The organism is Actinoplanes sp. TFC3 (genome assembly GCF_001553785.1).
GTDB lineage: Bacteria > Actinomycetota > Actinomycetes > Mycobacteriales > Micromonosporaceae > Actinoplanes.
In genome coordinates this window covers 590573-673843 of sequence record NZ_LOJP01000002.1, presented here as the reverse complement: position 1 = coordinate 673843, position 83271 = coordinate 590573, and the positions used below count along the sequence as shown (strand labels likewise).

At 69.0% G+C, this 83271-nt stretch carries 88 protein-coding genes and 1 pseudogene; 56 read left to right on the top strand and 33 right to left on the bottom strand.

All coding sequences use genetic code 11. The features are described 5' to 3' along the window. Nucleotides 1-106: 106 nt before the first annotated feature. Complete coding sequence (locus TFC3_RS30185; protein WP_082772685.1) at nucleotides 107-1114, top strand: glycosyl hydrolase; 1008 nt, start codon at nucleotides 107-109, stop codon at nucleotides 1112-1114. Nucleotides 1115-1117: 3 nt separating this feature from the next. Here TFC3_RS30185 and TFC3_RS30180 read toward each other — a convergent pair whose 3' ends face one another. Beyond that, complete coding sequence (locus TFC3_RS30180; protein WP_067508805.1) at nucleotides 1118-1867, bottom strand: methylase; 750 nt, start codon at nucleotides 1865-1867, stop codon at nucleotides 1118-1120. After that, nucleotides 1867-2652, bottom strand: coding sequence for an SDR family oxidoreductase (locus TFC3_RS30175; RefSeq protein WP_236718532.1), 786 nt, complete (start codon nucleotides 2650-2652; stop codon nucleotides 1867-1869). Before TFC3_RS30175 ends, TFC3_RS30180 begins: the two co-directional genes overlap by 1 nt. A 115-nt stretch (nucleotides 2653-2767) precedes the next feature. Here TFC3_RS30175 and mshA point away from each other — a divergent pair, with 115 nt between their 5' ends. The 5 genes from mshA to TFC3_RS30150 all read left to right on the top strand — a co-directional run bounded on the left by mshA (nucleotide 2768) and on the right by TFC3_RS30150 (nucleotide 10585). Then, complete coding sequence (mshA, locus tag TFC3_RS30170; protein WP_067508803.1) at nucleotides 2768-4072, top strand: D-inositol-3-phosphate glycosyltransferase; 1305 nt, start codon at nucleotides 2768-2770, stop codon at nucleotides 4070-4072. Then, complete coding sequence (locus tag TFC3_RS30165) at nucleotides 4069-4557, top strand: YbjN domain-containing protein (protein ID WP_067509874.1); 489 nt, start codon at nucleotides 4069-4071, stop codon at nucleotides 4555-4557. The genes mshA and TFC3_RS30165 overlap by 4 nt, the downstream gene beginning before the upstream one ends. Before the next feature lie 50 nt (nucleotides 4558-4607). After that, nucleotides 4608-5837, top strand: a complete 1230-nt coding sequence (locus TFC3_RS30160) for an MFS transporter (RefSeq protein ID WP_067508801.1) — start codon at nucleotides 4608-4610, stop codon at nucleotides 5835-5837. Between the two features lie 420 nt (nucleotides 5838-6257). Continuing rightward, entirely contained in the window at nucleotides 6258-9098 is a 2841-nt protein-coding gene (locus TFC3_RS30155; RefSeq protein WP_236718530.1) for a PAS domain S-box protein, read from the top strand. Further along, on the top strand, nucleotides 9095-10585 hold the full coding sequence (locus TFC3_RS30150; protein WP_067508800.1) for a chemotaxis protein CheW: 1491 nt from the start codon (nucleotides 9095-9097) through the stop codon (nucleotides 10583-10585). The genes TFC3_RS30155 and TFC3_RS30150 overlap by 4 nt, the downstream gene beginning before the upstream one ends. Here TFC3_RS30150 and TFC3_RS30145 read toward each other — a convergent pair. After that, nucleotides 10551-11843 (bottom strand): MFS transporter, encoded by a 1293-nt coding sequence (locus tag TFC3_RS30145; protein WP_067508798.1) that lies wholly within the window; start codon nucleotides 11841-11843, stop codon nucleotides 10551-10553. The genes TFC3_RS30150 and TFC3_RS30145 overlap by 35 nt on opposite strands. Before the next feature lie 119 nt (nucleotides 11844-11962). Here TFC3_RS30145 and TFC3_RS30140 point away from each other — a divergent pair, with 119 nt between their 5' ends. Further along, complete coding sequence (locus TFC3_RS30140; RefSeq protein ID WP_067508796.1) at nucleotides 11963-12709, top strand: phosphoglyceromutase; 747 nt, start codon at nucleotides 11963-11965, stop codon at nucleotides 12707-12709. 61 nt (nucleotides 12710-12770) lie between these two features. Here TFC3_RS30140 and phoU read toward each other — a convergent pair whose 3' ends face one another. Next, on the bottom strand, nucleotides 12771-13412 hold the full coding sequence (gene phoU / locus TFC3_RS30135) for a phosphate signaling complex protein PhoU (protein WP_067509869.1): 642 nt from the start codon (nucleotides 13410-13412) through the stop codon (nucleotides 12771-12773). A gap of 208 nt (nucleotides 13413-13620) precedes the next feature. Here phoU and TFC3_RS30130 point away from each other — a divergent pair, with 208 nt between their 5' ends. Continuing rightward, nucleotides 13621-14919: a cell wall metabolism sensor histidine kinase WalK gene (locus TFC3_RS30130; RefSeq protein WP_067508794.1), complete on the top strand. Its 1299-nt coding sequence runs from the start codon at nucleotides 13621-13623 to the stop codon at nucleotides 14917-14919. Nucleotides 14920-14948: 29 nt separating this feature from the next. Further along, nucleotides 14949-15632 carry a response regulator transcription factor gene (locus TFC3_RS30125; protein WP_067508792.1) on the top strand — a complete coding sequence of 228 codons (684 nt, stop codon included), beginning with the start codon at nucleotides 14949-14951 and terminating at the stop codon, nucleotides 15630-15632. Here TFC3_RS30125 and TFC3_RS30120 read toward each other — a convergent pair. Continuing rightward, a complete protein-coding gene (locus TFC3_RS30120; RefSeq protein WP_082772684.1) occupies nucleotides 15614-16480 on the bottom strand; it encodes a hypothetical protein in 867 nt (288 codons plus the stop codon). The genes TFC3_RS30125 and TFC3_RS30120 overlap by 19 nt on opposite strands. Before the next feature lie 136 nt (nucleotides 16481-16616). Between TFC3_RS30120 and TFC3_RS30115 the strand changes: the two genes are divergently transcribed. Then, nucleotides 16617-17438, top strand: coding sequence for a sugar phosphate isomerase/epimerase (locus TFC3_RS30115; RefSeq protein WP_067508788.1), 822 nt, complete (start codon nucleotides 16617-16619; stop codon nucleotides 17436-17438). Here TFC3_RS30115 and TFC3_RS30110 read toward each other — a convergent pair. Next, the gene (locus TFC3_RS30110) at nucleotides 17425-17967 is read right to left on the bottom strand and encodes a CGNR zinc finger domain-containing protein (protein WP_067508786.1); all 543 of its coding nucleotides are present in this window, start codon (nucleotides 17965-17967) and stop codon (nucleotides 17425-17427) included. The genes TFC3_RS30115 and TFC3_RS30110 overlap by 14 nt on opposite strands. Nucleotides 17968-18040: 73 nt before the next feature. Here TFC3_RS30110 and TFC3_RS30105 point away from each other — a divergent pair, with 73 nt between their 5' ends. The 5 genes from TFC3_RS30105 to TFC3_RS30090 all read left to right on the top strand — a co-directional run bounded on the left by TFC3_RS30105 (nucleotide 18041) and on the right by TFC3_RS30090 (nucleotide 21722). Then, nucleotides 18041-18961 (top strand): proline dehydrogenase family protein, encoded by a 921-nt coding sequence (locus tag TFC3_RS30105; RefSeq protein ID WP_067509867.1) that lies wholly within the window; start codon nucleotides 18041-18043, stop codon nucleotides 18959-18961. Between the two features lie 166 nt (nucleotides 18962-19127). Beyond that, nucleotides 19128-19340, top strand: coding sequence for a helix-turn-helix domain-containing protein (locus TFC3_RS30100; protein WP_015625722.1), 213 nt, complete (start codon nucleotides 19128-19130; stop codon nucleotides 19338-19340). A 166-nt stretch (nucleotides 19341-19506) separates the two neighbouring features. Further along, nucleotides 19507-19608, top strand: coding sequence for a 30S ribosomal protein bS22 (locus TFC3_RS36415; protein ID WP_007465623.1), 102 nt, complete (start codon nucleotides 19507-19509; stop codon nucleotides 19606-19608). Nucleotides 19609-19680: 72 nt separating this feature from the next. Then, nucleotides 19681-20763: an NAD-dependent epimerase/dehydratase family protein gene (locus tag TFC3_RS30095; protein WP_067508784.1), complete on the top strand. Its 1083-nt coding sequence runs from the start codon at nucleotides 19681-19683 to the stop codon at nucleotides 20761-20763. Beyond that, complete coding sequence (locus TFC3_RS30090; RefSeq protein WP_082772609.1) at nucleotides 20760-21722, top strand: lysophospholipid acyltransferase family protein; 963 nt, start codon at nucleotides 20760-20762, stop codon at nucleotides 21720-21722. The genes TFC3_RS30095 and TFC3_RS30090 overlap by 4 nt, the downstream gene beginning before the upstream one ends. A gap of 74 nt (nucleotides 21723-21796) precedes the next feature. On the opposite strand, the gene TFC3_RS30085 is transcribed toward TFC3_RS30090, so the two are convergent. Together TFC3_RS30085 and TFC3_RS30080 are read right to left on the bottom strand one after the other, a co-directional pair. Next, nucleotides 21797-23041, bottom strand: coding sequence for a DUF5667 domain-containing protein (locus TFC3_RS30085; protein ID WP_236718528.1), 1245 nt, complete (start codon nucleotides 23039-23041; stop codon nucleotides 21797-21799). A 205-nt stretch (nucleotides 23042-23246) separates the two neighbouring features. Continuing rightward, complete coding sequence (locus TFC3_RS30080) at nucleotides 23247-24101, bottom strand: ECF subfamily RNA polymerase sigma factor, BldN family (RefSeq protein WP_236718610.1); 855 nt, start codon at nucleotides 24099-24101, stop codon at nucleotides 23247-23249. 414 nt (nucleotides 24102-24515) lie between these two features. On the opposite strand from TFC3_RS30080, the gene TFC3_RS30075 reads away from it, so the two are divergent. The 8 genes from TFC3_RS30075 (at nucleotide 24516) to hemB (ending at nucleotide 32810) form a co-directional block, all read left to right on the top strand. Continuing rightward, nucleotides 24516-25973 (top strand): AMP-binding protein, encoded by a 1458-nt coding sequence (locus TFC3_RS30075; protein ID WP_067509862.1) that lies wholly within the window; start codon nucleotides 24516-24518, stop codon nucleotides 25971-25973. Beyond that, nucleotides 25970-26218 (top strand): glutaredoxin family protein, encoded by a 249-nt coding sequence (locus TFC3_RS30070; RefSeq protein WP_067508778.1) that lies wholly within the window; start codon nucleotides 25970-25972, stop codon nucleotides 26216-26218. The genes TFC3_RS30075 and TFC3_RS30070 overlap by 4 nt, the downstream gene beginning before the upstream one ends. A gap of 9 nt (nucleotides 26219-26227) precedes the next feature. Then, nucleotides 26228-26869 carry an HAD family hydrolase gene (locus tag TFC3_RS30065; RefSeq protein ID WP_067508776.1) on the top strand — a complete coding sequence of 214 codons (642 nt, stop codon included), beginning with the start codon at nucleotides 26228-26230 and terminating at the stop codon, nucleotides 26867-26869. A gap of 246 nt (nucleotides 26870-27115) precedes the next feature. After that, nucleotides 27116-27856: a redox-sensing transcriptional repressor Rex gene (locus TFC3_RS30060; protein ID WP_067508774.1), complete on the top strand. Its 741-nt coding sequence runs from the start codon at nucleotides 27116-27118 to the stop codon at nucleotides 27854-27856. Beyond that, nucleotides 27853-29148, top strand: a complete 1296-nt coding sequence (locus tag TFC3_RS30055) for a glutamyl-tRNA reductase (protein WP_067508772.1) — start codon at nucleotides 27853-27855, stop codon at nucleotides 29146-29148. The genes TFC3_RS30060 and TFC3_RS30055 overlap by 4 nt, the downstream gene beginning before the upstream one ends. Beyond that, entirely contained in the window at nucleotides 29145-30074 is a 930-nt protein-coding gene (hemC, locus tag TFC3_RS30050; protein ID WP_067508769.1) for a hydroxymethylbilane synthase, read from the top strand. The genes TFC3_RS30055 and hemC overlap by 4 nt, the downstream gene beginning before the upstream one ends. After that, nucleotides 30071-31657 carry a uroporphyrinogen-III synthase gene (locus TFC3_RS30045; protein WP_067508767.1) on the top strand — a complete coding sequence of 529 codons (1587 nt, stop codon included), beginning with the start codon at nucleotides 30071-30073 and terminating at the stop codon, nucleotides 31655-31657. The genes hemC and TFC3_RS30045 overlap by 4 nt, the downstream gene beginning before the upstream one ends. Nucleotides 31658-31820: 163 nt before the next feature. Beyond that, entirely contained in the window at nucleotides 31821-32810 is a 990-nt protein-coding gene (gene hemB / locus TFC3_RS30040) for a porphobilinogen synthase (protein WP_067509860.1), read from the top strand. Between the two features lie 47 nt (nucleotides 32811-32857). Here the strand turns inward: hemB and TFC3_RS30035 are convergent, their stop codons facing one another. After that, nucleotides 32858-33880 (bottom strand): GNAT family N-acetyltransferase, encoded by a 1023-nt coding sequence (locus TFC3_RS30035; RefSeq protein ID WP_067508765.1) that lies wholly within the window; start codon nucleotides 33878-33880, stop codon nucleotides 32858-32860. Between the two features lie 81 nt (nucleotides 33881-33961). Next, the gene (locus TFC3_RS38890; protein WP_201787287.1) at nucleotides 33962-34282 is read right to left on the bottom strand and encodes a hypothetical protein; all 321 of its coding nucleotides are present in this window, start codon (nucleotides 34280-34282) and stop codon (nucleotides 33962-33964) included. 1296 nt (nucleotides 34283-35578) lie between these two features. Here TFC3_RS38890 and TFC3_RS36410 point away from each other — a divergent pair. Then, complete coding sequence (locus TFC3_RS36410) at nucleotides 35579-35815, top strand: zinc ribbon domain-containing protein (protein WP_082772607.1); 237 nt, start codon at nucleotides 35579-35581, stop codon at nucleotides 35813-35815. Nucleotides 35816-35874: 59 nt separating this feature from the next. On the opposite strand, the gene TFC3_RS30025 is transcribed toward TFC3_RS36410, so the two are convergent. After that, on the bottom strand, nucleotides 35875-36075 hold the full coding sequence (locus tag TFC3_RS30025) for a hypothetical protein (RefSeq protein ID WP_067508763.1): 201 nt from the start codon (nucleotides 36073-36075) through the stop codon (nucleotides 35875-35877). 759 nt (nucleotides 36076-36834) lie between these two features. Here TFC3_RS30025 and TFC3_RS30020 point away from each other — a divergent pair. Then, entirely contained in the window at nucleotides 36835-39414 is a 2580-nt protein-coding gene (locus tag TFC3_RS30020; RefSeq protein WP_067508761.1) for an adenylate/guanylate cyclase domain-containing protein, read from the top strand. Here the strand turns inward: TFC3_RS30020 and TFC3_RS30015 are convergent, their stop codons facing one another. After that, nucleotides 39415-39885: a phospholipase gene (locus TFC3_RS30015; protein ID WP_067509856.1), complete on the bottom strand. Its 471-nt coding sequence runs from the start codon at nucleotides 39883-39885 to the stop codon at nucleotides 39415-39417. A gap of 191 nt (nucleotides 39886-40076) precedes the next feature. Here TFC3_RS30015 and TFC3_RS30010 point away from each other — a divergent pair, with 191 nt between their 5' ends. The 3 genes from TFC3_RS30010 to TFC3_RS30005 all read left to right on the top strand — a co-directional run bounded on the left by TFC3_RS30010 (nucleotide 40077) and on the right by TFC3_RS30005 (nucleotide 42197). After that, nucleotides 40077-41090, top strand: coding sequence for a potassium channel family protein (locus tag TFC3_RS30010; RefSeq protein WP_067508759.1), 1014 nt, complete (start codon nucleotides 40077-40079; stop codon nucleotides 41088-41090). A gap of 454 nt (nucleotides 41091-41544) precedes the next feature. Continuing rightward, on the top strand, nucleotides 41545-41913 hold the full coding sequence (locus tag TFC3_RS37505) for a hypothetical protein (RefSeq protein ID WP_153040540.1): 369 nt from the start codon (nucleotides 41545-41547) through the stop codon (nucleotides 41911-41913). Continuing rightward, a complete protein-coding gene (locus tag TFC3_RS30005) occupies nucleotides 41910-42197 on the top strand; it encodes a hypothetical protein (RefSeq protein ID WP_067508758.1) in 288 nt (95 codons plus the stop codon). Before TFC3_RS37505 ends, TFC3_RS30005 begins: the two co-directional genes overlap by 4 nt. Here TFC3_RS30005 and TFC3_RS30000 read toward each other — a convergent pair. Both TFC3_RS30000 and TFC3_RS29995 read right to left on the bottom strand, forming a co-directional pair. Further along, nucleotides 42194-43225: a 2-oxoacid:ferredoxin oxidoreductase subunit beta gene (locus TFC3_RS30000; protein WP_067508756.1), complete on the bottom strand. Its 1032-nt coding sequence runs from the start codon at nucleotides 43223-43225 to the stop codon at nucleotides 42194-42196. The two genes, TFC3_RS30005 and TFC3_RS30000, sit on opposite strands and share 4 nt — an antisense overlap. After that, nucleotides 43218-44996, bottom strand: coding sequence for a 2-oxoacid:acceptor oxidoreductase subunit alpha (locus TFC3_RS29995; RefSeq protein ID WP_236718609.1), 1779 nt, complete (start codon nucleotides 44994-44996; stop codon nucleotides 43218-43220). Before TFC3_RS29995 ends, TFC3_RS30000 begins: the two co-directional genes overlap by 8 nt. Before the next feature lie 283 nt (nucleotides 44997-45279). Here TFC3_RS29995 and ndhC point away from each other — a divergent pair, with 283 nt between their 5' ends. The 5 genes from ndhC (at nucleotide 45280) to TFC3_RS29970 (ending at nucleotide 48140) form a co-directional block, all read left to right on the top strand. After that, nucleotides 45280-45657, top strand: coding sequence for an NADH-quinone oxidoreductase subunit A (gene ndhC, locus TFC3_RS29990; protein ID WP_067508752.1), 378 nt, complete (start codon nucleotides 45280-45282; stop codon nucleotides 45655-45657). 101 nt (nucleotides 45658-45758) lie between these two features. Further along, the gene (locus TFC3_RS39775) at nucleotides 45759-46469 is read left to right on the top strand and encodes a DivIVA domain-containing protein (protein ID WP_067509852.1); all 711 of its coding nucleotides are present in this window, start codon (nucleotides 45759-45761) and stop codon (nucleotides 46467-46469) included. Then, complete coding sequence (locus tag TFC3_RS29980) at nucleotides 46466-46960, top strand: SRPBCC family protein (RefSeq protein WP_067508750.1); 495 nt, start codon at nucleotides 46466-46468, stop codon at nucleotides 46958-46960. Before TFC3_RS39775 ends, TFC3_RS29980 begins: the two co-directional genes overlap by 4 nt. 4 nt (nucleotides 46961-46964) lie before the next feature. Next, nucleotides 46965-47543, top strand: coding sequence for a DNA-3-methyladenine glycosylase I (locus tag TFC3_RS29975; RefSeq protein WP_067508748.1), 579 nt, complete (start codon nucleotides 46965-46967; stop codon nucleotides 47541-47543). A 39-nt stretch (nucleotides 47544-47582) separates the two neighbouring features. Beyond that, a complete protein-coding gene (locus TFC3_RS29970) occupies nucleotides 47583-48140 on the top strand; it encodes a hypothetical protein (protein WP_067508746.1) in 558 nt (185 codons plus the stop codon). Between the two features lie 45 nt (nucleotides 48141-48185). On the opposite strand, the gene TFC3_RS29965 is transcribed toward TFC3_RS29970, so the two are convergent. The 3 genes from TFC3_RS29965 to TFC3_RS29955 form a co-directional block, all read right to left on the bottom strand. Continuing rightward, nucleotides 48186-48983 (bottom strand): trypsin-like serine protease, encoded by a 798-nt coding sequence (locus tag TFC3_RS29965; RefSeq protein WP_067508744.1) that lies wholly within the window; start codon nucleotides 48981-48983, stop codon nucleotides 48186-48188. 114 nt (nucleotides 48984-49097) lie between these two features. Next, on the bottom strand, nucleotides 49098-49886 hold the full coding sequence (locus TFC3_RS29960; RefSeq protein ID WP_067508742.1) for an enoyl-CoA hydratase-related protein: 789 nt from the start codon (nucleotides 49884-49886) through the stop codon (nucleotides 49098-49100). Further along, nucleotides 49883-50695: a PaaX family transcriptional regulator C-terminal domain-containing protein gene (locus tag TFC3_RS29955; RefSeq protein WP_067508740.1), complete on the bottom strand. Its 813-nt coding sequence runs from the start codon at nucleotides 50693-50695 to the stop codon at nucleotides 49883-49885. Before TFC3_RS29955 ends, TFC3_RS29960 begins: the two co-directional genes overlap by 4 nt. A gap of 307 nt (nucleotides 50696-51002) precedes the next feature. Between TFC3_RS29955 and TFC3_RS36405 the strand changes: the two genes are divergently transcribed. Together TFC3_RS36405 and TFC3_RS29950 are read left to right on the top strand one after the other, a co-directional pair. Next, nucleotides 51003-51170 carry a DUF3117 domain-containing protein gene (locus TFC3_RS36405; protein WP_015625691.1) on the top strand — a complete coding sequence of 56 codons (168 nt, stop codon included), beginning with the start codon at nucleotides 51003-51005 and terminating at the stop codon, nucleotides 51168-51170. 121 nt (nucleotides 51171-51291) lie between these two features. Further along, nucleotides 51292-52665 carry a M17 family metallopeptidase gene (locus TFC3_RS29950; RefSeq protein WP_369819709.1) on the top strand — a complete coding sequence of 458 codons (1374 nt, stop codon included), beginning with the start codon at nucleotides 51292-51294 and terminating at the stop codon, nucleotides 52663-52665. Here the strand turns inward: TFC3_RS29950 and TFC3_RS29945 are convergent. After that, nucleotides 52655-53227 carry an O-methyltransferase gene (locus tag TFC3_RS29945; RefSeq protein ID WP_067509850.1) on the bottom strand — a complete coding sequence of 191 codons (573 nt, stop codon included), beginning with the start codon at nucleotides 53225-53227 and terminating at the stop codon, nucleotides 52655-52657. The genes TFC3_RS29950 and TFC3_RS29945 overlap by 11 nt on opposite strands. Nucleotides 53228-53505: 278 nt before the next feature. On the opposite strand from TFC3_RS29945, the gene TFC3_RS29940 reads away from it, so the two are divergent. Together TFC3_RS29940 and TFC3_RS29935 are read left to right on the top strand one after the other, a co-directional pair. Continuing rightward, nucleotides 53506-54756, top strand: coding sequence for a S1C family serine protease (locus TFC3_RS29940; RefSeq protein ID WP_067508736.1), 1251 nt, complete (start codon nucleotides 53506-53508; stop codon nucleotides 54754-54756). Between the two features lie 31 nt (nucleotides 54757-54787). Further along, entirely contained in the window at nucleotides 54788-55210 is a 423-nt protein-coding gene (locus TFC3_RS29935) for a preprotein translocase subunit TatB (protein WP_067508734.1), read from the top strand. Between the two features lie 45 nt (nucleotides 55211-55255). On the opposite strand, the gene TFC3_RS29930 is transcribed toward TFC3_RS29935, so the two are convergent. Genes TFC3_RS29930 through TFC3_RS29920 form a run of 3 tightly spaced genes read right to left on the bottom strand, consistent with a single transcriptional unit; the run spans nucleotide 55256 to nucleotide 58278 of the window. Next, a complete protein-coding gene (locus TFC3_RS29930) occupies nucleotides 55256-56407 on the bottom strand; it encodes an Mrp/NBP35 family ATP-binding protein (RefSeq protein WP_067508732.1) in 1152 nt (383 codons plus the stop codon). 21 nt (nucleotides 56408-56428) lie between these two features. Continuing rightward, on the bottom strand, nucleotides 56429-56977 hold the full coding sequence (locus TFC3_RS29925) for a DUF1003 domain-containing protein (protein WP_067508730.1): 549 nt from the start codon (nucleotides 56975-56977) through the stop codon (nucleotides 56429-56431). Continuing rightward, nucleotides 56974-58278: a magnesium transporter MgtE N-terminal domain-containing protein gene (locus TFC3_RS29920; RefSeq protein WP_067508728.1), complete on the bottom strand. Its 1305-nt coding sequence runs from the start codon at nucleotides 58276-58278 to the stop codon at nucleotides 56974-56976. The genes TFC3_RS29925 and TFC3_RS29920 overlap by 4 nt, the downstream gene beginning before the upstream one ends. 41 nt (nucleotides 58279-58319) lie before the next feature. Here TFC3_RS29920 and TFC3_RS29915 point away from each other — a divergent pair, with 41 nt between their 5' ends. Beyond that, entirely contained in the window at nucleotides 58320-59198 is an 879-nt protein-coding gene (locus TFC3_RS29915) for a PhzF family phenazine biosynthesis protein (protein WP_067508727.1), read from the top strand. On the opposite strand, the gene TFC3_RS29910 is transcribed toward TFC3_RS29915, so the two are convergent. After that, a complete protein-coding gene (locus tag TFC3_RS29910; RefSeq protein WP_067508725.1) occupies nucleotides 59195-59695 on the bottom strand; it encodes a hypothetical protein in 501 nt (166 codons plus the stop codon). The two genes, TFC3_RS29915 and TFC3_RS29910, sit on opposite strands and share 4 nt — an antisense overlap. A 22-nt stretch (nucleotides 59696-59717) precedes the next feature. Then, nucleotides 59718-60416, bottom strand: coding sequence for an HAD family hydrolase (locus TFC3_RS29905; RefSeq protein WP_067508723.1), 699 nt, complete (start codon nucleotides 60414-60416; stop codon nucleotides 59718-59720). A gap of 126 nt (nucleotides 60417-60542) precedes the next feature. On the opposite strand from TFC3_RS29905, the gene TFC3_RS29900 reads away from it, so the two are divergent. Both TFC3_RS29900 and TFC3_RS29895 read left to right on the top strand, forming a co-directional pair. After that, nucleotides 60543-61454, top strand: a complete 912-nt coding sequence (locus TFC3_RS29900; RefSeq protein ID WP_067508721.1) for a DMT family transporter — start codon at nucleotides 60543-60545, stop codon at nucleotides 61452-61454. A gap of 53 nt (nucleotides 61455-61507) precedes the next feature. Further along, the gene (locus TFC3_RS29895) at nucleotides 61508-62143 is read left to right on the top strand and encodes a hypothetical protein (protein ID WP_067508719.1); all 636 of its coding nucleotides are present in this window, start codon (nucleotides 61508-61510) and stop codon (nucleotides 62141-62143) included. 6 nt (nucleotides 62144-62149) lie between these two features. On the opposite strand, the gene TFC3_RS40240 is transcribed toward TFC3_RS29895, so the two are convergent. Further along, on the bottom strand, nucleotides 62150-62662 hold the full coding sequence (locus TFC3_RS40240; protein WP_067508717.1) for a DUF4190 domain-containing protein: 513 nt from the start codon (nucleotides 62660-62662) through the stop codon (nucleotides 62150-62152). Between the two features lie 162 nt (nucleotides 62663-62824). Here TFC3_RS40240 and TFC3_RS29885 point away from each other — a divergent pair, with 162 nt between their 5' ends. After that, nucleotides 62825-63691 carry an SDR family NAD(P)-dependent oxidoreductase gene (locus tag TFC3_RS29885; RefSeq protein ID WP_369819723.1) on the top strand — a complete coding sequence of 289 codons (867 nt, stop codon included), beginning with the start codon at nucleotides 62825-62827 and terminating at the stop codon, nucleotides 63689-63691. A gap of 65 nt (nucleotides 63692-63756) precedes the next feature. Here TFC3_RS29885 and TFC3_RS39765 read toward each other — a convergent pair whose 3' ends face one another. The 4 genes from TFC3_RS39765 to trxA all read right to left on the bottom strand — a co-directional run bounded on the left by TFC3_RS39765 (nucleotide 63757) and on the right by trxA (nucleotide 67877). After that, complete coding sequence (locus tag TFC3_RS39765) at nucleotides 63757-64005, bottom strand: DUF4190 domain-containing protein (RefSeq protein ID WP_236718521.1); 249 nt, start codon at nucleotides 64003-64005, stop codon at nucleotides 63757-63759. 897 nt (nucleotides 64006-64902) lie between these two features. Then, nucleotides 64903-65310 carry a CoA-binding protein gene (locus TFC3_RS29875; RefSeq protein WP_067508714.1) on the bottom strand — a complete coding sequence of 136 codons (408 nt, stop codon included), beginning with the start codon at nucleotides 65308-65310 and terminating at the stop codon, nucleotides 64903-64905. A gap of 65 nt (nucleotides 65311-65375) precedes the next feature. Beyond that, a complete protein-coding gene (locus TFC3_RS29870; RefSeq protein WP_067508712.1) occupies nucleotides 65376-67349 on the bottom strand; it encodes an intein-containing Rv2578c family radical SAM protein in 1974 nt (657 codons plus the stop codon). 156 nt (nucleotides 67350-67505) lie between these two features. Further along, entirely contained in the window at nucleotides 67506-67877 is a 372-nt protein-coding gene (gene trxA, locus TFC3_RS29865) for a thioredoxin (RefSeq protein WP_067509846.1), read from the bottom strand. A 485-nt stretch (nucleotides 67878-68362) separates the two neighbouring features. Between trxA and TFC3_RS29860 the strand changes: the two genes are divergently transcribed. The 7 genes from TFC3_RS29860 to TFC3_RS29835 all read left to right on the top strand — a co-directional run bounded on the left by TFC3_RS29860 (nucleotide 68363) and on the right by TFC3_RS29835 (nucleotide 73467). Then, nucleotides 68363-68989 (top strand): RNA methyltransferase, encoded by a 627-nt coding sequence (locus tag TFC3_RS29860; protein WP_067508710.1) that lies wholly within the window; start codon nucleotides 68363-68365, stop codon nucleotides 68987-68989. Between the two features lie 72 nt (nucleotides 68990-69061). Then, complete coding sequence (locus tag TFC3_RS29855; RefSeq protein ID WP_369819708.1) at nucleotides 69062-69742, top strand: DUF6758 family protein; 681 nt, start codon at nucleotides 69062-69064, stop codon at nucleotides 69740-69742. Nucleotides 69743-69869: 127 nt separating this feature from the next. Beyond that, nucleotides 69870-70028: a hypothetical protein gene (locus tag TFC3_RS38625; RefSeq protein WP_015625668.1), complete on the top strand. Its 159-nt coding sequence runs from the start codon at nucleotides 69870-69872 to the stop codon at nucleotides 70026-70028. A gap of 9 nt (nucleotides 70029-70037) precedes the next feature. After that, nucleotides 70038-70907 carry a PH domain-containing protein gene (locus TFC3_RS29850; RefSeq protein WP_067508706.1) on the top strand — a complete coding sequence of 290 codons (870 nt, stop codon included), beginning with the start codon at nucleotides 70038-70040 and terminating at the stop codon, nucleotides 70905-70907. Between the two features lie 44 nt (nucleotides 70908-70951). Continuing rightward, complete coding sequence (locus TFC3_RS29845) at nucleotides 70952-71803, top strand: PHP domain-containing protein (RefSeq protein ID WP_067508704.1); 852 nt, start codon at nucleotides 70952-70954, stop codon at nucleotides 71801-71803. A gap of 51 nt (nucleotides 71804-71854) precedes the next feature. After that, nucleotides 71855-72475: a MarC family protein gene (locus TFC3_RS29840; RefSeq protein ID WP_067508702.1), complete on the top strand. Its 621-nt coding sequence runs from the start codon at nucleotides 71855-71857 to the stop codon at nucleotides 72473-72475. 119 nt (nucleotides 72476-72594) lie between these two features. After that, nucleotides 72595-73467, top strand: a complete 873-nt coding sequence (locus TFC3_RS29835; RefSeq protein ID WP_067508700.1) for a PD-(D/E)XK nuclease family protein — start codon at nucleotides 72595-72597, stop codon at nucleotides 73465-73467. Here the strand turns inward: TFC3_RS29835 and TFC3_RS29830 are convergent. Then, nucleotides 73464-74324, bottom strand: a complete 861-nt coding sequence (locus tag TFC3_RS29830; protein ID WP_067508698.1) for an oxygenase MpaB family protein — start codon at nucleotides 74322-74324, stop codon at nucleotides 73464-73466. The genes TFC3_RS29835 and TFC3_RS29830 overlap by 4 nt on opposite strands. A gap of 27 nt (nucleotides 74325-74351) precedes the next feature. Further along, nucleotides 74352-74783, bottom strand: coding sequence for a Fur family transcriptional regulator (locus tag TFC3_RS29825; RefSeq protein WP_067508696.1), 432 nt, complete (start codon nucleotides 74781-74783; stop codon nucleotides 74352-74354). Between the two features lie 139 nt (nucleotides 74784-74922). On the opposite strand from TFC3_RS29825, the gene TFC3_RS29820 reads away from it, so the two are divergent. Next, entirely contained in the window at nucleotides 74923-75408 is a 486-nt protein-coding gene (locus TFC3_RS29820) for a DUF2231 domain-containing protein (protein WP_369819707.1), read from the top strand. 67 nt (nucleotides 75409-75475) lie between these two features. On the opposite strand, the gene TFC3_RS29815 is transcribed toward TFC3_RS29820, so the two are convergent. Continuing rightward, nucleotides 75476-75808 (bottom strand): translation initiation factor 2, encoded by a 333-nt coding sequence (locus tag TFC3_RS29815; protein WP_067508691.1) that lies wholly within the window; start codon nucleotides 75806-75808, stop codon nucleotides 75476-75478. A gap of 56 nt (nucleotides 75809-75864) precedes the next feature. Here TFC3_RS29815 and TFC3_RS29810 point away from each other — a divergent pair, with 56 nt between their 5' ends. Next, nucleotides 75865-76050: a hypothetical protein gene (locus tag TFC3_RS29810; protein ID WP_067508689.1), complete on the top strand. Its 186-nt coding sequence runs from the start codon at nucleotides 75865-75867 to the stop codon at nucleotides 76048-76050. A gap of 84 nt (nucleotides 76051-76134) precedes the next feature. On the opposite strand, the gene TFC3_RS38295 is transcribed toward TFC3_RS29810, so the two are convergent. Beyond that, nucleotides 76135-76383 carry a hypothetical protein gene (locus TFC3_RS38295; RefSeq protein ID WP_161952703.1) on the bottom strand — a complete coding sequence of 83 codons (249 nt, stop codon included), beginning with the start codon at nucleotides 76381-76383 and terminating at the stop codon, nucleotides 76135-76137. Nucleotides 76384-76751: 368 nt separating this feature from the next. Between TFC3_RS38295 and TFC3_RS39760 the strand changes: the two genes are divergently transcribed. Then, nucleotides 76752-76973: a hypothetical protein gene (locus tag TFC3_RS39760; protein WP_236718619.1), complete on the top strand. Its 222-nt coding sequence runs from the start codon at nucleotides 76752-76754 to the stop codon at nucleotides 76971-76973. Between the two features lie 246 nt (nucleotides 76974-77219). Here the strand turns inward: TFC3_RS39760 and TFC3_RS29795 are convergent, their stop codons facing one another. Further along, complete coding sequence (locus TFC3_RS29795) at nucleotides 77220-77867, bottom strand: 5-formyltetrahydrofolate cyclo-ligase (RefSeq protein WP_067508683.1); 648 nt, start codon at nucleotides 77865-77867, stop codon at nucleotides 77220-77222. Between the two features lie 82 nt (nucleotides 77868-77949). Here TFC3_RS29795 and TFC3_RS29790 point away from each other — a divergent pair, with 82 nt between their 5' ends. From TFC3_RS29790 to TFC3_RS37490, 5 genes and pseudogenes are all read left to right on the top strand, one after another. Then, nucleotides 77950-79962, top strand: a complete 2013-nt coding sequence (locus TFC3_RS29790) for a diguanylate cyclase (protein WP_067508681.1) — start codon at nucleotides 77950-77952, stop codon at nucleotides 79960-79962. Nucleotides 79963-80012: 50 nt separating this feature from the next. Further along, a complete protein-coding gene (locus TFC3_RS29785; RefSeq protein ID WP_067508679.1) occupies nucleotides 80013-80927 on the top strand; it encodes a UTP--glucose-1-phosphate uridylyltransferase in 915 nt (304 codons plus the stop codon). After that, a complete protein-coding gene (glp, locus tag TFC3_RS29780; RefSeq protein WP_067508677.1) occupies nucleotides 80924-82234 on the top strand; it encodes a gephyrin-like molybdotransferase Glp in 1311 nt (436 codons plus the stop codon). The genes TFC3_RS29785 and glp overlap by 4 nt, the downstream gene beginning before the upstream one ends. Further along, nucleotides 82231-82875: a GNAT family N-acetyltransferase gene (locus TFC3_RS29775; RefSeq protein ID WP_067508675.1), complete on the top strand. Its 645-nt coding sequence runs from the start codon at nucleotides 82231-82233 to the stop codon at nucleotides 82873-82875. The genes glp and TFC3_RS29775 overlap by 4 nt, the downstream gene beginning before the upstream one ends. Nucleotides 82876-83023: 148 nt before the next feature. Further along, nucleotides 83024-83271 (top strand): annotated as a pseudogene (locus tag TFC3_RS37490) (hypothetical protein); the annotation flags it as partial.

Below are 83271 nucleotides of genomic sequence, written 5' to 3'. Positions count from 1 at the left end.
GGTCCCCCCGCCGCCCACGACGGTCCCGCCGACCACTGTCCCGCCCACGACCGTGCCGCCGGTGACCACGCCGCCGGCCACCGTGCCCCCGACCACCCTGCCGCCGGTGACCACGCCGCCTACCACCGTTCCGCCCACGACCGTGCCGCCGACCACCCCGCCGCCCGCGACCGAGTGTGCGACCGGTGCGCTGCTGGTGCCGTCCTGCGGCGTGCTGTGGGGTGCCGCGGCCGGTGGCTTCACCGATGCCCCGCGCGACCAGGCGCTCAAGGACTGGGAGACGCTGACCGGCCGGACCGCGTCGATCTACCACACGTACCACAAGGGCGACGAACTGTTCCCGACCAAGGCTGAGATCGCCATGACGCAGGACCCGGCCAAGCCGCGCGTGCTGCTGCTCAACTGGAAGATCGCCTACGGCTCCACCTGGGCCAAGGTTGCCGCCGGGGCGCAGGACAAGCGCATCGACGCGTGGTCGGCGTACGTCAAGAAGAACTACAACCAGCAGTTCTTCCTGGTGCTGCACCACGAGCCGGAGAACGACGTGGTCGCCACGGCCGGCTCGGGCATGACGGCCAAGGACTACGCGAACATGTACCGCTACGTCATCCAGCGGCTGCGCGCCAACGGGGTCACCAACGCGATCAACGTGCTCGCCTACATGGGCAACGAGAAGTGGATGGCGCAGTCCTGGTGGAAGGACCTGTACCCCGGTGACGACGTCGTCGACTGGATCGGGCTGGACTCGTACGTGAGCGTCGAGAAGGGCTACTACCACTACGGCGACATGGGCGACGTCCTTGACCGCAAGCCCACCGGTGGCAGCCTCGGCTGGTACGACTGGTCGGTCACCAACCACCCGAGCAAGCCGATCATGGTGGCCGAGTGGGGCATGTACCATCGCCGCTCGGTGAGCACCGACAAGTCGGTCGCGTTCGCCTCGGTGGTCCCCGAGATCCTGGCGCACCCGCAGATCAAGGCGATGGTCTACTTCGATACCGCCAGCGACGACGAGGGCGACCGCGACATCTCGGTGAACTCCTCGCCCGCCAGCCTCGCGGCGTTCAAGCTGGTCGCCGCCGACCCGATCTTCAACGTCAGCATCACCAAGTAGGGCTCAGAAGGTCCACGGCACTGTCAATTCGCCCCGGCGCCAGCGCGCCGGGGCGAATTGCGCCGGCCACTGCTGCCGGAACCGCTCAACGGTGGCCAGCCAGCGCTGCCGGGGGCCGAACGGCGTCGCGCTGGCCTCCCAGGCGGCACCGAGCTCGGCGAGCAAGTCGTGGATCGGATGGCCCGGCACATTGTGGTGGATCAGCGCCTTGGGCAGCCGCTCAGCAAACGTCGCCGGATGATCCAAATCGGACAATCGCGCCGACAGCGTCAGCGTGGCCGGTGCCCCCGCCTCGATCACCGCCCAGGTGGCGATCCGGCCCAGCTCGTCGCAGGTGCCCTCGATCAGCACCGCGCCGCCGGCGGTCATCGTCCGCCACGCGGCGGCCACCTCGTCCTCGGGATACTGGCGCAGCACGTTGAACGCCCGCACCACGGTGGGTGCGAGGCCGGCCAGCTCGAAGCCGCCCCGGCGGAACTGCAGGCCGGGCGGGTCGGCGAACGGTTGCGCGCCGGCCACCCGTACCGGATCAATCTCAAGACCGACCACCGCCACGTCCGCCCGGACCGCCGTGGCCAGCCGCGAGCGCAGCTCGATCGCCGTGATCGGGGTGGCGCCATAGCCGAGATCAACGACCAGCGGGTGCGCTGCCCCGGCCAGCAGATCCCCGCAGCGGTACGCGATGAAGTTGTCGATGCGACGCAGCCGGTTGGGGTTGGTGGTCCCCCGGGTCACCGCGCCCAGCGGACGCATTACGAACTCTGGTCGCGCACGACCTTGTGCTGCGCGGCCTGCGCGATCGGGCGCACCACGAGCCGGTCGATGTTGACATGTTGCGGCCGGGTGGCGGTCCAGGCGATGCAGTCCGCGATGTCCTCTGCCACCAGCGGCTCCCGGACCCCGGCATAGACCGCGTCCGCCTTGTCCTGGTTGCCGAAGCGGTTCTTGGAGAACTCGTCCGTCTTCACCATGCCGGGGTCGATCTCGATCACTCGCACCGGCTTGCCGGCCAGCTCCAGGCGCAGCGTGCCGACCAGGGCGGTCTGCGCGTGCTTGGCGGCCGTGTATCCGGCGCCGCCTTCGTAAACGGTGAACGCGGCGGTCGAGCCCACGGTCACCACGGTCCCGGCGCCGCTGGCCTCAAGGGCGGGCAGCAGGGCCTTGGTGACGCGCAGGGTGCCGAGCACGTTGACGTCGTACATCCATTGCCAATCCGCCACCGAGCCCTGCGCCACCGGATCCATCCCGCGGGCGCCGCCGGCGTTGTTGACCAGCAGGGTGAGCGAACCCCCGAGCCCGGCCACCGCCGCGGCAAGCTGCTCGACCGCTTCGCCGGACGTCACGTCGCAGACCACCGCGGTCGCGGCGTCGTCACCGGCCTCCTTGACGAACTCCGCCAGCCGGTCGGCCCGGCGGGCCACCGCGACGACATGGAAGCCCTCACCGACGAGCCGGCGCGCGGTCGCTGCACCGATACCGCTGGACGCTCCGGTCACCACGGCGATTTTCTTCTGCACCATGACCTGATCCTGCCTCATGACCTGAGTCACCCCCAGCCGCCTGCGGTGGGATTCAGCACGCCGGGACGGGGAAGATGAACGGCGGCGTAAAGGTTTTACGTAAACGTTTGCTCGCTTTGAGAAGGGACACCACGTGGCAGGAACGCGGGCCGCCGGCCGCTGGCCCACTCCCCGTCGGATCGCCACCCTGTCGGTGCACACCTCACCGCTCGAACAGCCGGGTACCGGCGACGCGGGCGGCATGAACGTCTACATCGTCGAGGTCTCCAAGCGGCTCGCCCAGCTCGGCGTCGAGGTGGAGATCTTTACCCGGGCCACGTCGAGTGAGTTGCCCCCGGTAGTGGAAATGTCGCCTGGCGTGACCGTGCGGCATGTCACAGCGGGGCCTTTCGAAGGCCTCTCGAAGGAGGAGCTGCCCTCGCAGCTGTGCGCCTTCACCAACGGCGTGCTACGCGCCGAAGCGGCCCGCCCGCCGGGTTACTACGACCTCATCCACTCGCACTACTGGATGTCCGGCCAGGTCGGCTGGCTGGCCCGGGAACGGTGGGGGGTGCCGCACGTGCACACCGCGCACACCCTGGCCAAGGTCAAGAACCGGTTCATCGCGACCGGGGACCGCCCCGAGCCCAAGGCGCGGGTGATCGGCGAGGAGCAGGTGATCGCCGAGTCCGACCGGCTCGTGGCCAACACCCGCTTCGAGGCGCAGGACCTGGTCACCTGCTACGACGCCGACCCGCCCAGGCTGACCGTCGTGCAACCGGGCGTCGACCTCGGCCGATTCCGCCCCGGCGGCAGCCAGCGCGCCGACCGCCACCGGCTCGGCCTGCCCAGGAGCAGTCACGTGATCGCCTTCGTCGGCCGCATCCAGCCGCTGAAAGGCCCTGACGTGCTGATCCGCGCGCTGGCCGCGAGCCCGCTGCGCGAGGCCGACGTCACAGTGGTCATCTGCGGCGGCCCCAGCGGCAGCGGGCTCGACCGGCCCACCTCGCTGATCGAGCTGGCGTCCTCGCTCGGCGTCTCGGAGAAAGTCAGGTTTCTGCCCCCGCAGACCGGCGACGAGCTTGCCGCGCTCTACCGGGCCGCGGACCTGGTCGCGGTGCCCTCGCACAACGAGTCGTTCGGCCTGGTCGCGGTCGAGGCGCAGGCTTGCGGCACCCCGGTGGTCGCGGCGGCGGTTGGCGGCTTGGTCACCGCGGTCACCAACAACGTCAGCGGTGTCCTGATCAACGGGCACGACCCAGTGGACTGGTCCCGCGTGCTGGGCGAGCTGCTGCAGTCACCGGCGCGGCGGCTGCAACTGTCAGTGGGTGCGGTGCGGCACGCGGCAAACTTCTCCTGGGACCGTACGGCCTCGGAGTTGTTGCGCGTCTACCGCGAAGCGGTCGAGGAGCATCGTGCGCTCATCGCTGCTCGTCTGGCAGGCTCGTTCTCGTGGTGAACAACATCGGCGCCCTCATCGAACGCGTTTGCGCGGAGCGCGAGCTGCCCTGCGAGCCCACCGGCGACTCCTCCTGGGTGGTGAGCATCCCGGGCACCCACAAGCTCAAGACCGCCTGCAACCTGATCGTCGGCGAGCACGCGCTGCGCATCGAGGCCTTCGTGATGCGCCACCCCGACGAGAAGCACGAGGAGCTGTGGGCCTGGCTCTTGCGGCGCAATGCCCGCATGTACGGCGTCGCGTTCTCCATCGACACCGCCGGTGATATCTATCTGACCGGGCGGGTCGGCCTCAAGGGCCTCGACGAGGACGAACTCGACCGGCTCCTCGGCTCGGTGCTGACCTACGCCGACGAGTCCTTCGACACCATGCTGGAAATCGGCTTCGGTTCGGCGATCAAGCGCGAGTGGGAGTGGCGCGTCAAGCGCGGCGAGTCGCTGGCCAACCTGCAAGCCTTCGCCCACCTGGCCGAACGCACGGACTGATGGATACCCTTCCACCGGTTCTGTAAAGTTAGTTGCCAGTGGGAGGCCTGATGCGCATCGGCCGATGGTGGGCGGACGCAGCCGGCGGGCTACCGGCAACGTACTGGTTCCTGTGGACCGGCCTGTTGATCAACCGGGTCGGTGGGTTCGCCGTCCTGTTCCTGTCGCTCTACCTGACCGTCCAGCGCGACGCCAGTACGGCGATGGCCGGGCTCATCGCCGGGGCATACGGCATCGGCGGGATTGGCGGCACCCTGCTGGGCGGCGTGCTCACCGATGGCTGGGGCCGACGCGCCACGCTGCTGCTCTCGCACTTCACCACCGCGGGCGTGATGGTGGTGCTGGCGCTCAGCACCAACCTGACGATGATCGCGGCGCTGGCTCTGCTGCTGGGGATCATGCAATCGATGCCCGGCCCCGCGTTCGTGGCGGCCATCATCGACGTGGTGCCCGCCGAGCGCCGCTCCCGGGCCTTCAACCTGCAGTTCTGGGCGTTCAACCTGGGGATGGCCGGGGCGTCGCTGCTGGCCGGGGTGCTGGCCCAGTGGAGCTACGCCGGCATGTTCCTCATTGACGCCGCGTCGACGCTGGTTACCGGCCTGCTGATCGCCTGGAAGGTGCCCGAGACCCGGACGGCTGCCGCGGTGCCGGTCGAACGGGGTTTGCGGACGCCGCTGGCCGACCGGATCTTTCTGGTCTTCGTCGGCCTGACCCTGCTGCAGTCCCTGCTGTACAGCCAAACGAATACCATCGTCCCGCTGGCCATGAACGCCGACAGACTGGGCGCCGCGACTTACGGACTGCTCACCGCGCTCAGCGGCACCATGATCGTTGTCGGTCAATTGTTCGTACCAAAGTTGATCGACGGCCGCGCCAAGGCATGGGTCCTGGCGGTTTCGCTGGCAATCATGGCCACCGGGTTCGGCCTGCTTTCGGTCGCACATGGCCTGGCGCTGTACCTGACCGCCGCGGCGATCTGGACCATCGGTTCCATGCTGGCAGCGCCGCCGAATGCCGAGATCAACTCCGAGCTGGCGCCGCTTGAGCTGCGGGGGCGCTACCAGTCGGTGTTCTTCCTGACCTTTCCGGCGGCGGCGTTCCTGGCGCCTGCGCTTGGTGGGGCCAGCTTGCAGTTCTTCGGCAAGGGGCACTGGGTGATCACGGCGGGGATCGGGGTGGTCGCGGCGGGGCTGCACTTGGTGGCCGGACCGGCCCGCGAACGCCGCGTGGCCGCCATCCGTGCCAAAACCGGTGTCACGGTTTCTGGAAGCTCGGGCTGAGCCCCAGCCAGAGAATTGGTAGCGCCGGCGGCGGCGGACGACGCCCATCCCCATAGGCGTCGCCCGCACAAACCGCCGGTCTCGGGTCGCGCCGTCCCCCAACGGCTGATGCCACCCGTCCCCGAACGCCGATCCGCGGTGACCCCCGCTACGAAAGCGGAGGGTCAGCCCGTTCCCCGAACTAACGGCTCGACGTTCATCGACCACGCTAGTTGGGGGCGTCAAGCCCCACAAGCCAGTTGGCTGTCTGCCATCTGTCTGAACCGTCACAGCCGGCAACTCGAACCTCACGGAGGATGCCACTTTCGCCCGTAAGGCCAATTCCCCGCGAACCTCAAGACTCGCTCAGGAATCTCCGTCAACCGCCGATCGGGGGATCAGACACCGAACCGCACCCGGATCACAACGCCAGGAGCCCTCATGGCCCAGCCCGCCTCTGCACTGGAGACGGATCCCTCGCTCCAGCAAGCCTCGCTCTCGCTGCTCATGCACGAGCGCATCATCGCCACGGTCAACGCCCGCTCGGGCAGTGTGCAAGCAGCCAACGAGCGCTTCTACACCTTGATCGGGCGCGACGAGTCCGAGGTTCTCGGCAAGCGGCTGAGCGAGATCTGGAACGCCTCCGGTACGGCGATCGACCGGATGGTGGATGCGGCGCGCAGCGGTGAGTACCTCGAGCAGGTCCTTGAGATCGTCGACAGCTCCGACCGGCACAAGTGGTTGCGGCTCAACTGCGGTCCGGTGGCTCCGGCGCCAGGGGTGAAGGCTTCCGAGGGTCAATTGGTGCTGATCACCGGGTACGACATCACCGAGGATCGGCGTCAGGTGGTCGAGCTCAAGGGCAAGTATGCCGCCATCGACCGGGCGCAGGCGGTCATCGAGTTCGACCTGGACGGCTTGATTCTCACGGCGAACGAGAACTTTCTGGAGCTCATGGGGTACGGCCTCGGCGACCTGGTCGGGCAGCATCACCGGATCCTGTGCGAGGAGCGGTACGTCGAAAGCTCGGAGTACCAGCAGTTCTGGGAGCGCCTGCGCAACGGCGACGTGGAGTCCGGGGAGTACAAGCGGGTCGGGCGCGGCGGGCGCGAGGTGTGGATACGGGCCACTTACAACCCGATCTTCAACCTGGACGGCAAGCCGTACAAGATCGTCAAATACGCCTTGGATGTCACCGAGACCAAGCTGCGCAACGCCGAGGACGAGGGCAAGGTGAACGCCATCGGCCGCTCGCAGGCGGTCATCGAGTTCGACCTGTCCGGCCTCATCCTCAACGCGAACCAGAATTTTCTGAACACGATGGGCTACACCTTCGACGAGGTGGTCGGTCAGCACCACCGGATGTTCGTGGAGGAGCAGGAAGCCCGCGGTGCCCAGTACCGCAACTTCTGGCAGGCCCTGTCCCGTGGCGAGTTCGAGGCCGGCGAGTACAAGCGGCTGGCCAAGGGTGGCCGGGAGGTCTGGCTGCAGGCCTCGTACAACCCCATCTTCGATCTCGATGGGCGCCCGTTCAAGGTCGTCAAGTACGCCTCCGACATCACCGAGGCGAAGACCGTCAGCGCCGAATACGTCGGCAAGGTTTCCGCGATCGGCCGGGCGCAGGCAGTGGTGGAGTTCGACCTCGATGGGCGCGTCCTTGACGCGAACGACAACTTCCTCAGCGTGGTCGGGTACAAGCTTGACGAGATCCGCGGCCAGCACCATCGCATCTTCATGGAGCCCGAGGCGGCCCGCAGCCCCGAGTACACCCGGTTCTGGGAGCGTCTGTCCCGCGGTGAGTATGAGGTCGGCGAGTACAAGCGGGTCGGCAAGGGCGGCAAGGAAGTGTGGCTGCTGGCGTCGTACAACCCCATCTTTGATCTTGAAGGTCGGCCCTTCAAGGTGATCAAGTACGCCTCGGATGTGACAGAGGGTAAGCTGCGCAACGCCGAGTACGAGGGCAAGGTCTCCGCGATCGGCCGGGCGCAGGCGGTTGTCGAGTTCGACCTGACGGGCAAGGTGCTCAACGCCAACCGCAACTTCCTCGACTCCACCGGCTACTCGCTCGATGAGGTACGCGGCCAGCACCACCGCATGTTCGTCACCCAGGAGGAGGCGGCCTCCCCGGAGTACCTGCGGTTCTGGGAAAAGCTGGGCCGCGGTGAGTTCGACTCGGGCGAGTACCGCCGGGTGGCCAAGAGCGGGCGCGAGATCTGGTTGCAAGCCACCTACAACCCGATCCTGGACCTGGATGGCCGGCCCTACAAGGTGGTCAAGTACGCCACCGACATCACCGCCACCAAGCTGCGCAACGCCGAGTACGAGGGCAAGGACCACGCCATCAACCGGGCGCAGGCGGTCATCGAGTTCGACCTCGAAGGCATGATCCTGATGGCGAACGAGAACTTCCAGCGCACCCTGGGCTACTCGGCCCGTGAACTGGTCGGCCAGCACCACAGCATGCTGTGCACCGGCGACTACGTGACCTCGGCGGAATACCGCGACTTCTGGCTGCGGCTGCGCAAGGGCGAATACCTGACCGGGCGCTTCCACCGGATCGGCAAGTTCGGCCGGGACGTGTGGATCCAAGCCACGTACAACCCGATCTTCGACATGCAGGGCAAGCCGTTCAAGGTCGTCAAGTACGCCCACGACATCACCGACCAGGTGCAGCTGGAGCAGTTGCTGTCGGCCAAGACCCGCGAGATGAGCGAGTCGATCAACGCGCTCACCGGCTCGATCGACGAGATCGTGGTCAGCGCGCAGCAGGCCAGTTCGTTGGCCGGCGAGACCCAGCACAACGCCCAGGAGGGTTACGAGGAGCTGCGCAAGTCCATCGAGGCGATCGACTTGATAGAGAAGTCCTCGGACCAGATCGCGGCGATCGTCAACGTGATCGGCGAGATTGCGAGCCAGACCAACTTGCTGGCCTTCAACGCCTCGATCGAGGCGGCCCGTGCCGGGGAGCACGGCGTCGGCTTCTCCGTGGTCGCCGGCGAGGTGCGCAAGCTGGCCGAGCGCTCGTCCGAGGCGGCCCGGGAGATCACCACCTTGATCCACGAGTCGGCGCAGCGCGTCGGGCAGGGTTCGCAGGTGTCGCACCGGGCGCAGAGCGCGTTCGGCCAGATCCTCAAGAGCGTGGCGTCGACCAGCGAGTCGATCAAGCGGATCGCCGACTCGACGCAGTTGCAGCAGAGCGCCTCCCGCTCGGTCAACCAGCTGATCAACGACCTGATCGGTACCGACGCCGCGATGGCGCCGGAGGGCGGGCCGGCCAAGTGACGAGCGTTGAGGCCCTCTACGGGGTCTTCCACACCGGCCGGGTCCGGGTCGCGCTGCCGCTGGACGAGCTGCGGGAGGTGATCCTGCGCCCGCCCGCGTTCGACCCGCTGCCGGTGACCGCCGAGGGCCTGCTGGGCGCGGTCAACCTGCGGCACGTGGTGATCCCGGTGCTGGACCTGTGCCGGCTGGCCGGATATCCGGAGCTTGACGAGGAAACCGGCCGGGTGATCGTGATCGTGGCGGTCGGCGACCAGATGTTCGGGCTGCTCGCCCAGCAGATCGAAGGTGTCGCGCGGATCACCGACGAGGCCCTGATGGAGACGCTGGTGGCCGGGGAGCGCTCGGCGCTTTTCTCACACACCTTCGAGCGCCCCGAGGACGGCGCTGTGGTGTCGCTGCTGGACGCCGAGGCGATCTCCCGCATCCCCGGCGTGCCGGTCGTGCGGGACACCGGCTCGCGCACGTCGGGGGTGGAGCTGGGGGACATCAACACCGACAGCACCCGGCGTACGGTCCTGCTGTTGCGCTGCGGCCCGATCGGGCTCTGCATCGACGTCGGTCACGTGCACTCGGTGATCCCCCAGATGACCCTGAATCCGTCGCCGCTCGACGGGGATACCTGCCGGGGCGTGGTGCACCTGCACGGCAGGGCGGTGCCGGCGGTGGACCCGCTCAAGATGCTGGGGCTGGGCAGCGTGCCGGACGACGGCAACCTGCGGGGCCTGGTCCTGGCGGTGCCACGCGGGCTGGTGGTGCTGACCGTCTCCGACATCGCCGACATTGCGACCGTACCGGTGAATGATGTTCTGCCGTTGCCTCCGGTCGGTATGCGCAAGGACGGTTTCCTGACCGGCGTGCTGCGCACCGAGGCGGGCGCTCAGCACCTGCTGCTCGACGGCGCGGCGCTGCGGGCCGATGCGGAACTCGACGCGCTGGGCAGCCTCGGGGTGTCGGCGTCGGGTCAGGAGGACGAGCCGGCGCGGGCCGCGGTGGTGACCAAGGCGGGCGCGGACAAGGATGTGCCGGATGGCCGCCGGGTGGTGCCGAGCGTGCGCAAGTTCCTGACCTACAGCGTGGGAATGGAAGCGGCCACCCCGCTGAGCCAGATCACCGAGATCCTGCCGTACCCGCAGCATGCGATCGGGTTGGACAGCGGCGGCCCGCTGCAGGGCATCTTCACCCACCGCAAGCTGTCAGTGCCACTGCTCTCGCTGCCCGCGCTGCTCGGCATCGCCGACGCCCCCGACCCGGCTACCGCCCGGGTGCTGCTGGTGGACGCGCCCGGCGGCGAGCTGGTTGGCTTCGTGGTGCCCGCCCTGCACGCGATCGAGGACTCGGTGTGGGAGGAAAGCCCGCAGAAGGAAAGCGCGGATCCCGGTGCGCTGTTGCAGCGTGGCCCGCTGGTGAAGATCGGCGCCGAGGCGCAAGGGCGGCTGCTGCCCAACATCGACCTTACTGAGCTGGTCGTGGCGGAACTGGTGGGGTGACGTCCTCCTCGTGCAGGATCTCGGTGGCCACCGGCGGCTCCGACGGGGACAGCTCGGAGACGCGCAGCTCGCTGGCCCGCCGCTCGCGGGCCGGGCCGGACAGCAACTGGCCGGCCGCCACCACCCCGCCGATCGCCGCACAACTCAGCCACAGCACCACGTTGCCGCCGTGCTGCTGCACGAAGCCGCCGATGGCCGGGGCCAGCGCCGAGCCCGCCGACCAGGACAGTGAGTTGACGCCCTGGTAGCGCCCGCGCAACAGCGACGGCGACAGCTCGGCGACCAGGGCCGAGTTCGACGGCGCCTGCAGCATTTCGCCGAGCGTCCAGACCACCACGGTCACCGCGTAGAAGCCGGCCGAGTCGGCGAACGCGGTCAGCCCGAACCCGGCCCCGACGATCAGGATGGCCAGCGCCAGCACCCGCGAGCGGTTGTACCCGTCGATCAGCTTGGGCACGAACAGTTGCCCGAGCACGATCATCAAGCCGTTGATGGCGATCACCCAGCCGAACGTGGAGGTGCTCAGCCCGTCCGTGGTCATCGCGATCGGCAGCGTCGAGGTGTGCTGCATGAACACCAGCACGATGAGGAAGTTGAGCACCAGGAAGACCACGAACACCCGGTCCTTGAAGACCGTGCCGAGCCCGGGGCCCTTGACCCGCCGGATCGCCGCGCGCACCGGCCGCGTCTCGGCGAGGAAGATCAGGCTGATGCAGGCGGTGAGCAGTGTCGAACCGGCGTCGACGACGAACAGCAGCAGATAGCTGGCCTTCGCGGCGAGCCCGGCCAGCACCGCTGAGCAGGCGAAACCGAGGTTGATCGCCCAGTAGTTCAGCGAGTAGGCCCGGACCCGGTCGGCATCCGGCACGACGTCGATCATCATCGCCTGGAACGCCGGGCGGACGCCCTCGGTGAACAGCCCCAGCACCAGCGTGCCGAGCAGCAACTGCCAAAAACCGTCGGCGAAGCCCAGCGCCAGCATCAGCACTGCGGCCGCGAACTGGGAGGTCAGCATCGTCGGGCGCCGCCCCCAGCGATCGGCGAGCACCCCGCCGGTCAGGGTGCCGGCCGCGCCGCCCACGCCGTAGGCGCCAAGCACAAGACCGGCCTTGCTGGGCGTGAAGTGCAGGTCCTGGGTGAGGTAGATCGCCAGATAGAGCACCACGAACGCGCCGAGCCGGTTGATCAGCGTGCCGGCCCAGAGGAACCAGAACTGCCGAGGCAGCCCGCCAGCCGCTTCCCGTAACCACCCGCGCACGCTCAGTCCCCGATCTGTAAGCACCAGTAAAACCGTGAGGACTTACAACCTAATAATCCTCGGGTACGAGCGCAGCCCGGTTTCCCGGTGTCGTTGGGCACTAGGTCATGATGGATCTCATGACTGGGACCCTTGTGCTGCTGCGCCACGGCGAGAGCGAGTGGAACGCCAAGAACCTCTTCACCGGCTGGGTCGACGTGGACCTGAACACCAAGGGGGAGACCGAAGCCCGCCGCGGCGGTGAGTTGCTCAAGGAGCACGGCCTGCTGCCCGACGTGGTGCACACCAGCGTGCTGCGCCGCGCCATCCGGACAAGCGAGATCGCCCTGCACACCGCCGACCGCCACTGGATCCCGGTGCGGCGCTCCTGGCGGCTCAACGAGCGCCACTACGGCGCGCTGCAGGGCAAGGACAAGAAGCAGACCCTCGAGGAGTTCGGCGAGGAGCAGTTCATGCTCTGGCGCCGCTCGTACGACGTGCCGCCGCCGCCGATCGCCGACGGTGACGAGTACTCGCAGTTCGACGACGCCCGCTACGCCAACCTGCCGCCCGAGATCAAGCCGCGCTCGGAGTGCCTCAAGGACGTCCTGCTGCGCGCCCTGCCCTACTGGTACGACGCGATCGTGCCGGACCTGCTGGCGGGCAAGACGGTGCTGGTGGCCGCGCACGGCAACTCGCTGCGCGCGATCGTCAAGCACCTCGACCAGATCTCCGACGAGGCGATCGCCAAGCTGAACATCCCCACCGGCATCCCGCTGCGCTACGACCTCGATGAGGCGCTGCGCCCGATCACCGCCGGCGGTGCCTACCTGGACCCGGAGACCGCCAAGGAAGCCGCGGCCGCGGTCGCCAACCAGGGACGCTGAGCACACGGAAGAGCCGGGGCGCCCCGGTGGCGCCCCGGCTCTCGACCTCTCAGAAGGTCGATCAGACCTGCTCGCCCGTGATCAGATAGATCATCTGCTCGCCGGAGTTCACGGCGTGGTCGGCGTAGCGCTCGTAGAAGCGGCCCAGCAGCGCGCCATCGATAGCAGTCTCCGCCCCGTACGGCCAGTCGTCGGCCAGCAGGACCTTGAACAGATCGCGTTCGAGGTCGTCCATCGCGTCGTCGTCCTTCTCTAGCTCCGCCGCCAGGTTGGCGTCGGGGCTGGCCAGGACGTTGGTGATCTTGTCGGCCATCTGGTCGGCGACCTCGGACATCTGCCGGAACACCGGGCGCAGTTCGGCCGGTACGGCGGGGGAGGGGTGCCGGCGCAGCGCGGTCTTGGCCACGTGCTCGGCCAGGTCGCCCATCCGCTCCAGGTCCGCCGAGATGTGCAGTGCGGTGATCACCATGCGCAGGTCGGAGGCGACCGGGGCCTGGCGGGCGATGGTGTCGGCCACCTTGGTCTCGACCTGACGGTAGATCTCATCCACCTCGGCATCGCGGGCCAGCACCGCTTCGGCGGCCTCCCGGTCGGCGGTCAGCAGGGCGGTCGTCGCCTTGCGCAACGCCGCGCGCACCGCCTCCGCCATCGTCACCAGCAGGCGACTGACCTCGTTGAGATCGGCCTGAAACTCCTCGCGCATGTTGTCTTCCCGGGGTTGTGGGCTGCCCGCGCCGGGCCGGCAGCCGTTGGTGAGCAGGGCTTGCATGAGTCACGCTAAGAGGGCTCGGCGGCGTGGACATGAACGGCGATGAACGACGCCGGACCGGGTGGTGAACTTTCTTCGAAGTGCGCCGGATATGTCCGTTTCAGCGTACGGTCCAGGTAAACAAAGACCCTACGATCGCTGCGTGGACACGGTGTACAGCACGGCCATCATCATCGCGCTCGCCGCCGGCGTGGGCGTGGGCCTGCTGCTGTCCCGTACCCAGCGGTTCGGCGTGCACAAACGTGTGGCCGGCGCCGCTGGACCGATCGAGGGGGGACGAAAGATCGACACCGAGGACGAGGAGCGGGTCGGCAAGCACGGGCTCAAGGGCCTGGGCCGCAAGAGCCTCGACTCGCTGCGGGTCGGCGTGGTCGTACTCGACGGCGAGGACGAGCCGGTGCTGGTCAACCCGGCGGCGCGGGCCATGGGCCTGCTGCGCTCGGGTGGGGCGCCGGGCACGATCGCTGCACACCCGATCCTGCGGACGCTCGCCGGGCAGGTGCGCCGTACGGGCGTACGCCGGGAAGTCGAACTTGATCTGCCACGCGGCCGGGCCGGAAGCACAAGCGCCCCGCTCGGCCTGCACCTGCGCGCGGTGGCGTTGAACACCACGCACGTCGCGGTCGAGGCCGCCGATGTGACCGAGTCGCACCGCCTGGCCCGGGTCCGCCGCGACTTCGTGGCCAACGTCAGCCACGAGCTCAAGACGCCGATTGGTGCCTTGCAGCTGCTGGCGGAGGCGCTGCTTGACGCGACCGAGCTGCCCGAGACGGCCCCGGAAGCCCAATCCGAGGATCTGATCGCGGCCCGCCGCTTCGCCGAGCGCATCCACCACGAATCCGCCCGGATGGGCCGGCTGGTGAACGAGCTGCTCGAACTGACCCGGCTGCAGGGCGCGGAGCCGCTGCCCACCCCGGAACCGGTAGCCCTGGACTGGGTGATCGCCGAGGTGGTCGACCGCACCCGCACCACCGCCTCGGCCAAGAGCATCGAGGTGGCCTACACCGGTCCCAAGGGCGCGACCGTGTACGGCAGCGACAGCCAGGTCGCCACCGCGGTGACGAACCTGGTGGAGAACGCCATCGCGTACTCGGGCGAGGACACCCAGGTCCTGCTCACCATGCGCCAGGACGACGACTGGATCGAGATCGACGTCACCGACCAGGGCATCGGCATCGCCCCGCACGACGTCGACCGGATCTTCGAACGTTTCTACCGGGCCGACCAGGCACGGTCCCGCTCCACCGGCGGCACGGGACTGGGCCTGGCGATCGTCAAGCACATCGCCACCAACCACGGCGGCCGCGTCGAGGTCACCAGCACCCTTGGTGGTGGCTCGACGTTCACCCTGCGCCTACCGGCGCGACCCCCGGAATCCCCGCTGCCGTTACCGGCGGCGATTGAGATCGAGTCCGGCGCGGCCGGGCTCCCCTCGGCCTGACGGCCGGCGGAAGCAGGAAAGGAAACCCATTGGCTCGCGTGCTCGTGGTCGAGGATGAAGAGTCGTTCTCCGACGCCCTGTCGTACATGCTCCGCAAGGAGGGCTTCGAGGTCTCGGTCGCACCGACCGGCACCTCGGCGCTGACCCAGTTCGACCGGACCGGCGCCGACATCGTCCTGCTCGACCTCATGCTGCCCGAGATGTCGGGCACCGAGGTGTGCCGTCAGCTACGGCAGCGCTCCGCCGTCCCGATCATCATGGTGACCGCCCGGGACAGCGAGATCGACAAGGTGGTCGGGCTGGAAATCGGCGCCGACGACTATGTGACCAAGCCGTACTCGCCGCGGGAGCTGGTCGCCCGGATCCGCGCGGTGCTGCGCCGCCAGGGTGCCGAGGCGGCCGAGGTCACCACGCCGACGCTGGCCGCCGGTCCGGTGCGCATGGACGTGGAACGCCACGTCGTCACCGTGGACGGCACCGGCGTGCAGTTGCCGCTCAAGGAATTCGAGCTGCTCGAACTCCTGCTGCGCAACGCCGGCCGGGTGCTGACCCGCGGCCAGCTCATCGACCGGGTCTGGGGCGCCGACTACGTCGGTGACACCAAGACCCTTGACGTGCACGTCAAGCGGCTGCGCTCCAAGGTCGAGCCGGAGCCGTCGGCGCCGCGCTACATCGTGACCGTGCGCGGCCTCGGCTACAAGTTCGAGCCCTGAGGAGTCTGAGGCGGGGTGGCCGGTTCGCGGCCGCCCCGCTTTTTCGGCTTCGCGGCCGCGGCTGCCGCTGCGGTGGCCGGGTGCACGGCCACGACCCCGGCGGCCAGCCGGGCGTCGCACAGCCGGGACAGCTCGGTGTACGCCTCCTGGCCGATCAGCGCGGCCAGCTCGGGACCATACGACTTGTACATCGGCTCGGTGCCCACGTGGGCGTCCGGTGAAGACGTGCACCACCAGTCCAGATCGTGCCCGCCCGGCCCCCAGCCGCGGCGGTCGAACTCGGTGAGCGTGGACAACAGGTATTTGGTGCCGTCGGGGCGCTTGGTCCAGTCCTGCTCCCGGCGCACCGGCAACTGCCAGCACACATCCGGCTTGTACGTCAGCGGGTGCACCCCGTCGCGCAGCGCCTGGGCGTGCAGGGCGCAGCCCCCGCCCCCGGCAAAATCGGCATCGTTGAGGAACACGCACGGCCCGTCCCCGGCCTGGGTGGCGGTGCGCCGGGCCGGCTTGGACCCGTCAATCGTGTCCATCTCGGTGTAGTTCTTGAACCCACGCCGGTAGTGCTGCCACGTTTCCGGGGTCAGCTTGGCGGCCGCGGCCTTCGTCCGGTTCTCGTCGTCGGCGTCGGTGAAGAAGGCCCCGTGCGAGCAGCACCCCTCCTGCGCGCGACCGGCGATGATGCCGTGGCAGGCCGACCCGAACACGCAGGTCCACCGGGACAGCAGCCAGGTCAGGTCGGCGCGGACCACGTGCTGGTCGTCGGCGGGGTCGGTGAACTCGATCCACTCGCGAGGGAAATCCAGGTCAACCTCGCGGGCGCGGGCGGCAGCCGTGTCGTCCAGGACGATACGGAGCTGGGTGCGGCGACTCACCTGCGCAAGCGTACGCGGGCAGGCACAAGCCCAGCGCGCGGGCGGACCGTTTTGCGTGGTGTATCCCGGCGACCCAGTGGCAGCGATGACTGGCCGGACTACCCTTGACCCTGTGACTTCGGATGTCCCCGTACTGCTGTCCAGCTCCTCGGTGTTCCCCGAGCCGACCGCCGCCGCGTTCGAGATGGCGGCCACGGTGGGGTACGACGGGGTCGAAATCATGGTGTGGACCGACGCGGTCAGTCAGGACGCCGGTGCCCTGCAGGGGCTGGCGAAGCACTATGACGTGCCGGTGCTGTCGGTGCATGCGCCCTGTCTGCTGGTGACCCAACGGGTGTGGAGCCCGGACCCGTGGGAACGGCTCACCCGGGCCGCCCAGCTCGCCGAGTCGCTCGGCGCGCCGACCGTGGTGGTGCACCCGCCGTTCACCTGGCAGCGTGACTACGCGCGCAACTTCGCCGAGGGGCTGGCCAAGGTGCAGGCGCGGCACCCGGACACGACGTTCGCGATCGAGAACATGTATCCGGTACGTATGGCCGGGCGTTCCTTTGTGCCGTACGTGCCGGGCTGGGATCCCACCGAGGCCAGCTACGACGCGTACACGCTGGACCTGTCGCACTGTGCCGCCGCGCGCACCGATTCGCTGGCGATGGCCGACCGGATGGGGACCGGGCTCAAGCACGTGCACCTGGGTGACGGCAGCGGCGAGGGGCGAGACGAGCACCTGGTGCCCGGCCGGGGCACCCAGCCGTGCGCGGAGCTGCTGCGGTCGCTGGCCGGGCGCGGCTTCACCGGCTCGGTGGCGCTGGAGGTGTCCACCCGCAAGGTTGCCAATCGCGAGGTTCGCGTGCAGGACCTGCGCGAATCGCTGGAGTTCGCCCGCCGCTACCTCACCCCGGCGGAGTCGGACTCGCCGGCGATTACGCGGGCGTAAGAGTCGTCGCCGCGCGCTTGCGGGCGCGGTGCGCGGCCACGTGCGAGCGGGTCGCGCAACGCTCGGAGCAGAAGCGCCGGCAGTTGTTCGACGACGTGTCCAGATAGACGTTGCCGCAGCGCTCGTCGGCGCAGATGCCGAACCGGGCGCTGCCGTATTCACACAGCCAGACCGAGAGCCCCCACACCGCGCCGGCCAGGTATTCCGCACCGACCGAGGCGCCCCGCCCGGTGACGTGCATGTGCCAGTCGCCGGCGTCGTGCCCGGAGATGCGGGGCTGCACCGGATAGGCCTCCAGCAGCGAGTTGAGCTCGGTGACCACGTCGGCGTCGCGCCCGCTGGTGCCGTACTCGAAGACTTCGCGCAACCGGCGCTGAGCGCGACGCAGCCCGGCGAGGTCCTTCTCGGTGACCTCGTCGCCCATCCAGGCGAGTTCCTCACCGGTGAACAGCGCCTTGAGCCCGCCGAGGTCATCCAGCCTCGCGTTCACCAAGTCGACGGCCGTCCGCGCGTACGCATCGAAGTTCACCCGACAACGGTAACCGCCCCGGCGGCGTACGGACATGGTCGAGAGCGCGGCGCTGTGGATATACGCTCAGGCCATGCTGCGTTCCGTCTTTCTCGCCGCCGCCGGGTCGTCCCGGATGGAGCGGCTGGTCACCGCCGTCCCGCTGAGCAAAGGGATCGTCCAGCGCTTCGTGGCCGGGGCCGGGGTGGACGACGCGTTGCGCACCAGCCGGGTCCTGGCCGACGACGGACTGGCGGTGAGCCTGGACCACCTCGGTGAGGACACGTTGACCGCGGAGCAGGCGGCCGCCACCCGCGACCAGTATTTGCTGCTGCTGGGCCGGTTGAAGAGCGCCGGGCTGACGCCGGCGGCCGAGGTGAGCCTGAAGCTGTCGGCAGTGGGCCAGAAGGCCGACGACCGGATGGCGTACGACTACGCCCGCGCGATCTGCGCCGCCGCCACGGACGCGGGCACCACCGTCACCCTTGACGCCGAGGACCACACACTCACCGATTCGACCCTGGAGATCCTCAGCGAGCTGCGCAAGGACTACCCCGGCACCGGTGCGGTGCTGCAGGCCTACCTGCGCCGCACCGAGGGCGACTGCCGCGAGCTGGCCACGGCCGGCTCGCGGGTGCGGCTGTGCAAGGGCGCCTACGCCGAGCCCGAGTCGGTGGCCTACCAGTCCGCGCTCGACGTCGACAAGGCGTACGTGCGCTGCCTCAACATCCTGATGTCCGGCGAGGGCTACCCGATGGTGGCCACGCATGACCCCCGGCTGATCGCGATCGCCGAGGACCGGGCGCGCTGGTTCGACCGCCAGGCCGACGAGTTCGAGTTCCAGCTGCTCTTCGGCGTCCGCCCGGAGGAGCAGGCCCGCCTGGCCGGTGCCGGGCACACCGTGCGCGTCTATGTGCCCTATGGCCAGCAGTCGTACGGCTACCTGATGCGCCGCCTGGCCGAGCGCCCGGCAAACGTCGCTTTCTTCGCCAAGGCCCTCACATCACGCAAATAACCGGCAGGCTCGCGCGTGTCGGCTTGACTTCAACGGGTGCGATTTCACGGAACGTATCGCATTGATCACAGATACCTCGATACCGTTCAGGTGACATACGCGCCAACTGTCCCGGTACCACTACCGGCCCGGGTAGGGCGCCTGAACCTAGGATCGGTGCGAGCAGATGACGGGTCCAGCCCAGACTGAGGAACGCCTCGCCGAGGTGCGCTTCCTGACCGTCGCCGAGGTGGCCGCGCTCATGCGTGTCTCCAAGATGACCGTGTACCGGCTGGTGCATGGCAATGAACTCAGCGCGGTACGCGTAGGACGCTCGTTCCGGGTGCCCGAGCACGCCGTGCACACGTACCTGCGTGGAGCCTTCTCCCAGACGGCCTGAGGGGTCGATTGGTTCCTTGCCGAGTGGGCCGCTACGCTGGAGCGGTTCGCCCCGTGATACCCGCTTGCGTTTCACCGCTGTGGGCCGGGGGCAGACCGCTAGCAGTCCGGTCGGCGTGCCTCTGCGCGCCGCCACCGGCTCCACATGGTTTCGAGAGGCATGACGTATGGGCTCCGTGGTCAAGAAGCGCCGCAAGCGTATGGCGAAGAAGAAGCACCGTAAGCTGCTGCGCAAGACCCGCGTTCAGCGTCGCCGTCTCGGCAAGTGACGCCCGGCCGGGCGTGCTGCCCGGCCCGCGTCTTTGCCTTGTCTCGACCAGCCGCACGTGAGAGGCGCGCCCGTGGTGTCGTCTGAAGCCGCGGCTCCGCCGCGCGTTGTCGTGGTCACCGGGGTCAGCCGCTATCTTGGCGCCCGGGTGGCGTCCCGGCTTGCCGCTGACCCGCGGGTCGAACGCGTCATCGGTCTGGATCCGCACGAACCGCCGCAGGCCCTCGCGGGTCAGTTGGCGGATGTCGAGCTGATCCAGGCCGACGCGCGCGCGGCCACCGCCGTCGTTGCCGATCTTGGTGCCGAGGCGCTCGTGCACCTGGCCGTGACCAGCGCACCCGATCCGCAGCACGGCGGTCGCGCGGCCATGAAAGAGCACAACGTCATCGGCACGATGCAGTTGCTCGCCGCCGCACAGGGTGCCCCCAAGCTGCGCAAGCTGGTCATGCGTTCCTCCACGGCCGCATACGGTGCGTCGTTCCGCGACCCCGCCGTGTTCACCGAGGACACCGAGCCCCGGGCCGTGCCGCGGGGTTCCTTCGCACGCGACATCCTCGACATCGAGGGCTACGTCCGCGGCTTCCGGCGCCGCCGCCCCGAGGTAGCCGCGACCGTGCTGCGGTTTGCGCCGTTCATCAGCAACACCGCGAACACCACCCTGACCCGCTACTTCGCACGGCCGATGGTGGCCACTGTGCTGGGCCGCGACGCCCGGCTGCAGTTCGTGCACGTCGACGACGCGCTGGAGATCCTGCACCGCTCGGTGATCGAGGACCACCCCGGCACGTACAACGTCGCCGGCGCCGGGGTCCTCGCGCTCTCGCAAGCCGTGCGCCGGGCCGGTCGGCTGTCGTTGCCGCTGCCCGAGGGCACGCTGTCCTCGCTGGCGGCGGTGGCCCGGTCCGTGGGCATCGGGCAGATCGGCCTCGACCAGATCGACCTGTTCGTGCACGGCCGGGTGGTCGACACCGCCCGGCTGGTCAAGGAATTCGGCTTCACCCCGCGCACCACGGCCGCCGCGTTCGAGGACTTCATCGCCGGGCACCGCACCGGCTCCTCGCTGACCGCCGACCGGCTGGCCGCTGCCGAGCGCGCGATCCTGGACGGCATCCGCCAGGTCCGGGCCGCCGCCGAGCGTACGGACGTGAACTCATGACCCAGGACGAGTACCACAAGGCGCTGCCCGGTCACGCCGACTTCGTGCTGCCCCGGCCCGCTCCGCCCAAGCCGCTCAACGGCAAGCGCCCGATCCCGGAACCGCTGGCCGATCCGGTGGACATCTGGGATCAGCGGATCGCCAAGGGGCTGGCCTTCCTGCGTCGCCGGCTGGCTGGGGCGTACGAGGTCGACGATTTCGGCTTCGACCGCGACCTCACCGACACCGTCTTCCACCCGATGCTGCGCGTGCTCTACCGCGACTGGTTCCGCACCGAGGTGTTCGGCGTGGACAACGTGCCCGACACCGGTGGCGGCCTGATCGTCGGCAACCACTCCGGCACGCTGGCGCTGGACGCCCTCATGCTCACCACGGCCCTGCGCGATCAGCACCCCGACCGGCGCAACCTGCGGCTGCTCGGCGCCGACCTGGTGTTCTCGGTGCCGGTACTCTCCGAGCTGGCCCGCAAGGCCGGCGCAACGGTGGCCTGCAACCCCGACGCCGAGCGCCTGATGAGCGACGGCGAGCTGGTCGGCGTGTTCCCGGAGGGCTTCAAGGGCATCGGCAAGCGCTTCTCCGAGCGCTACAAGCTGCAGCGCTTCGGCCGCGGCGGGTTCGTCTCGGCGGCGTTGCGCACGGGCACCCCGATCGTGCCGGTGGCGATCGTCGGCGCCGAGGAGATCTATCCGATCCTGGCCGACCTCAAGCCGCTGGCCCGGCTGCTCGGCATCCCCTATTTCCCGGTCACCCCGACGTTCCCGCTGCTCGGGCCGCTCGGGCTGATTCCGCTGCCGAGCAAGTGGATGATCGAGTTCTGCCCGCCCATCCCGACCGCGCACCTCACCGAATACGCCGACGACCCGATGGTGGTCTACAACCTCGCCGATCAGGTCCGCGAGACGATTCAGGCCACGCTGCTCACACTGCTGGAGAAAAGGCCCGACGCCTTCGGCCGGTGAGCCCGGTACAATAGACAGTGAGGGGCGGCCCCGACTCTTAGAAGTCGGCACCGCCCCTCGCCATGTATAGGGCGCTACTTTTCGCCGCTGCCGAACAGGTTGCCGAGCAGGCCGCCGAGCAACCCCTTGTCCTCCGCTGTCGACGGGTTGGCCGGGTCGTCCGAGATGGTCGGTTCCGGGTCCAGGGTCGCGGTCACCGGCGGCTCGGTCGCATCGGGAGCCAAGCCGGAGCCGGTCGCCTCGCCGTCATCGCTGCCCGTACCCGTGCCCTTACCCTTGCCCTTGCTTGTGCTCGTCCGCGTCGGATCCGGTTCGGCGGTGGGCTCGTCGCTGGTCTTGGGCTGCACCGACTTCTTGGTCTGGCCGTTGACCCCGGAGTCCTTGTCGTCCTTGGTCTTCAATTTGCCCGGCGCCGAGGTCTGGCCCTGCTGACGGTCCTCCGCCGGCGTCTCGGCCACCCCTGTCGTGCACGACTTGAGCTTCGGCCCCAGCGCGTCGGGATCATCCTGAGAGGCATCACAGGACAGGCCATTTCGTACGTTCTCGGCGCGCCGTTCGACGTTGTCGAGCAGGCTCATCGAGGCCAACGCCCGCACCCGGTTGGAGCCGTCGAGCTGCTCCAGCGCCGGGGTGAGCAGGCGCCGCTGGCCGTCCACGAAGGAGTCCACCGACACCAGCCCGGCCGCGTCCTTGCGGACCACAGCGGCGGAGGTGAGCAGCTTGACACCTTCCTTGGTGTCGGCGTCCATGTCGTCCAGCGCGTCGCCGAACTTGGCGTTGCCGCCGTTCATCGCTACCGCCTCGGTGAGCCGGTTGCGGGCGAACGTCAACGACAGCTGACCGCGGGTGATGTCCGAGCCGGCCATGGCCAGCTGGGCGCGTTCCGTGGAGCGCTTGACGCCGTACAGGGCGTCGCCGGGGGAGGCGTTCTCGCTGGCCGCGGAGATGCCGGAGACCGCCATGGCGCCGGCGGCGACGCCAATGATGATGGCGCCGCGGGCACGCAGCCGCTTACCGGTCCTGCCCAGCAGCTTGCGGGCGGGCACTGCGGCTTCGCTGGGATCGTCGGTGGGCTGGGCGGAGGCCCCGATGCCGTCCCGTTCGGCCGTCGCGACCAGCATCGCGCGCAGCCCCATCCGGAACTCCGGATCGACCTGGGCCGCCGGGCGTGCCGCGGAGAGGCTGTGCCCGATGGCGACCAATTCGGCGAGGTGCTCATCCGCCTGGCCCCGGGCGTGATGGCGCCGTCCCGCGGTGGTCTCGTCGAGAAGCTCCGCGAAGCGCTCGGCGCTCCGGCGATCAAGGAAATCGAAGGTCACCGAGGGCACCTCCCTTCGCTCGTGAGTGACCCGCCGGCCACGGAGCCGGCGGACGCGACGGAACCGGCGGACCGTTGGTCCACCACGGGTCGCACCCGGACAAACGCTCGACCGGCGGGCGCGGTTACGGGTGCGAGCAGGGCCACAGCCGGATCAGGCATCGATATCGGGCTAATCGGGCGATTCCTCCGGGATATGGTCCGGGTTACCACTGGAACCCTTCCGGCAGCAACCGGGCGAGCGCCCGTACGGCCCGATACTGCAACGCTTTGATGGCGCCTTCGTTCTTGCCCATGGTCTGCGCGGTCTCGGCCACCGAGAAGCCCTGCAGGAAGCGCAGCACGATGCACTCCTGCTGCTCGGGGTTGAGCTGCTTGACCGCGGTGAGCAGGGCGACGTTGGTGATGTGGTCCACCACGGCGGCCTCGGGGCTGCCCTCGGGTCCCCGGTCCTCGCGGTCGGCGTCCAGGACGTCGCCGGTGGTGACCTCGAGGCGGTAGCGGCCGGACTTGAAGTGGTCGGCTACCAGGTTGCGGGCGATCGTGACCAGCCAGGCGCCCAGGTCGCGGCCTTGCCAGGTGAAGCTGCCGATGCGCTTGAGGGCGCGCAGGAAGGTGTCGGAGGTCAGGTCCTCGGCGAGCTGGCGGTTGCCGACCCGGAAGTAGACAAAGCGGAAGACAGTGTCGACGTAGCGGTCGTAGATGAGCCCGAACGCGGCGGAGTCACCGGCCTGCGCACGTTCGACCAGCGCCCACACCTCGGCGGCGGCGTCCCCGGGGTCGGGGCGGGCCGGATATTTGGGTGGCTCGGACTCGCTGGGCGGTCCGGTGGTGCTCTGGGTAGGCACGACGACCGCCTGGTCACCGTCCACCCGGCGCTCGGGGCCGGGCTGCTGCGGGGGCTGGGGGCGGCCGGGCGCGGCCACGCGGCCGCTCTTGGAGTTCCCGGTGCCCGGCAGCAGCGGCCGGCTGGGGGACTCGTTGATGTGCGGCCGGTTGCGGGTCCGCTTGGGGCCGTCGCCCCGGATGGCGTTGGCGACGCCCTCCCGAAGCGAGCTCAGCCCCTCCGGCACGCTCGGGTGGGCCGCGAATCCGCGGCTGAACGGATCGCCGGCGTACACATGACTCACTGCGCCTCCTTGACCCGGCGGGCCGTCGCTGAGGGGGAATCGAAGCTGATCCGGGTCCACGAAACCGCGTGCTATCTACAGCAAAAGGGGTGAAGCGGCCCCGGTCTGGCGGGCCGTCCTCACCCACGGAATGTGGACTCCGTTACACAGAGGCGAAGTATTGCGGCTTGTGCACCCGGGCAGTCGCACAATGTGTGCGTCGCCGCAAATCAGCACGAAGTACCACGGAGCGGCACGGAGTGGTCACGCTCTCGTTCTGTCAGGATGGATGACACCCTGGAACCGGTCGCGCACAGTCTGTGCGTCTCTGCCGGTTCGTACCCGGTTGTGCCAGACTCGGGCGTCGTGGGAGATCTCAGCGCGGCGCCAGCGATTGATCCGGTACGTGAAGCAGCGCGGCGGCGCCCGGACAGCCCCGCGCTGATCGCCGGTGACACGGTGCTGACCTGGGCGGAAGTGGACACGCGGGTCGAGCGGGCCGCCCGCCACCTGACCTCTGTCGCGGCGCCGGGCGACCGGGTGGCCATCATCCTCGGCAACACCGTCGGCTTCGCCGTGGCCTACTTCGCCGCGTTGCGCGCCGGGCTCGTGGCGGTTCCGCTCAACCCCGGATACACCGCCGACGAACGGGAGTATGTGCTCGCCGACTGCCGGGCCTCGTACGTGGTGGAAGAGGAGCTGGACGGTGACGGTCCGCCACTGGCCGTGCGAGGACCGGCTGCCGACGACCTCGCGGTGCTCCTTTACACCTCGGGGACCAGCGGGCGGCCCAAGGGCGCGATGCTCACCCACCGGGCCCTGACAGCCAACAACGCACAGCTGGCCCGGATCGAGCCACCGGTGCTCGGGGCGGACGACGTGGTGCTGCTCGCGATCCCGTTCTTTCACGCCTACGGGCTGAACACCGGGCTGGGGGCGGTGGCTCATCATGGCGCCTGTGGCGTGCTGGTGGACCGGTTCGACCCGGCTGAGACGGTGCGGCTGATTGCGCGACACGAGGTCACGGCGCTGGTCGGCGTACCGTCCATGTATGCCGCCTGGTCGCTCGTGCCGGACGTCGACCTCGCCCGCGTGCGCACCGCCGTCTGTGGCGCGGCGCCGCTGGACCCCGGCATTGCGGCGCGCTTCACGGCCGCGACCGGCAAGAGCATCTTGATCGGGTACGGCCTCACTGAAGCGGCACCGGTGCTCACCACTACCGCGGTGAGCGATCGCACCAAGATCGGCTCGATCGGCCGCCCGCTGCCCGGGGTGTCCCTGCGGCTACGGTCGGCCAACGACGTGGTGGTGTGGCGCGACGGGGTGGCCACGGCCGGCCCGGACGACGACTGGGAGCTCGACCTCGACTCCGAGGGCACCGACCCGGGCGAGATAGTGGTGCGCGGGGCCAACCTGTTCTCCGGTTACTGGCCCGACGGCAGGGACGGCCCGGACGCGGACGGCTGGTGGGCCACCGGGGACATCGCCTACGCCGACGCCGCCGGGGATCTCGTGCTGGTCGACCGGATCGGCGAGCTCATCCTGGTGAACGGCTTCAACGTGTATCCGGCCGAGATCGAGCGCGTGCTGGACGCCCATCCCGGCGTGGCTGAATCCGCTGTCATCGCGGTGGCCGACGAACGCAGCGGGCAGGCGCCGTACGCCTATGTTGTCTCCGCCCTGGATCCGGCGCCCACCCCGGCTGAGCTGCACGTCTTCCTCGCCGCGCAGCTCGCCCGTTTCAAGCTTCCGGCCGGCATCGAGCTGGTCGGTGAGTTGCCGCACTCCGCCATCGGCAAGGTACGCAAAGGAGATCTCCGATGACCCGGGTCACTTTGATCAGCCGCGCCGGGTGCCACCTGTGCGAGGACGCCGAACGGGTGCTCGACCGCATCGCCCCCGGTGACTGGACCCGGGTGGACGTGGACGAGTCGATTGAGCTGCAGCGCGACTACAGCGACCGGGTGCCGGTGGTGCTGCTCGACGGCAAGGAGCACGGCTACTGGCGGGTCGAGGAAGAACGCCTGCTGCGGGATATGGCTCGACCGCCGGGTACCCCTCGGCTGTAACCTCGCGCAGTGGCGCGTACTCATCTTGTCTGGGACTGGAATGGCACTCTGCTCGACGACCTGACGCTGGTGGTCGACTCGACGAATCAGACGTTCGCCGCTATCGGCGGGCGCAGCGTGGACGCCGACGAGCACCGCTCGCGCTTTCGCCGGCCGGTCGCCGAGTTCTACGCCGAGATCCTAGAACGGGCGATCACCGACGAGGAGTTCGAGGAGCTCGATCGGATCTTCCACGAGGCGTACCGGGTCGGCCTGACCACCATCCCGCTGGTCGCCGACGCCGAGCTGGCCATCAGGGCCTGGCCCGGCACCCAGTCGCTGCTGTCCATGTGGTTCCACGACGAGCTGGTCCCGGCGGTCGAGTCGCGGGGGCTGGCCGGCGTGTTCGCCCGCATCGACGGCCGGCCCACCGAGGTCGACGGCGGGCTCAAGGCCGGTCACCTGGCCCGGCACCTGGCCCAGCAGAACATCGCCGGATCCGACTGCGTGCTCATCGGCGACTCCATCGACGATGCCGACGCCGCCACTGCAGTCGGCGCGGCCGCAGTGCTGTACACCGGCGGTTTCACCGACCCACTACGGCTGCGCGCCTCGGGCGTGCCAGTCGCCGACACCCTCGTGGAAGCGGTGTCGATCGCCCGTTCACTGTGATACTCGTCGTCGGGATGGCGACGGCGGTGGCCGTGCGACCTCGAAAGCGGTAATACTCGGATAGTTGTCAGCGTGCGAATAGCACGCTGACATGATCTTTGTCCAGTTCCGCTATCAAGATCGCGATTTGTGCACGCCTTCACAAGCGCCTACGCTGTGACTCCGACGAGCCCCGCTATCACAGCCCTCCAACCCAGGCTTCAGTGGGCTCTCCGCAGGTTCGCCACCTTGTCGGCACGGAGTCAGATGAGCCAGCAGCGTCATGGAAACACGCCCGGCAACGCCGGCGCAGTGCCCGCCTTCCCGGATCTTCCGGAAGCGACGATCGCACGGCTGCCGGAATACCTTCGCGCCCTGCACAACCTCGCGGAAGCCGGCTCGGACACGATCTCCAGCGAGGGGCTCGCCGCCGCCGCGGGCGTCAACTCCGCCAAGCTGCGCAAGGACCTCTCGCATCTCGGGTCCTACGGCACCCGCGGCGTCGGCTACGACGTCACCCTGCTGATCGACCAGATTGAATACATTCTCGGCCTCGACCAGCGCCGCGCCGTGGCGCTGGTCGGTGTCGGCAACCTCGGGCACGCGCTGGCCGGCTACGACGGGTTCGCCAGCCGCGGTTTCCGCATCGTCGCGCTGTTCGACGCCGACCTCGACCAGGTCGGCAAGGCCATCAACGGGCTCATCGTGCGCCACGTCGGCGAGTTGCGCCGCGCGGTCGTCGACGAGGGCATCACCATCGGGGTCATCTCGACCCCGCCCAACGCCGCGCAGGGCGTCGCGGACGATCTGGTGGCCGCGGGGGTCACCAGCATCCTCAACTTCGCCCCCTGCGTGCTCTCGGTTCCAGCCGGGGTCGATGTCCGCAAGGTAGACCTGGCCGTCGAGCTGCAAATCTTGTCTTTCCACGAGCACCGCAAAGCCTCGCTGACCGCCCTGCCCGGCGGTCGCGTCGACCAGAGCGGCAACCAGGAGGCGGTCGGGTCGTGAACTTGCTCAGCGTCGGTGCGTCGTACCGGACGGCCGGTGTCGGCACCCTCGAGCGACTCTCGATCGCCGGCTCCGACATCCCGGCCGTGCTGCAGAAGCTGGTGGCGCAGCCCTACATCGGTGAGGCGGTCCTGCTCTCCACCTGCAACCGGGTGGAGGTATGGGCGGCGGTCTCCAGCTTCCACGGCGGCCTCGGTGACCTCTGCACCGTGCTTGCCGATGAGTCCGGCATCGGGTCCACCGAGCTGGCCTCGCACCTTTACGTGCACTACGACGAGGCGGCCGTGCGCCACTCGTTCCGGGTGTCCTCCGGGCTCGACTCGATGGTCGTCGGCGAGTCCCAGATTCTGGGCCAGCTGCGTGATGCATACCACGTGGCTACCGAGGCCGACTCGGCTGGCCGGCTGCTGCACGAGCTGATGCAGCAGACGCTGCGCGTGGGCAAGCGGGCGCACTCGGAGACCGGCATCGACAAGGCCGGGCAGAGCGTGGTTACCGCCGCCCTGGACGTGGCCGCCGACGTGTTCGGCGGCGACCTCGCCGGGCGCAAGGGCCTGGTGATCGGGGCCGGCGCGATGGGGGCGCTGTCCGTGGCGACCCTGACCCGCTCCGGCGTGGGCCCGCTGCAGATCACCAACCGCGGTGCCGACCGGGCCGCCCGGCTCGCCGAGGCCTACGGCGCCACGGCGGTGCCCTTCGACTCTCTCGACGCTGCCCTCGCGAAAGCCGACCTGGTGGTTTGCGCCACAGCCTCGACCGAGCCGGTGCTCACCCCCGACCGCCTGACCGGGCGCGATCGTGAACTCGTGGTGCTCGACCTGGCGGTGCCGCGCGACGTCGCCCCGGGCGTGGCCGAACTGCCCCACGTGAGCGTCGTGGACATCGACGGGCTGGCCGCCAGCCGTCGGTCGCTACCCGCCGCCGCCGACACCGCCGCGGTCGAACAGATCGTGTCCTGCGAGGTAGACCACTTCCTCGCCTGGCTGCGCGGGGCCGACATCGCCCCCACCGTGGCCGCCCTGCGCACCCGCGCCGATGAGGTGGTCACAGCCGAGCTGCGCAAGCTGTCGTCGCGCCGCCCGGAATTCACCGACGAGCAGCGTTCCGACGTCGCCCGCACCCTGCACCGGGTGGTCCAGCAACTGCTGCACTCGCCGACTGTCCGGGTCCGCCAACTTGCGGCCGAGCCCGGCGGCGACCAATATGCGGCCCTGTTACGGGAACTGTTCGACCTTGACGTCCCGCACGCGACCCAGGCTGACGCCGTACCGGAGATCGGAGGAAAAGCGTGACCACCCCGCTACGCCTCGGCACCCGGGGCAGCAAACTCGCCTTGGCCCAGAGCCAGATGATGGCCGACGAGCTGACCGCGCGCACCGGCGTGCCGGTCGAGCTGGTCCGCATCGTCACCGCCGGTGACCGTTCGGCCGCCCCGGTGGCCCAGCTCGGCGTCGGGGTGTTCGTTTCCGCCCTGCGCGACGCGCTGGTCAACAGGGAGATCGACTTTGCGGTCCACTCCTACAAGGACCTGCCCACCGCGCAGCACCCCACGCTGCACATCGCCGCCGTGCCGGTCCGTGAGGACCCGCGCGACGCGCTGATCGCCCGCGACGGCAAGGCCCTGGCCGAACTCGCCCCCGGGTCCACCATCGGTACGGGCGCGGTGCGCCGAATCGCGCAACTGCACGCTTTGGGCCTACAGTTGCAGGTCACGCCGATTCGCGGCAACATCGACAGTCGCATCGCGAGGGTGTTCGGCCCCGAAGCCGACCTCGATGCGGTGGTCCTGGCGCGGGCCGGTGTGGCGCGTCTCGGCCGCACAGCCGAGATCGCAGAAACGCTGGATCCGATGCTCATGCTGCCCGCCCCTGCCCAGGGTGCGCTGGCGGTGGAGTGCCGGTCCGGCGACGCAGACCTGGTCGAGCTCCTGGGGATCCTCGACCATGCGCCGTCCCGAGCCGCCGTCACGGCGGAACGGGCGTTGCTCGCCACGCTCGAGGCCGGATGTTCCGCTCCGGTCGCGGCACACGCCGAGCTTGCCGAAGGCGAGCACGGCGACGAGATCTACTTGCGCGGTGCGGTGATCAGCCCGGACGGGGCCCGAGCTGTCCGGCTGTCGCGCACCGGTACGCCCGCCGGCGCGGCGGAGATCGGCAAGGCGCTCGCCGCCGATCTCCTCGAGGCCGGCGCCGACACCCTGATGGGGAGCACAGAATGACCACCCGCACCGCCCGCAACCGCGCCGGACGCATCGCGTTCGTCGGCGCCGGACCCGGCGACCCGGGCCTGCTGACGCGCCGGGCCCACGACACCCTCGCCGACGCCGACCAGGTCATCTACGACCGTGGCGTCCCCGAGTCGCTGCTTGCGGCGATCAAGGCGGAGGCCAAGGACGACACCCAGTTCAGCCCGGCCGAAGGCGCGCCCGGCGACGTGGCCAAGGTGCTGCTGTCCGCGGCCAAGTCGGGCCTGTCCGCCGTGCACCTGGTGGCCGGCGACCCGTTCGGGCACGAAGCCGTGGTGCACGAGGTGCACGCCGTGGCCCGCACCGCCGTGCACTTCGAGGTGGTCCCGGGCCTGGGCCAGGCCGAGGGCGTGGCCACCTACGCGGGTGTCCCGCTGCCGGCGGTCCGCACCGTGGCCGACGTGGACGACGTCTCCGCGCTGGACTTCGACGCCCTCGCGGCGGCCGCTCTCAAGGGCTCCTTCGCGGTGGCAGTGGACGCCGGCGACCTCGCCGCGGTCCGCGACGGCCTGCTGGCCTCAGGCATCGAACCGGGCCTCCCGGTCGGCGTGACCGGCGACGGCACCGGCGAGACCCAGTACACGACCACCAGCACGGTGGACAGCTTCGTGGCGGCGGCCCTCGGCTTCACCGGCCGCGTCGTTCTCACCGTGGGTGGGGACGTGGCCGAGCGCGACAAGCTCAGCTGGTGGGAGAACCGCCCGCTGTACGGCTGGAAGGTGCTCGTCCCCCGCACCAAGGAGCAGGCCGGCGCGATGAGCGCCCGGCTGCGGGCGTACGGCGCCATCCCCTGCGAGGTGCCCACCATCGCCGTGGAGCCGCCCCGCACCCCGGCGCAGATGGAGCGCGCGGTCAAGGGCCTGGTCGACGGCCGCTACGCCTGGGTGGTCTTCACCTCGGTCAACGCGGTGCGCGCGGTCTGGGAGAAGTTCGCCGAACATGGCCTTGACGCCCGCCACTTCGGCGGCGTGAAGATCGCCTGCATCGGCGAGGCGACGGCCGACGCGGTCCGCGACTTCGGCATCCAGCCCGAGCTGATCCCGGCTGGCGACCAGTCCAGCGAGGGCCTGCTGGCGGAGTTCTCCCCTCACGACGAAATCCTCGACCCGGTGGGCCGCGTCCTGCTGCCCCGAGCCGACATCGCCACGGAAACCCTGGCCGCCGGTCTCATCGAGCGTGGCTGGGAGGTCGACGACGTAACGGCCTACCGCACGGTCCGGGCAGCCCCGCCTCCGGCCGACATCCGCGACGCCATCAAGTCCGGCGGCTTCGACGCGGTGCTGTTCACGTCGTCCTCCACGGTCCGCAACCTGGTGGGCATCGCGGGCAAGCCGCACGCCCGCACGGTGGTGGCGGTCATCGGCCCCAAGACCGCGGAAACGGCCACGGAGTTCGGCCTGCGCGTCGACGTCCAGCCGCAGCACGCCTCGGTGCCGGACCTGGTCGAGGCCCTGGCGTCGTACGCGGTGGAGCTGCGCGAAAAGCTGGCAGCGATGCCGGCCAAGCAGCGGCGCGGGTCGAAGGTGCAGGGGCCCACGGCGCTGCGGTTCCGCTGACGGTTGGCAACTGGTACGGGCCGGGACGGGGCTGCTGCTCCGGACCGGCCCTCGCCTTTTGGCAGGGTCGTAAGCTCGATAGTTGACTGTTGGAATGCCCCGGCTTGATCGAGCCGGTGATGATTTGCCGGCTTGTGCGGCCGGCTTGGGTGAGGGAGTGAGCGTGTCGTACCCCGACATTCGCCCGCGCCGGCTGCGGCGCACGGCTGCCATGCGTCGGCTGGTGGAGGAGACGCAGGTTTCGCCGGCCGAGCTGGTGTTGCCGCTTTTCGTCAAGGAGGGGCTGAGCGAGCCCCGGCCCATTTCGTCGCTGCCCGGTGTCGTTCAGCATTCGCGGGAGTCGTTGCGGAAGGCTGCGCACGAGGCGGTCCGGGCCGGTGTCGGGGGGCTGATGCTTTTTGGCGTACCGGAGAATGCCAACAAGGATGAAACGGGCTCCTGCGGGCTTGACCCTGATGGTGTTCTGAACGTCGCCATCCGTGACGTGGTGGCGGAGGTCGGCGACTCGTCGGTCGTGATGAGCGATCTGTGCCTTGACGAATTCACATCGCACGGGCACTGCGGTGTGCTCTCCGCCGACGGCACGGTCGACAACGACGCCACCCTCGACCTGTACGCCAAGATGGGTATCGCCCAGGCCGAAGCGGGCGCCCACGTGGTCGGACCCTCCGGCATGATGGACGGGCAGGTGGGCGTGATCCGCCGCGCCCTCGACAAAGCTGGTTACCAGGACACCGCGGTGCTGGCGTACGCGGTGAAGTACGCGGGCGCCTTCTACGGCCCGTTCCGCGAAGCCGTGGAGTCGACCCTGCAGGGAGACCGCCGGACATACCAGCAGAGCCCCGGCAACCTGCGCGAGGCGCTGCGCGAGGTTGACCTGGACGTGGCCGAGGGCGCGGACATGGTCATGGTCAAGCCGGCCCTGCCCTACCTCGACGTCGTTGCGGCCGTGCGCGAACGCGTGGACATCCCGGTGGCGGCCTACCAGGTTTCCGGCGAGTACGCGATGGTCGAAGCGGCAGCGGCAAACGGCTGGATCGACCGCGAAGGCGTGCTGCTGGAAACCCTCACGTCGATCAAGCGTGCCGGCGCCCAGATCATCCTCACCTACTGGGCCACCGAGGCTGCCCGGCTTCTCCGCGACCGTTACTGATCACCGCGCTGCCCGCCGGGGTGGGGCTGCGCGCCTCGACCCCGGCGTCAGTCCCGGGATTCGAGCCGGTGGACGAGCCGGACAACATCGGCGGCGTATTCGTACCAGTCCCGGTCTGATTGAAATCCGAGTTCGGCGTTGACCTTCAGCATTGATTCGTTGTGCTGGGCATTCCACGTCTGGACCTGGTGCAGTCCGGGTTCCGCGGTGCGCAACTCGAACAACATGCGGGCTTTGATCGCGCGGTCGATGCCGTAGCCGCGGTGTTTTCGTACGACGATGGTGTCGTATTGATCTGCTCGTTCCGGATGTTGGGCCGGGACAACGAGTTCCGTGAGGCCGGCCACTTCCCCCGTTTCCTCGTGAATTGCCAGCACCACATAAGGTTTCAATCCGCGCCGGTGCAGGGTGTCCAGACTGTCGCGCAGTCGTTGCGGATCGGCCGAACTCGGGCGGCTGTCCGGGTCGTTATCGTCGCCGTCCTGAGCCTCCAGCTTGGCCTGTGCATAGGCTTCGAGCAGCTCACGCGGCGGTCCACCCGGGTAATATTCGACCTTGTATCCGGGGCTGAGGCCGCTTGCCATGGTGCCCAGCGACTCCCAATCCACGCTGGACAGGCTCAGCACGCTGCGGGCTTCCACGTAATCCTTGGTGAAGCCCAGATATTCGTAGAACCCGATCGCCGAAGTGCCACCGATAGCCTCGACGCTTATTGACGAAAAGCCTTCGAGGTACGCCCGCCGCGCCGCAACCGCCACCAACTGCTGACCCAGCCCGCGACGGCGCAGCCGGGGATGCACGAACACCTCGAGCACACCGGCATTACCCAGCAGCAGCAGCGTGACGTGCCCGAAGACCTGGCCTTCGCCTTCGGCCACCCGATCGTCCTCGGCTACCCAGCTGATCCGGCGCTCGCCCGGCATCGTCTCGGCCAGGTACTCCCTGACCTGGACGTCCTGCCACGATGGATCGTCCGGGAGGTCGGCTGCCAGCACCTGGTTCAGCGTCTCCACGAGCGATTGGATCTCCTCGTCCGACGCGGACCGGGGATCCCATTCACGCACCCTCACTCGTACAGCTTGCCGGTATCTCGACCTTCAGGGAAGTGCCCGTCAAGGATATGTACGCGGCCAATCACTGTGGGTGGCAACTTAACCGCGGCTCAGCTCACCGTAACTGTTCGCAGTGTCGTAAACCTTCTGCGCGTACGGCCGCACGGCGTTGTACGACAGAATCGCCTCCCACCAGGCATCCGGCTTGGCCAGGTCCCGGCCGTTCTTGCACAGGTAGACCCCCGCGGCCAAGGCGGCGTCATCAATGTCATTGGGGTCGGAAACACCATTGTTGTCGGCGTCCACAGCGTTCCCGGTAGCCAGCTCGTTCCAGGTCTGCGGGATGAACTGCAGCGGCCCGATCGCGCGATCAAAGGTCGGATCCTTGTCCAGCACCCCCTGATCGGTGTCCCGGATCACCTGCCGGCCACCCTCCCCATTGAGCGGTAACCCGTAGATCGGCGGAGTCACCGTCCCATCGGCACCGAGCACCGCATTCTGCGCACTCCCATGGGCGGACTCAACAAGCCCAATCCCAGCAATAGTGGTCCATGTCAAATGGCAACTAGGAGCCCGCCGGGCCATGACCAACTGCGCGTACCCGTAAGCCTGAACCGCCACCACCGGCACACCCAGACGCGTCCCCACCTGCTGAGCCCACCCGTTCAATTGATCGGCAGGCCGCCCACCGGTGGATGTCCCGCCGGTAACAGCTCCGGGGACAGTGCCGGGCGCGGTGGTCGTCGTGCCGGTAGGAAGCCCGCCGCCAATGACCGGGGGAGTGGTGATCCCGGTCGGCACACTCACGCTCGGAAGCGGCGCCGCCGGCGCGGAAGCAGGAACAGACCCCGACGCAATCGCGGCATCCTGCCCAAACCCGGGAGTCGCGCTGGGCGCCGGAGCAGCATCAAGCGCCTGCGGTACGAGATAAGCGCCAGCCGTGCCCGCAGCCCCCAGGAGAAGAACGGCAACGACGGCAGGCAGCACGAAGCGACCCGTAGGCCGCTTGGCCCACTCCGTCGTACCCCGAGCCATCCGCGCCGGATTCGCCTTCCGTAGCCCTCGCGGCTGGCTGTGCCGGGAGGCCAGGGCCGCGGCAGTTACCGAGGGGGCGGCCATGCCGTCGAGTGCGCTGCCTTTGCCTGGCTGTTTGTCCTTGGGGTTGGGGGACGGGGTGGCCTTCTTGTCCGCGCCGTCTTTGGCTGGGCTGTCCTTTGCTGGGCCGTTCGTGGTCGGGCCGTCTTTGGCGGGGCCGGTGGCTTTGGCGGGGCTGGTGTCCTTGGCCGGGTTGGGTTCCAGCGCCGTCCCTGCTTCAGGCGTCGCTTTTCCCGGTGCCGAGCTGGCGGTGGAGGCCGCAGGTTTCTGGGGCACCGCATCCCTCGACGGCTCGCCTGCCTTGGGCGTTGGTTCCCGCAGCGTCGCGCCCACCTCGGACGTCGAACCCCCGGGTGTTGCGGTTGGCTCGCGCGTCGCGCCGGCCGTTTCGCCGGGCTTGGGCGCCGGGCTTCGTTCGGGAGCCGCGCCGGAGCTGCCGAGCGGGCCTCCGAGGTGCGGCGCCGCCGGACGATGCGAAGATTTTTTCTGCCCGTCAACCACCCGCACGACAGTACCGGGCCGACGCTCGGCGAAGCGTCATGGATCTCGTTCGATGACGGTTGTCCACAGCCACGCAACTGCGTTGCAGCGAATCTCCGGCCAAGCCCCTACCCTGGGCGGATGCCGCGATACGACTTCCGGTGCCGCGCCTGCGGCGACACCTTCGAGATCAACCGTCCCATGGCGGAGTCAGCTGCCCCGGCAGCCTGTCCCCACGGCCACACCGACACGGTGAAACTCCTGTCCACCGTCGCCATCGGCCGCGGCGGCGGAGTCTCATCCGGCGGCGGAGTGTCATCCGGCGGCGGAGGGGTGCCATCCGGCGGAGGCTGTTGCGGCGGAGCCTGCGGCTGCTGACCCGGCGCTGCCTGCTTCCCGGCAAGGTCGCGTACTGGCTCGGCACCTGGTCGAGGCGGTTACTCGGACCGGTAGCTGGTGGTGGCACCTCCTGAAGCTGCAGATGGGCTGGCGCGCCGGCCCGGCGGGTCGCCGCTTGCTCTGTGTTCCAGGTCGACCAAGGCCAGCGGGCCGGCGCGGTAGGGCGGGCGCAGCACCTTGGCCAGTGCGGTCGCGCTTGGGATGGTCTCCAGCGCGTTGGCTGCTGTTGCGTTGGACATGACGGGTCGCTAGCGCGTTGACCGAGGGGGCTCGCCAGCGGTCAGGCGTGGTTGCGGTTCATCTGGCAGCGGTTACCGCTGCGCTGAGCCCGGTGCAGGCTTCCTGGTGCATAAGCGTGGCTGGTTGTGGCCGCGCCGAGCGCGGTGGGTCTCCAGCGCCGCCGGGGAGCAGCGACTGCAACAAAGCGGACCCACGCCGAGTCCAGCGAGTTGCCGGGCGGCGCAGTTCGTGAGGTCGCTTGTCGTGAGGTCGTTTGTCGTGAGGTCGCTTGCACGGCGGAACCGGCGATTCACCTGGGCGAGCCCAGAGTCCACCGGTCCACGAGTGCCCCGCTGTACCCAGCCGCTCAATGAAGCAGTCACACGAAAATGCCCGAACCAATCCGCCACCCACCTCGTTCAGAGAAGCGAACTCCCGCCCGCAAACGACAACAACCCACAGCGCGCCCACCCACAAACCAACCCAGCAAGTGATCACCCGATAACCCCCCGGAGTCGCACAGGGAATCGCACTCCGGGACTCTTGCAGGGACGTACGTTCGGGTTGGCAGGTGTGGCCGACTGCTGCGTGACCCGGGTGTGAACCTTGTCGTTACGTCACTCGTAGTGGTGAGCGTTGCCATCGATGACTTCTCCTGGTGTCGTCCTTCCGGGGTCGGCCGTGGCGGGTGGACGGTTACCGACCGTTTCTACGATGTGCTTAGTGATTGCTGTGCGGCAGCATGAAGCGTGACTTCCAAGGGGGCGGAGGTTCTTACCGTGTCGGGACGGACCGAGCTGCCGAGCGGGCTGGTGACCTTTGTGTTCACCGACATTGAGGGCTCGACTCGGCTGGCCCGGATGCTTGGGGACGCCTACGTCGGCGTGCTGAACGCTCATCGCGACGTTATTCGGGCTGCTCTGCGTAATCACTCGGGTGTGGAGCTTTTTACGGAGGGTGACTCCTTTTTCGTTGCCTTTGCGGCGGCGGCGGACGCGGTTGCCGCCTGCGTGGCGTCACAGCGTGCACTTGCCGCTTACCCGTGGCCGAGCCCCGAAGCCGCCCCGCTGGTGCGCATGGGCCTCCACACTGGACACGCCGTTCCGCGCGACGGCGAGTACACGAGCACCGAGGTCCACCGCGCCGCCCGGGTAGCCTCGGCGGCCCACGGCGGCCAGATCCTGTGCTCGAACGCGACCGCCAGCCACCTCACCACCCACCCGAAGGAAGACCTCGGCCGGTACGTCCTGCGCGGCTTCGACGACACCGAGCGCCTCTTCCAAATCCTCTCCCCGGGCCTGCAACGTGACTTCCCCCGCCCTCGAACGCCGGGCGCACCGGTGCACAACCTCCCCGCCGACCTCACCCCTTTCGCCGGGCGCCAGTCCGAGGTCAGCGAGCTGCGCACCCTGCTCACCACCCACCGCATCGTCACCGTGGCCGGCTGCGGTGGCTCCGGTAAGACGCGCGTGGCCCACATGGCCGCTCGGCAGGCGCTCACCTCGTACGCGCAAGGAATCTGGGTCGTTGATCTCGCCTTGACCGGGGTTGAGCAGGGGCTCGCCGCGGCTTTGGGGGTGAGGGCCGAGCCGGGGCGGCCGCTGTTGGACTCGATCATCGAGCGGTGCGGGCACGGCGGGATGCTTGTCGTGCTCGACACCTGCGACGCGCGGCCCGCCGAAACGCGCACCCTGGTACGCCGCCTGCTCGCCGCCTGCCCCCGCCTCGACGTGCTGGCCACGTCGCGGGCGCCGCTCGGCGTGCCCGGGGAGCTGGTCTGGCGGATTCCCCCGATGGTGCCGGCCGATGCGTATGCGTTGCTTGCCAGCCGGGTGCAAGCGGCGCGCGGCGGACGGCCGGGTCCCGGGGATGACGGTGGCGATCTGGCGCGGGTGGCCGCCAAGCTGGACGGTCACCCGCTGGCCATCGAGCTCGCCGCCGATCGCCTGCGGTGGTTGTCGGCACCGCAGCTCGCGGCCCGGCTGCAGGACCCGATAGCCGCCCTCGACGCCGGCCGCAGCGACGCCGATGATGATGCGCTGAGCCGGCACGACAGCCTCACCCGCAACCTGGATTGGTCCTACCGCGCGCTCTCCGAACCGGCGGCTGCGCTGCTGCGGCGGCTGGCTGTGTTCGCCAATCCCGTCGAGCTGCCGACCGTCGAATGGTCTGGCGTGGATGCGTTCGGGGCGCTGAACGAGCTGGCCGATCGCTCGTTCATCGACGTGGTCAACGGGCCGCGCTACCGGCTGTCCGAGCAGGTCAAGTCGTTCGCGGCGCGGCGGCTGCGGGATGCCGGGGAGGAGGGTGCCGCGCGGGAAAGACACGTCTCGTGGGCTTTGCACATCCTCGATTCGGTGGCCGTCGACCCGCAGGGGCAGCCGCGAACGGTGTCGTTGACCGAGCTTTCGCCGTACGTGAAGGAATGGGAGGCCGCCCTGCGCTGGACCGTGACGAGCGGCAGCGTGCGCGCGGGACTTCGGCTGGCCGGCGCCCTTGATCCCTGGTGGCGTGAGCATGGCGGCGCGCGAGCCGGTCGGGAACTGCTCAATCGGCTCTACCGGAAGGCCCCGGAACCGAGCGGCGAGCTGGCCAGTGCCTATCTCATCCATGCCGGCCTGGCCACCGACCGTGACGAGCGCACCCTTTTCCTGCAGCGCGCCGAAAACCTGGCCAAGCAGACCAACAACCCTGCGCTTCAGGTACGAGCAAAAGCCGGCTACCACGCATCGCTGATCGAAGCCGGACTCGCCGAGCACCCGGAACGCCAATGCCGGGCAGTCATGCTGCAAGCCGAGCGGGCCGGCGTACCGGGAGCAGCCCTGCCTGTTGTTGTCGCCCTGGCTGAACTGCTCTGGCGGCGCGACGCGCTGGACGATGCCGCCGAGATGCTGGGTGGCGCCCGGTTGATCGAAGCCGGGCGGCCGGAGGATCGCGGTCGCCGCACTGTCGACTGGCTGCTGGGAATGGTCGCGTTGCGCCGGGGTGATCTGGTTGCCGCGCACGACCATCTGGTTGTCGCGTTGCGGTCGCGGCTGCGGCATGGGTTCCGGGGTGCGGCGGCCGATGCCGTGGCTGCCATTGCTGTGCGGTGTGCGCTGGGCGGAGATCTGCAGACCGCGGCTGTGCTGTTCGGTGGTGCTGAGTCGGTGCGGGGAGCGCGGCGGGCGACCCAGTTCGGTGGGTTCTGGGCCGGTCAGCAGGCGGCGCTGCGGCGCATGCTCGGTGATGTTGCCTTCGACGCGGCGTACGCCGAGGGTGCCGGGGGCGGTTTCATGAAAGCCGTGGCCATGGCGCTGGCGGTGGAGCACCCCGACCTGGAGCACCCCGCCGCCCGCTTTGCCCAAGCGGTGGGCTGATCAGCGGTTGAGCGCCTCGACCGACCCGAAGATGACGACGGCTTGGTAGTACGTCCACGCCAGTGAATAACAGGCCGGCTGGACCACACTGGAATAGGTGGCGCACTTACGCTTCATGTCGGCGTAAAACGTCTTGTCCAGCCGGTCCTTGTTTGCCGTGAACGTACCGATGTCCTTGTAATTGCGGTATCCGAAGTCGTGATGCCAGCAGGGCAGGGTGAAGTCGAATCCGAGCGGGTTGTCCGGGCTTGACGAGCAGTAGTCGGTGGACCAGTCGAAGCCGTACGACGCCCAGGGCGCCCGGTCGAGCCGGGCCGCGTTCCACTTCGCCGTGCTGGCGGCGGTGGGCTGGGTCCAGTCGGCGAGCACCTGGGCCTTGGTGGGGGCAGCGGCCGTTGCGACCTGAGCAGGGGCGACCAGGGCGACGGCGGTGAGGGCGACGACGAGCATGCGGCGCAGGGACCGGATCATCAAAACCTCCATCAAAGGTCAGACCGCCAGTCTCGGATCGCCCGGTTGCGTCATACAAGCGTGTCAATGGAGTTTCCCTTAACGATGACTCAACTCACCGGTGGGTATTCCGCCGCGCCCGCGTTACGTGCTGTCATGAAATGCGGTCTGGTTTCCGACCGCTATGGTGTGAACGTGCAAGCGGGCGCTCAGTGATTCGATTACCCCTGGTCCGGCAGGGACCGTTACGCGCATTGGGCGTGCGGGTCCTCGCTGCCGTCGTGCTGGTTCTGGTAACCGTCGCGATCATCTACTCCGGCCGGGCCGGTTACCGGGACGTCAATGAGGACGGCCTCACGCTGCTCGACTGCTTCTACTACGCAGTCGTCTCGCTATCGACCACCGGCTACGGCGACATCACCCCGGTGACTCCGCACGCCCGGCTGGTCAACATCCTGTTCATCACCCCCGCACGGGTGCTCTTCCTGATCATCCTGGTCGGCACGACCCTCGAGGTGCTGACCGACCAGTACCGGAACAGCCTCCGGGTGAACCGGTGGAGGCGAAAGTTGAAGGACCACATCATCGTCTGCGGCTACGGCACCAAGGGCCGGGCCGCGGTGGCCGCGCTCCTGGAAACCGGCTACGACAAGTCCCGCATCATCATCGTGGAGAACCGCGACGTAGCCCTGCGCCAGGCCGCCGCAAACGGCCTGGTAGCCATCGAGGGCAACGCCACCCGCTCGGCCGTGCTGCTCGAAGCGGACGTCAAGAACGCCAAGTCGGTCATCATCGCCACCGACAGCGACGAGGCCTCGGTGCTGATCTCGCTGACGGTCCGCCAGCTCACCGCCGGTCAGGTCCGCATCATCGCCTCGGTCCGCGAGCAGGAAAATGCGGCCCTGCTCAAGCAAAGCGGCGCCCACCACGTCATCGTCTCCTCGGCCACCGCCGGCCGCCTGCTGGGCCTGACGACCACCACGCCACCGCTGATCGACGTGGTCGAGGACCTGCTGACCCCTGGCCAGGGAATGGCCCTGGCCATGCGCTCCGCCGAACGCGCGGAAGTCGGTCAGAACCCCCGCGAACTCCCCACCCTGGTCGTAGCCCTTATCCGCCGCGGCAAAGTAGTCCCGCTGGGCGGCGCGCAAGCCATGACCATCGAAACCGGCGACATGCTCATCTACATCCGCGACGAGGAAAAAGTCCCGGTCAACACGCCTTAGATCAAGGTCCGGCTGTCGTAGCTGGTTGCCTGGTGCAGACCGCTGCTCACGCCGAGGGACGGGCGAGGGGCCTTGCTACCGCTGCCCCTCGCCCTCCACGTGCGTAAGTGGTGAGAGCCGGACTCTGCCTAACTTGCTTAGTGACTAGTCTCCGCTCTAGATTGATCCCCATCTCGGGCGGGGGTGCACAGTGGGCGATCCGGTGCGGACCTTGGGCGGCAGCGGCTGCCGCGCGCCACTGCTCCACCCGATGTTCTTGACGGGCTTCTTAGGCGTGTATCTCTGGGATGCATCTCGCGCTGCAGCGCAGACCTCATCTGTGCTGCGTCAACAGCCGAGCCGGTCGATGTGGGGCATAAAAAAACGGCCCTCATGGAGGGCCGTTCCTGCCGTATCTCTCGGCTTCGTCTACGGCCACCATACAACACTTCGCACACCTTTGGGGAGGGTGACCGTGGCCACAGTTGCCCCGTATGTCGACGGCTTCAACCTGTACTACGGAATGAAGAGTAAATACGGGAGGAAGCGTCTCTGGCTCGACGTGGTCGAGTTGATCAGGACACTTCGTCCGAACGACGATGTAGCGGTCGTTCACTACTTCACAGCGGTCGTCAAGAACGAACAGGCTGCGGCCGACAATCAGGACCACTACATCGAAGCGCTTAAAAGCGTTAACGGTTCGAAGGTCGACGTCCATCTTGGCCGCTTCAAAACTCGGACGATCGGCGCGTGCCGCCGGTGCGGACAACCGTATATCTGCCTTGTGGGCGCGAGTATCGGAGCTTTGAAGAGAAGGGGACGGACGTCGCGCTCGGCGCAATGATGGTCGCCGACGCCGCGCGGGGGATTGCCGGCTTGACCGTGCTGGTCACCGCGGATACGGACTTGGCGCCAGCCCTGGAGGCGGTACGCCTGGTGGCGCCGCAGCAGAAAATCTATCTGGCTATGCCGCCGGGGAACACCAAGCCCTCAGAACATCTGACGGCTGTCGGCAACATTGGTTATTTCCGTATCAACGAGGCGGCTCTGCGAGGTGCGCACCTGCCCGAGGCCGTTGCGCGCCCGGGTGGCGGGCGGCCGTTGCGCCGCCCGCCGAAGTGGTCCTAAAGGATCGTCCAGGTGTCGCCGGCGCTGAGGAGTTCGCCGAGCATCTGCTCCGGGGTGCCGGTGGCCTGAGCCTTGGCGTCGGACAGTTGCTTCTGCACCACGTCGTCGTAGGTGGGGCGGGCGACGTTGCGGAACACGCCGATCGGGGTGGTGTTCAGGTCCGAGCCGGACAGCCGGCTCAGTGCGAACGCGTACGCCGGGTCGTCGACCGTTGCGTCGTGGACGATCGGGGTGCCGCCCGGCTGGACCTGCAGGCCGAAGCTGCCCTCCGGGTGGACCACCGCGTACTGCTGCTCGTTGCCGAACGTGATGGGCTGGCCGTGTTCCAGGCGGATCAGGTGCTCGTCGCGGGTGTCGGCGTCTTTGATCAGGTCGAAGGCGCCGTCGTTGAAGATGTTGCAGTTCTGGTAGATCTCAACGAACGCCGAACCCTGGTGCTCGGCCGCCGCGCGCAGCACCGACTGCAGGTGCTTGCGGTCCGAGTCGATGGTGCGGGCCACGAACGTCGCTTCGGCGCCCAGGGCCAGCGACAGCGGGTTGAACGGGGAATCCGCCGAGCCCACCGGGGTCGACTTGGTGATCTTGCCGATCTCCGAGGTGGGGGAGTACTGGCCCTTGGTCAGGCCGTAGATCCGGTTGTTGAACAGCAGGATCTTCAGGTTGACGTTGCGGCGCAGCGCGTGGATCAGGTGGTTGCCGCCGATCGACAGCGCGTCACCGTCGCCGGTCACCACCCACACGCTCAGGTCCGGGCGCGACGCCGAGAGGCCCGTCGCGATCGCCGGGGCGCGGCCGTGGATCGAGTGCATGCCGTACGTGTTCATGTAGTACGGGAAGCGCGAGGAGCACCCGATGCCGGAGACGAAAACGGTGTTCTCCCGGGCGATGCCCAGCTCGGGCATGAAGCTCTGCACGGCCGCCAGGATCGCGTAGTCGCCGCAGCCGGGGCACCAGCGGACTTCCTGGTCGGACTTGAAGTCCTTTGTGGTCAGCTTGACCGGGGTGAGCGGGATGGAGGTACTAACCATTCTTGACCACGTCCTCGAGCATGTTCTCCAGCGTCGCGGCGGTGAACGGCAGGCCGCTGACCTGGTTGAAGGGAATCGCGTCGACCAGGTACCGGGCGCGGATCACGTGGGCGAGCTGGCCCAGGTTCATCTCCGGGATCACGATCTTGTCGTAGGCCTTGAGCACCGAGCCGAGGTTGGCCGGCAGCGGCGCGAGGTGCCGCAGGTGCGCCTGGGCGACGGGCAGGCCACGCTGACGCAGCGCCCGGCAGGCCGCACCGATCGGGCCGTAAGTCGAGCCCCAGCCGAGCACCAGCACGCGAGCGTTCTCGTCCGGGTCCTCGACCTCGACATCGGGCACCGGGATGTTCTCGATGCGGGCCTGGCGGGTGCGCACCATGAAGTCGTGGTTCGCCGGGTCGTACGAGATGTCACCGGTCTTGTCGGCCTTCTCCAGCCCACCGATGCGGTGCTCCAGACCCGGGGTGCCCGGGATCGCCCACGGCCGGGCCATGGTCTCGGGGTCGCGCAGGTAAGGCAGGAAGCGCCCGTCCTCGCCGTTGGGCTCGGTGGCGTAGGCGACCGAGATGTCGGGCAGCTCGGACACCTCGGGCAGCAGCCAGGGCTCCGAGCCGTTTGCCACGTAGTTGTCCGACAGCAGGATCACCGGGGTGCGGTAGGTCAGCGCGATCCGGGCGGCCTCGATCGCGGCGTGGAAGCAGTCCGACGGGGACTTCGGTGCGATCACGGCCAGCGGGGCTTCGCCGTGCCGGCCGTACAGCGCCATGTTGAGGTCGGCCTGCTCGGTCTTTGTCGGCATGCCCGTCGACGGACCGGCGCGCTGCACGTCCACGATCACCAGCGGCAACTCCAGCGCGATGGCCAGAGAGATCGTCTCGCCCTTGAGCGCAACACCCGGACCGGACGTGGTGGTGATGCCCAGGGCGCCACCGTATGAGGCACCGAGCGCGGCACCGATTGCGGCGATCTCGTCCTCGGCCTGCATGGTGGTCACGCCGAACTTCTTGTGCTTCGAGAGCTCGTGCAGGATGTCCGATGCCGGGGTGATCGGGTAGGCGCCGAGGAAAACCGGGAGCTTTGCTCGTACCCCTGCTGCTACCAGCCCCAGAGCCAGCGCGGCGTTCCCGGTGATGTTGCGGTAGTTGCCGGGCAGCATCTTGGCCGGCTTGACCTCGTAGCGCACCGAGAAGTCCTCGGTGGTCTCACCGAAGTTCCAGCCCGCGGTGAAAGCGGTCTTGTTGGCCGCGACCAGCTCCGGGCGCTTGGCGAACTTGCGCTCCAAGAACCGCAGGGTCGACTCGTACGGCCGCGAGTACATCCAGCTGAGCAACCCCAGCGCGAACATGTTCTTGGCGCGCTCGGCGTCCTTTTTCGACAGCCCGGAATCGGCCAGCGCCGCCACCGTCATCGAGGTCAGCCCGACCGGATGCACGGCCCACTGGTCCAGCGAACCGTCCTCCAGGGGCGAGACGCTGTAGCCGACCTTGACCAGGTTGCGCTTGGTGAACTCGTCGGTGTTGACGATGATGTCCGCGCCGGCCGGCAGATCGGCGAGGTTGGCCTTGAGCGCCGCCGGGTTCATCGCGACCAGCACGTTCGGCGAGTCGCCGGGCGTGAGGATGTCGTAGTCAGCGAAGTGCACCTGGAAGCTCGAGACACCCGGCAGGGTGCCCGCTGGAGCGCGGATCTCAGCGGGGAAGTTGGGCAGCGTCGAAATGTCGTTGCCCAGCTGCGCGGTTTCCGAAGTGAACCGGTCACCGGTGAGCTGCATACCGTCACCGGAGTCGCCGGCGAAGCGGATGACCACGCGGTCCAGCTGCTCGACAGGCTTCACGGGAGCCGCCACGTTCCAACCTCCTGATGGTGCGGCCGGCGGGTGCGCACGTCGCTGGGCCGGCCCGCTTGAGTCACTTCCAGCTTACGTCGGCACCCCTTACCGCCCGCTCGAGCTGCAATAGACCCGACGCGAACCGGGACAAGACTAGCCAGGTAAGCCTTGCCTGAGCCAAAGGTGTCCACTCTTCGGTTAGCGAACCGGACGCTAGGCTGCCGGGGTGGACGGGTATCTGGGCTCCTACGCCCTGCTGGGGCTGGTGATGGCGGCCGGTGTGCTGGTGTTCGTGCTGGCCTTTGGCGCCAACAAGCTGCTGCGTCCCGCGAACCCGGCAGAGCCGCCCGGCAAGCGGGTCGCCTACGAAAGCGGCATCGATCCGGTGGGCGGGGACTGGGCGCAGGCGCAGATCCGTTATTACGTGTACGCGTACCTCTATGTGCTCTTTGCGGTGGAGGCGGTTTTTTTGTTTCCCTGGGCCGTGATCTTTGATCGGCCTGGCTATGGCGGGGTGACCATCACCGAGATGGGCATCTTTGTCGCGGTGCTGGTACTCGGGATCATCTATGCCTGGCGGAAGAAGATCCTGACCTGGACGTGACCGGTCTCACGGGCCGCACCCACGAGACCGGCGCCACAGCGTTTCCCCGAGGCGGGGTGGCGGGCTCGCCACGCCGCAGCGCGCATGCCACGATCGTGCCCATGGGTCAGCTACTCCTCTTCGTCGTCGTGGCACTCGTGGTCGCGGCGATAGTCTTCGGCGTAACCGTCATGGTGAGCGGCGGAGACCCCGGTCTGACGCCGGTCGAGCCCGACGGTAAGGCCCTCCCGCTGCCGAACGACCGCCCGCTGGGTGAGGACGACGTCTTCCGGGCCCGCTTCGACACGGCGTTCCGCGGCTACCGGATGGCCCAGGTCGATCAGGCGCTGCAGCGCGCGGCCTACGACATCGGTTACAAGAGCGAGCTGATCGGGGTGCTGGAGGCGGAGGTCGCGGCCCTGCGAGAGGGTCGTACGGCCGATGCTGACGTGCTGCGGCGCGCTCGTGAGGCTGCGGTGGCTCCCGCGGGCGGGCCTGGCACTGGTTCCGCGGCCGAGCCCGGCGCGGTGCCGGCGCCTGACGCTTTGGTGGCCGGCGCTCCCGGCGATTCCGATGCACCATCCGCTGAAGGTGACGAATCGGTTAAGGCGGAGAGGGAGACGGACGAGGTCGCGCCGGGCGGGGCCGGGGAAGCCGCACCGGCACCACCCGAAGCCGGAAGCGCGATCAGCACGCCGGAGCCGGCAACCGCGCCGCGGGAGGCCGCGAGCAAGCGCAGCGCCTCCGCCAAGCCCCAGGACACCCCGCCACCGCAGACCAGCCCCGCCCAAGCCGAACCCACCACCGGCAACGCCGCAGCGGAGCGCCGATGACTCAGAACGGCACCCCCGGCGGCGTCGGCGACGCGGCTCAGCCCGGCACCGGCGAGGTCACCGCCACAGTTATCGTCAACGCTCCCGCGCCCAAGGTGTTCGCCGCGTTCATGGATTGGGAGCGGCAGGGCGACTGGATGCCGTTCACCAAGGTGCGCGTGGTGGAGGGCGACGGCGGCGAGGGCAGCCTGGTCGAGGCCATCACCGCGATCGGGCCGGCTGCGCTGCGCGATGAGCTGCGGGTGGTCCGGGTTGACGCGCCCTACGAGGTCCGGGTTGTGCACTGCGGCAAGGTGCTGCGGGGGCCGGGTTCCATGCGGTGCACGGCGATGGGCGGGGAACGTACCCAGGTTGTTTTGCATGAATGGTTCCATCTTCCTGGCGGAGCGGTCGGCAAGCTGGCCTGGCCGGTGCTCTGGCCCGGGTCGAAGTTGAGCTTCAAGGGCGCGCTGAAGAAGTTCGGCCGGCTCATCGAAGAGGGCAAGCTGTAGGGCGATGACAGACGACGGCTTGCTGGTCGGCGCGGACGGGCTGGCCCGGTGTTTCTGGGCCGGCAGCACCCCGGACTACCTGGCGTATCACGATGACGAGTGGGGCAAGCCGGTGCACGGCGATGATGCCCTGTTCGAGCGGATGTGCCTGGAGGCGTTCCAGTCCGGGCTGGCGTGGATCACGATTCTGCGCAAGCGGCCCGCGTTCCGCGCGGCGTTCGCCGGGTTCGACATCAAGACCGTGGCCGGGTTCGACGAGCGCGATGCCGAGCGGCTGATGGGCGACGCCGGGATCGTGCGCAACCGGATGAAGATCGACGCGGCGCTGCACAACGCCCGGGTCGCCGCCGAGCTGACGGTCGGGCTGAGTGAGCTGCTGTGGTCGTACGCGCCGCCGGCTCGGCCCCGGCCGGTTACCCGTGAGCAGGTTCCGGCTACCACCGAGGAATCGAAGACGCTCGCCAAGGAGCTCAAGAAACGCGGCTTCAAGTTCGTCGGGCCGACCACCGCGTACGCCCTGATGCAGGCCACCGGCATGGTCGACGATCACCTGGCCGGTTGTCACGTGCCCGCGCGGGGGTAGTCATTCCGGGCCGATCCGGGGCGTGATGTCATAGTGCGCATGGCTCAATGGGCGGTGATCATTCCGGCGGATCGGTGGGCGACCGAGCGGTTGTTCCATCACGACACCTTGACGGTGGCGGGGTCGGCTGGGGCGCAACCCGCGGCCGGTGACGAGGTGCTGCTCGTGGCCGGGGACACCAGCGCGCACGTGATCGCGCTCGGCGTAGTGGTCGCGCAGGAGCGGTCGCGGCGGGGGGCGCACGGCGTTCCCGAGGTCGAGATCGCGTACACCCATCGGTCGTTCGACGAGCCGCTGCCCGCCGAGGGCCTCAAGCTGGACGAGACCGTCGCGCCGATCGATGAGGAGCTGTTCCGCGGCTTCGCCGGGCGCCTGGGTGGCGATCCGGACAAGCAGACCTGGCTGGTCAGCCTGGACCTGCCGATCGAGGCGGCCAGCGCGGCCGAGGCGGTGCGGCAGTTCTGGTCGTACGTGCTGGAGCTGGGCCCGGCCGAGCTGCCCGCCTTCGTTTCGCCGTCGGGCGACGAGCTGGCGATGCAGGCCTTCGTGCTCGGCGAGGAAGCCAACCAGGACCCTGAGGAAGAAGACGAAGACTGACCCCGCCCTCCGGCAAGGAGAGGACGGGGTCAGAAAGAGAACTGCTCAGCCGCCGAGCGAGGACGCCGCCGAAGCGATCGCCGAGGCGAAGTAGCTGACCTGGGTGTAGACGCCCGGCTTGTTCGGGCGGGCGCAGCCGTCGCCCCAGCTCACGATGCCGACCTGGATCCAGGCGTTGGCGGCGTCGCGGCGGAACATCGGGCCGCCCGAGTCGCCCTGGCAGGTGTCCACGCCACCGGCGGTGTAGCCGGCGCAGATCTCGTTGCTGGCGATGATCTCGCCGTTGTACATCGACGACGAGTTGCAGGTCGCGTCGCTGACGAACGGGACGGTTGCCTTGAGCAGGTAGCGCTGCTGTGAGCCGCCCTCGCTGGCCGCACCCCAGCCGGCGATGGTGAAGGTGCCCGAGTCGTACGCCGTGGTGGTCGCGATCGGCAACGTGGCCACGCCGGTGACCGGGCTGGCCAGGCGGATCAGGGCCCAGTCCTTGCCCGCGCCGGTGTAGCCGGGGGCCTGGTAGACGTAGTTCGACTTACGGGTGATCCTGCTGGTGGAGTTCAGGTCCACCACCCCGATCGTGGCCGTGATCGACGTGTTCGTACCCGTGCGGGTCACGCAGTGCGCGGCCGTCAGCACCAGGGTGGGGCTGTACAGCGCCCCGCCGCAGCCCATCGACAGGCGCACCATGAACGGGAACTCGCCCTGGGTGGCGCGGGAGCCGCCGACCACCTTCTGCGGGCCCGGGTCGGACGCTGCCGCCGGGGATGCCTGCAGCACAGTGCCCATCGAGGCGGCCGTGAGCGCGGCTACCACCACGCCCAGGACATTGCGGAACCTGACCATCCAAACCTCCCGAGGTGAAGCTGTGACGGAAGTTAAACATTTAGATGGCCCAATATGGCTATCCCGAAAGGCTCATACCGCGAAAGCGTACGGAGAGCGCACAGACGGGCACGTTCAGCGTCCCTCGAAGACCGGCTTCTGTTTGTTGACGAACGACGTCACCGCGGCCTGGTGATCGGCGGTAGCCCCGCAGATCGCCTGCGCCTGCGCCTCCGCAGCCAGCGCGTCGGACAAGGTCCCCGCCGTGCCGATGGACAGCTCCCGCTTGATCGCCGCGTACGCCACCGTCGGGCCAGCCGCGAGCCGAGCCGCGAACTCCTGCGCCACGGGCAGCACCTTCTCGTCGTCGTCCACCAGCTCGGTGAGCAGGCCGTAGTCCAGGCACTGCTGGGCTCGTACGGGCTGGGCGAGCAGCAGCAGCTCCAGCGCACGAGCCCGGCCCACGAGGTGCGGCAGGGACCAGGAGATGCCCGAGTCACCGGCCAGCCCCACATTGGCGAACGCCATCAGGAACGTCGTCTTCGGACCGCCGATGCGGAAGTCGGCGAGCAGGGCCAGCGACGCCCCGGCTCCGGCGGCGGTGCCCCGCACGGCGGCGACGACCGGCTTGGGCAGGCTGGCCAGGCGCTGGGCGATCGGGTTGTAGTGTGCTCGTACCGTATCCAGATCCGTTGCTCCGTTGCCCAGCGTCTGGGCGTGCTCCCGCAGGTCCTGGCCCACGCAGAACGCCTTGCCCGTGCCTGCCAGCACCACCGCGCGCACCGACCGGTCGCTGTCGATCTGCGCCAGCGTGTCGCGCAACGCCTCCTTGAGGTCCACATCGAGGGCGTTCATCGCCTCAGGGCGGTTGAAGGTCAGCGTGACGACGGCGTCGGTGCGTTCGACAAGCAGTGAGTCGGTCATGACTCAGAGAATCCCACACGGGCGCTGCGCGAGGCCGACAGCAAACAGTGCTCGACGAAGCGGTCGGCGGCCGGACGCAGCCGGGTGGCGTGCTTGTCGAAGAAGGATGCGGCGCTCACCCCGGGCCATTGCGAAGGCAGCAGGGACGGCGGCAGTTGCGGGTCGCGGAACAGGAACGAGCGCCACGCGTGCACCAACTGGAACCGGGCGGCGTAGGCCTCCTCGTCGGAGCTGCGGGCGTTCACCGCGGTCACGGTGGGGCGCTGCTGATCGATGAAATGCTCGTACGCCCGAGCGATCGCGGTCAGATCCCACGCTCGCCCGACCACCCCCGCAGCCCCCGGCGAACCCGCGGCGTGACTGGCGCTGAACCTTTCGTAGCCGATCCCGGCCTCGCTCAGCACCGCGTCGATCTCCTCGGCGGCCCGCGGCGCCACCCACGCATGCTCGCTGAGCATCCCGTAGCCGAGGAACGCCAGTTTCTGCCGTTCGCGCTTGGCCAGCGGGCTGCCGAGCATGATCAAGTCGAACCGGCCATCCCAGCTGACCCGTCCGGTGCGATAAACCCGGGCGGAAGCTTCATCCAGTCGGCGGGCCGCTTTCGGGGTCAGCAGATAGCCTGGTCCGGACACCAGGCGCAGCGGATGCAGCCAGCCCTGGCGCACCATCCGGGACACCGCGGTGCGCACCGCGGGGGGCGCAATCCCTATCGGGGCCAGCAGTTTCACCAGCGCGGCGACCGGCGCCCGGCCCCCTCGGGGGCGCAGATAGTCGCCGTAGAGGTCGAAGAGTGCCGACCGCGCCTGCATGACCGCACATTGTGACAGCCCAAAAGACGATATGCTAGACGCTGTCACATCAGTCCGGGCTGAGTTTGGGTTCGCCGGTGTTCATCAGGGAAAATGTTTGATCGGCACGGTGGGCCACGCCGGGTGACCTTGGCGAGGCCCGCAGCGCTGCGGTCTCGGGTCGGTCCAGCGGGGGCGACTCCGCCGGTCAGAAACGAGGTATGGCGCGCCGTGGGGCTGAGCACGAAGCGTCGATGCCGAGCTGTTCGAGAAGCAAGTGGCTGTGGGGCAACCCACCGACCCTGATGTAGGTCTGAGGGGAGACAAGATGGCGGCGATGAAGCCGCGGACGGGCGATGGTCCGCTGGAGGTCACCAAGGAAGGGCGCGGCATCGTCATGCGCGTCCCGCTGGAAGGTGGTGGCCGTCTCGTCGTTGAGATGACTCCGGACGAGGCCAACGCGCTGGGTGACGCGTTGAAGGCGATCGCCGGCTGACGTTTCACGTGGCCCGCCGGTACGGTACCTGCCGCACCGGCGGGCTTTCCACGTCTTTGGGAAAGGTCATCCTCCAGTGTTCGCGATTCGCCTGGTAACTACACCGGGAACAGGCACGCACGTGCTTCTGGCCGACGGCTCGGGGGTGCTGGCCGGAGGTGATGACGAGACCGCCGAGCTGGTCCGGCGCGCCGACGAGCCGGGCAGAGCGGGGGCTGTGCAGCGTTTGCCGCGCCCCCTTCGTACCCCCTCATCGATCGTGATTGTCGGTGTCGGCGCTGGTGATGAGGCCGGCTGGCGGGCCGCTGGAGCCGCAGCCGTGCGCGCGGTGCCCACCGATGAAGCCCTGCACGTCGTGGTGCCCGAGCAGGTCGAGCCGGCTGCGGTCCGGGCCTTGGCCGAGGGCATCTGGCTGGCGGCCTACCGGTTACGCGAGGCCGTTGCAGGCCCCCGGTCCGTCGAGGTCACGCTGCAGACCACCAACCCGCAGCGGTACGCCCGCGGCCTCGCCACCGCCGAGGCGACCGCGGCAGCCACCTGGCTCGCCCGCGACCTGACAAACATGCCGTCCTCGACCAAGAACCCGGCCTGGTTCGCCGCCCAGGTCGCAGCCGAGGCAGCGACACGCCAGGGGCTGAGCGTGCACGTGCGCGAGCCCGAGCACCTGCGCGAGGAAGGCTTCGGCGGACTGCTGGCCGTCGGCGGCGGCTCGGCGACCCCGCCGCACCTGGTCGAGCTGAGCTGGGAGCCGGCGGGTGCAACCCGGCACATCGTGCTGATCGGCAAGGGCATCACCTTCGACACCGGTGGCATCTCCATCAAGACGCGCGACGGCCTGAAGCTGATGAAGAAGGACATGGGCGGCGCCGCGGCGATCATCGCAGCCACCCTGGCCGCCGCCGACCTGCAGCTTCCGGTACGCATCACCGCGCTCGCCCCGCTGGCGGAGAACGCGGTGAGCGGCTCGGCCTACCGCCCCGGCGACATCATCACGCAGTGGGACGGCACCACAACCGAGAGCACCAACTCCGACGCCGAGGGCCGGTTGGTGCTGGCTGACGTGCTGGCGTATGCGGTCGCCCGGCTCGACCCCGACGTGGTGATCGACCTGGCCACGCTCACCGGCGCCAACTCGGTGGCGCTGGGTAAGCGCACAGCCGCGCTGTACAGCCACGACGACGCGCTGGCCGGTGCCCTGGAGCAGGCCGGCCGGGCGGCGGGGGAGAACATGTGGCGCCTGCCGCTACCCGACGAGTACGTCGAATACCTGCACAGCGACATCGCTGACCGGCACAGCTCGCCGGCGCGGGGTGCGGGTTCCGTGGTGGCGGCCCTGTTCCTCAGCGAGTTCCTGGGCGACCGGGTGGACAGCTGGGCGCACCTGGACATGTCCGCGCCGAGCTGGGCCGAGAAGCACGAGGCCGAGCTGACCAAGGGCGCGACCGGCTGGGGCGTGCGGACCCTGGTCCGCTATCTGGAGGACCTCAGCGCTTGACCGCGGTGAGCAGCCCACCGCCGGAGGGGATGAGCGCGGGAATCCAGTCCTCGGACTCGCGGACTGCCTTCACCGTCTCGCGGATGGTGATGGTGTCCACGTCGCGGGCCGCCGGGTCGCTGATCCGGCCGCCCGCGAGCGCGCCGTTCACCACCAGGATCCCGCCCGGCCGCAGCAGCCGCAGGGCCGCCTCGGCGCAGGCCCCGGCCTCGGTGGCCTCGGCGTCGACGAAGACCAGGTCGTACACGTTGTCGGCAAGGCGCGGCAGCACGTCCAGGGCCCGCCCGGTGATGATCCGGGTCCGCGAGGCGGCGAACCCGGCTTTTTGGAAGATCCGCCGGGCGATGCGCTGGTGCTCGTTCTCGACGTCGATGGTGGTCAGCACGCCGTCGGGGCGCATGCCGCGCAGCAGCCAGACGCCGCTGACCCCCGTACCGGTGCCTATCTCCACCACTGCCTTGGCGTTGCCCGCCGCCGCGAGCAGGCTCAGCACCGAGCCCGCGCCCGGGCTGACGGCTGCGAGACCGACTTCGAGGGCCAGGTTGCGGGCGGTTTGCAGCACAACATCTTCCGCCGCATAGGCCTCGGCGAACTGGATCGACGGCGGACTGGGCTGGCCGAGCTGGCGGGCTGCGGTAACGATGACGACCTCCGTTGGGACGCGCGGACCGGAACCGGTGCACATCGGGTATGAGCGTAGAGCGACGCTCACCCTTCGCGCATCGGGAGTTCCCGGCCCTTGAGTAGCGGCTCGGCAGCCGGTGGGCCCACTGACCGGATGACCCCCGCCGATTCGTGTCATCCTGGAGTGGACCGGCGACGACGAGTGGAGGCCTTGACGTGACCGACGGCTGGAACTGGCGCCCACCGCAGACGCCACCGGCCTCGCAGGGCTCGCCGTGGTGGTCCGACGCGATGTCCGATCCCTGGCGCGACCCGTATGCCCCGTCGGCAGTGGTCATCCCGAGCGCGCCGGCCAGCACCGGCCCCCAGCCCGAGCCGGTGACCGACCCCTCCGCACCGCAGCGCTCGTTTACGCCGATTCTCTTGATCTGCCTGGTCACTGCCCTGCTGGCGGGCGGGTTGGGCGGCACGCTCGGCTTCGTTTTCGCCACCCGCAGTGGGGTCAGCGGTGGTACTGCGCTGGGCGGAGCGCCGCTGACGGCTCCGAGCGCGGCCCAGCGGCCCCCGGACTCGCTGGCCGGGGTGGCCAAGCAGGTGCTGCCCAGCGTGGTGACCGTGCGGGTGACCGGGGCCATCGGGTCCGGGTTCGTGGTCAGCCAAGCCGGCTATGTCATCACCAATGACCACGTCGTGGAGGGCTCCGACGGCACCATGTCGGTGTCGTTCAGTGACGGTTCCTCGGCCGCCGCGACGCTCGTCGGACGCGATCCCGAGTCCGACATCGCAGTGATCAAAGTCTCCAGGACCAACCTCACACCGATGCAGTTCGGTGACTCGGACTCGATCGCGGTCGGCGACCCGGTGCTGGCCTTCGGCTCCCCGCTGGCGCTCGTCAACACGGTCACCTCGGGGATCGTCAGCGCCCTCGACCGCACGATCCAGGCCGGCGAGCAGGGCGGCACCACCCGGTACTACGCGGCCATCCAGACCGACGCCGCGGTGAACCAGGGCAACTCCGGCGGCCCGCTCGTCGACGCGGCCGGCCGGGTCGTCGGCGTGAACTCGGTGATCCGCTCGGTCGGCGGCACCGAGACCGAAGCCGGGAACATCGGGCTCGCCTTCGCCATCCCGTTCAACCAGGCCCGCCGCATCGCCGAGGACATCATCGACACCGGCAAGGCCCGGCGTACCGTGATCGGCGCCGAGGTCTCCACCGGTGGCAGCACGGGATCGACCGGCTCGCTGGGCGCACGCCTGCGCTCGGTCGAACCGGCGGGCCCGGCCGCCGCGGCGGGCTTGAAAGCCGGCGACACGGTGACGAAGATTGACGGGCACCCGCTTGAGGACGGAACCGACCTGATCGCCCTGGTCCGCAAGTACGCGCCGGGGGCTACTGTCTCGGTGGAGTACCGCCGGGGCACCAGCACACAGACAGCGTCAGTAACCTTGGCGGCCGACGCGAAGTGAGAAGCCCGCACGGGCAAGGGAGGCGGCCGCCATGTTCGAGAACCTGAACTGGTGGGAGATCGGGGCGCTGCTGATGCTCGCCCTGCTCATCTTTGGCGAGCGCCTTCCCAAGGTCATCGGCGACGGCCTGCGCATGGTCCGCCAGCTACGCAACATGGCCCAGAACGCAACCTCGGACCTGAGCCGCGAGCTCGGCACCGACATTCAACTGCAGGACCTGCACCCGAAGGCGTTCATCCGCAAGCACCTGCTGTCCGAGGACGACGAAGCAGCACTGCGCCAGCCCCTGCAGAACCTGTTCAACGACGTGAAAACCGACCTCAACGGCGTGAAGAGCGAGCTGACCGACGTACGGTCAAACGTCACCGAAGCCGCCAGGCCCTCAGCCACCCCGTCGCAGCCGCAGCCCGCCGCCAAACCGGCCCCGGCAGCCTTCGACCTCGACGCGACCTGATCCTCGCCGCCGCAACTCATCGCGGCAGCGAGAACCACCTGACAACTAGCGCCGGGCGTTGACCATCAGGCCGAGCGGCTTGCCGACCAGCGACTCCCGGCGCACGGCGAGCCGATCGGCCACCGCGTCCAGAGCCTTGGCCGCCGGTGCCGAAGGGTCGGCCAGCACGATCGGGGTGCCCGCGTCCCCGGCCTCGCGGACCCGGGTGTCCAGCGGGATCTGACCGAGCAGCGGCACCGAAGCACCCATGGTTGTGGTCAGCGAGGACGCCACCGTCTCGCCGCCGCCGGAGCCGAAGACCTCCATGCGGGAGCCGTCCGGCAGCTCGAGCCAGCTCATGTTCTCGACCACGCCGACCAGGCGCTGGTGGGTCTGCATGGCGATCGCACCGGCGCGCTCGGCCACCTCGGCCGCGGCTTGCTGCGGGGTGGTGACCACCAGGATCTCCGCATTGGGCAGTAGCTGGGCCAGCGAGATCGCCACGTCGCCGGTGCCCGGGGGCAGGTCGAGCAGCAGCACGTCCAGGTCGCCCCAGAACACGTCGGCGAGGAACTGCTGCAGCGCGCGGTGCAGCATCGGGCCGCGCCAGACGACGGCGGCATTGCCTGCGGTGAACATGCCGATCGAGATGACCTTCACGCCATGCGACTGCGGCGGCATGATCATTTCTTCGACGCGGGTGGGCCGGCCGTCCACGCCGAGCATGCGGGGCACCGAGTGGCCATAGATGTCCGCGTCGACCACGCCCACCGAGAGGCCGCGCTTGGCCAGCGCCGCGGCCAGGTTGACCGTCACGCTGGACTTGCCGACGCCGCCCTTGCCGCTGGCCACCGCGTAGACCCGGGTCTTGGAGCCGGGCTGCGCGAACGGGATGACCGGCTCGGCGCTCTGACCGGCGCCCCCGCGCAGCTGTGCCTGCAGGGCCTTGCGCTGCTCCTCGGTCATCACGCCGAAGTCGATGTCGACGGTCTCAATGCCCGGGATGCGGATGAGCGCCGTGGTGATGTCGGAGGTGAGCTTGTCCCGCAGCGGACAGCCCGACACGGTGAGCAGGATCTCGACGGTGATCTTGCCGGCGGCGACGGTGAAGCCCTTCACCATGCCGAGCTCGGTGATCGGCTTGCGGATCTCGGGGTCGTCAACCGTGGCGAGGGCGGCCTGGACGGCTTCCTCGATGGTGGGGGCGGGTGCGGACATGAAGCCCAGCTTACGTCGGTGTCAGGAGTGCTCTTCCTCCCACTCCTTGCGGTCGAGCTTCTGCCGGCGCACGGCCGCCTCGTCCAGCTCGTCGGCCAGCCGGGTCAGCTCGGAGCGCAGGAAATCGCGGGTCGCGACCTCGCCGAGGGCGATGCGCAGGGCGGCGATCTCGCGGGTCAGATACTCGGTGTCGGCCTTCTGCATGGCCGCCCGGCGCCGGTCCTCGTCCATGGCCAGGCGGTCCCGGTCGGTCTGGCGGTTCTGCGCGAGCAGGATCAGCGGCGCGGCATAGGACGCCTGCAAGGACAGGATCAAGGTCAGGAACGTGAAGGTGTACGGGTCAAAGCGCATCTCCTTGGGCGCCAACGTGTTCCACGCGAACCAAGCGCCGATCATGATCGTCATGTAGACGATGAACTTGGCGGTGCCCATGTAGCGGGCGATGTTCTCCGACCACTGGCCGAACGCCTCGGGGTCGAAGCGTGGCAGCCGTACCCGGCCCGGCTCCACCGGCTGGTCGAGGCGGTCCGGGCGGTCCCGTTCGATGCGATCGCGGCGCAGGTCAGTCATCGGTGGTTCACCCCAGGCAGCACGCCGGCCGGTTCCTCAGCTTCTTCGGGCACATCGCGGTCACGCCAGTCGCGGGGCAGCGAGTGGTCGAGCACGTCGTCCACGGTCACCGCGCCGACCAGCCGGTTGGCGTTGTCGATCACCGGCATCGCGACCAGGTCGTACGTCGCCATCCGCCGGGTGATCTCGGTCAGCCCGGTCTCGGGTCGCAGCGCTTCGATGTCGGTCTCGATGATGCCGCCCAGGATTGAGGAGGGGGGCTCGCGCAACAGCCGCTGGAAGTGCACCATGCCCAGGTATTTCCCGCTCGGGGTGGCGGAGGGGGCCCGGGCCACGAAGACCTGCGCGGCGACCACCGGCGACAGCTCGGGCTCGCGGATACGGGCCAGCGCCTCGGCCACCGTGGCGTCCGGGGTCATGATCACCGGCTCGGAGGTCATCACCGAGCCCGCGGTGCCCGGGGTGTAACTCATCAGCTGCCGCACCGGCCCGGCTTCCTCGGGCTCCATCAGGTCCAGCAGGATGGTCTGCTCGGCCTTGGGCAGCTCGGCGAGCAGGTCGGCGGCATCGTCGGGGTCCATGCGTTCGAGCACGTCGGCGGCGCGTTCGCGGTCCAGCTGGATGAGGATCTCGACCTGGTCGTGCTCGGGCAGCTCCTCGAGCACGTCGGCCAGGGTCCGGTCGCTCAGCGCGGCGGCTACCTCGTTGCGGCGCGCGTCCGGCAGGTCCTGCAGGGCGTTCGCCATGTCGGCCGGGCGCATCTGCTCCAGCAGCGCCACCAGGTTGGCGCTGCCCTGGGTGTCGGTCGGCCCGACCAGACCCTTCACCCGGTCGTATTCGACCTGGTAGGTATGCCCGCGCCGGGTCAGCCGGCCGGTGTGCTGACGCACGGCGACCCGGGTGATCAGCCACTCGTTGTTGCGGTTGAGCTCCATGCCCAGGTCGACAACGATGCCGCTCTTGGCCGTACCGGTGCCGTCTTCTGCCTCGATGCTCACCCGGCGGTCCAGCAGATCCTCCAGGACCAGCAGCTCGTTCGGGCGTTTCTCGAAGCGGCGCAGGTTGAGCGTGCCCGTGCTGAGCACCACCGCCTCGGCGTCCATCGAGGTGACGCGCCCGATCGGCAGAAAGATCCGCCGGCGCAGCGCCATCTCGGCCACCAGCCCCACGATCTGCGGCGGCCGGTTGGTGGTGCGCAGCCGCACGACGGCGTCGCGCACCCGGCCCACCCGGTCGCCGTTGGGGTCGAACACGGGCAACGCCGCAAGGCGCGCCAGATATACCCTCGTCCCCATGGTCACGCGTTCAGCCTAGGTCAGGGTGCCTGGGTTAGCGTCGGGGCATGTCTACCTTGGTGTACGAGATCGTGGACGTGTTCACCGACCGGCCCTTCGCCGGCAACCCGCTCGCGGTGGTGTTCGGGGCCGAGGCTCTGGGCGCGGATCAGATGCAGGCCGTGGCCCGCGAGTTCAACCTGTCCGAGACGGTGTTCGTGCTCCCGCCCACCGACATCGAGGCCACCTACCGGGCGCGGATCTTCACCCCGGCTTCGGAGCTGCCGTTCGCCGGTCACCCGAGCGTGGGAGCGGCGGTGACAGCGGTACGCCGGGGGCTAGCCGCCGCCGGCAAGCTCATCCAGGAGTGCGGTGCCGGCCTGCTTCCCGTGGTCGTGTCGGACAACGGTTCGGCGGTGCTGACCGGCGGCACCCCCGAGGTCGGGGCCGAACTGGACCCGGTGGTGCTGCTGGAGATCACCGGGCTGGCCAAGGACGACCAGGCCAGCCGCAAAGCCACCCCGTCGTGGGCCGGCTGCGGGCTCTTCTTTGCCTACCTGCCGGTCGAGCGTCGCGCCTTGGTACGAGCGTGGGCCAACGTCGCCCGCGCATCCGAGGCCGGGGTGGAGATGGTCGACGTGTTCGCCTGGGACGCCGACACGAACACCGCCTACTCGCGGGTCTTCTGCCCGGTGGAGTCGGTGCCCGAGGACCCGGCCACCGGGTCGGCGGCGCTGGGTCTGGGCGTGTGGCTGGTGGCCAACGGCTGGCTGCCCGGCGACGGCACCTCGGAGTACACCGTGCACCAGGGCATCGAGATGCACCGTCCGTCGCTGCTGACATGCACGGTGACCGCCTCGGGTGGCGCCGCTACCTCGGCAACCGTCGCGGGTCACGTGGTCCCGGTGGCGAGGGGCGAGATCATGGTTCCACCGTTCATCGGTTAACGGCGCTTCTTGCGTACCCGATGAAGGCGGAACGGGCGACGCACCTCGACGCGGGCCGGTGTTTCTCGCGGTGAAGCCGCGCCCGAATCATCCGGAAGGTCAGGAGCGGCAAGGGGTGCGGATTCCGTCGGGGTGAGCCGGACGACAGTGCATCCCGAATCCGCCCAGCGAGCCACCAGTTGCTCGGCGGTTCCGGAGGCGTTGAGGCGCTTGGTGGCGAGCTGCGGCGCGATCTCGTTCCACGGCTCGCTGCCCGGGGCCAGCCGTTCCACCTGGGCCTCGACCACGACGATCAGGCCGCCGGTGTCGCCGCGCAGGCGCACCTGGGCGGTGCTCGCCTCGGCCAGGCCGGGCGCGCTCTGCTCACCCGGCCCGCTCACGACGATCAGCGACCCGTCCAGCGGCATCACCCACAGCCCGTGGGCGGGTCCGCCGGACGTGCCGATCCACGCGATGCCGGCCTTCTTGATCGCCTCGGCCACCAGGTCCGTCGTCACCGGCCCATCTTCGCAGCCGCGCTCACGAGTACGCCGGGACGGGGGCGACGAGCTTCAAGATGTCGGTCAGTGAGGTGACGCTGCGCCCGGCGAAGTCGTCGTCGCGGTTGAACACCAGGTGATCGGCCAGGTCCGGCGCGCTCAACCGGACCGCTGTCATGCCCACGGCGGTGGCGCCGGTCAGCTCATGGCTGCCGCCGTCCCCGACGTACAGGCAATCCTCCGGCGCCACCCGCAGCCGCCAGCACGCCTCGAGGTAGATCTCCGGGTCGGGCTTGCACCGCCCGACCTCGACGGAGAAGACGCTGACATCCAGCAGCGGCGCGATGGGCATGCTGGGCAGGAACGCCGGCAGCTCGTGGGTGCAGTCGCTGATCAGCGCGGTACGCAGACCGCGGTGCTTGAGCTCGGAAAGCACGCTCTGGGCGTCGGCGCGCAGCCGGGTATCCGCCTTCAGGGCGTCGACGCGGGCCGGGACGGCGGCGCGCAACTGGGACTGCCGCGGCCTGCCACCGGCCTGTTCGGTGACCCATCGTAGGGTGGCTTCGGCCGAGCCGAACTGGCCGCGCGCCCGGACCTCAAAGGTGCGGTCCAGCACCCTCAGCACGGCTTCGGGGTCACAGCCAAGCGCCCGGGCGATCTCGGCGTGCTGCGGCCCGCGTTTGACGGACCGGGTCAGCGTGCCGAAGAAATCGAAGAGCACCGCTTGGTACGCGGGCATCAAGAATCACCCTCCAGGGGCATTGACCAAAAGTTAACGGCGGTGAGCGTAACCAGATGCTCACTTTCCGCTCAACGGAGGTCCACAAACTGTGACTTGCTCATGTGCAAGAAACGACGGGCAAGGATGAAGATGCGATCAACGCCCGGATTGCTCACCGTGGCCGCGCTGGTCGTTGCGGTTCTGGCGGTGTCGTCGTCGGCGCCACTGATCGCGTTCGCGGCCGCCCCCGCCGTGGCCGTGGCCTTCTGGCGCAATGGCCTCGCCTTCGCCGCGCTGACCCCGATAAGTGCAGGTCCAAGGCGTGCCGAGGTACGAACACTGCCTGCGAACGGCGGCCTCTCCTGCGTGCTGGCCGGCGTTGCCCTGGCGGCGCACTTCGCGACCTGGATGCCCTCGGTGCAACTCGGTTCCGTGGCCACCGCCACCGCCTTGGTCGCCACCCAGCCGGTCTGGCAGGGTGTACTGGCCGCGGCACTGCGATCCCCGGACCGGCCCACCCGCACCGGCTGGCTCGGCATCGCCCTCGCGGTCGTGGGCGTGGCCTGGGCGACCGGGGTGGATGCCGGGGTGTCCGGGCGCGCGGTGCTGGCCGACGTGCTGGCGGTGCTCGGCGGGATGGCGGCCGCGGTCTACACGCTGTTCGGTGAGCGGGCCCGGGTACGGATCAGCACCACGACGTACACCTGGGCCTGTTATGGCACTTGTGCAGTGCTGCTCTTGATCGGCTGCCTGATCGCGGGCGTGCCCCTGGCCGGGTACGACAACCAGACGTGGGCGGCAATCCTGGCGCTGGTGGTTGGCGCGCAATTACTGGGGCACTCGATGTTCAACTACGCGCTCGAGAAGGTGCCGGCCACCACGGTCAGCGTGCTGATCCTGCTCGAAGTTCCCGGCGCGGCCACCCTGGCCTGGCTCTGGCTGGGTCAGCAGCCACGGCTCTCGGCGCTGCCCGGCTTGGCGGTCCTGGTGGCCGGGGTGGCGATCGTGATCCTGGGTGGCAAAACCCGGGCCCTGGGGGACGCCGACCCGCTCTGACTCGTTGAAACCCTGGCGGAGCGCCGATCCGCACGGTAAAGAGGGGGGATGCGATGCGTGGCTATCGATACCTGCTCGGCTGCCTGGCGTCCGGGGTGCTGCTCATGACCGGCGGCTGCGACGAGCCCGAGCCGATCCAACCCGGCCTGCTGGGCGGCTGGACCACGGCGGGCTGCGAGTTCAGCCGGAGCCCGGAGACCATGACCATCGGCGGGCGCACGCTGCCGGTCACGCCCAAGGACCTGGACGCGGCGATCGCCCGCATCGACAAGGCCGGACGCTCCGAGCATGCGGCCAGCTATGCGGGCATCGAGGTCGATCAGGAACGGGTACGAGCCATCGTCTACCGCGTTCCCTCGGCGCCCCTCGACGACCTCATCCGCCAGGCCGCCGAGAACACCTGCGTCTTCGTCCGCGACGCCGAGCACGGCCTCGACGAGCTCAACGCCTGGCACGACCGCGTCCGCGACGACATCGCCGCCTGGAAGTCGCGCGGCATCTTCATCGCCACCATTTCGGCCCGCCACGACGGCGCCGGCGTCGAGGTGGGCACGCCCGACGTGCAGCGCGCCCGCGTCGAGCTTCCCGAGCACTACGGCCGCAAGGCCCCGCTCATCGTGGTCGAGCAGGGCCCGGTGGTGCCGATCGCCCGTACCAGCGTCCCGACCGCCCCGCCGCCCGGGGGCTGAGCCGGTTCAGAAGGTGTTACCGCTCGAACCCGAGTCGTGGGCCAGCGCGATCACGACGACAACGGCCCCGATGATCGCAATCGCGGCGACGACCCAGCCGATGATGATGCCCGCGAGCGCCATCCCGGCCCCCGATGCCCCAGTGGTCCGCATGCGCCGCCGGGCCACATGGCCGAAGATCGCGCCGAGGATGCCGAGCACGCCACCGATCCACCACGCACACAGCCCCAGGACCGAGACGATGGACACGACCAGGGACGCGATGGCCAGGCCGTCGGTTGGGCGGCGGATGCCCGTGTACGGCGAGTACGCGTACGGGCTGCCCTGATAGCCATAGTCGTAGGGTGGCTGGCCGGGCTGCGGCTGCGGCGCGAACGGGTTGGGCGGCTGCGGGTACGGGTTCTGCGGTTGGCCGTACTGCGGGTATGCGGGATTCTGCGGTTGCTGGTAGGGCTGGACCGGCGGGTCCGGGGGCACGGGGTAGGTGCCGTCCGGACCGGGCGTCGGTGGGTAGGTCAAGGTGCTGCCTCCGTCCGGCGCGCTGGGTGAATCACCAGGGTAGAAGACCCGGGCACGTGCGCGAAGCCCCCGTTACGGCTCTGTGGCCCGGGGCCGCTGGACTATCGCGCCACGATCGAGCTGATGTTTGCCCCCGTGGGCGCGAGCGGGCAGGATCGCCGCATGGTCTACGACGCCCATTCTGAGTCCGTGCCCAGCGAGCCCTCCGCAGTCGCCGAAGCGGTGCACTCAGAGCTGGCGGCCGCCGTTGCTGAGGAGGACGGACCGGTGACACTCCGCTTGGATGGCAAGGTCGCTCTGGTCACCGGTGCAGGCAGCCCGGACGGCATCGGCTACGCCACCGCACGCCGCTTGCGCGACCTCGGCGCTCGGGTGGCCATCGTCTCCACCACCCGCCGCATCCACGAGCGCGCCACCGAACTGGGCGTCACCGGCTTCGTGGCTGACCTGACGGATGAGGCCGAGGTGGGAGCCCTGGCCGACGCGATCGTTGACCAGCTCGGCGACGTGCAGGTGCTGGTGAACAATGCGGGCCTGGCCAGCCGCACCAGCCCCGAGGTGCTTCGCCCGGTCGCCCAGCTCACGTACGACGAGTGGAAAGCCGAGATCGACCGCAACCTGAGCACCGCGTTCCTGTGCAGCCGGGCGTTCGTCGGTGGCATGTCCGAAGGCGGCTGGGGCCGCATCGTCAACCTGGCGGCCACCGCCGGCCCGATCAACGCCCTGCCCACCGAGGCGGCCTACGCGGCGGCGAAGTCCGGGGTGGTGGGTCTGACCAGGGCTTTGGCCATGGAACTGGTGGCCGACGGCATCAACGTCAACTGCGTGGCCCCCGGCACGATCTACACGGCCGCCTCCACGGTGACGGAGATCAAGCAGGGCCTGGGCACCCCGATCGGCCGCCCCGGCACACCCGATGAGGTGGCCGCGGCGATCGCTTTCCTGTGCTCGCCGGCCGCCTCGTACATCACCGGCCAGATGCTGGTGGTCGACGGCGGCAACAGCGTCCGCGAGGCCGAATTCCGCTGAGCTGGTGTTCGCGTCGTCGTGGGCCGCCCGGTGGACCCCTGCGAGCCACCGGGCGGCGGCGCGTCTCAGTACGTCGAACCGTTGCTCGACCCAATCGCGAAGATGACCGCCACGACGTAGAAGGCGCAGAGCAGGACGTACAGGCTGGTGAAGATGTAGCCCAGCCACAAACCCGCGGTGGCCAGGCCGTCGCCGCCCTCCCCGGTCTGCCGGATCTGCTTCTTGGCCACATGCCCCATGACAATCGCGGCCGGCGCGAAGACAAAGGCGAACACCAGGGCCAGAATCGCCATCGTGTTCGTCGGCGCCCCCATCGGCGTCATCTGTGGCTGCGCGTACGGCTGCCCGTAACCCGGCTGCCCGTACCCCGCCTGCGGCCCGGCTCCGTAGGCTTGGTGGCCGTAGGGGTCGCTCGGCGCGCCGCTGGAAGGCGCACCATACGGTGGCGGCTGCTGCCCATACGGCTGGCCGCTGGCCGGGGTGCCGCTAGCCGGAGCGTTGTAAGGATCCTGCGAATACGGTGTCGTCGGATCGTACGAAGGCGGCTGCTGCCCATACGGCTGCTGCGGCTGGTATGGGTCGTGCGAGCCACCCGGTGGCGGGTATGTCATCTGAAGGTCCTCCTAGTTCACCCGGCACCGTACTAGCCGCACCGAAAAACCGGACACCCCAATCCAGCGTGTTGGCCCAGCCCTTCGCACGTCATGGGGCTTGAGGCGGGGGGTGGCTCCCAGCAAGGCCGGGCAAAAAGGGCGGCAGGATTCCCCCGGTCGGATTCACGACTGCTGATGGGGTTGGGCTTCGCTTTCGGCCATTGCTCAGGCCGGGTTCGCGTCGGTGCGGGGGTGGGTGGGGCGTTGTGCGGGCCGCCTTCAGCAGCTCAGGTTCCTGTCCTGGCTCGAGCGGCTGTCCTGGCTTGAGTGGCTGTCCTGGCTTGAGTGGCTGTCCTGGCTTGAGTGGCTGTCCTGGCCTGGGTGGGCTGTCCTGGCTTGAGGTCGCGCGCCTCCCGCAACGCACATAGCCCTGGACCGGGCATCTCCCTCAGCGCGAGCGTCGACCCACGGCTCGAACGCCTTCTCTGACGCCCTACCACTCGCTCAAGCGCTTCCCAGCTCAAGCGTCGGTCACCAAGCTCAAGCGTCCGCCGCCGCGATCAACCGCCAGTCGCCAAGCTCAAGCTCCCCGCCCTTACCCATTACGCACCGAACGCCTCAACTCACCTTGAACAACCCAGCGACCGCCCGCTCCACAGCCAGGCACCGGTCCTCCACATAGTCCATCCCAGCCTCGGCAGCCAGCCGCCGAGCCTCAGCGGACGTAATGCCGGATTGAAGCCATACCGCAGGAGCCTTGACAGCGATGGCTTCCCGCACAACCTCCAGCGCAGCGGCCGGCGGACGGAAGATGTTGACGATGTCGACCGGGGTGGGGAGGTCGGCGAGGGTTGGCACGGTGGGGATGCCGTAGATCTCGTCGACGAAGGGGTTGACCGGGATGATTTTCCAGCCGTGGCGCAGCATTTGGAGGGGGACTGAGTGCGCGGGCTTGCTGGGGTCCCGGGAGGCGCCTACTACTGCGATGGTGGTGGCTTCCGCGAGGAGTTGAGCTGCGCTTCTCATGGGTTCGACCTTAGCGAGTGCGCGAGCCGGGCGGGGTTGCGCCTGTGGATAACTCTGTGGACAAGTCAGAGAAGGGTCAGCTGCTCCGACTCAGGGACGGTGAGGGGAGCAGCGACGGGAGCGGCGACGGGCGCGGCGACTGGGGCGGAGGCGGCAGGGATGGCGCGGGCGCCGAAGGGGGTGGCTCGGTGCAGGCCGTGGCGGCGGGCGGCCAGGCGGACGCGGGCGCCGATCTCGTTCTGGAAGGCCGGGGACAGGTACGAGCCGCCGCCGAACAGCTCCCGGTAGCGCGGGGCGAGGGCCGGGTGTTCGCGGGTCAGCCAGGCTGCGTACCACTCGCGGGCGCCGGGGCGTAGGTGCAGGGCGAGCGGCGATAAGCTGGTGGCTCCCGAGGCGGCGATGGCGGCGACGGTTTCCTCGATGGACTCGTCTGTGTCGGTGAGGCCGGGCAGAATCGGGGCCATCAGCACGCTCACCTTGAAGCCGGCGTCGGTCGGGCGGCGCACCGCGTCGAGGCGGCGGCGAGGGCTGGGGGTGCCTGATTCGACCGAGCGCCACACTGTCTCGTCGACGAAGCCGACCGAGAACGAGATGTTGACGCCGGTGACCGTGGCGGCCTGCTTGAGCAGCTCCAGGTCGCGCAGGATAAGCGTGCCCTTGGTGAGGATCGAGAACGGGTTGGCGTGATCGCGCAGCGCCGCGAGGATCTCGGGCATCAGGCGGTAACGGCCTTCGGCGCGCTGGTAGACGTCCACGTTGGTGCCCATGGCGACGTGCTCGCCTTTCCAGCGCGGCGCGGCTAGCTCGCGGCGGATCAGCTCGCCGGCGTTGACCTTGACGATCACCTTGGTGTCGAAATCGCGGCCCGCGTCCAGGTCCAGGTAGGTGTGGGTGTTGCGGGCGAAGCAGTTATGGCTGACCACGCCGTCGGCGATGAAGTCGCCGGTGCCGGTGGTGATGTCGAACAGCGGCAGCGTCAGGCCCAGCTCTTCGATGTCGGCGACGGTCAGGTCGGCGTCGCTGCGCACCCCGGCTCCGGAGGCGTCCAGGGGTGCCTCGGCGACGCCGGTGAGGTGCCGGAAGCGCAGGGCGGACCACAGGTCACGGCCGATCTCGACCGAGTGCACGCCCCCGAGCTGGGGGTGCGCCGGTCGGCGGCTGGGCAGCCCGAGGTGGGTCAGCGCGTCGGTGATGCGGGACAGGAAGCCCTGATCGCGGCCGGTGAAGATGATTGCCAGGCGGTCAGCGGTGCCGATTGCTCCGAAGGCTCCCGCCAGGAATCCCCGGTACCACTCGCCGGTAGGCAGCTCAGGCCAGCGCAGCGCCTTGTGCATCGGGATGTCTTCGAGGTAGCTGTCGGCGCGGATCCAGGCGTCGCCCTCGCGCGGGGTGCCGGCGGGTGGAGCGCTGGCGTCGCCGCGGATCAGCCCGCACAGGAAACCGGCCTGGTAGTCGGGGGACTCCATCGGCGGGTGGGCGAAGTGTCCAACACCGGACATGCGGTCGCCGACGGCCAGGGCGGGCAGGTGGGGCTCGGCCGGGCTGACGTGCCGCCAGCCGCGGTCGGTCAGGAAGCGGTGGTCACCGCTGGACACGAGCCGGGTGCCGTCGGCGAGGGTGACCCGGAAGGCGGGCTTGGTGGTGCTCCAGTGGTCGAGCACGGTTGTTGTCACATAGCGGCGGTGCGGGCCGGCGCCGGTCGTGCCGAGGACCGCATCGCCGGCCTTGAGCTGGGCCAGGGGGCGCATCGATCCGTCGGCGAGCAGGATCGGAGTGTCTCCGCTCAGGCAGTAGGAACAGGCGTGTGAACAGCCGCGATAGGGGTTGATGGTCCATTGGAACGGCACCCGCGAGGCGCCCGGGACCCGGTTGATCATTGATTTCGCCCGGACCTCGTAGAACGTCATACCGGCGAAGCCGGGGGTGTCGAACGTGCGGATGGTCGCCCCCGGCAGCGCCAGCGGCAGGGGTGAGGCCGCCGGCGCTGCGTCCAGGAGCGAGGCGTCGTCGGCCGACGCCGACAGGTGTGACCATCGCATGCCAAGATTCGAACACACGTTCGATTTCCTGTCCAGTGGGCTCTCGAAGAAGAACCCGACCGGGGCATGCGGGAAACAAAGGAAAACAAAAGCGCCGCAGGCCCCGAAGGGCCCGCGGCGCTGGTGCAGAGCTGGAGAACTGGTGCAGACCAGAAATCAGTGAGCCTGGTCGGCGTGCTCGGCGATCTTCTGGCGTACCTCGTCCATGTCCAGCTTCTCGACCTGGTCGATCAACGACTCGAGGGCCGACTCGGGGAGCGCGCCGGGCTGCGAGAAAACGAGCACGCCGTCGCGTACAGCCATGATCGTCGGGATGGAGCTGATGCCGAACTTGGCGGCAAGCTCCTGCTGGGCCTCGGTGTCGACCTTGCCGAAGACGATGTCGGAGTGCTTCTCCGACGAACGCTCGTACGTCGGGGCGAAGCGCACGCAGGGCCCGCACCAACTGGCCCAGAAGTCGACCAGGACGATGCCGTCCTTACCGGTCACATCGTCGAAGTTCTCTGTGGTCAGCGCAACGGTCGCCATGATGTCTCCGTCCACGGGAATTGGCTTACGTGCATGTAAACCTGTCGTCCGTCCCGGTGATTCCCGCCAGCGGGCCTGCTCATACGTGGCCTGCGGCACCTTTTGGCGGAAGGGCAGACGGTTGAAGCGTAACCCACGGTGAGGGCGGCGTTCAGTCATGTTACGAGATGAGCAGTGTCCGCTTTGTTACCCATGCCGGTCGATCCAGGCTCTGATGCGGCTGGATAACGGTCTGGTCACTGCAAGCGGTAATAGATAACAAAGTTAAATGTGATTTGGGTCACTTGTGAAATCCCTTCACACGCCTACTGAGGGTGAGGCAGACTCGTTCCCAACAGAGCGTGGGCGGCGGGTGCCGGGGAGGGCCCCGCCGTTCATTGCGTCCAGGGTCGGACAGCCGAGCGGCCCGCATGGCGAATGCCCAGGAAGTGAAGGGCCAACGCCTGGAGCAGGCAGCGTGAAGGCAACCGCTAGCCTCATCGGCCATGATTCCCGATCAGCTGCCGGACGTCGGTGTCGGCCCGTGGCCAGGTACGTGGCCCACCGAGGAGCACTACGATCCCGAGCTGCTGGCCCAGGGTGACCGCCGCAACGTTGTCGACCGCTACCGCTACTGGCGGCGCGAGGCCGTGATTGCCGACCTGGACCTGCGCCGGCACGGGTTCCACGTCGCCATCGAGAACTGGCAGCACGACTTCAACATCGGCACCGTGGTGCGCAACGCCAACGCCTTCCTGGCCGCCGAGGTGCACATTGTCGGGCTCAAGCGCTGGAACCGGCGCGGCGCCATGGTCACCGACCGCTACCAGCATGTCCGGCACCACCCGGCGATCGAGGATTTCACGGCGTGGGCGGCCGAGGCCGGGCTGCCGATCATCGGCATCGACAACCTTCCGGGATCGCGCCCGATGGAGTCGGTCACGCTGCCGCGTGAATGCGTGCTGCTGTTCGGCCAGGAGGGGCCCGGCCTTTCCGAGACCGCTCGCGCCGCGTGCAGCGCACTCTTCTCGATTGCTCAGTACGGCTCCACGCGCTCAATTAACGCAGGAGTTGCCAGCGGCATCGCGATGCATTCATGGGTACGAGCCCACGCCGGTCCGCCGCCGGAATGAACCGTAGCGCCGAAGTGCCCGTGTTCTGCCGATTCGCTTGACGGGCGACTTCCGTACCCCCACCGTAAAGAGGTGGGTGTCACCGTTAGCTGCCCCCGTTGTGCTGCGCAGGTCCGGCCGCCGGACCTGATGCACACCGCCTGGCGCTGTGACGATTGCGGCGAGATTCATCCGTTTCATGTGGCCGAGCGAATCGGCCCGGAAATCATGGACAGCGTGATCCGTCAGCCGCGCCCGATCAGCGGAAAGCAACGCGTTCCCCTGTGGTGTCCGTGGCCGTTGCCTCCGGGGTGGATGGTGACGGGCGTCGGATGGGCCGGGGACGACCGATCGGGCGTACGGGCGACAGCGCTCTCCTGCAGTGGCCCTGATCCTCTCGGCGGAGGTCCGGCCGACCTGGTCCTGATTGCCGAGCAGCCCGGTGTCGGTCTTGGCACCCGCTTCGCCGGCATCCCGGGCATCGATCCGGGCTATTTGATCGCCGAGGCGCTCAGTGACGCCTCCCGGCATGCCGGTCCGCATGCCAAAATTCGCGCGGGCGGGCACCCCACTCCTCTGTGGTGTGTGAAGTCACCCGAGGACCGCTGCGCTTATGTGAGTGAAGCCAAAGGAATGTGGCTCTATGCGGTAGCGTGGCCCGCGAGTGCGGGTTACTTCCTCGCCGAACATGTCGTGCTGCACGACCTGTCCGATGAGGCCATGCCCGAGCTTGTGTACGGAGCGCCGTCGCCCTACCTGCACGGACGTGCCTGATTTTCCGGGCTGACCTGCAGGAACGAAATCGGCAATCCGAGCACTCTGTTCACACAGCGCAGCGAAACTGATACCGTGAGTATTGCCGCGGCGTCGACCGTACCCGCAACGGAGGAGCAGGCCCGCCATGATCAAGAAGGTACTCACCTGGCTTGGCATCGCATTCTTGATCTTCTTCATTGCGTTCAACCCGAACTCGGCGGCAGCCGTGTTCGAGTCTCTGGGTGACACCATCGGGGACATTGCCCGTGGTTTCGGAACCTTCTTCACCAACCTCGTCGCTTAACATCGGCGCATGGGTCCTGGTGAGCCGCGACAGCCTGAAGACGAGGGTGCGCGCCGCCCTCAGGATGACGATGAGTACTTCGGCCACAACGACCCGGTAGTCCGGGACGAGGGGCCGCAGTACGCAAGGGGCACGGCGTATGCCGACGGTCCCGCCTACTCGGACGGTCCCGCCTACGCAGCGAGCACCGGCTATGCCGATGACTACGAGACGCGTGAGCAACCGCGGTACCGCGACGAGTACGAAGCCCCGATCTTCACCGAGGAAGAGCTCAAGGGCCTTGGTGGCGAAGGGGCCGGCGTCCCGGGTGGACCACGGCGCGTCCTCCCGCTGGAGGACGAGCCGACCACACTGGTCTCCCGCTATCTCTTCCCGACCGAGCGCTACCGGGGTGAGTGGAAGCGGCACTGGATCCACCTGTCCACGCCGTTGCTGGTGGGCATCGGATCCACGCTGCTGCTCGGCTATCTTGCCGGCTTCCTGACCAAACAGGATATCGGCGGGCTGGTCACGGCGGCGGTGCTGATCTGGCTCGGCGTCATGGGCTGGGTCGCGTGGAAGGTCGCCGACTGGTATTTCGACCGCTTCATCCTGACCAACAAGCGGGTCATGGTGGTGAACGGGATCATCACCCGTAAGGTCGCCATGATGCCGCTCCTGCGGGTCACCGATATGAAGTACGAGCAGTCCGCGCTGGGCCGGATGTTGAGCTACGGCACGTTCGTGCTGGAGTCCGCCGGTCAGGATCAGGCGCTGCGCGAGGTCAAGCATCTGCCCAACCCCAACGAGCTCTACCTGCGGGTTGTCGAGGAGATGTACGAGCCGCAGGCGGTCGAGGCCCGGTTGGGCAAGGATGGTGACGGTGGCGACGACGCCTGACGTCCGTGCCTGCTCGCCGGTGCCCACCCGGTAGCGTTCGGCGAGTGACCAGAATCGACCTGCACTGTCACTCGACGGCCAGTGACGGCACGCTGACCCCGTCCGAGTTGATGCGCGCGGGTGCCGAGGCCGGTCTCGACGTGATGGCCATCACTGACCACGACACCACCGGCGGCTGGGATGAAGCCGCGGCGGCGCGACCCGAGGGGCTGAAGCTGGTCCGGGGGGCCGAGCTGTCCTGCCGGTGGTTCGGTGCTGAGCCGGCGATCGCGTTGCATCTGCTGGCCTATCTCTTCGACCCGCACGAGCCGCAGCTCGCCGCGGACCTGGTCCGGTTGCGTGAGGACCGGGAGCAACGGGCCGAGAAGATCGTCGAGCTGTTGCGGGCCGACGGGGTGGATATCTCCTGGCCCGAGGTGCACGGGTATGCCGCGGGGGGCTCGGTGGGGCGCCCGCACATCGCTCAGGCGCTGATCCGGGCCGGTTTGGTGCGCACCACGAACGAGGCGTTCGCGTCGCGGTGGCTGGGCGCGCGCTACTTCGTACCGAAAACTGATCTTGATGTTTTCGAGGCGGTGCGGGCGGTGCGGGCGGCCGGGGGAGTGGCTGTTTTTGCCCACCCGAACGCAACAGTGCGGGGGCGCATCGTCCCGGACAAGCTGATCGTCGATCTGGCGGCGGCGGGCCTGTTCGGGCTGGAAGCCGATCACGAGGATCACTCGCCGCAGCAGCGGGCCCAGGTGCGGGCACTGGCCGGCGACCTCGGGCTCGTCGTCACCGGCTCGTCCGACTTTCACGGCACCCACAAGACCGTCCGGCTCGGCGCGTTCACGACCGAGCCGTGGGCGTACGAGAAAATCGCCGCTGCCGCGACCGGAGTCCCCGTCCTGGGGTGACGGTCCTCGCAGTTCAGGGCGCCGGACGCGAGCGCCACCTAGGTTGAGCGCGTGAACCTGAAGTTGTTCGGCGAGTTCTTCCTGACCTTGCTGGTGATCGTGGACCCGCCGGGCATGGTGCCCGTGTTCCTCGCCCTCACCGGCACCCTGCCGGCCAAGGAGCGCGTGCGCGCCGGCACCCAAGCGGTGCTGCTCGCGCTGGGCGTGATCGTCATCTTTGCCGTGGCCGGGCAAACCCTGCTCGACTATCTGCACGTCCAGCTCCCGGCGCTGCAGGGCGCGGGCGGTCTGCTGCTCGTGCTGGTGGCGTTGCAGCTGCTCACCGGCAAGACCGACGAGCCCTCGGAGCAGGGCGGCACCAGCAATGTGGCGCTGGTCCCCATCGGCACGCCGCTGCTGGCCGGCCCCGGGGCGATCGTGGCGACCATGCTGTTCGTGCAGCGGGCGAACGGGGTCGGCGAGTACACGGTGATCGGGCTCGGCATCCTCGGCGTCATGGCGACGGTCTGGCTGGTCCTGCGCTTCTCCGGGGTGATCGTCAAGCTGCTGCGCCCGGCCGGCATCGAGGTGCTGACCCGCATCGCCGGTCTGCTGCTCGCCGCGATCGCCATCCAGTTGATCGCCGATGCCACTGCCGCATTCGTGGAGCTTTACGCCGCGGGGAGTCACTGAGGGTTATTGAGGACCAACCTCGAGTTCCACCGCCTGCAGGTGGGCAGTTTGGTCCCCACCGTCCTGAATCATCCTCACTGAGTACCGGTTTTGTCGTAGGGGCCTGAGAGGATTGTGTCGTGCCAAGGACCTCCTCGCGATCGGCCGGCGTGCCCCAGCAGCTGGGCTTCGACGGCATGCCCGAACGCCTCTTCGTCTGCACGCCCAGCAAGCTGGGTTCGTTCGCGGACTGCCCGCGGCGTTACCGCTACAGCTATGTCGACCGGCCGAGCCCGTCTAAGGGCCCGCCGTGGGCGCACAACTCGCTCGGCGCCAGCGTGCATACGGCTCTGAAGAACTGGTACGCCGTGCCGGCCGCCCGCCGCGCTGCTGCCTCGCTGCCCACGCTGCTCAAGACCACCTGGGTACGTGAGGGTTACCGCGATGTCGACCTGGAACGGGTTGCCTATCGCAAGGCACTGGGCTGGCTCGACACGTACGTCGCCGGGCTGGACCCGCAGGAGGAGCCGCTCGGGGTGGAGCGGGTGGTCGCCACCAAGACGTCGGTGCTGGCCTTCAACGGGCGCGCCGACCGCATCGACGGCCGCGACGGGGAAGCGGTGATCGTCGACTACAAGACCGGGCGCACGGGGCTGGACGCGGACGACGCCCGGGGCTCGCAGGCGTTGGCGTTGTATGCGTACGCGGCTCAGCGGGTGTTCCGGCGTCCGTGTCACAAGGTCGAGCTGCATCACCTGCCGACGGGCACGGTGGCGGCGCACGAGCACACCGAGGAGTCGCTGGCCCGGCAGGTGACCCGGGCCGAGGAAACCGCTCGCGACATCATGGCGGCCGAGAAAGCGGTAGCGGCCGGCGCCGATCCCGACGACGAGTTCCCGACCAATCCCGGCTCGCTGTGCAGTTGGTGCGACTTCCGCAAGTCCTGCCCGGCCGGCAAGGAGATGGCGGCGAAGGAACCCTGGGCTGCCGTGGAGCACTTGGAACGCGCTTAGGCCAGGCCGGCTCGCTCCAGGGCGACGCGACGCATGGGGGCTACCCGGTAGCGCGCGGGCATGGCGGCCAGGGCGGCATTCAGGAGCAGACGGATTCCTCGTACGGACAAATCGGCTGACTTGTCGGTCGTGGGCCAGCCGAGCCCGCCGTACATTTTGCGAGCCCAGGACGGCAACAGCGCGGCTGCTGTGCCGGCGACACCGAAGTACGCCCACCGAGCCGGACCCAGGGTCAGGCTCATCCGCAGCGGAAGGCTGCCCCAATGCTCCGGCACGGGCGGCACGGTCAGGAAGAACGCGGTCTCGGCGCTGTCCTTGGTGATGCCCAGCTCAGGCTGCATCGCCGCGTAGTAGTCGGCTACCTCGGCGGCCGTCGACGGCACGGTAGCCGGGTCCAATCCGACGACCTCGGCCGCGCGAAGCTGCTCGGTGTAGTAGCGGTCCACCTCCGCGTCAGTCAGCTCCAGACCGGCCCGGCGGGCGGTGGTCAGGAACGACTCCACCTCGGCCACATGCACCCATCGCAGCAGGTCAGGTTCGTCCAGCCGAAACCTTTCCCCGGTGCGAGGATCGGTCGCCCGCATCGCCGCGTGGATGCGCCGGACCCGGCTCGCCGCCTGCTCGACCTCCGCCGCGGTGCCGTACAGAACCGTGCCGACGTAGGCCGACGTGCGCTCCAGACGTCCCCACGGGTCGGTGCGATAGCTGGAATTCTGGTTGATCGCGGCGACAGCCCGGGGGTGCAGCGCCTGAAGATAGAGCGAGCGCAGCCCGCCAACCGAGACGATGGGTTCCGCGTGCACCTTCCACGAAACCGAACCGGGGCCGAAGAGTCCGAGGTCAGCCGCAGTGTTCATCAATCCAGCGTGCCACGCGCAACCGCGTTATGCCGCTTGGTCGGCTCGGCGCTCGTGCTGGCACTGCGGGCACAGACCCCAGAAGGTGATCTCGGCCTCGTCCACCTCGAAGCCGTGACCGATGCCCGGATCGATGCAGGGACGTTCGTCCACCAGGCAATCCACGTCCCGGATCGTGCCGCAGCCGCGGCAGACGATGTGGTGATGGTTGTCACCGACGCGAGCCTCGTAGCGGGCCGGGCTGCCCGCGGGCTCGATCCGGCGGGCCAGGCCGGCGCGGGACAGGGCGCCGAGCACGTCGTAGATCGCCTGGGTGGACACCGAGTCGAGCCGCGCGCGTACCTGCCGGGTGATTTCCTCGACCTCGAGGTGACCGCCCTGGGTGAGCACGTCGAGCACGGCGAGGCGCGGCCGCGTCACCCGCAGGCCCTGGCCGCGCAGCAGCTCCTCGCCGGTCATCTCACCATCATGACAGCACAGGCAACATCGCCGGCCGATGAACCAGATCGGCGACCCGCGCGTAACCGCAGTGAGGAGTTGTTTGCAAAGTCAGATAAGTTCGGCGGGCGGCCCGATACTTAAACCTTCAACGAGAGGGGTGCCAGTGTTCGACCAGATCAACGGCTTGCCCGTGCACGCGCTTGTCCTGCACGCCGCGGTGGTGTTCGTGCCGCTGCTGGCCCTGGTGGCCATCGTCTACGCGGTGCTGCCCCGCTGGCGCACCAAAATCGGCTGGGCCGCGATCCTGCTCGCGATCATCGCGCCGATCTGCACGTACGTCACCATGGCCTCCGGTTCGAAGCTGCGCGAACGGCTCATCGCCAACGGAATGAGCGGCCCGCCGCTGGAGAAGATCGACGATCACATGGGGTACGGCGGGCTGACGTTCTACTTCGCGCTCGGCCTCGGCGTGGTGACGCTGGTGATGGTGCTGCTGACGCTGCGCCGCCCCGGCAACCGGCTCGCCCTGCCGGCGGACCTCGGCCTCGCGGTCGTAATGGTGGCGCTGGCCGCGCTGTCGGGCTACTACGTCTACAAGACCGGCGACACGGGGGCTCAGGCGGTCTGGGGCACGTCCGCCTGAGCGAAGCTGCCGTCCCGGCCGCCATGTGGGGTGGTGGCCGGGACGGTTTTACGCCTTCGTCAGGAGGCTAGAAGATGATGCGGGCGCAGAGCAGGCACATCAGGATCAGGGCGATGGCGCCAGCGACCAGGCCAACGCCGTAGGTCGTTGTGCGCGCGGCACCTTCGGCTTCGTCCAGCGCGGCATTGTCCTGGGCCGGCATCGAGCGCGGCGGCGGGGGCTGTGACACCACCGGGGGACGCCAGTGCGGGGATGTCGGTGGTTGCTTGGGTGGTCCTTCGTACACCGGCTTGGGATCGGGGGCCGGGGCGGGGCGGGCGGCGCCGAACATATCCGGCGCGGAGTCCGGCCGCTTCCAGTACGCGTCGTCATCGGGTCCGGTCGGGGCGCTCACGTTCATCGACGCTACATCTATCGGGGGCCGACAGCGCGCGCCACGCGGCCTACCCTCATAGCGTGGACATCCTTGACGAACCCGACCGCGACGCGGACGCCGAGCGCCCCGTCGACTTCGAATCCGAAGAAGCACCAGTGCTCCCGGACCAGACCCGCGACGACACCGAGCGTGGCTGGGGCTATCGCAGCACCGAGGACTCGAACGACGACCGCCTGTTCGAGGACCGGCCGCCGCACTGGGGCTGAGCCCACCGCTGCTTTCCCGCGGCTCGATCACCGTCTCGAGCCGCGGACCCCACGCGGTTCGGTCGCCGTCGCGAGCCGCGGCCCTCAGCCGCTGGGCCGGATCACTATCGCGTAGCCCTCGGCGGCTGGGCTGACGGCTGTCCGGGCAACCTCCGGCGGCAGACCCAGCAGCAGCCCACCGCTGAGCGGATCCTCCAAGCCGGTGACCCCGAGTACGGGGGCATCGGTGGCGATCGGGTGCGCGCTGTCGCTGGGCCGGAAAAGGTCCACCCGGTCGCGCAGCTTCACCAGCCGCAGCGCAGCAGGCTCAGCCAGCCGAACCGGCACTCCCACCAGCCCCTCAGGCGCCTGGAACAGCCCGGACGCGGTTGCGGTGGGCGTCGGGAGGCGCGGGACTGCTGAGGCCGTACGAGCTGGGGCTGTTGGGTCGCAACTGGACCGGCCCGACAAGAGCGCCAGGACCGCCAGAGCGGCCAGCAGCGCAGTTGCGGATGCTCGCATCGTCCACCGGCGCCAGGGCGGGCGGCGGAACGTTTTCAGTGATGGTTCCGATGAGGTTCGCACGCGGCGAACCTAGGCAGATCGCGCTGCCGGGTGCTGGGGCGCCTGTGGACAGGGACGCCCTGTGGATAACTCCGGAACGCGCTGGGCGAGGCGGTAGAACATACGGGTCAGCCCGAGCCGTGGTTCGGCTCGGGCTGGTGCAGCGGCGAACCGCTCAGGACGAGGCTGCGGCTGAGGACGTGGACGAGGAAGAGGACGACGAGGAAGCCGAGGATGACGACGAGGAGGTCGAGGCCGGTGCCGGCGAAGGTGTGGTCGATGACGATGACGATGACGAGTCGGAGGACGACTTGCTCTCCGAGGGGGTCGAGGCGCTCTTCTCAGCGCTCACGTTGCCCGAGCGCGAGTCGTTGCGGTAGAAGCCGGAGCCCTTGAAGACGATGCCGACCGAGTTGAAGACCTTGCGGAGCTTGCCGCCGCAGGCCGGGCACTCCGTGAGGGCGGGGTCGGAGAATGACTGCACGCGCTCGAGCTGCTCGCCACACTCGGTGCAGGCGTACTGGTACGTGGGCACTGGTCCTCCGCGTCGGTCATGCGAACTGGTCGTTCAAGAGGAAGCGCTTGGCACTCCCTGTCCACGAGTGCCAATGTTCCGTCATCGGAGTTTATTTCGTCCAGTCGGCAGCCCCACTGAGCCCCTCCGAGGGGGTGATCGTGGCCCGTACGTGACGGTCGTGCGCCTCGGCGGGCACCCGATCGACCAGCTCGCCGTCGTGCAACAGGGCAACGGTGAACGCCTGCGGTGACACCCGGGCGAGCGCGCGATCGTAGGAGCCGCCGCCCCGGCCCATCCGTACGCCGCGCCGGTCCACGGCCAGCGCCGGGACCACGACCAACCCGGCCTCCGCCACGGCCGCAACTCCTAGCCGGCGGCCCACGGGTTCCAGCAGCCCTCTCGGGCCGGGTCGCACCGAGCCGGGGCCGTCGTACTGCGCCCAGTCGAGGTCGCCATCGGGGAGAAGCACCGGCAGCAGCACGGTCGCGGTCCGGTGGGCCCGGGTGCGGCCCGCAGTGGGCACTCTCCGTAGTGCCTCGGGCAGCCCGGGTCCACCCGGTTCCGGGCCGATGGGGACATAGGTGGCGATGACTGTGGGTGACTGGTTGTGGATCTCTACGAGCAGGGCCGCGGTGACCGCTTCGGCCGCTTCGCGCAGGGATCCCGGCGTTTTTGATCTACGCGCTGCGAGGATTCGTGTGCGGAGTGCGATCTTTCCGGCTCGTAGGCTTTCCGCGTCACCGATGAAATCGGGCACGCAACACCCCCTTGGGAAACCCGGCAAACGGTGCGCACTATGTCAGCATCGCTGGAATAGAAGGCCACTTCCAGGAGGATGCGTGACTCTGCGTGGCCGACTCACCGCCGCTTTTCTCGCGGTTGTGCTCGGCCCGGTTCTGCTCGGGTCCTTCTTCGTCGGAATGACGGTGGCCACGGTGAGCCAGGATCGGACGGTCGAGCGGCTCGATCATGCCGTAACGACCACGCGCACCGCTATCGGAGCCCTCTGCCGCCAGCTGCAGGCGGTCGCGGATGCCGTCGCCGTGCTCGGTGCTGGTGAGCAGCGCACCGCTGCGGAGCAGATGATTACGCGCGGGCTGGCCACCGAGGTGCGTATCGGCGGCCGGCAGAACCCCGGTGAGCGGGACTGCGCCAAGCCGGCCCAGCAGCCCGGAAACATCTCGGCGGTGGTGGCCAGCGCGGTGCAGGGCGACGTTGTCGTGTTCGCCGTCGAACGGATCGATCCGGCGCTGATCCGGCGGCTTGCGGGCACCAGCGGCGCCGAGGTTGAGATCTCCACCACGGCAAGGGCCGGTGACCAGGTACGGCACCTGTCCGCCGAACCGGGTCAGCCCCTCCCGCTGACGGTCCGGGTGTACTCGGATCAGCCCGGGGCCCTCTATGCCTTCCTGGCCGTGGCGGTGCTGGCGGTTGCCGGGCTGGCGATCTTCGCGGCTCGCTGGCTGGCCCGGTCGACCACCCGGCCGCTGGAGGAGCTGGCGTGGGCGGCCGGCAAGGTGGCCGGCGGCGATCTGGAGGTACGGGTCCCGGTCGGGCGGGTCGACGAGATAGGGCGGCTGGCGGGCACGTTCAACCGGATGACCCGCGAGCTGCGGTCGTACGTGCAAGCCTTGACGGCCAGTCGTGACCAGCTACGGGGACATCTGGCGATCCTGGGCGACACGCTGTCGAGCACTCACGATCTGCACCGGATCCTGCAGGTGATCCTGCAGACCGCACGGGCCGCCACGGGGGCGCGGGGCGGGGTGGTGCTGCTGCTCGACCCGGCCGACGGGATGCTGGCCGCCCGGTGTGCCGAGGGGCTGAGCGGGCAGTGGGACGTACCGGAAAAGGATCTTCCGTCTTTGCGGATTGCGCTCGGGCAGGGGATTCTCGGGACGGTTGCCGCTGGTGCCGAGCCGCGGCGAGGGGTGCGCCCGGCGGTTCTTGGCGATGAGCCGGCCTGTCAGACCTATGTTGCCGTGCCCATCTGTGCACCCGCGACCGTCGACGATCCGCTCTGGCCCGGCGATCCGGCCGCGGAGGGCGGTAAGCCGGCCACATTGGGGGTACTCGCCCTGTACGACCGGCTCGGAGCGGATGAGTTCGACGATGCCGACCTGCTCACTCTGCGCACGTTTGCCGGACAGGCCGGGGTCGCCGTGCACAACGTACGGGTGCATGAGGAAGCGCAACGGCTGTCCCTCACCGACCCTCTCACGGGTTTGTGGAACTACCGCTACCTGCGGGAATCGCTGCGGCGCGAGGTCGAGCGGGCCAACCGGTTCGCGCGGATGCTCACCGTCCTGGTGTTGGATCTCGATCACTTCAAGGACGTCAACGACACGTACGGTCACGCCGCCGGCGACTCGGTGCTCGGGGAGTTCGCGCGGCGGGTACGCGAGGGGCTGCGCGAAGTTGACGTCGCTTTCCGGCAGGGCGGTGAGGAATTTGTGGTGCTTCTCCCCGAAACGGACGCGTACGGGGGGATCATCGTGGCCGAACGCCTCGGCGCCGCGATCCGGGAGATGCCGGTCCGCGTCGAGTCCCGCAGTGGGGAGGCGAGGATGCAACTCACGGTCCCGATCTCCGTCTCCATTGGTATAGCCGTCTATCCCGAGCACGGTGGCAGCGCGCAACAGGTGCTCGATGCCGCGGATGACGCCCTGTATGCCGCGAAGCATGCCGGGCGTGACACGTACCGGCTCGCCGAGCGTCAGCAGGTGCCCAACGTGAATGTGACTCAATCCTCAGTTTCAGCCCGGGTGCCGGAGGGGCAAAGCGAGAATCTGGGATCCGTGACGGGCGCGCCCGGTGGGCCACAACCGCCACGGCAGGCGCGCGGCCGATAGTCTCGCGGCATGTCCGGGCATGAACACAGCGAAGGTGCGGTGACCCTCAAATGACCACGCAGGAGCACGAGACCGGCCGGCGAGCCGTCAAGGCCGTCATTCCGGCGGCCGGGCTCGCGACCCGATTCCTCCCTGCCACCAAGGCTGTTCCCAAGGAACTGCTACCCGTTGTGGACCGCCCGGTCCTGCAGTACATCGTCGAGGAGGCGGCCGCAGCGGGCATCACCGATGTCCTGCTGGTCACCGGCCGTGGCAAGACCTCGATGGTCGACCATTTCGACCGCCGGCCCGACGTCGAGGCGCGGCTGGAGGAAAAAGGCGACAAAGAGCGGCTTGCGGCCGTACGGCGGACAAGCGAACTGGCCGACATCTACACCTGCCGCCAGGGTGAGCCGCTCGGCCTCGGCCATGCCGTTGGGGTGGCCGCCTCGCACGTGGGTGACAACGCGTTCGCCGTGCTGCTCGGTGACGAGTTCGTCGAGCAGGACCGGCCGCTGCTGCCGGCCATGCTCGACCTGCAGGCGCGCACCGGCGGCATCGTGCTTGCCTTCATCGAGGTCGCACCCGAGGAGACCAGCCGCTACGGCATCGCCTCGGTGAAGGAGTCGGAGTTCGGCGAGGACATCGTCGAGGTCACCGGCCTGGTCGAGAAGCCGTCGCCGGCCGAAGCGCCGAGCAACCTCGCCGTGGTCGGCCGCTACGTGTTGCCCGCCAAGATCTTCGAGGCGATCAACAACACCAAGCCCGGCAGCGGCGGCGAGATCCAGCTGACCGACGCGATGGCGCAGCTCCTGACCGAGGGCACACCGGTGCACGGCATCGTCTACCGCGGGCACCGCTACGACACCGGCATGCCGCTGGGTTATCTGCAGACCGTTGTCGAGATCGCGGCAAAGCGGCCCGACTTCGGCGCGGAATTCCGGCAATGGCTGGGCGAGTTCGTAGCCGGCGGTGCCAAGGGATGACCGCCACGGCCGATGCCGAGGCGGCCGCCAACGAGCTGATGCCTCTCGCCGAATACCTGGGCAGCGTGCTGCGCAGGTTGCGGGCGCTGCCTCCGCTCGACCTCGACCTCACCCAGGCGCACGGCAACGTGCTGGCGCACGACGTGCTGGCCCCGCACCCCTATCCGGCCTTTGACCAGGCCGCGATCGACGGGTACGCGGCCCGCTGGGAAGACCTCGCCTCGGCCGGGCGCAAGGGCTCACACCCCTCCTTCGGCTCGTTCGAGGCGGGGCTGCGCCCGGTGCGGCTCAACGTTGTCGGCGACCTGGGGGCGGCTAGCTGGCGGCCGGTGCGGCTGACCCCGGGCACCTGCTTCTCGGTGGCGGCCGGGGCGCCGCTACCGATCGGTGCCGACGTGGTCGTACCCGTGCACTGGACCGACCAGGGCATGGCCGCGGTGGAGATCATGCACGCCCCGAAGCGGGGATCCGGGGTCCGGCGGGCGGGCGACGAGCTGCCCGTCGGCCGGGTGCTCGCGCCGGCCGGCTCCTACGTCACCCCGGCCATGGTCGCGGTTTTCGCGGCGTCCGGCATCGGGCATGTGGTCGTGCGGCCCAGCCCCCGGGTGGTCGTGGTGGCCACCGGCGACGAGCTGGTCGACGTGGGCCGGCCCAGCCAGCCCGGCCAGGTCGTGGACGCGAATTCCCATGCGCTCACGGCGGCGGCGGTGGAAGCGGGCGCTTTGGCGTACCGGATCGGCATCTGCGACGACGACCCCGAAGGCCTGCGCGGCTTGCTCGAAGATCAGACGCTGCGGGCCGATTTGATCATTACAACTGGAGGCACCGGTACGGGCCCAGGAGACATGCTGCGCCGCGTGCTCTCCCGGCGTGACCACGGTCGCGGGGTGGTCGAGTTCACCGACGTGGCCCTCTCGCCGGGGGCCACGCTGGGCTTCGGCACCGTCGGGGGCGAAGAGGTGCCGGTGGTCTGCCTGCCGGGCGAGCCGGGTGCGGCGCTCATCGGCTTCGAGGTGCTGGCCCGTCCGATCATTCAGTTGCTCGCCGGCGCCGAACCGGTGTTCCGGCACAGCGTCAAGGCGCACCTGCTGGAAACCGTCTCCTCACCCGGCGGCCTGCGCGAATTCCGGCCGGCTCACGTCGCCGAACGGCGCGGCGGCGGCTACACGGTGCAGCCACTCGCCGGTGGGCCGTACACTCTGTCCGGCCTTGCCGAAGCCAACGGTCTGCTGGTGCTCGGCGAGCGGGTCACCGCGGCAGCCGCCGGGTCGACCGTGGACGTGCTGCTGCTCGACCGGAGGCGATGATGCTGGGCTCCACGCCCGGATGGCCTGCCGTCCTGGCGGACGGTGCCGTCCTGCTCAGGCCCTATCGGCGCAGCGATGCGCGGGCCTGGTCCGAAGTCCGGATCGCCAACCAGCCCTGGCTGAGCCCGTGGGAGTCGGCGCCCCCCGGCCCCTGGGCCGAGATGAACTCCCCGCGGACCTACCTGTACGTGTACCGCGACATGAAGCGCGCGGCCCGGCGCGGCGAGAGCATGCCGTTCGCGGTGTGCCTGCGCGAGAACGACGGTCAGGAGCGCCTGGTCGGGCACCTCAACCTGGGCAGCATCGTGCGGCGCGCGTTCAGCTCGGCGTACGCCGGCTATTGGGTCGACTCCCGGGTGGCCGGACGGGGCGTGATCCCAACCGCGTTGGCGCTGGCTGTGGACCACGCGTTCGGGCCGGGCGGCCTGCACCGCATCGAGGTGAACATCCGCCCCGAGAACGCTCCCAGCCGCCGGGTGGTGGAGAAACTCGGGTTCCGTGAAGAGGCCTACCACCCGCGCTACATGCACATCGACGGGGCTTGGCGCGACCACCTCGGCTACGCGATGACCAGCGAAGAAGTAGCAGCCGAAGGCGGGCTGCTGGCGCGCTGGCGCCGGCTCCGTACCACAGCAAAATGATCTTCGGCTAGTCCCCAACCGGCGCGCCGCGCCGATATTGGCAGCTCTCGTGCGTAATCTCGGGGAGATTGCGACTTTTTCGTGTCCGGTTTTTCGTGTCTGGTGCATCCCGCCGGGCGCGCCACGAAGGCTGACGGGAGGGGTGAGGGTGCCGACCTCGGTGCTCCTCGCCGTCCTCGCTGCGGCCGGGCTGCTCGCCCTCGCACCGGCGCTCGTCCGCCGGTACGACGCCACCGAGCGCCTGGCCGCGGAGCGGGCGTCGTCGACGGCTCGGGTGCTGCAGCGCCGCCGTCGGCTCCGTACTGTGCCCGGACGCCGACCGGTCAACCCCGGCCGCCAGTACATGGTTACGTCGCGGACCCTAACGGGTGAACCTGCGAGCCCCACGCCCGACCC

Coding starts and splice junctions, on each gene's coding strand:
- TFC3_RS30180 (WP_067508805.1), bottom strand. CDS start 1,867: ATGCGTCCGCTGGGCGCGGTGACCCGGGGGACCACCAACCCCAACCGG.
- TFC3_RS30175 (WP_236718532.1), bottom strand. CDS start 2,652: ATGAGGCAGGATCAGGTCATGGTGCAGAAGAAAATCGCCGTGGTGACC.
- TFC3_RS30160 (WP_067508801.1), top strand. CDS start 4,608: ATGCGCATCGGCCGATGGTGGGCGGACGCAGCCGGCGGGCTACCGGCA.
- TFC3_RS30155 (WP_236718530.1), top strand. CDS start 6,258: ATGGCCCAGCCCGCCTCTGCACTGGAGACGGATCCCTCGCTCCAGCAA.
- TFC3_RS30140 (WP_067508796.1), top strand. CDS start 11,963: ATGACTGGGACCCTTGTGCTGCTGCGCCACGGCGAGAGCGAGTGGAAC.
- phoU (WP_067509869.1), bottom strand. CDS start 13,412: ATGCGCGAGGAGTTTCAGGCCGATCTCAACGAGGTCAGTCGCCTGCTG.
- TFC3_RS30105 (WP_067509867.1), top strand. CDS start 18,041: ATGCTGCGTTCCGTCTTTCTCGCCGCCGCCGGGTCGTCCCGGATGGAG.
- TFC3_RS30100 (WP_015625722.1), top strand. CDS start 19,128: ATGACGGGTCCAGCCCAGACTGAGGAACGCCTCGCCGAGGTGCGCTTC.
- TFC3_RS36415 (WP_007465623.1), top strand. CDS start 19,507: ATGGGCTCCGTGGTCAAGAAGCGCCGCAAGCGTATGGCGAAGAAGAAG.
- TFC3_RS30090 (WP_082772609.1), top strand. CDS start 20,760: ATGACCCAGGACGAGTACCACAAGGCGCTGCCCGGTCACGCCGACTTC.
- TFC3_RS30070 (WP_067508778.1), top strand. CDS start 25,970: ATGACCCGGGTCACTTTGATCAGCCGCGCCGGGTGCCACCTGTGCGAG.
- TFC3_RS30060 (WP_067508774.1), top strand. CDS start 27,116: ATGAGCCAGCAGCGTCATGGAAACACGCCCGGCAACGCCGGCGCAGTG.
- TFC3_RS30045 (WP_067508767.1), top strand. CDS start 30,071: ATGACCACCCGCACCGCCCGCAACCGCGCCGGACGCATCGCGTTCGTC.
- TFC3_RS36410 (WP_082772607.1), top strand. CDS start 35,579: ATGCCGCGATACGACTTCCGGTGCCGCGCCTGCGGCGACACCTTCGAG.
- TFC3_RS30025 (WP_067508763.1), bottom strand. CDS start 36,075: ATGTCCAACGCAACAGCAGCCAACGCGCTGGAGACCATCCCAAGCGCG.
- TFC3_RS30015 (WP_067509856.1), bottom strand. CDS start 39,885: ATGATCCGGTCCCTGCGCCGCATGCTCGTCGTCGCCCTCACCGCCGTC.
- TFC3_RS30005 (WP_067508758.1), top strand. CDS start 41,910: ATGATGGTCGCCGACGCCGCGCGGGGGATTGCCGGCTTGACCGTGCTG.
- TFC3_RS30000 (WP_067508756.1), bottom strand. CDS start 43,225: ATGGTTAGTACCTCCATCCCGCTCACCCCGGTCAAGCTGACCACAAAG.
- TFC3_RS29995 (WP_236718609.1), bottom strand. CDS start 44,996: ATGCAGCTCACCGGTGACCGGTTCACTTCGGAAACCGCGCAGCTGGGC.
- TFC3_RS39775 (WP_067509852.1), top strand. CDS start 45,759: ATGGGTCAGCTACTCCTCTTCGTCGTCGTGGCACTCGTGGTCGCGGCG.
- TFC3_RS29980 (WP_067508750.1), top strand. CDS start 46,466: ATGACTCAGAACGGCACCCCCGGCGGCGTCGGCGACGCGGCTCAGCCC.
- TFC3_RS29975 (WP_067508748.1), top strand. CDS start 46,965: ATGACAGACGACGGCTTGCTGGTCGGCGCGGACGGGCTGGCCCGGTGT.
- TFC3_RS29970 (WP_067508746.1), top strand. CDS start 47,583: ATGGCTCAATGGGCGGTGATCATTCCGGCGGATCGGTGGGCGACCGAG.
- TFC3_RS29965 (WP_067508744.1), bottom strand. CDS start 48,983: ATGGTCAGGTTCCGCAATGTCCTGGGCGTGGTGGTAGCCGCGCTCACG.
- TFC3_RS29960 (WP_067508742.1), bottom strand. CDS start 49,886: ATGACCGACTCACTGCTTGTCGAACGCACCGACGCCGTCGTCACGCTG.
- TFC3_RS29955 (WP_067508740.1), bottom strand. CDS start 50,695: ATGCAGGCGCGGTCGGCACTCTTCGACCTCTACGGCGACTATCTGCGC.
- TFC3_RS36405 (WP_015625691.1), top strand. CDS start 51,003: ATGGCGGCGATGAAGCCGCGGACGGGCGATGGTCCGCTGGAGGTCACC.
- TFC3_RS29935 (WP_067508734.1), top strand. CDS start 54,788: ATGTTCGAGAACCTGAACTGGTGGGAGATCGGGGCGCTGCTGATGCTC.
- TFC3_RS29930 (WP_067508732.1), bottom strand. CDS start 56,407: ATGTCCGCACCCGCCCCCACCATCGAGGAAGCCGTCCAGGCCGCCCTC.
- TFC3_RS29925 (WP_067508730.1), bottom strand. CDS start 56,977: ATGACTGACCTGCGCCGCGATCGCATCGAACGGGACCGCCCGGACCGC.
- TFC3_RS29915 (WP_067508727.1), top strand. CDS start 58,320: ATGTCTACCTTGGTGTACGAGATCGTGGACGTGTTCACCGACCGGCCC.
- TFC3_RS29905 (WP_067508723.1), bottom strand. CDS start 60,416: ATGCCCGCGTACCAAGCGGTGCTCTTCGATTTCTTCGGCACGCTGACC.
- TFC3_RS29900 (WP_067508721.1), top strand. CDS start 60,543: ATGAAGATGCGATCAACGCCCGGATTGCTCACCGTGGCCGCGCTGGTC.
- TFC3_RS29895 (WP_067508719.1), top strand. CDS start 61,508: ATGCGTGGCTATCGATACCTGCTCGGCTGCCTGGCGTCCGGGGTGCTG.
- TFC3_RS29885 (WP_369819723.1), top strand. CDS start 62,825: ATGGTCTACGACGCCCATTCTGAGTCCGTGCCCAGCGAGCCCTCCGCA.
- TFC3_RS39765 (WP_236718521.1), bottom strand. CDS start 64,005: ATGGGGGCGCCGACGAACACGATGGCGATTCTGGCCCTGGTGTTCGCC.
- TFC3_RS29875 (WP_067508714.1), bottom strand. CDS start 65,310: ATGAGAAGCGCAGCTCAACTCCTCGCGGAAGCCACCACCATCGCAGTA.
- TFC3_RS29870 (WP_067508712.1), bottom strand. CDS start 67,349: ATGCGATGGTCACACCTGTCGGCGTCGGCCGACGACGCCTCGCTCCTG.
- trxA (WP_067509846.1), bottom strand. CDS start 67,877: ATGGCGACCGTTGCGCTGACCACAGAGAACTTCGACGATGTGACCGGT.
- TFC3_RS29860 (WP_067508710.1), top strand. CDS start 68,363: ATGATTCCCGATCAGCTGCCGGACGTCGGTGTCGGCCCGTGGCCAGGT.
- TFC3_RS38625 (WP_015625668.1), top strand. CDS start 69,870: ATGATCAAGAAGGTACTCACCTGGCTTGGCATCGCATTCTTGATCTTC.
- TFC3_RS29850 (WP_067508706.1), top strand. CDS start 70,038: ATGGGTCCTGGTGAGCCGCGACAGCCTGAAGACGAGGGTGCGCGCCGC.
- TFC3_RS29830 (WP_067508698.1), bottom strand. CDS start 74,324: ATGAACACTGCGGCTGACCTCGGACTCTTCGGCCCCGGTTCGGTTTCG.
- TFC3_RS29825 (WP_067508696.1), bottom strand. CDS start 74,783: ATGACCGGCGAGGAGCTGCTGCGCGGCCAGGGCCTGCGGGTGACGCGG.
- TFC3_RS29815 (WP_067508691.1), bottom strand. CDS start 75,808: ATGAACGTGAGCGCCCCGACCGGACCCGATGACGACGCGTACTGGAAG.
- TFC3_RS29785 (WP_067508679.1), top strand. CDS start 80,013: ATGACCACGCAGGAGCACGAGACCGGCCGGCGAGCCGTCAAGGCCGTC.
- glp (WP_067508677.1), top strand. CDS start 80,924: ATGACCGCCACGGCCGATGCCGAGGCGGCCGCCAACGAGCTGATGCCT.
- TFC3_RS29775 (WP_067508675.1), top strand. CDS start 82,231: ATGATGCTGGGCTCCACGCCCGGATGGCCTGCCGTCCTGGCGGACGGT.